The sequence below is a fragment of the Mycoplasma sp. CSL10137 genome, from assembly GCF_017116845.1.
Classification (GTDB): Bacteria; Bacillota_I; Bacilli_A; order Mycoplasmatales; family Metamycoplasmataceae; genus Mycoplasmopsis.
In genome coordinates, this window is record NZ_JAFIRE010000001.1 from 173014 (window position 1) to 288356 (window position 115343).

The window sequence follows — 115343 nt, forward strand, 5'->3', positions numbered from 1 at the left end:
CCAAACAACTTCATAAAAGAATATGCAGAAATCTTAAACGAAAACGAATTAGAACAAGAAGCAACTAAAAATAAAAAGAAAACAAAAGAAATTAAAGAATGAGATATTCAGTTATTAGACTATAAAACAATAGCAAAATTTTATTTTAGTGATCAATACGAAAAAATTCAAAAACTACAAGAAGAACTTAATTCACTAAAAAGTAAAATAACTGAATTAAATAACGAATTGAAGCAAGATGAAGATTCTGATGATAAAACTGACGAAACAATAACAAGCACTAAAGATGAACTTAAAATAGTTAAAAACAACGAAAAAAATGCAAAACAAGAATTGCAAACATTAAAAGAACTATCAGTAAAACAAACTTGAGAAAAATTATTATCACTTTCAAATTATGAATTAATAGAAACTTTATTCTTTAAGTGAACTAATGACTCGTTTATTAAAATTAAAAATCAATCTAATGAAATAATTGATGAATTTATTTCAAAATTAAATATTTTAAATAGCAAATATAGCGAAACTCTCGAAGATATTAACAAATCTATAATAGAATCTCAAAATGAATTGGCTTCCTTATTAAAAGAATTAAGCGGTAGTGAAACCGATAACATCGCATTAAGTGAATTTATAAAGATATTAGAAGACAAATAGTAATTTAAAAATGATATGAATAAATTAAAGTTCATATCATTTTTCTAAATTTTAAAGTTTTTTAATTAACGATCAATTAATAAACAATCAGTTGAAAAAGTAAAAATGAAAATTATTAATTAACTTTGTTTATATTTTTTCTTGTTCCTTTAAACTTATTCTTTTTATGTTAGATTAAATTTTATAATATGAAAAATATAAAAATTAATTTCAAAAATATTTATTTTTATTTATCAAAAAATCTAATATAATTAAAAAGCAATACGTAAAGACAGTAACTGTGAAAACTTAAATATGTTACCTAATGTATATTTACTTACTATTTATTCCCGTATTGCAATAATTAATTTTGAAAGGGGGCATAAATGTCAGAATCAAAATTTAAAACAGCTAAAAGAGAAGTTGTTGCAGAAATCGTTGATAAAATTCAAAGCACACAATCAATAGTATTCGCTGAATACCGTGGACTTACAGTTGCAGAATTAGAATCATTGAGAAATGAAGCTGCTAAGGTTGGTGTAGAGGTTAAAGTTTACAAAAACCGTTTATTTAAAATAGCTGCTGAAAAAGTTGGTTTAGGTGATTTATCACAATATTTACTTGGACCTAACATTTTTGCATTTTCAGAAGATCCTATGGCTGCTGCAAAATTATTTGTTGCTTTCGCTAAGAAACACAAATTATTTGTAATTAAAGCAGGAACACACGAAGGCAATGTTGTTAATGCCGACGGTGTTAAAGTTGTTGCTACTCTTCCAACATATGAAGAAGCACTTGCTATCCTTGCACGTTCAATGATGCAACCATTACAACAACTTGGATTATCACTTAAAATGTATAGTGAAAAATCAGAATAATATAATAATTTAAAATTGAAAGGAAAAATATTATGGCAAAATTAACAAAAGAAACATTTATCGAATCATTAAAAGAAATGTCAATTAAAGAAGTTATGGAACTTGTTGAAGCAATGAAAGAAGAATTTGGAATCGACCCTATGGCTGCTATGGCAGTTGCTGCTGCTCCAGCAGAAGGTGGTGCTGAAGAAAAATCAAGCGTTAAAGTTGTTTTAAAAGCAGATAACGGTAAAAAAATCCCAGTTATTAAAGCAGTTCAAGCAGTTCTTGGTTTAACATTAATGGAAGCAAAAAAAGTTGTTGACAACTTACCAGCTGTTATTAAAGAAAACATTAGCGCAGACGAAGCTGAACCTATCCGTGCAGCATTAGCTGAAGCAGGTGCTGAAGTTTCAGTTGAATAATTTCATTTGATAAATAATTTAAATATAACTCTTTATTATTGGGTTATATTTTTTTTATAAAACAGAAAAATATAATAAAAATGGAAATTTAATCTATTTCCATTTTTATTATATTGTTAATTTAATTAAATTTAAATTAGGACGATATTTTCTACCTTCTTTAGCTTGATGCTCGCCATTTAAAATTGTAGCATCTGCTGAAAAAGAGTTATTAAGTTTAAAAATTGATTGTCCTACTCCGTAATAATCAACAGGTACTTTTAAATCTTCGAATTCTTTTATTTTAGTTTCGTTGAAACCTGAAGAAACAACAATTTTATATTGTGTTGCGCCCACTTTATCCAAAGCTTTTCTTAAATTAAAAATTTGTGTTGGATTTACGCCATAATGTGGTTCAACATTATCAAACATATGATCAACCATATTCTGCGAAGTATCGATTCTAACACCTCACACTTTATTGCCGAAAGCTTCCCAAATTCTTAGGGAGTCTTTAATAATATCATTATGATAATCAACTAAAGATATTATTTTAGCTTCTGGATAATGCTTTATAAATGCTCTAGTAGCTTCAACCACATCTCCATTAAAACCTTGAATTAAAACATGCGGCATACTCCCAAAAACTGTAAACTCTTCTTGCTCACATCATTCTTTTTGCGCTAATGTTGAAACGATTTTTATTCCACCTATTTTGATTGCCTTACCATCTATTTCTTGATTTATATAATGGTCGGCTCTATCTCCCATAAAAATAACATCTTTATTTTTGGCGGCTTTTTTCACTTTATATCCATTTGTAGCTATTGAAGTACTTCTTGATAAAATTCCATCAATAACCCCTTCTCAAATACCAAAATCTTGATAATGCCCCTCGAGTTCTAAAACAACATCTAAACTATTTATTTTTGAACCCTCGGGAAGATATTTTATTTTGTATTTAGAAACATCAGTGTTATGCTTTAAAAATTCTAAAACTTCATTGATACCAGCTAAGATAGAATCATCTTTTCTTTGAAAGAATTGCATAACAATAATATTATTTGGTTTTTCTTTTGCTAATATATGTGAAGTTTTATGAAAGTAACTAGCAACATATTTTTCATTTTTATTCATTTTTTCCTTTTCTAAAAATAAGTTACTTAAGAGTAACTATTTTTTATTTTCTTCCTTAGTTTGCTTTTTTATACCTTTATAAGAGGTTGGGGACACGAACCAAACTTTAGGTAAATTATTTTCGTGTGGTTGTCTAATTCTAAGTACTCTACGTAATATAAATCCTATAATTGGAGATGTTAAGAACGAAAATAGAACAATTAAAATGATATTTATAACTTTAAAATAAATATTAGACCCTCTATACCCTAAAGGATGTTGAAATGAAATTATAGAGTATATAGCAATACCACGATCTATTTCTCTGTTAAATCTTTGAGGAACATCGTTTGGAAAATTATTCGATGACAACGGCGGTAATTTAACTAAACTATTAAAATTATTATATTTATATGAAACAAAATAAATTGTACTTGCAAATATAAGATATAAAACAGGGAAGACAAAAGTTACCCATATAGTTTTATTACTAATTTTAATTTTTTTTCGTTCTCAACACAAAGTTGATAAACCGATTAATGGACCTATAACGTGCCATATAATAGTCCTATAAATATCATTTTTACTCATATAACCCAAAATAGTAGAGTCTGTTATTGTTCCTGATCAAAAAACAATGACAACAATAATAATATATATCATACTTGAAAAATAAATTTTATGTGCAATCAAAGATTTATGATAAAAAGGTAATAACAAAATAGAAACGGCCATTAACACATTTGACATAAATGTAAATCAATGTGTGCTACCACCTCATAAATCATTTACTGCATTTGGTAATATATTCTCATATATTATTCTTTGTTTTTGAAAATCACTTTCATTATTTGCTAATTTATTAATTTCTCTAATGATTTCAGGGTTTTTATGATAAAAGTCTCAAACATCATCAGTTCTATCATTTCATTCCCAAACAACTGTAGAAATATATAAAAATATTAATATTATACCTATAATAAAAGTTAAAATATTTTTACTTTTATGACTTAAATGCAATTTAACTTTTATCCTCATAGGTACCTCTTTTATAAAAACGTAGAAAGTATTATCGAAATAACTAAAATCATAAATAAAATTCCAGCCAAAACTATATACTTAGTTATTTTTTTGATGTTATATTCTTTTTTTATTTTTAAAAAAGCAAGGTAATTGATTCTTAAATCCTCGCTTTTTATGACGTTATTATAAAGTTGAAATTTTAAATTTGATAACATTTTTAAATACTTATTATCACTTCTCTTTTTATTTTTGAGTTTTTCAACTTTTTTTATTTCGATATCAATATCATTAATAAACCTATTTCTTAAAATAGCAAAATTAATATCAACATCATTTCTTTTATTTTTTTTCATTTATTTTAATATAATGACAGTAATCTAATTTGAATATTTTTAGGAGTAACATTTATTAATTTTTTAACACTTGTTTCTATATTTTTTGTTAATTCTTTAATAATAATATTTACTTTTTTTTCACTATTCAATTTTACTTTTACATCTAAAAAAATATAACAATTATTTCTTTTTGAGTCAATACTAATTCTAGGTTTATTAATTAATTTTAATAATTTATTATTTAAAAAACATAATTTTATACAATCAATTATCGCACTTTCCTGAACTACATAAACCTGATCAGAATGATATGAAACATTAATTCAACTCATTATTTATTACTTTTTCCGGCGTATTTACCAGTTTCAGTAGAAACAATTATTTGATCACCCTCTTTTATGAACATAGGTGTTTCAAGTTCAAAACCAGTTTCTACAATAACTTTTTTTTGTGGATTTGTTGTTGTATTACCTTTAACAGCGTCAGGAGCAGAAGTAACTTCTAAAACTATATTTGCTGGAAGCTCAATATCAAGAACTTCTTCTTCAAATTTTCTAACTAAAACTTCAGAACCTTCTTTTAAAAAATTCAACTCTCATTCTACTAATTTAATTGAAATTTCAATTTGCTCAAATGTTTCTCCATCCATTAAAATAATATTTTCTCCATCTGAATATAAGAAACTCATTTTTCTTTTATCGATATGAGCTTTTTTAACTTTGTCTCCACCTGTAAAAGATTTTATGGTTGTAGAACCACTTCTAAGGTTTTTTACTTTTGCTTTAACATTCGCTTGTCCACGACCTTGTTTTGAATGTTGAGCTTCTAAAACAATAAAAATTTCTCCGTCTAACTGAAATGTAATACCCGGTTTAAATTCATTAACATTTACCATATTTACTCCTTAATTTATAATTAATATATTAATTATACTTATTTTTTACTATTTTTGTTTCATTTTTATTCTTTTTTTAAATATTAATTGGAGGAAAAAATGAAAAACAAAAAAATAGACAAAATACAGTTGTTTAAACTTTACAAAATAAAAGATAGATTAAAAAAATCAATAGAAGAATACAACAAAGATAAAGTAGAATATTTATTACCTATAATGCGTGTAGATAATGACTTACTGCTTGGAAAAGTTATTTTTAATTATAATAAAGAAGATCAACAAAATTATATTGAACTATATGATCATAATTCATTATGAGAAATGTCGATGTTATTTGATAATTTTTATCGAATGAATGCAACTTTTTTTGAATTTTTATCGGAATTAGATGATCGATTTAAAAATGTTAGAGTCAGTGAGGTTAATGAGTTAGCAATTTTGGATAAAGTAAAATTTTATTTTACACAAGATGATAGTTTTACAAAACTAACATATGTATATCCTCAAAAAAAGGAAGTAGAAAAAAATTTATATAATTCACACTAATTGTTTTTGTGTTAAAATTAGTTGATGAATATAGAAAGAGAAACAAGTAATATTAAAGGATTTTGAAGCTCATTTTTAAAAAATTTATTTTTTACAGTTAGTTCGATTATTGTTCTAATTTGAGCCATTATAAATTCATTTACACATTTAGAAACATATAATTTTTTTGGATTAAAAGGTAGGGAGCAATTATCTTGAATTATATGACCAATATTTTTAATATTGTTAACAATTAATGTTTACACATCATACAGAGAATATTCGGTCTTTTCGAAAGTAAATACTAATAATAAATATTTAAAAAAATATAAATATTTAATTATAGGTAATATTTTTACATTACCGTTAAGGTTTCTTATCTTAGTAGGAACAGTTTACGAAGATGAAGTATTTTTCATAGATTATAAATTAGCAAAAAAACGAAGAAATGGATCATTTACAGTTAAAGAAATTAGTCTTGCTGGTGTATTTTTGGGACTTTTTATCATTTTAACAACAATCACCCATTATACAATTGCAAGAACAATAAGTTTTAGTTTTGAATATGTTTTTTACATAATATTTGCATTTTTTTTTGGTAAATATAAAGGATCATTATTATCATTTATTGCTGATTTTTTTGGATTACTTATTTCCGGAAAAATAGGTTTTTACCATTGGGTCTATGCTATTATCCCTATAATTTCAACATTTACAATATCAATTTTTATCGAAATGTTTAAAAATAACAAAAAATTATCATATATTTTTATGGATATTTTTTTAATGTTAGTTTTTACAGCATTAATAATTATATTTATATATAAAACCGGAGATCCAAGAGTATCTAAAAAAGGTTATAAAATATCTGAATTTCTTGGGTTATCATATCTATCATTTGGTACTATGATAGGATTATCTATACTTTCAGGAATTTTACTAATAGCTTTTAATATAATGATTTTTTGAGCTTTTTTTACTAAGAATAAAAAAGTAAAAACTAAATTAAATTATATGATACTATTTTATTTTTTAATAGTTTCATTAATTGTTATATCTCGTTGAATTTGAGGACCGTTCGCATTTATCATTTTTGCAAACACATTCTTAGGAAAAGCGTACACATTATCTAACCGCTATTTAATTTTAATGTATCCGATAGTTCTAAGATCTGTCATAATTATTCCTATTTATACTTTTGTGTTATACACCATTTTCGTTCCGTTATCATTTTTAAAAGAAAATAAATTATTAGACATTAAAAAAATAAGTTATTTTTAGATAACTTATTTTTTTAATTTATTTTACCTATAAAATCTGATAATCAATCAGAATCATTATTATCCATAGTTAATAAAGCGCTATTTTGAACAGATTTCATACCATTTGGCATAACACCGGAATATTTGGTTGCTTCAAACATCGATTCATCATTGTCCGCATCTCCAAAACTTATTGTTCTATTTACACTTAAATCATATAAATCTAGTAAATATTTAATGGCGTTGCCTTTTGTTGCGTTTATACTCATAATATCTAAAAATGGTTCTTGCGAAACGACTCCATATATTCCATCAAAATCTTTTTCTAAATTTAAAATTTGGTTTCATTTTTCTGCAGGATTACTTTCTCTTAAAACTAAAAATTTGCAAAAAGTTCAATCTTCAATCTCATTTGAAAAATCTCCCTCTTTATACTCTCCATCTCTAATTCTAGAAAAGTATTTTTTCTTTACAAAAAAATCAGTTTTATAAGTATTATATCCGGCCACAAATTCAGGAGTATAAACCAGAAAATCATATTCCAATTCGATTAATTTTTTATAAATTTGTATTGCTATTTTGTTTGGAATATGAAAAGTTTTTAATAAAGAATAATCATCGTTCAAAATTATTGATCCATTAGCGAAAATTAAAGGATGCTTAGTTGGTACATTTTTAACAATATCTCAAGCCGTAAAAGGAGGTCTTCCAGTTGCGACAAAAATATTTTTATTATTTTCAATCAATGAATTAAGCGCGTTTAAATTTTTATCATTAATTTCTGTTCGAGAATTCAATAATGTACCATCTAAATCAAAGAAAAAGTTATCAATATCATTTAATTTAATTCAAAAAGGTTTTAATTCTAAAACGACATCATGACTAATAAAATTGATTGATTCAATGCTAAAAACTTGTTTATCAGTTGTTTTTGTTTTTAAAGTTATTAAATCATCAACTTTTAAATTAAATTTTTCCTTACAGTTTCTTAAAATAATTCTATTATCAATTAATTCATTATCTGTATAAAATTGTTTTATCATTTGACCCCTTAAATATAAGACATTATATAATAAAAAAACTTAGAAATAAACTAAGATTTTTTATTATTGTACTCTTTTGTTATGTTTCTTAACCAATCTAACTTAATATATAAAAACTCAATAATAAACATTTTTACTAAATCAGATAAGTAAAATATAAAGTAAAAGAAACCTACCGGATACTCCATTGATTCAATAGTATTCGGAACTATTAAATATGCAATTATAGCTAATCATGCCATTTGTAAAACTCCGGTTATAAAAACTGTTATTCCAGTAATATTATTTCTACCACCTGTTTCTAGAATTCTAACACTAGTTGCGAAGAAAATTCAACTAGGATTAAACACGGCAATAGAAATAGATGTTAATTGAACTTCTTTTAGGTAATAATATGATGCTAAAAGTTTTTCTTTAGCGATTATTTCTTTATCAGTAACACCATCTACCATTAAACTCTTTGCAACATTTTCTTGAATACCGTTCGATAAAAATGTCATAAACGGAATAAAAATTATTACAAACCCAAAAATGGAAGATAATGTCAAGGCTAATGTAACATGAAAGCCTTTAAGTTCTTTTGCGTTTTTTTCTGCAAGTTCAAACTCATCATTACCTAATTTTTGACCAACAAAAAGAGCTATATTAGAACCAACAACACCAAATGCTGCTGTAAATATATTAGTCAATGAAGCCGTAATTCCTAATACATCACCAGAACTTAGACCTCAATGTTTATAATTTGAACTTTGTTGACTCCCTAGGGAACCAATTGGAAACGCAGCCGCTCACAAAAACACCCTTACTGCAACAAAGACAAAATTTGTTGAACTTAATAAAAAACTTGGCATTCTTTTTAAGAATTGTAATCAAATTTCCTTTGAAACTTTAAAAATCTTAAAAGGATTGATTAAATATTTTTTCGTCTTCAAACGAATAAAAATTAAAGCTAAAACTATTGATACTAACCCGGAAATTATTGTTGCATATGCAGATCCGACAACTTGAAATCTAGGAATTAATATTAAATTAAAAACTACATTAGATAATAACGAAGCGAGAGAAACAAAAAAAGATGCTCCACCGTTTCCAGTTTCTCTTAATATAGAAATAGTAGAAAAGTTAATTCCTGTAATTAATCACGAAAATGAAATTACTTTAATATATTCCGTACCTAAATTAACAACAGTTTTATAAGAAATATCATTTGGATCTCCTTTAGTAACTGATCTCATAAAAAATTCAGGAGCAGACATTATTACTACAAAGAATAAAATAGCTAATCCAAAAGATAAAATATACCTAGCTCTTACTACTTGTATAGACTCTTCTTGTTTAACGGAGCCACGATATTGTCCAAAAATAGATGTACCTACAATATTAATACTAATTAATAAACCTCTTATTATAGCTGAATATCCATTCGCAAAACTAAGAGCTGATACACCTCCTTCTATATTAGTAACCATAAAATTATCAATAAAACCATTTAATGATACAATGATACCCGAAAAAATAATAGGTATAGCTATTTTAGAATATAGGATTCATCTTTGTTTATTCGATGGAAAGTGAGATAAAAATGTATTAAGAATGCTTCTATACATTTTTATAATTTAAGTTATTGTTACTTAACTTACTTAAATATCCAGAAAAAATCTGGTTTATACGATTTTTTTCGCTCATTTTTAACTCCTCCAAACTATAAAAATAAAAAGTTAATTCAATTATAAATAATTATTATAAATAATTAAATATTTTTCTTAAAAAATAATAAAAAAGCACTTTTATTGTACAAAAATGCTTTTTTTATTTTGTTTTTATATGGCCGTATAACTTTATATTTTCTCTATATGTTAAACTCTTTTTATCGTTTAAAAAACGAACATTATCAAGAATATCTGAATTATATATAATAACTATTTGTTCTGTTTGTCTACCGTAAAAATATTCGTATTTTGTATTTTTTCAACTGGATTCTTCTTTACTTTGAACTATTTTTTTATATTTTGATTTTCCTTTATTATTCAACTGATTTAAAATTAAATCAACAGCATCTGAACCATTATCATTAATTTCGGTTAAACCAACAATATCAAACCCTGATTTTTCTATAAAATAAGCGATTGCTTTGTATTTAAATTCCTTTTTATGTTTATATGTGTTTAAATTTTGATTTCCATAATTAAGGATATTTCAATGAGCAATTCTTAGTTGATTAGTATCTTTTTTTGGGTTTATTGAAGCGAAAGAGGTATTAATATTTTTGTTTGTTTTTATATTTAAATCAACATAAACAGGAGCGTGGTCAGATAAGCGATTTCTTATATTTCATCCTTCATCTTCATGATTGTTATATCATTTCATACTTTTAAATTCTTCTTTATTATTGAATTTTTTAAATTCTTTTATTATATCTATTTTAAAATCTAAATGAGGATCGTCGTTATCATTTACTAGGTCGTAATATTTATTTTCTCCATTTAAATAATAAATTTTGTCATAAGGTTGAACATAACCAGTACCATTTTTATTTAAAGAAGTAAAATATTTTTGCCCTATTCCATATGAATTTAAAACTTTATTAATTTCTGGGTCAAAATTATTATCTAAATTAAAATTTTCTTTTTCAATATTAGTATCCCCTCCAAAGATAACTAATGAATTTTCTTTTGAGTGCTTTTTATAGTATTTCATTAATTTAGGTATAGATAAAAATTCACTAGCTTCTTGTGAACCTAAAGAAGAACCATAACTTTTATATGCTAAATTACTTGTATTAGCTCCATATTCATTGTATCTACTATTATTTTTCTTTCCGGGACTATCTAAATGATCAAAAACGGTGACTATGTTAGGGAAATTTTTTTCACTTTTTAATTCAAAACTAGCACCAAAAGGGGGTCTTACATAAACCGTTTCTTCTGAACGTTCAACTTCATGGTCATCACTATTGGCTACTACTGGATGCGTCGGTATTGCCATCTTCTGCGGAATTCCCAGAAGATGTATTTGATAAATTTGAAGTAGATTCTGTCAAAATAAATGATTGTTCTACTAATTCATCATTATATTTGTAAGATATTTTTAGTTCTTTAGCGGAATCGTTTCATGTCGCAAAAATATTTTTTTTATTTGTTGCGCTTTTTATATTTTCTTCATTGTATTTTTTATTAATTGTAAATATATGATTTTGTTCATTATTTCCACCACCAAATATTCCATAATATTCAGAGTTTGCATACTTGTGTAAACGAACTTGATTTTTTCTAACTTTTGAATTAATTAAGGATATTAAATCATTTTTATTTAAGTTTTCATTTAAAACAAAAGCTTCAACATTATTATTATCATCGTTTTTGTTTGAAGTATTCTCATCTGAATTTGATTCACTTTCTGATTCTTCAGACTTTTCTGGTGTTGAATTTAAACTAGAATTATCTTCATTATTTTCAATTAATTCTTCTTCATCTTCGGATTTATTAGTTTCAGATGTATTATTAGAAGAATCATTATTAGAATCTAGAGAAGTTTTTTCTTCTGACGAATTACCTTCTTGATCATTGTCTACTTGGTTATCATCTATTATTTTTTTGTCTTCAACATCTGAAGATTTCTGATCATCTTCTGATTCGATACTTTCTTTTTTCTCAACTACAGAATTTTTATCTTCACTAGTAGATGCATTATTATTAGGCTCTACATCTGCGACTTCTTCCTCACTTTTAGATGAAGTATCTTCATTTGAAGAATTATTATTGTCTACAACTTCATCTGATGAAGTTTTACTTTTTTCTTTTGAAGAAACTTCCTCTAAATTACTGTTTTCATCACTACTTTTGTTATCGCTTATATTTGTTTCTAATTCTGTACTAGAATTAATGGTATTACCATTCGATTTTTCCTTAACTTCAATTTCAGATTTCACATTTATATTTTTTTCATTTTTTTCAATGTTTCTCTCTTTTTCCTTCACTTGAGATTGAGAACAACTTATAGTTGTGACCGCACTTACTCCAGAAATTGTTATTAATATATTTTTTATAATTTTTTTATTTAATTTCATTTATTAACCCCTTTTTAAAATGTTTTACAATTTATTATATATTAAATAAGACAGTAATTCAAGAGAATAAATTATTATTTATTTTTCCTTGCGTAATATGGGACTTTTTATGAAATATAAAAAAGAAGCTCGATAAGCTTCTTTAACTAAATAAAAATTGTTTGGCTTTTTTGTAATATAAATATCCCGAAAATGTCGATAATATCACTGGTATTACAAAGTATATAGAATAAACCCATTTACTTCAAGTTCAATAATATAGAAAGTTATTTTCTGTATGTATATCTACTAAAATTAATATGAATAAAATCACTATAGCAATCGACAATGTCATGGTTTTTCACTTAGCAGTTTTAATAGCCTCTACTTTAACATTATTTTTAGACATAATTATTCGAAATGCATCTACAACTATATCTCTTAAAATAAGCAAAATTATATATGTATAGGGTAAAAAATTATTAACACTTAAAAAAATTAAAACGGAGGTTGTCATTAATTTATCCGCAATAGGGTCAAAAATTTTACCAAAAGTAGATACTACTTTTCATTTTCTCGCTAAATAACCATCAATAAAGTCAGTTAACATAGCAATAATAAAAAAAACTAATATCATTAAAAGTATAATTGTTTTGTTCTTTTGATCGAAACGGAGATAATAATCATTTGAAAAACATATCGCTAAACCTATAACAGGAATAATAAATAAAATACGTAAAATAGTTAGCAAATTAGGTACTTTATTTTTCTTGAAAATCTTCATTTAAGCTTTCTTTTTTACTTTTAATTAATGCTTCATTGTGCATATTTTTAAGTTCTTCTTTAATTAAATTTATGTCTTTTAAATCATCTATTTCTGTTTTATTTTGTTCTTTTACTTGTTTATGTATTTTATCTTCTTCTTCTTTAAAATAGATAATTATTTCGTTCAATTTTTTATTTCAAAGATTTGAGTTTAAATCTTTTAACATATTTATTTTTGTTTTTAAATTGTTTAATTTTTCATCAGGGATAACAAATGTTTTATATTCATAAGAGCTCATAATATTTTCTAATAATTCTCTTGTGGCATTATTTATTTGTCCCATTTTATATTCACCAATACTTACAACAAAATCATCGTGAATTTTGGTGTTTAATTCAATTAATTCATTAATTTTAACCATTAATTCGTAACGATATTTTAGAGAATCATTTTCAAATTCTTTAGCAGCAATTCTTGTTCTTTTTTTCTCTATTTTTTCTTTAATATATGAATATACAAAATAAACACCTATCAAGGATAAAAGAACACCTAATATTACTCAAATTATTATATTACCACTTCCTAGTGCACTAATAGAACTAGAACTTGTAGTAGTTGTATTAGTTTCTTCAAACATTCTATTGACTTTAATTAACATTTTTACCTTTCTTAATTGTAACTTTTCATTTTACTTCTTTTTCAATTGTGCATTCGCTTTGAATCTTATCTTTTAACTCTTCATCATTAGGTATTTTCTCATTTTCTCGATCAGCATCTATTATGATCTTATAGAGAAGATTTAAAAGCATTTTTCTATCCACTTTTGTTACTGTTGTTGCTGGCTTATAACTTAAAACACCACCATCGTTTAATCTTTCGTTAATTTCGAAGTCCAAGCCACCAAGTTCACTTTCAATTTCTTTTTTAATTCTTTTAGCTTCTTGATTATGATCGTTATATTCTTCCGCTAATGATTTTAATTTGTCAAAGTCTAAAACATTATCTAAATTTTTATCCATATTATTTCTCCTTCTATCATGTTGTTTATGATCCTAATAATCCGGCTACATAAGCGATATACATAACTAATATATTTAAACCAAAGAAAATTAATGTAGCTAAAGCATCCGATAAGGTTGTCAAAATTGGCGCCGACATCACGGCAGGATCTTTTTTTAATTTAATAGCCAAAAGAGGTATAACTGTTCCTAAAAATTTTGCCAAAATAACTACTATTCACAAAGAAAATGAACTTGCTATTATTATAAAAGATAATTCTCCTCATTTTAGAGAAGGATCTCTAAAAAAAGGAATTGAATAATAAATATATAACCTAACAATATTTACTAAAAACATTATTAAACCTATTATTAGTCCTATAGTAGTCTCTTTTCAAACTACCTTACCATATTCGTTATTCTTAAAATCACCTAAAGAGGCTGCACGAGTTACCGTAGTTGAAGATTGAGATCCTGCATTTCCTGCTGCACCACTAATTATAGGAATTAATGAGGTTATTATACCGGTTGAAATAGTAACGTGCACCACACTACTAAAAAAACTTTCACTTATCGAAGTAAATTCTTGGATTATATATTGAGAAATTGTGGCCGATATCATCAAAATAATTAACCAAAAAACTCTTGCTCTTACTATATTTTTAATTGATTTTTTAATATAGCTATCTTCAACATTTTCATCGCGAATACCAGCCATTTTATAAATATCTTCAGTAGCTTCATCTTGAATAATATCAATAATATCATCAGAAGTAATCATACCTATTAATCTTTTATCACTAGAAACAACCGGTAATGTTGACCTATCATGATTAGAAAAGATTTGTGCTGCATATTCTTTATCATCTGTAGTTTTTACACTCGCAACAGCGTTGTATAATTCATCTAATAATGAATTTTCGTCCGAGAAGACCAACTCTTCTAAAGTTATATCTCCTACCAATTTGCCTTGTTGATCTACTATATAAAAATTATGGCCCATTAAAACATTTTTATTATAATCTGCTCTAATTTTAGAAATAGCTTTTTTTGCAGTTCAATTAGATTTTAAAATAGAAAAATCAACGCTCATAAAACTACCTATTTGGTCATCCGAATAGGATAGTAACTGATTAATCTTATCTCTTTTATCTTTGGATGTATTGGATAAAATTTTTCTTGTTATGTTTACAGGTAAATCTTCTATAATATCAGCTAATTCATCAGTTTCTATTTCTTGTAAAACTTTTTCTCCTAAATCATCGCTAAATTGAATAACTAAATTAGTTTGAATTTCATCATCCAAATAAGAAAAAACTTCCGCAGCTTCTTCAGTTCTAAGTATTCTAAGAACATATATTTGTTGTTCGCTTGTCAACGATTCTACCGCTTTAGCAAAATCGGCGTGGGGAGTTTCTTCTTCCAATTCTCTTAGCAATTTTACACTTTTTGTTGATATTAAGTTTTTTATTTCTTCATGAAGAATTTGGTTTTGTAGTTGTTCTATATTATTATTTTCCATTATGATTTTTCGATTAAATATTTAATCAATTCCTCTTGGAAATATTCAATTTTAACAGAACTAATATTACGATCTTTCATAATCTTAACGCTACCATTTTCTTCTGAAACCACTATTGTAGTTGCATCACTTTGTTCTGAAATACCAATCGCTGCACGATGTCTAGAACCAAAATCACTCTCGAGTGATTTTTTAGTTATTTTATAAAAAGTTGATGCATAATAAATTTTATTATCACGTATAACAACTGCACCATCATGTAATGGTGAATTTTTATTAAAAATAGAAATTAAAAGAGAACTAGAAATATTAGCATTCAAAATAATTCCGTCTGTTCTTAAATTATCAATATTGTCATTATTTTCTATTGTTATAAGAGCACCTATTTTATGTTTAGAAAAATATTCAACACTTTCTCTAAGTTGATTTATCAAACGAATTTGACTGCTACGACCTAATTTATCATACTTAGATTTTTTAAAATAATTACTAAATCAATTTTTTAAATGTGGTATTCCCACAACTAACAAACTAAGTAAAATTAAAATAAAAATCGCAATAACAAATCCTAAAATTACGTAATTAATTAGGACCATTTTACGCAATTCTCCCTACCACATAAGCTATTACAAGAAAAGTAGCAATTAAAGACATTGCGACAACTGCGCCGAATATATTATAAAAAATATCTCTTTTATATCAAATTAATTGTTTTTGTTCGGTAAAATATTTTGTATTATTTTGTTCTTGCAACACTTTCGCTCTAGCATATTCAATTTCATTTTTTCTGAATTGAATAAAATCTATTTTCTTATTTTCTTTATTCATTTTTAACTCCTAATAATATAATTATAATTCTTTTAGATAAATAGAATATTATTTTTTTCTAGCGAATAAATAATTAATATTTTTTCCTTTGCTAGATCATTTAATTTCATAACCTGTTTTGTAATTATTTTTATTATATTTCGAATTGTGTAAGTCGGTCGTTGAATCTACAATTTCTCAACCATTTTCTTTTAAACTCTCAGTTGAATAATCAAAAAAACCATCATTATCAGTTTTTAAATGTAACTGACCACTTTTAGTTAGTAATTTCTCGTATAAACTCAAATATTTTTTATAGGTTAATCTTCTTCTTTCGTGGGAATTTTTTGGTCAAGGATCACTGAAAGTTAATCAAATTTTATCAACATTTCCTTCGAAAATTTCACTTAAATTATCTGCATTTTCTGTAATTACAAATAAATTAGTTAATTTTAAATCATTAATTTTATTTAAAATTTTGTTAGCTACAGTAGGATATTTTTCTATTGCAAAAAATCTTATTTCAGGATTATTAAGTGCTAATTGAGAAATCATCTCCCCTTTACCTGCTCCGATTTCTACAACATCATTTGGATACAATTGGACCGGAAATTTGTTTAAATAAAACTCTGAATTATTTAATTTATCTTGTGCTGTGTTATCATGTCTTAATCTCATAGTTTAAATTATATAAGAGTTATTTAAATATATGATATAAAACTATAAAAAAATAATATAATATATAAAAATATGAACAATAATTTAGCAAATAATCTAAGACCACAAACGTTTGACGATGTTGCGGGTCAAAAAAACATAGTAGAACTTTTAAAAAAAGTTTCGAAAAATAAAATTACTACTAGTTTTATTTTTTTTGGTGAGAGCGGCGTAGGAAAAACTACTATGGCGCTAATTTTAGCTAAAAATATGGGCTTAAATTACGAGTATTTTAATGCTTCAATTGATGATAAAGCTAAATTAACTAAAATATTAAAAAACAACGAAATAATCATAATAGACGAGATACATAGATTAAATAAAGATAAACAAGATATATTACTCTCATATTTAGAATTTGATAAGGTAATAATTTATGCAACTACAACAGAAAACCCTTACTTTAAAGTAAATCCTGCATTAAGGAGTAGAATGCAAATTCTATCATTAGAAAAAATAAATGAAACTGATATTGTTGATTATATTAAAAAATTAATAATAAATAAAAAGATTAAAGTAAAGATAAGTGATGAAGTTTTACTCGCACTTTCTCGGTTTTCATCAGGAGATTTAAGATTATGTTTAAATAATTTACAATTAATTTCGTTGATATTAGATGATGAAAAAGAAATAACTAAAGAAGACTTAAAGAAAATAATACCAAATATAAATTTTTATAGTGATTCGAATTCTAGCGAACATTACAATAACTTATCAGCATTTCACAAAAGTCTTAGAGGAAGCGATATTGACGCATCTCTTTATTACGGATTATTGATTTTAAAAACCGGTGATGTTAATGGTTTGTTTAGAAGAATGCTTTGTGTAGCGTACGAAGATGTTGGAATGGCTAATCCAAATTTGGGTTATCGAACAGAAGCTGCAATTAGAGTATACGAGAGGCTTGGAGAGCCAGAAGGAAAATTAGCCATTTCTGCGGCTATCATAGACCTAGCTAATTCTCCGAAAAGTAATTCTGGATATTTAGCTCTTAAAAAGGTTGAAGAATTACTTAGTGAAGGTAAAATATATCCAATACCAAAACATTTAAAAGACTCGCATTATAAGTATGCAACAAAATTGGGTCATGGAACTGAATATAAGTATCCACATGACTTTAAAAATAATTGAATTGAACAAAATTATTTACCTAAAAAAATTAAAAATATTAAAATATTTGAATATGGTAATTCAAAATTTGAACAAGATTCAAAAAAATATTGAGAAAAAATAAAAACAGAGGAGAAATAATGATAAAAATTGATATTAATACAATAAACAAACTAGAAGACCTAAAAAAAGTTAAGGCGGAACTTTTGGGTACAAATGGTGAAATTTTTAAATTACAACAAAAGATAAAAACAGCATCTGTTGAAGAAAAAAAAGAAATAGGTAGAAAGATTAATATTTTAAAAAGAGAATATGAAGATTTTTTTAAGTTAGCGGAATTAAGAATTAAAGATATCGAAATACAAGAAAAATTAAAATCTAGTTTTGTAGATTTTACCGAACCAGTGAATTTAAAATCATCTTTACACCCAATTACAATTATTGAAGAAAGATTAAGAGATTGATTTTTACAAAGAGGATATTACGAACAAGAAGATGGCGAAATCGTATCGGATGAATTTAATTTTGAACGTCTTAATATACCTTCAAATCACCCAGCAAGGGCAATGCATGACTCTTTATACTTTGATCCTAAAACATTATTAAGAACACACAATACAGGTATTACCGCTCGAGCCTTGGACGAATATAAATATTCTAACGAGAAAAATAAAGAAGTTTCAATTTTTTCTATTGGTAAAGTATACAGAAATGACGAAGATGATGCAACTCATTCTCATCAATTTACACAATTAGATTTCGTTTCAATCGGTAAAGTGAGTTTTCAGAACTTAATTTGAACTCTAAAATCACTATTATCATATGTTTTAGAACAAGAAATTGAAATTAGATTAAGACCAAGTTACTTCCCATTTACAGAACCAAGTGTTGAAGTTGATGTTTTCTATAAAGGTAGATGAATTGAAATACTTGGTGCTGGTATGTTGCACCCAAAAGTTTTAGAACTAGCAGGATATAACGCAAGAGAATACAACGGTTTCGCCGCAGGTTTAGGTTTAGAAAGAATAACAATGATTAAATATGGATTTACAGATATTAGGGATCTATATAAAAATGATTTAAGAATTTTGGAGCAGTTTAAATATGAAAAATAGTTTTTTAAATATATTAACAGAAGAAGGTAAAAAACCTTACTTTAATAACATTATCAATCAATTATCTATTTCCGAAAAAGAAAATAAAGTTATCTTACCATATCAAACAGATATTTTTAGAGCGTTTGAATTTTTTCAAGTAAAAGATACAAAAGTTATTTTTATCGGACAAGATCCATACCATACATTAGGAACTGCGGATGGTTTAGCGTTTTCTTCTAGAGACAAAAAAACTCCCCCATCATTGAGAAACATTTTTAAAGAACTTCAAAAAGATTATCCGGAAGTTAAATTAGAAACAAATTCGCTTGTTAATTGAGCAAAACAAGGTGTTTTGTTATTAAACACCGTTTTAACTGTAGAATACGGTAAAGCAAATTCTCATAAAAATATCGGATGAGAAAACTTTACTTTAAAGGTAGTTGAACAAACGATAAACGAAAATAATAATGTCATTATAGTTGCGTTAGGAAAACAAGCTCAAGAATATATTAAAAAACTACCAAACATACATAAAATATCAAACGAAAATATTCTAGCAACTTCTCACCCTTCCCCTTTTAGTTACAAAAGGGGATTTGAAAATTTTCAATTATTTAAAAAGATAAATAATTTACTAAAAAAATATAAAACAAGACAAATCAATTGAGATTTAACTAAGGAGGTAATTTAATGCTTTTATCATTAAATCACATAAATAAATTTTTACCTAATAAAAAGCTAACTCACAAAGAAGTAGAGATTGCATTAAATAATTTAGGAATTGAAGTCGAGGGTACTAAAAAATTTAGTGATGTTGAAGGATTATTATTCGCAAATGTTTTAGACGTAAAAGATAATCCAAACTCAGATCGTCTTGATATAGTGAAATTAGAAACTAAAAACGGAATAATACAAATACAAACAACTAATAGAATTTTAAAAAGCGGTGATTTTATAGTTTGTTTTCCTGTTGGTGCTAAAAAAGGTGATTTTACTTTCGGTGCAAAAAAACTAAAGGGCGAACTATCAGAAGGTATGATGGCCGCTTGAAGTGAAATCGGCTACAAATGAGATCTTTTAGCGGAAAAAGATGAAATTCTAGTGCTACCCAAAAACTTCGCAACAATTAATGATGATCCTATAAAACTTTTAGGTTTAGATGATTATATAATTGAAATTTCGTTAACCACAAATCGTAACGATCTTAATTCGTATTATTTTGTAGCAAAAGAAATTGCCGCATATTACAAAACAGAATTTAAATTTAACTTAGAAAAAATTGAACCAACATTCGAATCAAATATTAAGGTTAAAAATACAATTTCTTCTGAATTAAGTTTTAGTGAAGTTAAAGGTAATAAAGAAACAACTTTATATGAAAAAATGCTTTTAGCTAAACATGATATTTCTTCTCAACACAATTGAGCCGTAAACTTAACCAATCTTACTTTATTAAACACAGGAGCAACAGCACATGTTTATGATAAAAATAAAGTTTCAGATCAAATAACAGATGAAATTTTTACAGGCAAAATAAAGATATTAGGAAACAAAGAAATTGAAATTAAAAATGTATTAATTATAAAAGATGACAAAAGACCGATTTCAATAGCTTCTGTTATGGGTCTTGAAGATACCAAAAGTGATTTAAATTCCACAGAATTTATCTTCGAAGTAGGTGTATTTCCTACCGAATTAGTAAGACACGGCGCAAAAGAAATCAAATTGTCGTCTAATAGTTCTTCCCAAGCTTCAAGAGTGATTTCTTCACAAGTTGCAAATATTGGAATGGAATATATAAGAAATTATGTAAAAGATTTAAAAATCTCACAAACTGTTAATCCTATCAAAGTTCCAAGTAATAAAAAAATATTTTTGGATTATTCATTGTTGAAATTGTACGGTCAATTTGATGATTTGGATAAATTAAAAGACTCAATAGAAAAATTATCAAATTTAGATTTCAAAATTAAAAATAATGAAAAAGAACAAAAAATAGAAGTTATAGTACCAAATTATAGATACGATATAGAATTAGATGTAGACATCATTGAAGAATTATTTAGAATTTACTCTTATGACAATTTTAATCCTAATGAATATTTATCTAAACCATATCATGTAACTCAAAAAAGAAATAACTTAAAACAAAAAGTAGTTAACCAAGGATATACTGAAGCTAGAACGTTCACTTTAGTTTCAGAAGAAAAGAGTCTTTTTAATCCGTTCCAATTTGAAAAAAATATGTCCTTAATGACCTTTGTTTCTAAAGAACGTCAAGTTGTAAGAAATTCTATTATAACCTCCCTTCAAGAGGTTGTTGAATATAACCAAAAAAGAAAAATAAGCGATATTAACATTTTTGAGAAAGGAATGATAAATAATAATAGAATGGTTTTAGGTTTAGCTACGACAACAAAAGATTATTTAACATTTAAAAACGATTTAATTAACATTTTAAATCAAGAAGTTAAATTTACACGTAATTTTAAATATCAAAATAAAAATTTTGATTTAGATAATATTGGAAATGATATAAACTTACAAATCAACCCTTATGCTTCTGCATATATAATTGCAAATAATACTTTAATAGGTTGAATTGGAAAACTTCATCCAAAAAATGATAATACAAATGCCTTTTATGCAGAAATATTATTAGACTCATTCAGTAAACCTTCTATTTTAGAGGATAATAAATTACAAAATATATCTAATAACTTTTCTTATAAATCAATTGATTTAACACCTTTAAAAACAATTGATATAACTTTCAGTATTGAAACTAATATGGTTATAGAAAATCTAATAAACGAGATAAACGAAATTACTAATAATGAAATTTATTCAATTAAGAAAATTGATGAATATCAAAAAGATAACAACAAACAGATCACATTTAGAATAAGCGCTTCAAACAGAATAGTAGAAGTATTAAACTCAAAATATAACGCCTAAAAGGAGCATAAAATGTATAAAAAAATAAATTTAAAAGATAAAGTTGTGTCAGATGCAATTAATGGAGAATTAAATAGACAATCAGAACATATCGAACTTATAGCAAGTGAAAATTATGTTTCTGAAGATGTTTTAAGAGCGCAAGGTAGCGTATTAACTAACAAATATGGTGAAGGGTATCCAAATAAACGTTATTATGGAGGTTGTGAATACGTAGATATTGTAGAATCGGCCGCAATCGAACGTTTACAAAAACTTTTTGGTGTCAAATACGCAAACGTTCAACCATATTCAGGTTCAGTTGCTAATGCTGCTGCAATAGCTTCTGTTGTACCTAGTGGTGGAAAAATTATGGGTCTTTCTTTAAGTTCAGGAGGGCACCTAACACATGGTTATAAAATTTCATTTAGCGGTATATTTTACGACTCTATTTCTTATGATTTAGGAAAAGACGAAAAACTTGATTATGACGAAATTGAAAAGCTAGCTTTAAAAGAAAAACCAAATTTAATTATTTGTGGTTACTCAGCTTATTCAAGAACAATTGATTTTAAAAGATTTAAAAAAATTGCTGACAAAGTAGGTGCAAAACTAATGGCAGATATTGCACATATAGCAGGTTTGATAGTAGCTGGAACCCATCCCTCACCGGTTGGATATGCTGACATAATTACTTCCACAACTCATAAAACCTTAAGAGGAGGACGTGGGGGAATTATAATGACAAACGACGAAGAAATAGCAAAAAAAATAAATCGTTGAGTATTCCCTGGTTATCAAGGAGGCCCTTTATTTCACGCTATAGCAGGAAAGGCTGTTGCTTTTTATGAAGCGTTACAACCTCAATTTAAAGAATATGGTAAAAAAATAGTTGAAAATTCATCGAAATTTGCAAAAGCTTTTTCAAATCTTGGATATCGTTTAATAAGCGGAGGAACAGATAATCATCTTTTTATGCTTGATATAGTACAAAAATTTAATAAAAACGGAATTTTTCTAACAGGTGCTAAAGCAGAAAAAATACTAAATAAAATAAATGTCACTTTAAACAAAAATAGCATACCATTTGATAAATTGCCACCGACACAATGTAGTGGAGTTAGAATCGGGACAGCTGCAATGACAAGTAGAAATTTTGACCAATGAGAAAAACTAGCTTCCATAATTGACCAAGCATTAAAAATACAATTTGAGATTGAGTTGAACGATGGTAAGTCGGAAGAAAAACATGAGAAATTAATTTTAAAATTAAAGGAATCTGTTTTAGAAATAACTAAACAATACCCAATAATTAAAGAATATATATAAAATTCTTTTGTTTTATAATTTAAAAATTATATAATTAATTGAGAATTAGTATTTCAAATAACAATAAGGAGAGAAATGTCAAATTTATTTAATAATAGAGAATATACAGCACCACAAGGATTAGAACCTGCTGTAGATAACTCAGTAAAAAAACCAGAATCAAGTATTTTAGGAAAAATATTTTTTTGATTAGTTGGTTTGTTGATTTTTTCAGCAATTTATTATGTTGTAAAAACAAATATGTTTAAGAGAATGCAAAATGATGTTAATGAAGCTGCATCAACAATTGATACACAATTAGCCAAAAGAGCAGATACATTATACAAATTAGTAAACTCAGTAAAATCATTTAAGGATCACGAAACAGAATTATACACAAGCGTCACAAAAATGAGATCATTAACAGGTACAGGAAATATTAATGATTCCGTGCAACTAGAAAATTTAAGTAATTCTGTTTTAGGGAGATTGATTGCCGTAAGAGAAAACTATCCTGAATTAAAATCATCTGATTTATACAAGGAGTTAATGGAACAATCCGCTTATTTAGAAAGAGAAATTAGTGCTGCTAGAAGATTATATAATTCTAGAGTTAACGAATTTAATTCAAGTATATTTACATGACCAAATAACGTTATATCATCAACAATGAAACTAGTTACACTCCCTCTATTTCAAGCTAGCCAAAAACAAAGAGAAGACGTATCGTTTGATAATTTATAATTATAAAAAACCAAAAGAAATATCTCGTTTTGGTTTTTTTATCTTTTTTTATATAACAACATAAAGTTACTATAGAATAATATAAAACACATCCAAAGGAAGGTAAAAATGAAAATAAAAAAAATATTCCCTATTTTAATTGGTATTTCAACACCATTTTTGACAATATCATGTGAAACCGGTTTGAAAGAACAAAAACAAAATAATAATAGTAATCCAAACAACGCTTCAAAAATAGAAAAAAATAATGTTGAAGATCAAATGATAAAAATTGATATCACAAGAGTGTTGTTAGAAGATAAGATTTTGACTTTTGAAACAAAAGAAGAAAACATAAATAAACTAAGTAATTTAATAGTTACTCTAAATTATAAAATAAACAATAAATTAATGAAAACATCAACAACAATAGACAATAATTTATCTTTTAATCTAGAGGAAGTAGATAATTTAACGACTTTTGAACTGATTTCAATTGAATCAAAAAATAGTAGCGTTCATTTTAATATCATTAATAAAAATATTACAAGAACAGAAAGTAATAAAACAAATCCTAACAAAGAAGTTTCAAATAATAATGATAATGAAATTGCAAACGAAAAACAAGGCACAACTGTTTCTAAAGAAAATTTAAAAAATAACAATCAAAAAAATAATGAAGATCAAAAAGAGATAAATAACGATGATGAACAAGAAGAAAATAATGAAATAACAAATGCAGGAACAATAGGAAATCCTAAAAATATTTTTAGTTTGGATTCATTTCCTAAAAATATTGTTCTAGAAGATAACAATAACAATAGAATTGTAGTTGAAAATTATTTTAAATCAGAATTATATAAGGCTGTCTCATTTATAAACGGAGATAGCTTGAGCCAACCTGAAAAATGAACAAAATTATCTTATCAAAACTATGATAAATTTGACGCCTATAAAAATATTCCAAATTTAATAGTAAAATTCAAAAAAGATAATAAAACCGTGAAATTTATAAACAAAATAATGCCTGTATTAATACAAGATAATGATTTAAAAATAGAAAATAACGAAATAATAATTAATAGAAATATCGCAAACTTTTTAAATAAAAACTTTGAAAATAAAAAAATTACTTTTTACATTAAAATTAACAACGGAAATATGATTGAAACTTTACCTATAACAGTTGATTTAAATAATATTAATAATAATTTTTATGAAATTGTTGAAGAAAAATATGATTTTGAATTTAATGTAAGTCTAAAAAATGAAATATTAGTAGTAAAAATAAGAAATAAAATTAATAAAAACTTTTCATTTACAACAAATGATGAAAAGAATATATTTGTAGAACAATTTGGAACAACAAGTTCCGTATCATATGAAACAGAGAAAGAAAGTGATTTTACCCTCTTTAATTCTCCGATAAATACTAGTTTATCAACATTAAATTCAAATGAAAAATTTTATAAAAACAATAGAAGCGCAAAAAGATTAGACGTTCAAAGTAACCAAGATACATTATTCCAAAAAATAAGAGAAAGAGTTTTTGTTGTTGGAGGCGGAACAATGACCATGCTATCCAAGGTTAAGCCAAATGATAACAATGACCAAAGATACTATTTTATAACCAATAGACATGTTATAGATATATTAAATTCTAGATGATCAGACCCAAGAGTTATGAAAAAATTTATGATTCCTCATTATGATGACTCATTAATTAGAAATTCCGATAGTCAAGTATCGATAGATATACAAAAAGAATGATTTAATTTTGGTTTTTGAGAATCTTCTAATCAAACAAATAGAAATGGAACATTAACAAACAATGGAACTCAAAATGCAGATATAGCCATTTCGATAGTAGACATAAAACCTATTTTAGAACATGCAAAAGAAACTAATAATATATCAATAATAAATTATTTAAATAAATGAAAGACATTAAAATCAATAAAATTAAGCAAATACTCAAAAGGTTTAAGTGAACATTCAAATGTAGATTTTAGAATAGCAAGTTTTCCATTAGATAATTTTGCTGGTTTTAGCGGAAGAAGATATCGAGAACACATAATTAGTAAAATTGATAAAATCGAATTAAATGACCAAGCAAGGGAATTTGAAAAATATGGACACTTTAGAACTTTTATTTTAAAAGATATACCTTCTAGCAAATTGGATTTAATTTCAGGTGCTTCAGGTAGTGTAGTTTTTGATCAAGACTTGAATATGGTTGCCTTATTTATGCAAAATATAGGAAACGATGACCAATATGGTTTTGGGCTTCTTTCATCTAATGAATACGATTATTTTGGATTTGAAACAGATAATAACCCTAATTCATTTAAAAATAAATTAAAATCAGAATTAAGAAAGAATCCAGAAAAATTCGAAGACATTGAATTTTAATTAAAAATAAACCAATAAAAATAACTAATTTGTTATTAAAATGTAATTTTAAGTGTTACACAATTAATATAAAGGTAAATTGTGCAACACTTGTTTTTTTAATAAAGCGGATTACACTTATAAAACAATCTGTCTTGTATATAAAAAGCTAAAAAGAAAAATAAAATAGTAAATCAGGAAAATAATATTTATTGAATATTAAATTTTTGAAATAAAGTATTGATTTATATTAAGAAAAAACTTAAAATAATAATTATTTTAATGATAATTCATTATTTTTATATAATATATAAATATAATATTTAACTTTCCAAATAAAGGGGGTGAAGTGAAATTGAAAAATAATAAAAAGGCATTAATTGCATTTTTTTCTGCTTTAGGAATTACTTCTATTTCTGTCGCAACAACTCTTGGGGTTTTATTACAAAAAAAACCTAACAATACGCAAAAAAATAAAAATATTCAACTCAGAGAAAAATACAAAAAAATATTAGAAACAAATTTAACCATTAATTCAGATAAAAATAAAATTATAAATTTTAAAAATAAAATTTTAGAACAATATCCTTATTTAGAAAGCGAAAAAGAATATGTTCAATTAAACTCAAATATAAAATCAACATTAGAAAATTATGAAAATATTTTAAATGAAAATTTTAACACCACTAATTTAGAAATTAATAAACCTCTAGAATCCAATATAATGAGTAGTCTAAATTGATTCGAAAGTATAATTACACAATCTAACATAAATTTCAATAATTTTGACTCGAATCTTACATTAAATTCATCTAAAACTCTTTCTAATATTGACCAAGTAAAGAAAAATGAATTTAACTTATTTAAACAAGATTTAGAAACTAGTTTAAACAGGTTTGAAGACAAAGAAATTCAAAAAATAAAAAATAAAATATTAGAATTATATAAATTTCAAAATATTCCTAACGAGTATTTGAAATTAAATAAAAAAATATTAGTTTTTATTAAAAACTTAAATAATTTCTTAAGTATTAATTCTATCGAACCTCTTGAGGGTGTTAAGGTAATTTTTGATCAAAACGAGTTATTCCAAGAACTTCTAGAAAAATTAAATAAAGTTATAGATCCTAACGACTTTAACTATAGCGAATTAAATGATGAAACAAATGAAAAAATTACAAAATTAGCATCACTTTTAAATATAAGAAATAAAATCATTTCTGACAATAACGATAAGATGACAAAATACTTAAATAATTTACCTATTTATCAATTTAACCAACAAATAACAAAGGATATTTATTTAAATCAAAAAACATTAGCATACAATAATATAGAATACAAAAATTCACTAATAGAGAAACTTTATGAATTAGATAAGAATGCTTCAATTGTAGATTCTATATTAGATAATTATTCATTCGAAGACAAAAATACATGATTAAACAATTATCAATTAATCCAAAAAGAGTTAAAAAATGATATTAATTTAGAAACTATTTTGAATTTTAAAAATAATTTAAAAAGCGAAATTAGAAATTCATCTTCTCAAAGTAATGAAAAAAACTTTGAAATAAATAAAACAGAATTATTAGACAAAATTGAAAATGACTCAAAATTAGAAACAAAAATTAAAGAAAAATTAAAAGAAGAGATAAAGGATTCGCTTACAAATTTGGAGTTAAATTACGTAAGAAATATTTCTAAAAATGAGCACAATGATTTAAATAAATCTAAGGAAGAATTAAATATTCTAATAAATTCAGCATTAATTAACAATAATTTAAAAAATGATTTAAATATAATAACTTCTCAGCTAAACAGTAGTAATAAATTTATAGATTTTTTTGATAAATTCAAAGAACTAAAATTACTTATTGATAAATTAAAACTAAAAATAGATGAATATTATTCAAAAATAATGGATAAATCACTTAACGGGAATGCAGAATATAATTTTTATATACTTCTCAATAAAAATAGAAAAATATACAATAACAACTTAATTCAATATTTCGATCTAAGCAATATTCAAAATAATATAAATATTATTAAATTATTTTATGAAGAATTAGAGAAATTAAATTCGTTGCCAAACGAAAATAAAACAGCTTCTCAATATTTAAAAGAGAGTGCCGAACAAAAATTTAATATTGAAAATTATCAAGGCGAAGCTAAATATGATTTAGAAGAAATAAAAAATGCTGCATCGTTTAATTTTGATAATGCAAAAATATTTTTCGATCACTCAGATACCGAACAATTTAACTACACAATAAAAAATATTGAATTAGAAGGTGAAAATCTAGATACTTTAGTGTTAACAATTGAAGTAAAAATTAAAGGTATTCAAAATTTTGCATACACTTTCAAAAAATCTAAAAAGTATAAATACGGCGGTATAGAAGAATTAAATAATTTATCTTATGATAATTTAGATCAATTATTTAATATTAACTATGAATTGCTAAATTCATATACCAGAGAAGAGATAGAACAATTAAATGAGAATCAAAAACAGGAATTACTTGAACCTAAATTTGTAAATTTAGGAAAGTATTTTAAATATGATGTTTCAAATATTTTTATAACAAGTAAATTGAATTCATTCATTAATATTAAATTTAATAACCAAATTATTAAGTCAATTTCGTTGAGCTCTATCCATAATTTTAATCCAAGAACAATTGAAAAACAAAGTTATTGAGACAATATAAATAAAGAAAAAATACTAGATATCATTAATTCAAATGATAAAAGAAAATTTTTTATGAATATTTCCTTGAAGGACCCTAAAAATAGATGAAATCACTCCGATTTCTTAGCATCCGAAGCTATTGAAAAAATGAACGAATTTTATAATATGCCTAGTTTTGGAAAATACGAAATTTACATAGATAAAATAACTAATGTAAATAATTATAATCGCAAAGCAGATTTACAACTTTGATATAAAGAAAATGGAATACCTGCACCTAAACCTGTAGAAGGTCTTAAAAATTCATTTACCGTAGATAATTTCATGTTTTTAAACTATGAAGATATAAAACCTAAAGATGAGTTTTACACTGAAAAAGACTTTAATTCCCAAGAATTTAACTCTAATCAAATAGATTCAAATATTAAAAATTTAATGAATCAAATTAACGAATCTGTTTTTGGTTGAAATTTAGGTAGCGGTACTATCGAAAGGAAAGATGGTACTACAGTAAAAATTGATTACAGAACTTTAAATCCTATTAATTTTATAGAGCAAAAAGCTTTTAATAAATTAAATTATTTTATCGGGATAAAAAATAAAAACCAAGAAAGAGCTATTGCCGGAGAAAATAAAGACAATCTAGATTTTATTGGAATCGAAGATAAAAATAAAATTTATAACTCAGGAGTAACTACAGTTTCAACAGATTTACAACCGCTATTAAGAGATTATTTTTACTACTTTTATGATATAAAAGCAGCTGGTTTAAGAGGATTGACTTTTAAACTTGGATGAATTAAAAAAGACAACAACTTAGTTAGATATTCAAATAACAAAACATATACTTTAATAAATCTTGTTAATGATTACGAACAAGCTTTATATCCCGAAATAATGCTTAATAATATCAAATTAGATGATATTATAATAAATAAACAAATGCTTTCAGAACATAACGTAGATTATTTTTTAAATAATAAAGAAGAATTTTCAAAAGCAATAGATTTAAAAGGCCAAGACAAAAATAAAAGATTAACTTATCGTAATTTCAAACTTAATGTCGATAAATTTAAGATAAATGATATTAAAAAGTACAATAATAATGAGGTTTATATTAAACTACAAGTAGATGGTTTTGACCCTGCTCATAATGTAAGTAAAACATTTGTGGGTAACTCATGATATAAGATAACCGGCTTCAAACAAACTGAACAATCGGAGAACTCAAACATTGATTTTTATTCAGGTTTTAACCAAGAAAAAAGAAATTTAATAACTATTTTTAATTCTAATGATGAAATTATTAGACAAAGAGTTATTGAACAATATTGAAAAGATACTTATTGAAAATACAATAAAAACGAAGAAAACGTATATTGATACTTAGATAAAAAATATCTCGAAAAAACCGTTTTAAAAGAAACTACAACAAAATCAACAATTAAATTTACAATTCACGCAGATATATTATTAAACGATAGTTCTAAAGCACAAAGATTAACAAGAACTAACGATGATAATACATATTTGATTGATTTCAATCAACTTAAAAATGAATCAATAATTATATTCGATAAAAGTACTTCTTTCGGATCTGGAAGCAATAGAACAACCGTAGAATATAAAGTCATTTTTAAATGAGATGAAAATGGAGGAATAAAAGTAATAATAGATAGTAAAGACAAAAATAATAAAATTTTTATTGGTGATCCTAGTTTAATAAAATACTCAAATGGCGTAAATTTTGATCCTAATAAAGCTATTGGCGTGTTACCTACAGCTTCCGAAATAACAATTAATTATACAAGTACATCACAAGAAGAAAATTTTGAAATAAATTCAAATAAATTTGATTACAATGATGTATTTTACACAGATAATGATCAACCCATTTTATTTAGCAACGACACTTCATTTTTAGAAAATAATGAAGTGTATTACCCAAATCAAAATGTTCCATATAAATTCCATGAAGGTTATTTAATGGATGCGGACATTTTAAATTGAAACAAACAAGAACATTGAGAATTAGCTAGAGATACATGAATGAGATCTGTACAATTTGTTGCTGATGATAGACCAGAAAATTGAGAACACAAAAATGATTTATGAGGCTCAACTTCTATAATAGGTAAAGTAAATAATGACAAAAATGACCATAAATATTATTTAATTTCAAATAGACATGTGATCGGTGAAAATATTAAAGATTTCAATAAACTTGCCAATAATGAATATTACTACAATTTAAATTTAGCTCCAAAACATAGAAATAATATAATAAATGAATATTGAGGATTTAACCAAGATGGTTCAAACGACAAAATTAAGGCTAAGACCGACATAATTTGAACAGGTTTAGACCAAAAAAATGAAAATGATCCTTCAAAATCTGCAACAGTTGATTTAACTATATTTATCGCTGATTTTAATGAACAATATCTAGACGCCAAACGCAACGGAAAAATGAATATCGTATACAAATTAGATTATATAAATAACTACATAGAACCCGTTAAATTCAACATAGATTTTGAAAAAGGTCATATCACAGTTCCGTCAAATCGTAATATTGCTTTAATAGGATATCCGTTATCTAAAATTTCTGGAATAATTAGTCGAAGACCAAGTGGCTCATACACAGGAAGAGACGATGATCAAATTAGTATTAAGAGCCAATCTAATTATGCTCCTGTATACTTAGGGGCTGGAGGATCAGGAACAAGTATGTACTTAGATAATAACACATACTTCGCAACATGATGAGGTGGAAACAAAGGATTTGATAGTTATGCGTATAGATATTGAACAAGACAACATAATTATATAGGTTCAAATTTAGAAAATCAAAACCCGTTTGATGTCAACAATACAAATTCATTTGCTAGCCAAATAATGAGAGCTAATTTAAAAAAACCTAATGAATATAGTTCTCCATGATTCTATAACTACAATTTCGCAGAAGAGGATAAAGATGAATAAAAAAATTAGAAAAATAATAATAACTGGTACACTATTAAGTTCTTTTACTTTGACATCAATATCTTGTTCTAATAATTACCAAATCCCTAAAAAAGAAGATAATTTTGAAAACATTATCGTTAATATAAGCTATAAAAATTCTTTAGATGTCTCTTTTGACAACTTATCAGATTCTGATATTAATAACAATGAAAATTATTATATTTTGGCACCTAATAAATATTTAGTGCAATTAATTTCAAAAGAAAAAAAAGAAAATGAAATATTAGTTAAATATAATTTAGTTTATAAAAATAAGATTTCTAAAACATTTACAACAAGTATTCCTAAAGAGGGCTTTTTTACAAATAAAGAATTAAATACCAAAGAGACCGAATTAGCCCCAAATTTTGAAGAACTAAGAAAAAAAATTAATTTTCAATACCAAGCAAAAACATCTAGCGCTACTCAAATTGATACATCACAAATTTCACATAACCAATTAAATAACTTTAATATTAAAATTGTTGATGTTTATAATTTTGATAATTCTATAAGCGTTAATTACATTATTTATAATAATAACTACAGTTCAAAGTTATTTACTTATAACATAAGAAAAATAGTTAATAATAATTCAGTAGAAGAAGATAATCAATCAACTGAATATAATTTTGAGCTCGAAAATAATAAAATTTCAATTGAATTTACAAATAAAAATTTTATTGATTTTAACTCAATACCAGAAAATGAAATAAATGACCCGGAAAATTACAATTTCTCAGGAACTACATTAGAACATCAATTTATTAGCGCATCAAAACAAGAAGATAATAAAATTCTTGTTAAATATAAGTTGATCCATAACGGTGAAATATCAAATAATACTTTTCAAAGTCAAACAATTAATAGTTATGATGGAATAAATTTTATGCTTTTAAATAAAGCTAAAATTAATTATAAAAATTCAAATAATACTTTATTTAAAGATGTAGAAACATCGGAAAAAAATAAAGTTTCTAATGACAAAATTGAATTCATAAACAAAAATAGTAAAGTTCAGTTTATATTAATTGACGCTATCAAAGAAGAAAATAAAATTAAAGTTCTATACAAAATAAAATATAATAACAAGTATTCACAAATATTTGAATATCATATTAATAAATATGAATTTAAACTAAACGAAGATGAAATAAACGAAATTACAAATGGTGTAGAAGTTTCATTTAACAATCCAGGATCTTATTCTTGAGATGAAATTAAGCAAAATATAGATAATGAAGAATTAAAAAATAGTTTTGCTGCTAAAGAAATATCTATTGAGTATTCAAACAACATATATATCCCTGAATTTAATTCAATAACATACGATGAAAATAATATTATTATTACTTTAGCATTTAATAATAATCAAATAAAGCATTCCTTTGACAAGAAAATTAATAAGAACATTTTTGTTAAAACACCAGCTTCTCCAGAAGAAGCCAAGGTTATTGTACAAAACATAACAACTTTTTCATCTGCAGTTAGGTTTGAAGACATTTTTAACGAAAATATGACTATTGAAATCAAATCTAATGACGAAAACGCTATAAATAGCGGTATTAATCCAGGTGTATATAAAATACAAGTACCTAAAGATCAAATGAAAAATGTATATAGTAAAAATAATGAAAATTCAATCGTAAAAAACGGAATAAAAGAGCAAATAATATATGCCGATTTAAGTGGTTTTTACAATACTGAAAAAATAAAAAATATTAGATATGAATTACACATTAATTTTAATAATAGAAATAACTCTGAAAACTTATTAAGCTATAGTCCAAGCACATATAAGTTTAAAAATAACGAATTTACAATCTTAAGCGATCAATCAAATGGCAAATCAGGATATATTAATATATTTGATTATGCCTCACGTAATCGTTGAGATAATTGAGACGTACACAATACAGATCAATCAAATGAAAAAAACTATATAACATTTAAAACCGCTAATAATAATCCAAAAACTTTTTATAGTTTTGAATTTTCTACATGAGCAGGATCTACTAAATTAGACTCAAAAATAGTAATTCCTAAAAACATTATTATAAAATACTCTGACAACGGAACGGATTGAAAAGAAGCTAAATATCAAAGTAAAAAATCTTTTAAAGATTTTGGTTTATACAGATTATTTACTAGTTCAAAAACTGGAAATCACGGACCACAACAATACTATGAAACTTACGGTATAAATAAAAAAGATTACTATTTCAGAGGATATCCGCTTATGAACTTTGATTTTCAACCTTTTAGAGCGAAATATGTAAGATTCGAATGAGAACCTCAAAATAACTTATCACCGGATATAAATAATAAAATTCAACAAGCTATGTTTAGTTTAAGATTATTAAGCTTTAGATATGCAAATAATGATATAAAAAATTATGATACCCAAACAACAACTCAATATGTTAATGATATTAAGATTAATCTTATCAATAAAATTGATGAAGTGAACAAATATGTTTATACATTAAAAAGAGAGACTAATGGAGATTTAATTGATAAAATTTTTATTGAAATAGAAAAAGCAAGAAAAGTTTTTTATTCTGAATACAATGAAGAATTATTTAATAACAAAATAAAAGAATTAAATGACTTAATGAATTAATAGTAAATCAAGCAAAATTTATTGCTTGATTTTACTTTGAAAAAAACTAAAAAGTTATTTTTATAGGTTAAAAAGATTATTTTTTCAACTTTTTTTAAGTTATTTATATAATTTTAAAGACAAAAATAATTAGAAAGGTAATAATGAAAAAATTTGATATAGCAATCATAGGCGCAGGTCCGGGAGGATATACATTAGCATCTATTTTAGCAAAAAACGGTAAAAAAGTAGCCTTATTTGAAAGAAAACATTTTGGTGGGACATGTGTTAATGAAGGTTGTATTTCAACTAAAACATTGATTAAATCAGCTAAAGTTTTAGATACTTTAAAAATATCAGAAAAATATGGGATTACATCAAACAACACTTCTTTTAATTTCGACAAAATTCAACAAAGAAGAATTTATAATAAAATAAAAATTAATAACTCAATAAAAAACCTGTTAGAAAATTCCGGAGTAAAAATATTTTTTGAAGAAGCCAACGTAATAAATTCGCATACTATAGAAACACAATCAAAAAAACAAATAAAATTCCAAAAACTAGTTCTAGCAACAGGATCTAGATCAAGAGAATTAAACTTAAAAGGATTTGAAACAGCAAAAGTAAATAACGTACTATTAGATTCTACCAATGCATTAGAATTAAAAGAAATTCCGGGTTCACTAATAATAATTGGGGGTGGTCCAGTTTCTCTTGAATTTGCATACTTTTATTCAACATTTGGAACAAAAGTAACCATTCTTGAAGCAAGAAAATTTATGAATAATTTCGATCAGGAATTACAAACATCAGTAAGAAAATACTTAGAGAACAAAAATATTAACGTTATTGAAAATGTTAATATTATAGAATATAAAGATAATAAACTAATAATAGAAATAGATAACAAAATCAAAGAATTCCAATCAGATAGAATTCTTTTAGCTATAGGCAGAGTCCCTAATAATGATTCATTTAAATTATTGAACTTAAAAATGAATCAAAAAGGATTTGTTGAGGTGAACAAATATATGCAAACAAGTGAAAGCCATATTTATGCACTTGGAGATCTTACTGGACTAATGATGTTATCTTCTGTCGCTTATAAAACAGCAGATATAATAGCTAATCATATTTTAGAAAATGATAATTTTGAGAAGTTAGATACTAAAACTATTCCTTGGGCAGTTTATTTAAATCCAGAATTTGCAGGTATAGGATATAGCGAAGAAGAACTAAAAAGAAAAAATATTGAATATGATTCCATTATAATTAGATCTTCACAATTACCGAGAGCATATGCTGATGGAGCGAATTTAGATCTTGAATTTTTAAAATTTTTAGTAGATAAAAAAACTGGTTTAATATTGGGATCATCAATGTTTATAGATGGAGCTAGTTTGATAATTAATCAAATATCACAAGCAATGAAAAAGGATATTAAATTTAATGATTTGGAAAAAATAAGTTTAACACACCCTACTATTTCTGAAGCTATTTATTATGCTTCAAGAAATTATTATTTTTCTAATGAAGCTAGAAAATAATATAGTAATTAAGTAATTATTTTTAAGAAATTAAAAATAAATTGTAAAAACTTAATTTTAAACAATAAATAAAAACTATTTTGTATTTTTTAATACATAAATTATGTACTTTCTTAAAAAGAATAAATTTATTATATACTAATAATAAATGTTAAATTTTATATAAGATGATTGAGAGGTTTATAAATTTATGAAAAAAAGATATAAAGTTCTTTTAGGAAGTAGTATATTTGCAACTATTGCAATAACCACAACATCAATAATTATGATTCCTCAAAAGAAAAAAACACAAAATAACATTATTAGATATATTGTTGCTGACAATAAAGACCCGAATAAAGTAAATATTGACTATACAACATTGTTAATAAATAAGTTAGCTGATAAATTAACCGAAGCTCAAAGGTTTATAAGAAATAATAGTAATTTAAAAGATAATCCTAAAATTGTAAAACTTCAAAACAAACTCGAGGATTCTGGTGAAAAATTAAGTAGTACAATAAGAGATAACAAATTAATTACCAATGAATTAGAAGAAATTAGCAAACTATTAAATGAAGCTAGAGAAATACCTAAATCAACAGAAGATAATGGTTCATATTATGAAAATATAAACATTAACAACAACACAAATAAAAAAGACAAAATTATAAATGTATCTCTTGAAGAAGCTAAAAACAATGTTAGAGAGGAATTAAAAAAAGCTGTAGAGGATATTAATAATATCAAAACAACTTTAAATGATAAAGCTCTTGAAGAAGTTTCAGAAAAAGCAAACGAATATATAGCAATAGCTAATGAGGCTTTAGAAAAAGAAGATGATGTTAATAAATTACAAGCTTTTTTAACAATAACATTAGATAAAAAAACCGAAGTTTTATTATCTGCTAAAAAAATAGAAAAAAGAAAAGAAGAAATTAAAGATGAACTTTTGACAATAAAAAATAGTTTAGAAAATTTAAATAACTTTTTCACTAGCAATAACATTAATTTAATAGATGGTATATCTAAATACCTAGCGTTTAATTTTTCGAACTTAGATATTTATGATTCAGGAAATGAATATATATTTAACTTTTTAGACTTTTATAACAAAAATAGAAAATCATATGCTGATGACGAGATTACTCTCCCAAGAGATCTTGTGATGGCCAAAAAGAAAATGATCGAATTCTTAAATAAAATAGCTAACGATGAAAATTTTGTTAATAATATACAAAATGTTCAACTAAAAGATTTAGAAAACTTAAATCAAATTATCGAGAATTGACTATTTCCAAACTACACAGTAGATAGATTCTCAAATTATAATAAAGCAATTATAAATCGCTTCCTACAATACTACGACAATCATTCAAGAAAAAAATTATTTGATAATTATGATAAATATTTAAGTATCTATTCTAAAGAACAACCTTCAAACAATCAAAATAGCAATGTTGATACAACTGATTATACAAAAGATACAAGAAATAGTGACTGAATGTGACTCGATAACATCAAAAATAATAAATTATACTCTAATGATGAAATAACTAAAAATGAAAAAAATTTAGCTGAAACCTTTAATTTTAATGTTATTTTAAATGAAATATATAGATTTTCAATAGAAATTTTAAATAAACAAATTAATAAACTCGAGTTATTTATTAGTGAAAAAACCCCGAATGATGAAATAACTTTATTAGATTTTGTTGAAATTGTTTATTCAGACGAATTTATAAAAGAGTTATATGGATCATATAAAAATGACATTACTGAAATTATAGTTACTCCTACATACAATCACGGGGAAATAAAAGAAATATCAACATACGATAAATTTAAATCATATTATGATAATATGTTAAAATCATTTAAACAATTCGCTTCTAACGAGAACAAAAATATAAAAATGAATATAAAAGAAATTAAAAATTCATTTTTAGAAAGTATAAATTTATATAAAGAAAAAATAAATTCAAACAAAATAAATTTAAATGAATTAAATTCAATTTCTAGTGGTGATTTTAGAGATCTTTTTATTTCTTCGTTAATGTGAAAATTCAATCAAAAATTAGTCGATCTTGAAGAAAATAAAAATATTTCTGATACATCAAAAGATGAAGGTTATAATCAATATAGAAACCAAGAAGAGAACAATAGAACTAAAGATGAATATAAATATACAACCTATAAAGATTGATTAGAAAGTAAAAATACAGAATACAAAAATAATGTTTTAGAATTACTCTCAAGTTTTAAATCTAATATAAATGATACTGTGTTTCAAGATAATGCATTATTAGTAGAAGGTATATCACCATATCCAAGAGGAAACGAAGAAGAAGCGAACAAAGAAGAAACAATAGACATATATAATAATGTTTCGAAAAAAATGCTCCAAAAAACAATTTTTGATTATCGAGAAAACGGAATTAACAAAAACTTTAGAAATAACATTCAAAATGGTTTCGACTCGTTTGTATATAATTTATCAAATCAAAATAATAACAAAGAAAATCTTTCAAATCTTTATAACTATATATTAAAGGCGTTCGAAAGTAAAAAAGACTTCTTTATGAACGAAAATAATAAAGTTGATGTAAATTATAATCAAAAAAATCATTTAGATAGTGATAATGGTAACGATAAAGAAAAACTTAACTTTTTGGATTTCCATATTAAGAAAAGATTTAAGAAATTAGTGGATTTAATAAATGAAAAAAATATTAAATTTGCAATTTTAAATAAAAATAATAATTTTGTTTCTCAAAATAATAATTTAAATAAACTAAATTATTTATTAAACAAAAACAATTTTTATTGAACAACACCTTTTTTTAAACCTGACGAAAATTTATATTATGTATTATATTATGAAAATCATATTGTAAATTATAAAAACTTTATAAATTGAAAATACAATAATATATTAATTAACTACGAATTATTATATACACTAGTAAAAATTGCAGATTATATAAATTCTAGTTCATTCGAAGAAAGTAAATTAGTTGAAATTTGAAACATTTTTAGAGAAAACTTCGACTTTGCTAATAAAGATTATGAAGTTGATTACTTTATAACACAAAATGAATTTACTATAAACGATGAATTAGCTAAATTATTAAATAATATTGAATAGATTAAGAAAGCTTAACACATAAGTTGAGCTTTTTTATATGTTAAGCTTTTAAAAAAGTTAAAATAAACAATATTTTTAATAAAATTAAAAGTAATACATATTGATTTCATTATTTTAGTTAAATCTAATTTTTTTCTACACGTTAATATATTTTTAAATTTAAAATCATTATTAATTTTATGAACTTCAATAACATAAAATTTCAAAAGACTATTTTAAATATTAAAACGCCACTGTACCTTAAAATAACTCGACAATTTTATTGTTGACAAAATATTTAAAATCCAAGTTTTAACTTTTAACTGTTACATGCTTTAAAATAATTTTTATCGAAGTCTAAATTAGTTTTTTGTGCTCTTAACTTATTTTTTAGAATTTTATAGATTAGTATGTAATTGTCAAATTTCTCTTTATTTTTTAAATTAAAGAATAAATAAACATTATATTTTTTATTAGTTATCACAAATACTTTTCTTTTAAATTAAAAAATGAACTTTTTCAAATCTAATAATATTTTAAAGCATTATCACTAGTTATATTCTTATTTTCTTAAATTAATTTTGTAGTTATTAATTACATTATTTTTTTATAACGAAATCGTTTTTGATATAAAATTATTCATCAAAAAATAATTTAATTAAATAAAAAATCAATATCATTTATGTATTTAATTTTACTAGAACAACTTTTTTAGAACCTAATATGAAATTTTTACCATATTTTTTAAAAAAAATATAGATAGATAAAGTTTAATGTTAAAAAAGTACATTTTTAAAATGAAAACATTTTTTTGCCTATATACTAGGGAGAAAAAATACAAAAATTTTTAAAAAAATGTTTTTTTACTAAAAAACCATGTTTTTTTTTTTTTTTTTGAGTAAGTTTCTACAAAAAATAAAAAATTGCTATTAAATTTAAATAAATTTTATATACTATCTAAATATAAAATAATAAATTGTTTGTAATAAAAAGGAAGGATTATAAAAATGAAAAAGAGATATAAAATTCTTTTGGGAAGTACCGCTTTTGCAAGTGTAGCAGTGACCACAACATCCATCGTAATGATTCCGCAAAGGAAGAAAAATTCAGAAATCAATATTAGTACAGATAAGAACAACTCTAATAAAGTAAATGTAGATTATACAACATTGTTATTAATAAATAAATTGGCTAATAAATTAACTGAAGCTCAAGGGTTTATTAAAAATAATAATATTTTAAAGGATGATCCAACAATTATAAAACTACAAAATAAACTTAAAGAGTCAAGCGAAAATTTAAAAGATACAATAAAAGATAATAGTAGGATTTCAAATGAATTAGAAGAAATTAATGAATTACTAAATGAAGCTCAAGAAGTACCTGGAACAGTAGATAATAATGGATCTTACTATAACAACGTCAATATCAATAAAGTGAATAAAAACGACAAAATAATAAATGTTCCTGTTGAAGTAGCAAAGAACAATGTTAGAGAAGAACTAGAAAAAGCTGTAGAAGATATAGATAATGTAAAAATAAGTTTAAACGACAAAGCTCTTGAAGAAATATCAGATAAGGCAAATGAGTATATTACTATTGCAAAAGAAGCTTTAAACAAAGAAGATGATGTTAATAAATTGCAATCCTATTTAACAATAACATTAGATAAAAAAACTGAAGTTTTATTATCTGCTAAAAAAATTGAAAAAAGAAAAGAAGAAATAAGAGATAATCTTTTAAAAATCAAAGAAAGTTTCAATAAACTTAATAACTTTTTCACAGACAAAAATATAAATCTAATAGATGGAATTTCTAAATATTTAGCTTTTAATTTTGCGGAATTTGATGTCTATAATGAAGGTAATAACTATATTTTTAATTTCTTAGACTTTTATTATAAAAATAGAGAATCATCAAATGATGATGAAATCGTTCTTCCAAAAAATCTTGTAATTGCTAAAAAGAAAATGATTGAGTTTTTAAACCAAATAAGCAATGATCAACATTTTATTGATAATATTAAAACTATTCAGTTGGAAGATTTAGAAAATTTAAATAAAATTATCGAAAATTGATTATTCCCTAATTATACCGTAGATAGATTTTCAAATTATAATATTTCAATATTAAGACGTTTTACAAGATATGATGACCGTACAAGAGATGAAATAGGTGATAATTTCGATAAATATCTTTATAAACCAACTAGTGGTCCAACAGCTCCAGGTAGCGGACCTGACGATGATGATATTGAAATAAAAAATTATACAAAAGATACAATGAATAGCGATTGAATGTGACTTGACAATATAAAAAATGATAAATTATATTCAAGAAATGAAATTATTAAAAATGATAAATATTTAGATATAAAATTTAAGTTCGATGTAATTTTAAATGAAATACATAAATTTTCAATTGAAATTTTAAATAAACAACTAGATAACCTTAAATTATTCATCGATGAAAAGACACCAAAAGATGAAATAACACTAGAAGAGTTTGCAAACATAGCTTATTCTGATGAATTTATAAAAGAGTTATATTTAGCATACAAAAATGATGTAGATGAAATTTTAGTAAAAACTAATTTAGATTATTCTTTTAATACAAAAAAAGAAATATCAACATACGAAAAATTTAAAGCATACTATGAAAATATGCTAAAATCATTTAAATTATTCGCTGCAAATGATAATAAAAATATAAAAATTAATATTAAAGATATAAAAGACTCATTCATTCAAAGTATAAACTTATACAAAGACAAAATAGAGAACGATCAAATCCATTTAAATGAACTAAATTCAATTTCTTCAGGCGACTTTAGAGACATTTTTGTATCTTCAATAATGTGAAAATTTAATGAAGAATTAGTTAAACTATCTATAAATGAAAATATTTCTGATACAACTAAAGACGAAGGTTATAATCAAGATAGAAATAGCAATGAAGATAAAGAATACACATTTAAAACTTACAAAAATTGATTAGATAATAAAAATTCAGAGTATAAAAACAATGTAATAAAATGACTTTTAAGTTTTAAATCAAATATAAATGACACATTATTCCAAGATAACGCTTTAATAAGAGATTTATCTGATTTACAATACCCAAGAGGAGATGAATCGAAAGCTGATAATGAACGATATATTTATTTTAATAATGGTAGATCAGAAAATATATCTGGAAAAATAATTTTCAATTATCACGAAAACGGAATTGATAAAAACTTTAGAAACAACATTCAAAATGGTTTTGATTCATTCATATATAACTTATCAAACCAAAATAATAACAAAGAAAATCTTTCAAATCTTTATAACTATATTGAGAAAGCTTTTGAAAGCAAAAAAGAATTTTTTAGCACCGAAGATAATAAAGTTCAAACACATAATTACCAAAGAAAATATTTAGAAGAAAATAACGGACAAAATCAAGAAAAGCTTGATTTCTTAGATTTCCATATTAAGAAAAGATTTAAAAAATTAATTGATTTAATAAACAATAAAAATATTAAGTTTGCAACAATAAGCAAAAACAATGAATTTAATTCTCAAAATGAGAGTTTAATTAAATTAAATTATTTATTAAACAAAAATGAATTTAATTGAGAAAATCCTCATCTCGAACAAGGTGGATACATGGGTACAGGTTATGAAAATCATAATATAAACCACTCTGTAAATTACAAAAACTTCATAAATTGAAAATACAATAATATATTAATTAACTATGAATTACTATATACACTAGTAAAAATTGCTGATTATATAAATTCAGATAATTATGATGTCAATAAACTAACAGAAATTTGAAACGCTTTCAAAGAAAACTTTAATTTTAGCGATAAGGATTATGAGGTTGACTACTTTATAACCCAAAATGATTTCACTATAAACGATAAATTACATGAACTACTAAATAATATTTAAGAATTTAAGAATTAAATGCCCTTTTAAGGGTATTTTTATATAAAACAAAAAAGGAGCTCGCAATAAACTGAGTTCCTTTTTGTTTGTTTATATATAAATTGTTATTATTCTTCTCTTTGGCTTTGAAATAAGTCAAAATCATTAGATTCGTTTTCTATACCGTCTATATAATTAAAATCATCCATTTTAGGTAATTCTCTTAATGTCGAAATTCTGAAATGATCATAAAATTTATTTGTAACACCGTATAATACAGGACGTCCTGGTGTATGTGCTATACCAACTTCTTCAATAACACCTTTAATTAATAAAGTATTAACAACTTGTTCTGAAGCTGCTCCACGTATTTTGTTAATTTGACTTCTAGTAATTGGTTGTTTATAAGCTATAATTCCTGCAACTTCGATGGCTGCATTTGATAAACGGTTAGGTCTTACAATAGAAACCATTTTTGTTACATATTCTTTAACAGTTTCACGAGTTGCTAATTTATAAACATCATTAAAATTAACTACTTTTAAACCTCTACCTTGCTCATTAAATTCTTTATGGAAATCCATCATTATTTTTTTAGCTTCAGCAAGGGTTTGTGTACCAAAAATTTCTTTAACTTGTTCTAAAGTTAAGCCTTCATCTCCTTGAATGTATAAAAGTGCTTCGATAATATTATTTTTCATTGTAAGATTCTCCTCTAGTAATATAAATAGTATCAAACTGCTCATCTTGATGAATTATTAAAAATTGTTGTCTTGCAAGTTCGAGTAAAGCCATTAAAGTTACAACAAAATGATTTAAAGAAGGTTGATTAAATACTTTCTCAAAACTCACTTTCTCATTTAATTTCATTAAATTTTTAATAAAAGGAAATTGATCTGAAGGTGTTAAATTAAATTTTTCTAACCTAGTTTCACGTAACCTTTGAGCATAAACCCTTTCAAACATTCTACGCATCACGTTAATAAGTTTTAAAGGACTAGAATGACCATCTAACTTACTATTATCATTATCAATTAAATAATCCTCAATATCGCTTGGTTTCTTAATGAAGATATCTTGACGTAAGCCTTGAAAAGTTTTCAATGCTTCTCTAACATTTTTAAAATGTTCGTACTCAATCAATTCTTGAATTAGTTTTTGTTTCTCTTCTTCTAATTCTTTGTCTGGTTCATCTTCAGGATCTCTTAAAATCATTCTAGATTTTAAATTTATTAAATTAGCCGCCATCGCCAAATAATCACCAGCTACATCTAACTCGTCTTCGGTTATCTTATTAATTATTTCTATATATTGTGTAGCTAATTCTACCAAATTAACTTCCATAATATCTATCTTTTTTGCTTTAATTAGTTCAAGCAGTAAATCAAGAGGTCCATCAAAATTATTTAAGTTAAATTCATATTTTGTATCATAGTTTATATTTTTCTTAACTATCTTCATATTTTTCAATTTCCTTATCAACAATCATTTGCACTCTCTTAGCAACCGATGAAGGAGTTTGTGTCATTAAATCTTTTGCTTTTATTTCTCTCAAAAAGTTTACAGTGATAGTTCTTCTACCTTTACGATTGATATCGAAAGAATTAAGCGCACCTGAAATAGTAACAGGAATAATATTCATGTATGATTCAGCCGCTACTTTAAAAACTCCGGCTTTAAATTCTCCTACCTCTTCTTTATAGACTCTTTCTCCTTCAGGAAACACAATACCAAACCTTTTGTTTAACTTAACAAAAGAAGTAAATTCCTTAAATGTGTTTAAACTATTTTTTACCGATTGTTGATCAATTAAAAATGTATCCATTAATTCCATTGCACGATTAATGTATCTTGAATTTTTTAATTCTTTTTTAGCTATAAAAACAGGTATTCTTTGTTTAATATTATATTCATTTGATTCTTCTTCTAAAGCGACCATTAAAGCAACAACATCTAAATAAGATTTATGATTTGGTACTAAAATGCTACCACCATTTGAAGGTAAGTTACTAAGACCTTTAACCACTAAATCTATGTTATATATTTTCAACACCTTTTTAGCAACTTTAGTTAAATATGCATATCTTTGCTCTTCACTAATCATCTCCGGTGTTTTCTTATATTTTTTTAACATTTTTTTTATTTTCATCATTTTAAAAAAGAAAGGTACTGCTGAAAATAATATTTTTAACTTTATATTAATTGATTTTTTCATATTTTGTCTCCTTGTTTGCAATTACAAAAGCGATTAAAAAATCATCTTCATGAGATATACTAATTGCAAATTCTTTAAATTTTCAAACTTTATTTTCCTTATGTAAGCTTATTTTCGAAAAATCAAAATATTCATTATTAGCTTTAAAAATTGCTTCTTTAATAGCTCAAGACCTAGCTAAAAATAAAGTTTTTTGTTCATTGGGTAGGTTATTATATTCCTTTAATTCATTTTCACTCAATATTCTCTTGGCAAAAGTTAATGACTTATTATTAAATCTTGAAATTTTCACTAAATCAACACCTACATTATATTCCATATATAAAATTATATTGAATTTATTTATATATATAAATAAAATACTAAATTTAATATCAAATTGATTAAGTATATAAAAAATCTCCAGAAAATCTCTAGAGATAATATATTATATTAATTCAAGTGATACAAATGTATCATGAAGTGCTTTAATAGCTTCGTCTTCGTCTTCTCCTGAAACTTTAACAGTAACTTCGGCACCATGTTTAATGCCTAAAGCCATAATGTTCATGATTGATTTAAGGTTTGCTTCACGACCGTTACTTGTTATAAAAGAATCAGATTTAAATTTAGCAGCAGCTTGTGATACTAATGTTGTTGGACGAGCGTGTAATCCAATAGGATCGATGATTTTTACTGTAAATTCTTTCATTTTTCACCTTTCTTGATTAAATTTTAAATTGATTAAATTTTAAAACTTAACAAAAATATTATAGCACAAAAGATGCTAAATAATATTCACTATAAAGAATAATGAATAATTAAATTGTTATATCATTGTAATTCAAATTATAATATTAAATAGTTTTAAAATTCTCTTAATATTATAAATTAATTAGCGTTAAATGTATTATTTTTTATTAATAAAAAAATGAAATTATAAAAATGATATGTTTTTTAATATGAAAATAGTTGAATATGAATAAATAATTCAAAATAAAATTATTTTATAGTTTGTTACTATTTTAAAAATAAGTGATATAATTCTATTCGAAAAAATGGCGGAAAAATCAGAAAACTTGCTGATAACGCACATCACTATTGTCGAGGCTTGAATGCCTTCATAGCAAAATGTATTTGCGAAGACGTGATGGTTGAAATGAATCTATTATTTATTAAATGACACGCCAAACCGTTATGTTGTTTACTTGCGGCTGTGGTAACCGAAGTCAAACGATACCAAAACATAAAGTCCAGTTGAAGTTGGCGTGAGCTGACTATAAGGTTCTGTGGTGTTGGTCTGGTTGAAAAATCTGGATGTAAAAAACAATTAAACCAAAGTGAAAATCAGTGGGGAGACCCCAACGTTTAATTGGTGAAGTAATTGATCACCAAGTTGTGCATGAATAAATATTTAGTAGAATCACTTGGGCGACTTGGTTAGTGTCGCTCTTTTTTCTTACCTAAATTTCTTCAAAACATTAAATTAAAAATTAAAAAATGTAATTATCATTAATAAAATAAACTAAAAATTATTAATTTGTAATTTCAACACAACACAATTTATATAAAATATAATTCTATTGCATTGAAATTTTTAATAAAAACTACTCCATCTAAATTGATGAACAATATCAGCTGTAAATAAAAATTAAGACTAAATTACTAAAGAATTAAGGTTTTTATACAAAGTAGCACTCAAAATAATTTTTATTTAAAAAGTATTTCTAAAGTTTAAAAGAAATGTTTATTTCATTTTTATTAAATAAGAAAAATGTGATTATTATTGTAATTGTTAAATAAAATAGATACGAATAAAATCACATAAATGTCTTTTTTTAATTTGAATTAATATTCAAATACTCTAAAAAATCTAGAAAACAATTTTAAAAACTTTCTTGTGAAAGAAGAATTTCACCAAACTTAAAATATAATAAAAATACCAAGCACAGATATTTTTATGCTTGGTATTTTATTTTATGAGTCAAATGAATATTTAGTCTATTCATTAGTTAAATTTATTTTTTTATTTCTATATTCTACTGCTTTTTGTTTAAATTCTTCAATTTCGTTTTCAGTAGCTAAGACAAAATGTTGTTCGCCAACTTGAATTCATTTAGGTTGGTTTTTTTCATCATAATTATGAATGTTAGGATCGTATGTTTCACCTACTAGAGAGCCTTTTTCAGCTTCAATAGAAGGAACTGCATCTAATAAACTTTGTGTATATGGATGGTGTGGATTGTGAACTATAGATTTTGCCGGACCAACTTCTAAAAGAGTCCCTTTATTCATAACAGCAATACGATCGGAAATATATTCAACCATACGTAAATCATGTGCTATGAATAGAATTGTTAAATCATATTTTTCTTTTAATTCTTTAAATATATTAATAACTTGAGCTTGTATAGAAACGTCTAGAGCTGAAATAGGTTCATCAGCAATTAAAATTTGCGGTTTAAGAACAATCGCTCTACAAATACCAATACGTTGTTGTTGACCACCGGAAAATTCAAGAGGATATCTACCTAATACTGTTTCGTCTAAACCTACTGAACTTAATATTTCTCTAATAAGTAACGCCTTTGCTTCTTTCTCAGTAAGTTTGCTTATTTTTTCTCTTTCTACAATATAATTATTTAAAAATTTATTTAAATAATTATTTTTTAATTCTTTTACTTTTGAATAAAAATCAACATAAAATGCTTGATAAGCTTTTTGCTCGTCGATTGCCAACTCTTTGTCTAGTCATTTTTCATATTCACCAAAAAATTCTTTATGGTGAATATTACATAATTCTCCATAAATCTCTTTTTTAACTCTACTATCATAATTATAAATGTATATTTCTTTAGCGTTTTTTGTGTTAGTTAAACCTTCGCCGATTATTGATTCAACATCTTTAAATGGGTTTAAACTATTTGTAGGATCTTGGAATATCATTTGAACCTTATTTACCATAAAGTTGATGATATCTTTTCCTTTTTTAGATCACTTAAATACTTTATTTTTATTTTTAGGTATTACCCTATCTAATATTTTTATTTGTCCAAAACTATGAGGAGTTAAACCAATAATTGCTTTACCTGCTGTTGTTTTACCTGAACCCGATTCACCAACTAGTCCTAAAACTTCACCCTTATAGATATTTAAATTAAAGTCTTTAAGCGCATAAAAAGTTTTAGCACCATGTCCGTATGTAACATCCATATTTCTTATCTCAAGAATTTTTTCTTTATCAACAGAATTCAACATTTGTTCAGTACCCTCTCTAACTTCACGGTACTGTTTTTTGCCAAGTCAATTCGATTCAACATAATATTTTTTTTCTTTATTCATCAACTTGCTCCTGTTCATTTTCTTCTTGTTTTCTTATTAGTTCAACAACTTTATCGTTATATATATTTGTTTCTTCTAATTTTTTAATATACTCATTATGAGTAATGAAATAATTATTTCCATAAAGTTTTTCTAAACGATTGAAATATCTTTTTCAAAGATTTTCAATAATTTTATGAGGACGATAAAATGGTGCTTCTTTGTCTAATAAACTAGATTTTACATAGTGTGTGTCTGATAAGTAATAAAAGTCAGATTCTTCTTCTAAATCCTTACCTAAAGCATAATCATTACGGATTGCAAATGCATCTCCTTTAATATCATTAAGAGAAGATGGGACTGCACCTTTAATAACACTTAAACGTTCATCATTATTATAATCAGGCATTGATGAGATTAAACCTCAAGTATACGGATGTTGCGGATGCATTAAAATTTCTTCACGTGTACCAGATTCAATTATTTGTCCAGCGTACATAATATTTATAAATTCAGAAATAGAAGCAACAACACCTAAATCGTGGGTAATAAATACAATTGCAATTTTGAATTTTTCTTGTAATTCTCTTACTATATCTAAAACCAAAGCTTGAACTGTTGGATCAAGTGCCGTTGTAGGCTCATCCATAACTAAAACTTTGGGTTTTAAACTAACTATAGCGGCTATCGCAATACGTTGAATCATACCACCAGAAAGTTCATGCGGATATAAATTCATTACTTTTTCGGGATTGTTAATTTTAGCTAATTTAAGATACTTAACAGCTTCTTCTATCGCTTCTTTTTTAGTTTTTGCAATACCATTAATTAACATCCCTTCAGTAATTTGTCTCCCAACTTTCATAGTAGGGTCCAAAATTGACATTGGGTTTTGGAAAACTGCACTAACAATTCTTCCTCTTAATTTTGATTTTTCTCAGTTAAATAGGTTGAAGTTGTGGACTTCTAAACCATATAATTTAACTGAACCTGATTCTATAATAGAATTATTACCTGTAAGTCCATATAAAAGTGAAGTTATAACGGATTTACCTGAACCTGATTCACCAATAATTGCGTGTATTTTTCCTTCATAAACTTTAAGTGAAGGACCTCTTAAGACTAAGTTTTTTTCACTTGGATTAGCAGGGTTTTTGAATGTTAAATAAATATCTTCTATCTCTGCGGCCACTTTTAGATCTTGATCTAATACATGTTCTGTTCTTGCATTATCAATATATTTTTGAAATTCGAAAGTTGCATTTTGTTTTTTTAATTTAGATAAATTTTTTAATTTATTAAAAATGTTTGTTCAAAAATCTATAACACCTCTTGAAAAAGATTTGTTTTTGTCTTTTCTTACTTCTAATAAATTTTTAGGATGTGGCTTTGCTAATTTTTTAATTACTTCAGGATAAAGTTTTGTATAAGGTGCTTTATCTAGTTCGAGATTAGAACTTAAATTAGTAGTCATTACTGACGAATAATATTTAATTTTTTCTTGATAAGATAATGTTTTTCAGTTTTCTATATTTATGTTCTTTATATCTATATTATTATTAATTAACTTTTCTTCTAAATCTTGTTCTTTTTCTTGGGTAGCAACATTTTGTTCATTATTACTTTTTGTTTTTAAATTTAATTCTTCTTCGATAATAATTTGTTCTTCATTATTCTTTATGTTTTTTTCATTTATTTTTTCTTTTATTTCATTATCTTCGTCTACTTCTACATAAATAGTGTTTTCTATTTCTTCTTGATTTGTTTCTGTTACATATTCTACTACATCTTCGTACCGTCTAATAAATATATAATCTATTTCTTTTTTAGATTTTTTTGTTTTAAACTTTGGTTTTTTGTATCTTTTTGATTTTACTTTCATATTTTCCTATCTTTGTCTTAATAATGAATCTTGAACACTTGCAGATATTAACTGAATTGAAGTTGTAAGTAAAACAAGCATAGTAGACGGGATTAAAACATATCTCGGGTAAGCAGTAAATACTTTAGAACCTTCAGAAATTAAATTTCCTAAAGTAGGTATATCAATACTTAATCCAATAAATGCCAATGATGTTTCACTAAGAATAACCCCTGGAATATGGAACACTATTTCTGTAACTAAAAGCGGAACTACAACAGGTAAATAATTAAGAAGAATTTTATAAGTAGGTGTACCTAAAATACTTGAAGCTGCTACTCATTCAAAATTTTTAGCTCTTAAAACTTGGGATCTCATTTGATTTGCAATACCTGTCCAAGATGTAAAAGTAAGAGCGAAAACTATAACTCAAAATGTAGGTTTTCAAACTATTGTTATAACGATTAAAATAATTATTGACGGAACATTAGAAATAATTTTAATTATATATGTCATAATAGTATCAAAAATTCTAAAATGTCCCATAGTTATACCGATTAATAACCCAATAGCAACTTGAATAATTGTGGTAACTAAAGCAAGAGCTAAAGAATATCTTAATCCTCATCATAAACGCCCAAATAAGTCGCGACCTAAATAATCTGTCCCAAAAATAGATCCGTTTTCGAAAAAGTTTTCATATTTATTTTCTATATGTAAAGTTTCAGGATTTCTTGTGAAAAAAGGAATTATAAGAGAACTAATAACAATTGTTAAAAATAATATTAGACCAAATACACCTGCATAACTTCTAGAATATCTATAAAATAATTCTGATCATTTATTTTGTTGTTTTTTAATATTTTTAGATTCATGGTATTCGAGTAAATTACCAATTAACTCTCATTTTTTATAATTAAGCGGTTGAATAAAACGATTTGGCGCTAAATCTTTACCGTGTTCATTGTTTGGTGATACATGTTGTTTTTTTATTTTAAAAATCATTTTTCCTACTTTCTTCTTCTAACACGTGGATCAATTAATTTATAAAGAGCATCACGAGTTGTATATGAGAGAATTGTTAATAATGAGAATACTGTAACCATGAATAAGATTATATTGTAATCTTTTGAAGTAATTGCATTAAGTAATAAACCACCAGAACCTGTAATAAAGAATATTTGTTCAACAAACAAACTACCAATAAAACTACCAAAAATAACTACAGGGAAGAAAGTTGCAATTGGGAATAATGACGGCTTAAGAGCATGTGTTCAGACAAATCTTGATTTTGATAGTCCTTTTAAATAACAAAACTTAGCGTGTTGTGAGTTTAACTCACGATTTAATTCTGTTCTAATATATTTAATATAAACAATAATTGAACCTAATGATAATGCTAAACCAGGTAATATATAAGTTGTAATATCAGTTTCAACATATAAATAAGGTATATTAATGATACGACCCAATAATAATAATCATAAAGCAAAAACTAGTGATGGAATTGATGAGAAAATTGAGACAACTACTGTAGCAATATGATCGGGTAATTTATCAGGATTCATACCAACATAAACTCCAATTGGTATACCGATAACTAAAGTTAGCATAACTGAAAATATTCCGATCAAGAAAGATTTATAAAATCTTACTCAAACAAAATCATTAATATTTTGCCCAGGAAATACAGAATACGAAATTCCGAAATTACCATGGAATAAGTTTTGTAAATAAATTAAATACCTTTGAAATAACGGTTTATCTAGACCATATTGTGCTTCAATTGCTTTTTTTGATGCTTCATCTAATCCTGATGTTAAGGTTGTAGACCCAGGTATTGAGTTTATTAAGAAGAATGTAATTGTCACAACTATTCAAGCTATAGTAAAGAACTCAAAAGCCATAATAAAAAGTCTTCTTAATGCTCTCACTAAACTTGATTGAGTGTTAAAAACTTCATTTACAAGTGTGGTTTTTGGCTTAATTTTATTTGCAAAGTCAACAAACGAATTATTATTGGATAATTTTTTATCTTTAAAATTCAGTTCATTTTCTGTTACAAAATTATTTGTATTTTTTATTTTCATCTATTTTTCTCCTTATTTAATTATTGTTGGTAAATTAGCAACAGGCGGATTAAGAACATCATAAGCGTATTGCAATGAATATGAATATAATCCACTAACACCATTTACTCTTGTAACTTCTCAATATGTATCTACTTCCATAAGTGGGATTACAGGTGCTGTTTCACGCACTATTTTTTCAAAACCTGCTATTACAGCAAAAGCAATAACCTCAGTTCAACCTTCTTCTTTTTCTTTTTCTGTAAATTGACTTGTAAAGAATCTTAAATAACGTTGAGTATAGTCGTTTAAACTTTCGTCATTGTACATAACAGAAAGATCCACTATTTTTTCTCAAACATTCGGACCTTTTGGTTTATTAGGTGCTTCTTCACCACCTAAAATTCTCAATCTTTGTTTAAGATCTTCTATCTTAATTTTATCTTCGTCGTTTTTTATAACTAAATTATTATTTTCGTCTCTTGAATAACCTAAATTTTTAAAATAATCATTATAAATTCAACTTCCAACAGGATTATTTCTAAAACCAGTTGTCTTTTGCTGATTTGAATTTATTTCATCCGGTTTTAAGAAAACTCTTATATAAGAATAAATATCACTTCCAAATGTATCGAAATTACGATAAATTAAATCAAATTTACCTGTAGTTCTTCAATCTTCATAAACATTTTCTGGTAAGTTTTTAATATCAATTTCAATAAAGTCACCAAATGCTTTTTGCATAAAATCTTTAAGCGCTAAACCGGCATTTTTTTGTTCATCTGTAGAATTTGAAATAAATCTTAAAGTAACATGGTTTATACCCGGATGTCTTTCTTTGAATTTATTTATATATGCTCTAGCAACATCTAAATGATAACCTTTGTCAGTTCTATCAACTGTCTCAAATTTCATAGCTTTTGAAATATGATCAATATGTGTATAGTTTTGAACAGGGATTGGAATTCCTCAATTATTTTTATCTGCTTGTTCTTTAGATTTTTTAAACACTGTTTGATTTAAGTAATTTGACGAATCACTTTGATCTTTAGGGTATGTTCCATATTTTGCATACATATAATCATGTTCAAAACCAGCCTCAACAGCGTCTCCAAAACTTGAAGAAGCTTGACCAAATGCAGTTCATGTTATAACAGGGAACGAAGTATTTCATCCGACTATATTTAACATTTCATTTCTATCAATGGCATAATAAATTGCGTTTCTTAAATCTTGATCATTAACAAAAGAATCTTTATTGGTTTCCTTATCTAAATTAAATCCAAGAGCAATAGTTCCAAAACCATTTGATTTATTCATGTATTTTCTTGTAGCTAAATTTGATCAATAATCTCACTGTAAAACCGATGGAATTCTTGTTGCAGAAATATACCCATCTTCAAACATAGCGGAATTAATGTTCGGTTCATTTGAAAAGAATATTTTAATTCTATCACTTATTGTTTTAGATGCGGAATAGTATTGATTATTTTTAGTAAGTAACACATAACCTTGTGGCCCTAAAACTAAGTCATCAATGTTAAATGGTCCATTAGTTAAAAAGTTTTCTTTTTTAAGTCCAAACTCCTTAATTCCACCTATTGATTCTATAAATAACCTATTAACCGGAATTAATTCACCTTCTAAATCACGATATGCACTGTTAATGCTTGAAGGTTCATATTCGTCATAACCGATTCTTAAAGTATATTCATCAAGACCTAGAAGTCGATTTTTGAAATATTTTTTAGGATTAAGTTGTTTAACAAAATCATTATCAAGTGTTGTTTGTCCGTTAGAAACTAAATTTTTATATAATTTATTAATTTTTTCAATATATTCATTTTTAGTATCTTCAGAATATTTTAAATCACCCATTTTATGTTTTAAACTTCTTGATTCTTTTAATAATGACTTAAAATCGTCAGAAACTGTTTGTTTAGGATCAAAATATAAATACTTTCTAATTCTTTTTGGTAATCTTTGAGGTATAGTTTCTAATTCTTTTTCAGTATGAAGTTTTAAAGAATATTCAGGATTAGGTAACATAATCAATGTATCTTCTGCTTCAAAATCAAAATCAGGAGAATAAGGAATAGCACTTAAAATTGTTTTATTATCATAATTTCAGTACATTCTACCAGAATATAATCCTAACGCTAAAGCATTATTTTTAATTTTTAAAACTTCATCATCATCACCTATATTTTGTGATGCTCAAGGTTGATAATCAGGATTAAATACATCATATTCTCATTTCCCATTAACTTCTATAACTGGAGGATAAGCAAACGGATTCTTAAATGCAACACTATGTTTTTGAATATACTCTTGTTGAGCTTGCATTAATTCATTTGCATTTTGAAATTTACGTTGCAATGTAGATGTTATTCTTTGAGAACCTGTTTCTAAATCTAAAATATAATGAATTCCGTCAATATAGTCATCTGCAGTAACGGAGTCGCCGTTACTTCATTTACTTTGTCCATCATTTAAAAATATGTTTGATGTTAAAAACTTATTATTTGTAGTAATAATTGAATTTACTGAATAATATTCTGTTTGGTCGGTATTTATAGTCCCGGGAGCAGATCCAAAATTATCTAAAGAGTAAAACATTCCCGAATTTTCCGGATTTGGATTTTCTTTTAAAAACGAATCAACTGTCCCATCTTCGGATTGGTATAAACCCCAATTCATCCTTGGTATATTAGCAATTCTTTTAATAGCTTCGTTAGGTCCGGATTTAATTGGCGATTCAACTAATGAAGGTAATATTTTATTAACAGAAGGGTACTTAATGTAATTTAAAGAGTTGATTGGGTTGGCTGCAAGACCTAAATTATAATCTTTCACAGAATTTAATAAACTAGCATTAACTCTAACTTTTTCATTTTCATTCTTAAGTCCACTAACTTCTTTGTTTCCTTCTTTAGTTGGAGCTTGCGAACAAGCAACACCAACAAGAGGAATTGAAAAAGAACTAATTGCTAATAAAAATGTTTTTATTTTTTTTCTTGATTTCATCTTTCTCCTTTTTATTTAGTTCCGTTAAATTGAACACCAACTTTAAATACAGGTACTTTTTTGCCATCAATTTCTTTTAAATAAATTGATGTTGGTGCCTGTGAAAATGTTTTTCCGTTTTCTGAAATACTTTCTGCTGTACCTAAATCTATTTCTAATGTTTTTGTTCCTTTAGAATTATCTGAAAAGTAAATTTTATATTCATGGTTTGGTGTTAATAATTTATTTGAATAATTAGACATGATCGCATAATCACTTACTCATGCGGTAAACCCTTGTCCTTGATGATGACCATTTGAATCAGTATAATTATATCTTTCATCACCTAACCAATGACGTGAAGTTGGGTTGTTTTCGTTATTAACATTTTGAGTTTTATAATAGAACATATTACTACTATTCTTTTTGTTAATTTTAATTGTTTTAACCTCTTGTGTTTCTAAATCTTCAAATACTAAATAATCAACTTTGTTTATATCCTCATTATTTAGATAACCAAACATAGCTATTGCGTCTTTATCTGTATTTCTTCAAATGTTAGAAACATTACGTTTTCCGACACCTTGAGATTGAATATAGTATTCTCAATAAGCTTTTGCTCTATCTGATACTACATTACCTTCTAAATCAGTGATACGTATTGTATCATCTTGGATCGAGTTACCTTCATCATCATAAAGTCTAAAATTAATAAAATCTCTATATCAACGATCTTTAAATCAACCATTATTAATTGATTGGAAACGTCCTAAATATAAAGGAGATTTATTTTGGTCATCAGAGAAATTATCGTTTGATGCTAAATCACTAGGTGAATACGATGTTCCTATTTTTTCTGATCTATATTTATCTTCGTTATCATTTTTTTGTTCAAATTCAACAATTGTATTTTGAACAGTTTCTTTTTCTTCGCCCTTAAACTTAAACATTAAATCTCTTCATTTAGCTGTATACGAACCGTCTAAAACATATTCTAAACCTGTATTTGATTCATTTAACCCTGATAAAAAGCTTGGTAAGTTTCTATATTCATCTTGAGAAGGTGAATATGTTATTTGTAAGTTATCACGATTGATTGTTTCAGCAAATGAATATGTATAATCTGAGAATAATTCATTAAATTTACGTTCTGTTTTTGTCTTAAAGTAAGCTTCAACATCTGAAGTTGGTTTAATTTTTTTGGTTTTTCCTCTTGCGAATGATAATAATATATCTTTAAATTGGAATTTTGAAAGTCTTAAATTGTATAAAAGTTGAGTTGTATACATTTGAATTTTATCGTCCAAAATTAAGTCATCAAATAATGAAAATTGGTCTAAGTCAACTTGATTTTCATCAGCAAAACTTTGATATGTATCAAAGAATTTTTTAACGGAAATTGATCATTGATCATTTTCTCTCGCTTTATCACTTACAACAACACCATCTGATTTAAATAAGCCGTATCCTAAATCTTTATCAAAAATTCAACCGTATCTTAATTCATTTTCCTTACTTTCATTGATTTTATCTCTTATTTGTTTAAAAGTATGATCTCTTGTAAATAAGTTCAATGATGAATTAGTGAATCTTTTCATTATTTCATTTGCATATTGTTGTTCGTTATTACTTTCTATCAATTTATTATAGTAAGATTTTTCTTCAGAAGTTAATTTTTCTTCTTTGGCTAAGGCAATCTTTAATTCTCTTGCAAATTTAGGGATATCAAATCTAGCTTTAACATAGTCTAAATCTCAATTTACTACGTTATTTGCGACATCTAAAATTGCTTTTGTTGTATCGACACTTGTAAAAGCAAGGAATGTATCAAAATCATTAAATTGAATATCAAAACCATAATTTTTGATTCCATTAGTACCTGTTACATAGTAACTATTAAATAGATTGTTTTCAATATCTTTAGCAACAATTCCTTGATTAATTTTTAATGTACGAAATTCCGCAAAATTAGGAAGAGTTGGATTTATAGTATTTTTCGAAACAACATCACCGCTTCCGTTAATCATTAAGAAACTATTATTTGCGACATCACGTCCGATAAATTTAGCAACAAAAGGACTCATTCAATCCATGAATTGTTTTTGTTCTAATTGTTTTAAAATATCAGCACTTAATTGTCCATCTAGAAAACCTGTTGTAAAAATTTGTTTTAAATTAACATTTGGTAAATACTGTTCATTTTCGCTTAATCATAATACATGTTTACCACCAGCAGAAAGAGTTTCGTAAGTACCACCTGTACCTAAATATAATTCAAGTATTACATCAACAAATGATGAATCTGCTTTTGATTTTTCAGAATATGGATTTAAATAAAATTCTTCTTGAACTAATGGATTTTTAATGATATTGTTTTTATTAATTTTTGCAAATCTATCATAAAGAACTTCTCCATCTTCTCCATAATATTTAGCAATAAAGTAAGATGCATTTATTCCGCCATCACTACGTTTTCTTGATTTTACATTATCTAAATATGGTAATAATAATGTTTTATTATAATTTGGACTAAGTTCTGAGAATAAAGTTCCTAAAAGCGGGAATTCAACACTAGTTTTTGGTTCTAATGAAGTATTAGATGTATTTGAATCTCACCCATTAATTGAGTAATTATCTACAATAAGTGATTTAATTGTATCTTCGGCATCTTTAATTTGTTTGTTTACATATTGTAGTGTTATATTAACATTTGTATTTGTTCCTTGTTTACCAATTTGATAAAAAGGGTTATTTTCAGCGGATGTAAAATCAATTCCTAAAGGAACATTAATAATAGGGGTTTTATCTTTATTAAAGATTAAAACTTTATCTATCTTAATAAATTCACCCTTATCATTTCTTTCACCTTCAACAATTTTAGGTAATATTTCTCCGTTATATTCATAAAAATCTATCAAATTACCCATACCATCTTTAGCTTTACCTTTAAGCATATCTAAAGACGCTTTTTTAAATCTTCAAACTCCGTCTGCATCTTGAACCATATATTTTACTGGATATTGTTCATCTGAATTTTTTGATGGGTTAAGTGTACCCGAGTTTTGATCTAATGTATTCATCAATCATAAGTCAGAAACATTTAATCATTTCTTATCTTCTGTCAAAGTTAGTCCGTTTTGTTTTCTACGTGATTCGGTTGCTTTAAGAAGCCCTTCGTATGTTTGTAAAAATCTACGATTATTATTTAATAATGCATCTTTCAAGTTTTCGTTACCAACTTTATTTCCTCAAACATTTTCAGGTTTTTCAACTGTTCTTTCATTGTTGATAATTTCGTTATTTTCTTTTTTAGGTAAATTAAATAATAAATATTCTCCATCATTTTCTTCAGAAACAATATTAGGTTGGTTTAGAAGTGGTGAAGAATTTAAACTTAAATGTGTTCTAGCTTTTAAGTATAAATCAATAACATCTCTTTTGTAGTAATTTTGTATATTAGGTGTTGAACCAGGTGTTAATGCAGAACCAAAAATTGGTTTGTTGCCTTTATCACCTAAATCTTGTGCTGAATTTAATGTCATGTGGTGACCATATTCGTGAGCAGCAACAAATTTAAGAAAATCAGCCGCAAGTCCTTTGTAATTTTTATTGTTCATTGCGATTAATGATCAAATACCAACACGTGAATCTGGGTTCAATCCAAAATATTTACCATTTTCTAAAACATATTCGAATTCACCTTTAGAATTTAATTTTCTTACTAGGTGCTCTCCTTCAAGAGTTTCAGTTGCTCAAGGAACTTTTTTAACAAGCGAACTAGCAAAACCATCATAAGCTTCTACATAAACGCTATATGTAGAAACATTTTTAACACCTTCTGGTGTACTAATATTTTTGCTTCCTTCTTCTTTAATTGCAAATGGTTGCACAACTGATTTATATTCAATGACATTAAATAAATCTTTTACTTGATCAAGGGCATCACCATTTTCTTTTTCATCAATATTTGCATCTACATTAAACTTAACAAATCTGGTATTTAAATAACTTTCAAAATCATTTCCTTCATTATTAACATATTCTTTAAGTGTTAGATAAAGTTTTGTTCCTTTTTTCTCAACTTTATTTAGTTTTACATTGAAAATATTATTTTCACTAAACTCTACTAAATTTGTCTCTGGTGTTATAATTCCAGCTTTAGTTAATTTTTGAATTAAATCGATTTTAGAATTTGAAACATATAAAGGGTTTTTCTTTGAAATTGTTAATCCTTCAGAACTATTCATAGCTTCTAATCACACTTTTGAAGCAATATCTCTATTGATAATTTTCTTTGCATTTTCAAAAGTTTGATCCATTACCGTTTTATATTTTGATTCAATTTCCTTAAATGTATTAAAGCTTAATTTTAATTGATCTGCATAATCGGAACTTTTACGTGTAAATGCTTCTGCTGAATCATAAGTTTTATCTCTAAGTTTTGTATATTCTGTTACATCTGTATTAAATCTATCTATTTGAGTTTTAAATTGTTCTCAAGCGGCAGGATTTTCTTCTTCGAAGTCATATTCCATTTCACCACCCTCTTCAAAATCTTCATTATCCCAATGTTCACTTAAGATATCGTATGCTCCATTTGCGATTTTTCCAAAGCTTGAATCTTCATCCATTTCAGTTTTAGCCACCAATCCTTTATAATACTCAGCTAAAACTTCATATTTTCTCTTTATTTCCTTTAATTCCGCAATTTTTTCAGGTTTTTTTTCTTCGCTAGAATTTAATTTGTCTATCTCGTTTTCAAGTTCTTCAATTTTTTCTGTGTAATCTTCAACTAATTTATTATTAGTTTCATATAAATTGTATCTATATTCGATTATTGGTTTAAAAATTGCAGCAATTCATTTAATGCGCTCTTCTTTGGTATCATTTTCTCCGCGAAAACCAAAACTCATAAAAACTGGATTGGAAATGATAGAAAAGTATCTTTTAATTAAATCGTCAAAATTATTTAATCCAAATTCTTGTTCTAATCTTCTTAAATAATTTAACGAATCTTTGAAATCATTCAATATTGTTTGAAGATTTTTATTTGAATTAGCTAAACTAATATTAAAGCTATCTATAGCATCAATGCTTTCTGAAATTAAATCATTCATGTATTGATTGGCGGTTGGGTCTAATAAATCAGCATCAGCTATTTTATTAATTATGTTGTTTAATGATACTTTAAATTTTTCTGAAACCATTTTATGGTAAGAATCGAATTCCGGTTTTAAACTAGCGGTAATTTCTGCGGCTTCAGTATAAATTCTTACAAAATCTTTTAATTTTTCACTAACTTTCGCTTTAAAGAAAACTAATTTTTCTTGTATCTCTTGTCTTAATGAATCTGATTTGTCTAAAATAGACATAAAATCATCTTTATATTCTGCCAAATCATCATTTTCCAGCAATGATTTTTCAATTTCTTTATAGAATACTCTAGATCCATTTTCTTCTGCTTCTGATAAACTTTTTAAAGTCATAACTACAACATAATTACGAATATTTTGTTTATATTCTTTAGAAAGGTCATCTAATTCTTTTTTTGTATTTTCAAACTCTTCTAATAAATTAGAATAATTTGAACTATTTAAACTATTATCAATTTTAGTTGATTGATTTTTTAACTCTTCATCGTTTAAAAATTCATCTTTAACTTTCAAAGTATCACTCAATTTTTTATTTATTTCTGTAATAGCTTTTTGTTTAAAATCATTTTGTTTTTCTGTTGTAGCATAAGGATCTGAAATAGAATTAATTTTTGGTGCATATACATAAAAATCACTTCTTTCAGAACGACCAGTAGCCTCTTTATCTGCTTTGGTTCTTAAAAATCCATCAATATTGTAGTACTCTCTCCAATTAATTTGGGTGTCGTCAGACAACTTATTAAGTTCATCAACTGCTATTAATTGTGTTGGTATATAACCTAAATCAATAGAATATAAAACATAACGATCTGATTCTGGTTTTAACTCAGCAAAAACATTACCATTTAAAACTTCGCTATATAAGTTGAATGATGGTCTATTTTGAATAATAAAATCATGAACTAATTTAACATAGTCAAATTTTTGTTGAATAGTAGAATTATTGTAATCTATCTCATTTTGTTCAATCTCATTTAATTTGTCTAATAATTTTTTCAAATTAATTACAGTTTCAAACTTTTCTGAACCTAATCCGGCTTTAACTAAAGTTTCTTCTAGCAATCTTTTTTGTTCTTCTAAATTAATTTCTCTTTTTCTTGCAACTAAATCAGAAATATTTTTATGAGCTTGTTTTAATTGCTCGTCAGTAGGAATTAATTGAGTGTATTCATCAATTTTAGCTTGAGATCTATTTACTGCATCTAAATAATCTGAAATTTGTAATTCTAAATCTTCAATTTCTTTATTTAATTTATAAATTTTAAAATGTAATTCTTTTAAATCTTCTTCATCTTCTGTTTCTTTTAATTCTTCCTGAAGTTTTAAAATTTCGGAATTCTTAGCTTCTACCTGTGCACTTAATTCATCTACTTTAGCTTGATTAGTTTTTTTGTTTTCTTCATACGCAACTAAAATATCTTTAAATTCTTTTTTACTTTTTTGAACGACATCATTATTTTTAACAATTTCCTCGTCGATCTCTTTTAATGATTGTTGAGATTCTATATATTTATCAATGTTGTCAAAGACTTGTTGATCTAATGATTCATTTTTTAAAATAAATTGATCATATAATGCTCTAATATCAGATGATAAATTACTAAAATTAATACGGTTATGGTCTATACCTTGTTCAATACTTTCTACTGTTTCAGGAACTGCATATTGTTCATCACCTTTATCGTCTATATATCTGTATTCAGCATCATTAATAGCATTAAATAAAGCAATTGATTTACCATCATCAAAGAAAATTCTTAAATATTTATCTGAATAACCGTGCTCAATACCTTCGTTATAGAAATCGTATTTAATATTAATAATTGTTTTTTCTTCAAAAGTAAATTTATCTAAATCATTTAGAGTATTAAATTTATCTAAATTTGAATACTGTTTGGCATATTCACTAAATTTGACTTTAGCTTCTTCGATGTTTTTAGCGTAGACAATTGATAAATAATCTGAAGGTATATTAATTCTTGATTTTTCAATTGAACTAAATGAATTTTCTTTTATTGATTCAGGTAAAGAACCTGAAACAACAAAAACTTTTTTATTCTTTAAAGAACGAACATCGCTAATTTTTCTAAATGAAAAACGACGAAGTGTTTCTAATGATGTATTTGAAAATGAATTATATTTTGTAACATTCGATAAGAATTTTTGAACTTCTTCATAACTTCATAATTTTTTATTAATTTTATACAATAAAGAATCTGAAGCATTTCCGGCACCACTGAGGGTACTGTGTAATGGTATTGAACCAAAGAAAGCATCAGGGTAAAATTTAATTTGTGTATATTCTTTATTTTCGTTTGAGTGAGCCCCTAAAGTAATGCTATTACCATGTTGTTCAACCCCTTTAACAATTGAAAACTCTTTAAGTGTTATTATTTCAGGACCTCATGAAACGTTTTTCATGAATCATTGTGTAAAATTATAAAAATCAACAGCATTAACAGCTTCTAAATATTCATTATAAAAGTCAAAATTACCATATCTTATATTTAAAAACGGTAATGAATGATTCTCTTCAAAATAATCATTCAAGAATTTATCATAATCAACTCAATTACCATTGACTAAAACTTCACCATTTGCTCCTTTTAATGGATCAAATTCAGCAATTAATGTTGCTTTGTCTGTGGTAACAAAAGACACTTTTGCTTTGCTAACTTCAACAAATTCATTTTTTAATTCATTTTTTTCAACACCTTTTTCGGCTTGTTGATTAACTGAATTATATTTAAGCAAAGAAATTGTTGTCGCTGTTGCGGCAAAAATAAGAGCAGCTGAAATTACATATTTAGGTCAAACAGAAGCTCTTCAATTGAACTTTTTTCTTTTTTTGTTTTTCATATTTCCTTTCGTAAATATTATTTAATATATTTTTCATGTATTTCTGTCATTATTTCGCCAACAGCAGCGGTTTTTGCGTAGTAACTTAATAAATCACTTAATAAGAAATTTTGTTCTGGATCATCTTCTATATATGTTAATAAGTCTGAACCAAATCTAATAAATGAGTTCGACAAGAAAACGTCCATTTCTGAAAGTTTATTTAAAAATGTATAGTATTGCATTCTTTTTTCTACCAATCTTGTTTTTAATTCTTCTGAACTTTCGTTGTTTTTAAACAGAAAATCATATAAACTTTTGGCGTATTCAGATTCTATTTCATTAAATTTATCATATATAACCTTTGGAGTTATTTCTGTAACTGATTCAAAAAATTCGTTATTAACATTTTGAGAGTTTTCTTTCGAATCTCCTTCTTTTACTTCAATGTCAAAACTATTTAATGTACCATCAACATTCATTATAGAATTATAATTTTGTTTATTTGAAACACTTGTTAATTCTTTGTTTAAGAAATTAGCTAAATCACGATCATGGTATGTTTCAGTACCTTGAGGATCAACATGTAATTGTATTTTTTCATATTCCGATTTATTATTATTTTTTCAATAACGTAATAGAACTATAATTTCTTGCGAAGCTAATATTTTTGAAAGAGGTAATGATTTTTCTCTTTTGCTTTCGTATCTTTTTATATCATTGTCATAACTTTCTAAGGTTTCTTCTAATATTTTTGAAATAGGTGGAACACCATCTGAAGTAGAACCAATATGATTTATTTCGCTTATTGCAAATTTTATTATTTCATCTAATTCGTTTGTTATGTTATTAGATTTGTTTAATTTATCAATAGAAGCATCAATTTTTGTATTAAATGAATTTAAAATATTTTTTAAAGGTGTGCGAACCTTTCCTAATTCACTTTCACTAAATTCGGATCAAGCTTTCCCGCTACTAAAAATTTCTTCAAGTTCACTTAAATATATGTTAGACAATTCTTTTTTATTATTTAATAATTTTATAACTTCCGCTTTATCTAATGATGCATTTTTTAAAACTTTAATATCATTTAATATTTTAATAATATTAACGAAAATCTTAGTTTGAGAATCATAATCATCACCTTCTAATTCATAATATTCTGTTTGTAATCATTCATTAAACTCTTGAATAAGACTTTTACTTGTATTACTTTCTTCGCTATCACTTGTTTTTCCGATAAACATTTTCATAAAATTATTTGACTCTAATACGATTTTATTCATATTATCTTTTAATTCTTGATCATCATCATCTTCTTTATTATTAGCCAAATCTTTTGACGTTTCAAGTGTGTTTTTTAATTGGTTTAATAAATTAATAACTTTATTGGTTTTATCGCCATACATATGACCTCATTCTCCAATAATATTATTATTTTCATCTATATTTGGGTTTAACTTTTCTACAAATTCGTCTATGATAGGAATCATTTTTTTGTATGCATTAAGAATTGATTCTTTTGCTGTTTCATTATCAGAATCAAAATTTAATAAGAATGCTTCTAATAATTCTTTTTGTTTTTTAAAACTTTCTTGATCTCTTTCTTTGTTTTTAGTTGATTCTCTTATTAATTTATCATACTTAGCTGAATTATCTAATTTTAATAATTCTAACAATTTTGGATCTTCAAGATTATCACCTGTTAATGTGTAAAATTTTATAATTTTTTTCGAAATCTCTATTTCTTTTTTTACTATTTGATATTTTGTATATCTTAAAAATGATTTTTGGAATGTAGAAGTGTCCATGCCTTTTATATTTTTGATTGATTGAGAATATTTATCATAAAAATTTTTGTATAAATATTTTGATTCATTATCACTTTTTTGAGATAAAGGTTTAAATTCGTCCTCGAATATTTTTGCAAAACTATTATTGTTGTTGTTATCAAACTCTTGGTTAACTTCAGCATCATAATCTTGCTTCTCTTTTGTATTATCTACTAAGTATCCATCTAATAATACCGCTTTTGCGTCATTAACAAATTTATTTAAATCTTCTCAAACATTAAATTCGCTAAAGTAAGTTAAATTATTACGTAACAAAGGAACATTTATTCTATCGATTATTGATTTAACTGAGTTATATAATTCATCATATCTAACTGAATTGATATATGTTTTAACATTAGAATCGATTCAATGTTTATAAGTACTTTGCAACTCAAGCACTTGGTTTGGTTTCTGAAATAAATTTAGGATCAAATATTTGTTTATAAACAGGAATAACAAAACTCTAAATTCACTATCATTAATTTTTAATGAAAGCAATAAACTACGCATATTTGGTGATGAAAAATCAATAAATTTGTTTGCTACACCATCGTCACCATCTTGTCCAAGATTATATCAAAATGAAATTTGATGTTGAAGTAATGATGATTCATCAATTGCTTGTTGATATTTCTCTACATAAGATTAAAGTCTATCTAATAAATCTTGTTTGTTTTCATAAGTACTTTGCAGTTTCGAATTAACAATACTAATGATTTTATTTAAATCCTTAATTCTTCATTGAAATAGCAGATCTATTTCTTCTTATTTAGGTGTATATACAGTTATAGGATTAATCGTGTTATCTATGTATTCATAAATTAATTTACTTCTACTTATAAGGTGGAACACTATACTTTCTCAAGTCCATAAATTAGCAAAATCTTCTTCAGTTGTAGCAACATCTACGTTTGTACTAATTATACTTGCTACTATTTGATCTAATAGACTTTTTTCTTTACTATAAGTTTCAGATTTTTGTTCTTTAAGTGCAGTGGTAAAATCAGAAACTGCAAAATTGCTAATTTGATTATATAAATTTCTTACTGATAAACTGTTTCTCTCGATAGCAGTTCCGCTCATAACTTGAATTTTTCTAGTTAATTCGTCTATTTTTTCAAATAATTCTATTAACTCGTTGTTTTTAAAATCTTTTTCTGTCGCTGATTCACTCAATTCATTTTTTAATCCTGTGATTTCATCATCTTTTGCTATTGAATTATTTTCATTTTGTTCTCTATACTTTTTATATTCTAATTGTAACTTTTTATAATGACCACTATTTTTTTGTATTTGAGTTAGTATTAGAACAAGAAGCTAAAGATACTAATCCAGCTGATGTTAGTGTTAAACTTATTGTTTTTAATTAAAATTTTCTTTTCATTTTTATCTCCTTTTATAAACAAATAAAAAAAGCTTTATATGCTATATAACATACAAAGACTTTTTAAATATTATAATATATTGAATAATATCAAAAGAAATGTATATCTATAGCGCCAATGATTAAACCAAAGAGTAGAAATCTTTTATGCTTTTCTACCAGCAAAAGTAATTGTCATTACTTAAGCTTCGGCTATTGAATCCTTTCATTAATTTCTTCGTTTACCAACTCAATTAATTACTAATATTAACAGCACCTCTATAGACACAATAGATTTCAATAAAATCATTAAAATCCATTATGTATAGTTCAACAATACAAAGTGAATTTTATGACTAAATTAAATAGATTTAATCCGGGTAAATCTATTTCTAATAATCATAAACATATTAGAGTAATGTTGATTTGCTTTTTTCATATTTTTATTATATATTAAAAAACTAAAAAATAAAATAAAAATTGTTTTTTAATTTAAAAAGTATATAATACTGCTTTTTTAAGTGTTTAAAGTCATTTATAAACGCAATATAATATATAAATTCTCCTCATTTAATAATTAAAAAATCAGACTAAAATCTGATTTTTTAATTATTATATTTTGCAAGCTTGACATTCTAAATTTTCGCTTCCTTCAAGAACATCTTGACGAACACGAACATAATAAATAGAACTACATTTTTTAGTAAATGCTCTTATATAAGCTTTATTCAAATCACGTGTAGTAGCTTGATCTGTCATAAATAATGTCAACGAAATGGCCTGGTCAACATGTTGCTGAGCAACGGCAACAAGATCAATAATTGGATTTGGACCTAATTCATAAGCACCATCTAAATAGTATTTTAAATTTTCATTACTTACTTGATAAGCAGGTACATAAACACGGCCAACTTTACCTTCTTTACGAACTTCAACAGGAGAAACTACAGGTTGTAAACTTGGTGTACATGAAGATAAATAAGAAATACTTCCTGTTGGGGCAATTGCCATCAGATGCGAATTTGCTAAGCCGTATTTTCTAATTTTTAAATCTAATTCAACTCAATCTTGCTGTGTTGGGATTTGAACATGATATTTATCGAAAATATCAATAATTTTTTGTGTTTTAGGAGTAAACTTATCAGGTTCACATTTTGTATATTTTGATAAATATTCACCATTTGCAAATTCTGAAATATCAAATGATTTAAATTTACCAACTTCTCTAGCAATTTTGTTTGAAGTTTTGAATGCATGATATGCCACTGTATAAAAGAAAATATTAGTAAAATCTAAAGCTTCTTCACTACTATAATAAATTTCATTTGTTGCTAAAAATCCGTGCATATTCATCGCTCCAAGACCTAAAGCGTGATTATTACTATTTCCGTTATTAACTGAAGGAGCAGAACTTAAATCAGCAATTCTTGATACTTTATCAAGAGCACGAATTGAACGTTCAACTACAGAACCAAATTCACTTCCTGAATCCATAATTTTAGCTATATTTAAACTACCTAAATTACATGAAATATCTTCACCTATTTTTTTAACAGATAAATCAGTATCAAATTCTGTTTCTGTTGAAACCTGAGCAATTTCTGAACATAGGTTTGACATAACAATTCTTCCACGATTTTTATGTGGATTGTTTTGATTGACAGTATCATCGAAAAGTATGTATGGATATCCTGACTCAAAATGTAATTCAGCTATAGTTTGAAATAACTTACGAGCACTAATATAAGTTTTTTTAATTTTTGGGTTTTTAACTAAATTATCATATTCTTTAGTGATTGAAATATCACTCATTGGCACACCGTAAACATCTTTGATATCTTTTGGAGAAAATAACGCCATTTGTTGGTTTTGTTTAGCTAATTCAAAAGTAATATCAGGAACAATTAGACCTAAAGAAAGCGACTTAATTCTTATTTTTTCATCTGCATTTTCACGTTTAGTGTCTAAAAATGACATAACTTCAGGGTGGTGAACATTTAAATAAACGGCACCAGCACCTGGCCTTTGACCAAGTTGATTTGCATAACTAAAACTATCTTCTAGAATTTTCATTACTGGGATAATACCAGATGATTGATTTTCTAATTTCTTAATAGGAGCACCAAATTCTCGTAAGTTAGTTAAACATAGTGCAACACCTCCAGCACGTTTAGATAATTGTAATGAAGTTGAAATCCCACGGGCTATTGATTCCATATTATCTTCAACACGTAATAAATAACATGAAACAAACTCTCCACGTTGTTTCTTACCAGCATTTAAAAATGTTGGTGTAGCAGGTTGAAAATACCCTAAAATCATATCCTTTAATATTTTTTTGGCTAATTCTTTATTACCTCCGCCAAGTAATAATGAATTCATTACAACTCTATGCGTATAAGTTTCAAGATACTCTTTTTCATCAAAGCTTTTCAAACAATATGTTGAAAAGAATTTAAACGCACCCATAAATCCGGGGAATTTATGTTTAAAACTTAAACCATATTCTGTTAATTCGATAACATATTCATAACCATATTTACTTACTAATTCTTCTTCGTAGTAGTCGTTTTTTACTAAAAATTGTAATCTTTCTAACTCTGAATCAAAATGTTTTAATCTAGGTAAAACATGTGAAATCATATATTGCTTAGCTGCTTCTTTATCTGCTTCAAAATCATATTTCCCATTCATTTGAAGACCAGCTAAAGCATTTAATGCAATATATTTATCATCTTCTTTATTTAATTTGTTATAGGTTTTATTCATTTATACCTCAAAAATTTTTTAAGATCTTTTGTAGTCTCTCTACATCTGAAGGGGTACCTCTAAGTTCATATTGATATAAAAGAGGAACTTTTAATTTTGATGTTAACACACTTCCTGCTAAGGCAAATGTGTTATTAAAATTTGTATTACCAGATGCAACAACACCTCTACAATGAGATCTATTCTTTTCGTTATTTAAAAACTTAATGACTTGTTTTGGCACAGCACCACTTGTAAATTCTCCGCCGCCAGAATATGTTGGACAAAATAAAACATAATCAAAATTAAGTTCAATACTTTCTTCTATTTCATAAGGAATAGCTGTACTATTAAAACCTAATTTTTTAACAAATGTTTCTGTATTTTTTGTATTTGTACTAAAGTAAACGCAATGAATATTACCGGTAGGTTTCACAACGTTATCTAATTTAATTGTATCTAATTTCATATTAAAAATCTCAATCCTCGTCTTCTGTTTCTTCGCTTACACCCATAACATAACTACTTCCATTTCCTGAGAAGAAATCATGATTTTCATCTGCACGAGCAGATAACTGCGCAAATACTTCTGGTTTAATTTTTGTTTCTTCATCTGTAAACGGTGAATCATAACCTAAATTTTGTAAAAATTTACCTGCATTATATAAACTAAATTTTATTGCATCCTCAGCTAAATTTTCACCATCACTTAGATGGAAACCATCATAAAGTTCGTATAAGAACTTTTTCTCTAAATCGATAAGTTCATACATTAATTTAAAAACAAACTCTTTCATTTCTGCTTGTTTTTCAACCGATTCTTTTTCGATCTTACGTTGATATTTATAACCGCTATAGTAATTATGAATTACTTTATCACGTAAAATTAAACGAATAATGTCACTTGTGTTTGGTAATTTTGAACGTGCAGATAAATAAAACGGCAAGTAAAATCCACCATACAATAAAAATCCCGGCATAAGCGCTGATGCCACTTTAGATTTAAGTGGATCATCTCCTACATAATATGGTATAAGAGCCTTAGCTCTCGCCTGTAAAGCGTCATTTGCCACAACTCATTCATGAGCTTCTTCAATTTGTTCACTTGAACATAGTGTACTAAAAATTGTTCCATAACTTCTAGCATGTACACCAACCATAAATGCAAAGTTAGCATAAATTACTTGTTCGTGATCTGTTGTAGAATGCGGAATTTGCGCTGTGTCAGAAACTGTTGCTTGAACAGTATCTAACAATGTTAAACCTGTAAAAGTTCTTGTCACTAATTGTTGTCATTTTTCATCTAAAGTATTTCATGATTTTAAATCATTTGATACAGGAATTTTTTCTGGTAGTCAAAAGTTTTGTGTAACTCTATTTCATACTTCTAAATCTTTGTCATCATTTATTCAATTTCAGTTAACACTTCTTAATCTACCTTTGAAACCATTTTGATAATATTCAATTGGCGAAACTGAATCATAATAATATTGATTTTTTATCTTTATTTTTTTATTTTCCATTTTTTGTTGCTCCTCAATTTTAATTTAGTTATTAGCCCGTAAACCGCTACTACGGGTTAATATATAATACAATATTTCAAGGCTGTTTTTTAGAAAAAAATTAAAATAAAAAATAGTTAAAAATTTTTGTTTTTTATCCTTAAATTTTGGTATGATTTTAGATTAACTTATTTTGTTAAACTAAAGTAAAATAATTATTTTATGCCTATACCGTAGGCATTTTAATAATATAGCTTATTATTTTCATAAATTTTCCGTATGCATAATGAGATATATTTTTGTACCACATTTACCACTTTTATTTTTATATTTTAAATGTAGATTTAGTGTTTAATTAAACTATATGAATATAGGTTAAAATTAGTAAAAAATATCAAACAATTTTACCTTATGCTTGATATTTTAAATTTTAAAATTTTAAACTATTTTTAATTGTTATTATACCCGTTCTTTACTGTTGAAAAAACTTTTTTTCAATAATTTTCACGTTTTAGTATTTTATCATCATCATATGATAAACTGAAATATTCTACTATAGAAAAATAGAAGTTTTCTTCAAAATATTTTTCACCTTCTTCTTTATAGAGTGCAATTAATTTTTTATTACCACCGTGTTTAGAATCAAGATAATTACCTCATCTTTGGGCTACACCTTCTACTCCGGTCGCTGAACCAATATATAATTTTCCGGTTTCTTTATCTGTAAGACAATATACGCCTTTAACATTCTCTAGCGCTTCTTTGTATGTTGGTAATATATCTCCATTAAAAATAGCTTTTAATTTTTTGTAGCTTAAATGTACATTATCATAACCTTCAAATTTTTCACCGCTATATATAGTTGGCAACAACTCTTTAATTGTTGGATTTTGCTCAAGAAATGTATCTATAAAAATTAAACGGTTTTGGCTTTTCTTTTTATAATTAACTATTAACCTACCAAAATATGGTTTATATTTTTCCGAAATTTCTATTTTTGCTTGATTCTCTTCGAGGTTTATTTCATTAAAAATTTTACTTTCAGGTCAACCTTTAACCACGCCGGCAGACACAAATAATCATTCATCTTCTTTTGGTAGATGAAGAAATGCGAATACTAATAGTCCTAACTCATTAAAATTATGATTTCCTTTAGGTTGAAAAGCACGAAATAAATGTTCAAATTTCCCATTTTCTTTTTCTCACTCACTTTTTGTTAACCATTCATCAATAAATAGAGAACCATTTTTTCCTATACTTTTAGAGGTTTCTACTTTTATATTCTTTTTTTTAATATCTAAATCGCTTATATTGAAAAAATCTTTAAAACTTATTTTCATTTTTGCTCCATTTTAATACTATATTTTAATATTTGAATTATATCATTTTTTTATTGCTATAAATTCTTGGTCATGGGCCTAAAATTAATTCTAAATTTTAAAACGTTGATAATAGTCAAAAAGTATAAAAAATAGCAAAGTATCATTTGCTATTTAATTATAATTAAACTTCATCGTCTTCGTCAATTAAATCATCTTCAACATCGACATTTCCAAATATTTCGTTCTTAATTTCTAATAACATTTCTTTTTGTTTATTAGAAATTCTCTTATTATTTTTAACTGGTTTTTGCTCTTCTTGCGGTTGAGTGTTTCTATTATTTGTAAACTTAATTTTTTTAGTAATTAAATCTGAATCAGGTTGTTCATCAGTGAAAATAATTGTAGGTATAATAATCGGATTTCTTCTTTTTTCTTTGTAGAATAAAGAACTTAAACGATCGATAATTATTTTTTCTAAGTCTTCTTTAGTTCAATCTTTTACATTCTTAATTTGGTGTAAAACGGCACCATTACTTACCCTTTTAGCTTCCTCAACTAAGTTCTTAGAAGTTTTAACAAAGAAACTACCACGAGTTATTATTTGAGGTCTAGAAATAATATTATTATTTTCTTTATCAATATAGAAAATAATATTTACAAAACCGGATTTTTTTAATATCTCGCGTTCTTTTAATGTCTCTGAACTAGTGGTTAAAACTGTATGACCATCAATATAAACCGGACCGTAATTTACCTTTTTATTTGTTTTGTAAATTTCTTGATCTAACATTTCGTAAACAACACCTTTATCAAAAATAATTACATTAGAATCTTTAACACCATTTTCTTTAGCAGTATTACCATGAGTAACACTCATACGATACTCACCATGATATGGTAAAAAGTATTTAGGTTTAGTTAATTGGAATATTTTATCATGTTCTCATTTGTAAGCATGACCTGAAGTATGTAAGTAACCATCTACTCCGTTTTCTTTTATAATTGCGCCTAATTTGTATAATCTATTAATTAATAATTCAACAACCATCCTGTTTCCTGGAATTGGGCTAGATGAAAAAATAATTGTATCATTTTTTGTTATTTTAATACTTGCATGTTTACCGTAGCTCATTCTAGATAAAGCTGCAAGTTGTTCCCCTTGAGAACCCGTTGTTAAAATAACCAAATCTTGGTCTTTCACTGTTGCTAATTGTCTTTTTTCAATTAAAACATCATCACCAACATTAATGTAGCCTAATTTTCTACCGATTTTAACACCTTGAATCATTGAACGACCAAATGTTATAACTTTTTTACCTAATTTTTCAGCAAGTTCAATAATTACCTTTACTCTAGTTAAGTTAGACGCAAAAGTTGTAATGATTAATTTTCTTTTTGCATTAACCATGATGTTTTCAATATCGTTCAGAATATCGCTTTCGGAAGGTGAGTGATTTGGTCTCATGGCATTTGTCGAATCGGAAAGTAGCGCTGTAAGTCCTTCCTTACCAATTTGATCTAGACGAGCAAAATCTGTATAGTTACCTATTGGTGTATAATCAAACCTAAAATCACCGGTGCACATTACACTACCATTTGGTGTAGTTATTCTAACTCCAAAAGCATCTGGAATAGAGTGTTGCGCTGTTCAAAAATCTACTTTACAATTATTTTCAAACTTATATACAGCACTTTTTTCTATTTCTATAAATTCTATTTTTTTATTAATACGTTGCTCTTCGAATTTAAGTTTTAAATATTGAATTGCAATTCTTGGCGCAAATATTTTGTTTAAATTTGTTTGTTTAACTAAATAAATTACTCCACCAATATGATCTTCGTGACCGTGTGTTATAAACAAACCTTCAATTACTTTATTTTCTTGGTTTAGGTATTCATAGTTAGGTATGATACCTTTAACACCAGTGTTAAAAGTGTCAGCAAACTTTATACCAGCATCAATTACAAAAATATGATCTTCATGATCAATAACTAAAGTTGATTTTCCAATTTCCTGAAAACCACCTAAAGCTATCAATTTTGTAGGTGTTTTTTCTTTTTTTGATAGCATGAAATCTCCTAAATTATTAAATTTGAAAAAATGAATAATACTTTAATTTTAAGTACTAATACTATTATATAATAAAATAAAATATACTAAAATAAGTATATATATTATAATACTTATAAAGGAGTTTTATATGTTAAGAATAATAAGTGGAATCTATAAAAATAGACTAATACAAGAGCCGGACTTAAAAATAACTAGACCCACAACAAATAAAGTTAGAGAGGCTATTTTTTCATCTATACAATTCAAAATTATTGATAAAAATATACTTGATTTATTTTCAGGTTCGGGGGCTTTATCTATTGAAGCCGTAAGTAGAGGTGCATCAAAAGCAATCGCAATTGAGAAAAATAGAGAAGTTTATAAAACATTAACTTCTAATATTAACTCATTAAAAATTAAGAATATAAGAACTTTAAATATTGATGCAAATGATTTTTTAAATAAAAACAGCGACTCTTTTGATTTTATTTTTTTAGATGCTCCGTACAATGAATATCAACTTGTAAATAGTGTTTTAGAAAAAATCGGTGAAAAGTCTTTATTAAACTCGAATGGTGAAATAATACTAGAAACAAATAAAATAAACGAAATAATTATTCCGGATAAATTTAGAATTTTTAAACAAAAAAGATACGGAAGGATAGATATTTTATATATTTGTTATGAAAATGAATAACTTTTTTAAGGATGATATTTTAAAAATTGAATGTAACGAAATAACATACGAAGGATATGGAGCTGCTAGATTTGAAAAATATAGTATTTTTGTCCCGAACTTTTTACCAGGAGAAATTGCTAAAATTAAATTAAATCAAGTTTATTCAAAATATGCATTCGGAGAAGTTGTTGAATTTATAAAAAAATCAGGTTTTAGATTGAAAGACAAACAATATCTTCAATATAATAATGCTTCATTAGTAAATTTAGAATATAAAAAACAAATTGAATTTAAAAGCGAATATTTTCATAAATTAATTAAATGAAATTTAGGTATTGAAGATAAACTAATATATGATTTTATAAATTCTCCAGTTACTAAAAATTATAGAAATAAAGCAAGATTCCCTTTTTTGATAACTTCAGATAACATTGACATAGGTCAGTATCAAAGAAGAAGTAATAAAATCATAAAATTAGATCAAGATTTAATTTTAGTTGATAAAAAATTAGAATTAAAAATTAAACAAATAATTACACTAATTAAAAAATATTATTCAAACAACGAGAATAAATCATTTTTCAAAGAACTAACGGTTAGAATTGGAGAAAATAATAAGTTACAAATAATAATTGAAATTACTAATTTTTTTAATTTAGATAGCAACTTAATTGAAGAACTAAAAAATACAAATAATATTAATCAATTATTTTTAAAACTGGAAAACAAATACATAAAATTAATCAATATTAGTCCTTTAAATATGAGAATTAATGATAAACAATTTCTTGTAAATCCAACTAATTTTTTTCAAGTAAATAGTTTTGTTTCATCTTTAATGTTTAATAAAATAAAAGAAATTAATTTAAATTCAAATAAAAAAATACTAATAGACCTATTTTGCGGTGTTGGAGTAATTTCTCAACTTATTGCAACTAATAATCAACGAATAATAGGTGTAGATATAGATAGAAACTCTATAGATTTGGCGAACCAAAATAAAGAAATTAATAAAGTTAATGGTACATATTATTCTGGAGATGCTTTTAAAATAATTGAATCTAAGGCTAAAAAAATAAATCTTGAAGATTCATTAGTAGTGGTCGACCCTCCAAGAAGTGGATTAAACGAATCTATAATACAGTGATTTGAAATTAAAAAAATTAAAGAAATAATTTATATGTCTTGCGATCCTAAAAGTCTAATTAGAGACTTAAAATTATTTCAAAAATTAAATTATAAAATTAATTATATACAAGGTTTTGATATGTTTCCAAATACAGAACATATCGAGTCAATTACTTATTTAAAAAAAGATTAGAAACATACAATCTAATCTTTTTTATTTTTGTGTTAAAAAAATCAAATATACAACAACGCCTATTAGAGCTAAAACAGCTATAAACGACAATAATGCAATTATATAAATAATTTTGTTTTTATTATATTTTTTTATTTCTTCAACGGGTAAATGGTTTTCGTTGATTACTTCTTCAATAACTTTAGTAAATTGCTTTTCAATTTTATTTTTACTTTTTTTCATAAATTACTTTAATTCAGGCATTATAGAAATACCAATAGCCTCATTACCAGTATGCGCTGCAATACTTAATGGTAAGTAGTTTTTTGTCGAAGGTTGTAATTGCTCTTGAGAACCAACAAAATCATTAGCTTCTTTATCTAAACCGTGGACAATATCTAAATAAAATTTAGTTTTAGGATCTAATTCTCTCATTTTGTCAATGAAACTATTTGTTAATCCATAAGCTTTATTAAGAGCGTTTTTAAAAGTTAATTTAATAGAATGAGGACTAATTGTGCCATCTTCCTTATATTCAAAAATGGGGAAAATTTTAACTTTACTTAAAATAAACTTTTTAATCGAACTTAACCTACCGCTTTTTATAAGATTTTCTAGGGCTTTTGGAACAAAATATGTTTTTGAAGTTTCGTTAATTTCATTAACCTTTTCAAATAAATCATTTATTTGAAAATCTCTTTGTTCATAAAGTCATTTTATATGCTCGGCAACTCTAACTAACTGAGTATTAAATAAATGAGTTTCCATTATAAAAACATTTTTTAATTTTTGTGCAATATTTCTAGCATGTTGAATGGTGCTTGACATATGTGATGAAATACCTAAATAAACAACTTCATCAAATTCTTTAGAAAACTTTTCGAAAACTTCTGTCATAAAACCTAAACTAGGTGATGATGTTTTTATAACAAGTTCTTTATTGTCATATTCTTTAAGTATTTTTTCACTATTTTCTCCTGTATCATAGTATATTTTATTATTAAATTGAATTTCCAAAGGTAAAAAACCATACCCCTTTTCATTTGCCTCGGTAATTGACATACAAGAAAATGAATCTAAAATAATTCCTAATTTTTTCATATGATAAGTATAGCAAATAATAAAAAAATTAATATTAAAAAAGTACTTTGTTATTTTTAATAAAAAAATTACAAAAAGCCTTAAAAAAACACTAATATTAATTTATATTAATATATTTAATATATTAAAGTATAATTAAAAGCATGATTAAAAACAAAATTAAATTAATTTTTTATACCGTAATATCTTTCGGTTTAATATGAATTAAATGAAAAAAACAAGCTAAAAAACCTGCTAACACTTTTTTTCAACTAGATTACTTACCGTTCAAACTCGATGATGTTATAAAAAGTTTGGGTGGTAAAAAAAATATTATAGATTTAGATTTAAAACCTTCAAGAGTAAATTTGCATATAAAAAATTCTAAAATTGTAAATACTGAAGAATTGAAAAACACAAAAGGAATAACAGGTGTATTTTTAAAAAGCAACTCTATTTCATTAATACTCGGAGAATTTTCAAAAATTTTCTACGAAATTGTTCTAAAGGAGGTTCGTGATGCAAAATAAATATCAAGTCATATTAGATAATATGTTAGATGTATTACAAAACGATGCATCCATTTTTACTAGTGTTGACAATAAAAAATATTTTGATATTTTTAAAATATTAAAAAACGATGATTTTAACAAATTGATCAAAAACAAAGATTTTGAAATCAGTTTAATTAATGATAAAATCAATAATTTAATAACAAAAATTTCTTACGCAAATAGCATTGAAGAAATTAATCATATATTGGTAAACCAAAATAAAACAAATTTTGCTTTTAACGAAATCGGAAAAGATGTTGAACTTAAAGTCGCTCAGCAAAAAATTATTAATGAATTAAGTAAAAGGTATCAAAAATCATTAAGAAGTTGAAACGAACTTAAATTAAAGGTAAATGAAATACTTGATGAAAGTAATGTTTGATCTTTACATATTGGTTTCTTATTTGTTAGATTGAGAAAAGATGAAAAGGCAATTTATGCACCTTTATTTCTTAAAGAAGTAGAGATAATTAATAGAAACAACAAACCTTTCTTAAGAAGTAAAGGCGGAATTAAAATTAATGAAAAATTAATTTTTTGATTAAATGCTCAAGGATTCCAAATTAAACTAGATGAAAATTTCGAAGAATTTACAATTTACGACTTAAGAAATAAAATAAAATATGATTGACAAGATTTATACCAACTTCCTATCCATGATTTTGACAAATTCACAAATATTGATCCAGAAAAAATAACAAATGAAAATATTATATTTTACACAGGTACTGTTTTAGGTATTTTTATGCCTTCTGGTGGATATTCTAGAAATAGAATGAAAGAAATTATTGAAAATAATGAAATTGATTCTATTATAAATGTTGACTTTAATAAAAATAGATATAAAAATACTATAAACAATCGTTTCTACACCAATAATTACAGCCTTAGAAACATAACTAAAACAAACAATTCTCAAGATACTGCTATTTTTTCATCACTATTGCAAAATACAGTTATATGAGGTCCTCCTGGTACTGGAAAATCCGAAACAATAATTAATCTTATTTCAAATATATTATTCAATGAATTAACAGCAATTGTTGCTTCACAAAAAAAAGCAGCATTAGATGTTATTAAGGAAAGATTGGGTGTACTAAGTAGTTTTTGTTTATTTTTAAGCGATTCTAAAATATTAAAAAAAGAAGAATTTTATAAACCCATTAGAGAATATATTGATTATTTAGAAAATTATAATTCTAAAATTGAATTAGGCGATAAGCCAAATTTTAATGAAGCTGAAACACAATTCGTTCTTCAAGCTTCTGAATTGTTTAAAAATTCTCAAATACACTATATTTTAAAAGCTTATTATTATCTTTATAGAAAAAAAGTTAAAGTTAATTTAGATACCGATATCGAATATATAATGAATCTACCAAAGGATATTTATTATCCTTCAGAAGAATTTAACTCAGAGAATAATGTTAAAAAATTAATCTTAGAAAACAAACTTAAATATATGTTTTTCTTAAAAAAATATTGAAATGTAAAAAATATTGCTAAAGATATAAATTTAAAACTACCAGATTTTAACGGTAATTTACAAGATTTGACAAAATTCTTTAACGCAATTAATTATGATGGATTAATTTTTAATAATAATAGTCCATTTAAGCAACTTAACAACTTAATTCAATTAAGTAAGAACCTAAGAGCTAAACAAACATTTTACAAAAAAGAAGATATAAAAAAACATGTTGCCGGCGTAATTTTTAATAAAGTAAATAATTTTAGCGAAGAAAAAATGAAGCGTTACAAAGAATTTGCGCAGTCCGTTAAAGTAGAAAATTACCAACCATATAAATTCGTAAAAGAGTACATAGACATAATAAAAGTATTATTCCCAATCATTGTGGCCACTCCCGATTCGGATTTATCCGGTTGATCAAAAGAAGAGTTTGATTATTCCATTTTAGATGAATCAAGCCAAATGTTTATTGAAAACGGACTACCCATTCTTTATTTATCAAAAACTAAAATTCTTGCTGGAGATATAAAACAAATGCGTCCAAGCAATTGATTTGGATCTAGAAATACCGATGATACTATTTTTGGTAAAGTAGAATCATTATTAGATTATGTAATTTCCTTAGGTGTTTACCAAACTATTTTAAATAAAAATTACAGATCGAATTATGCTTCCTTAATGTCTTTCTCTTCAAAATATTTTTACGAATCTAATCTTGATGTAGTTGATTCTAACCTCGAAAATATCGAAGAACCTATAGAAGTATATGATGTAAATGGTATATGATCTGATAATAAAAATATTGCAGAAGCAAATAAGGTAATTGAAATATTAAAAGAAAATATTAACGATTTTAAAAAAATAATAATTTTAGGTTTTAACGCTAAACAAAGCGATTATATAACTAATTTAATTTTTGAAGATATGAATAATTATGAATTATTTGCTGAAAAACTAAATAATAAAGAATTATTAATAAGAAACGTAGAAAACATACAAGGTGATGAAGCTGATTTAATTATTGCTACAGTAGCATACGATCAAAACACAAAATTAAGTTCTACATATATTTGTCGTGAAAACGGTAAAAACGCATTAAACGTTGCTGTTTCAAGAGCAAAAACAAAAATGATAGTAGTAAAAACTATCAATTCAAGAGATATACAATTAACTCAAAATTCAACTTCAGACCTTATACTATTTAAAAATTGATTAGAGTTTTTAGAATCAGGTTCAAGTGGTAGACGTACTTTCTTAAAAAATATAGATAACTCACAAAAAGACACTCAACAAAACAATTCAAATTCTTATGAAGAATGATTTAAAAAATATGTAATAGATAGATTTGAACAAACTATCAAAAATGATCAAAATTATGAACTATTGAAAAATTATTCAGTAGGCTCAATAACTTTTGATTTTGTAATTCTTAAAAACAAGAGGGTTTTTAAAGGTTTTATTTTTGATACATTAAATTATGATAAAAGCATTAAAAGATATGCTTTAATAAGAGATAAATATTGATTCTTAAAAAGCAAAAAATATGACGTAACTATTATTAGCCCAATCTCTTGAATTGAACAACAAAAATTAATTAATATTTGATTTGAAACCGATGAAAATAATACAGAACAACAAACTCAAATATTAACAAACTCATATTTACTAAATAAAAATATTAATACATCAGATGAATCTATAGATAATAAAGAAATTAAGATAGACGAAAGAAATACTAAATTTATTTTTGATCAAAATAATGATAGTTCAAATTCAAAAGAAATTTTAAATAAAAAAGAATCTAATGTGGAAATTGAAAAACAAGAAGAAATTAAAATAAACAACAAAAATTCAAATACAATTTCTCAAACAAAATTTATAAATTTTGTTGAAGAAGAAAAAGATAAAAACATAAGCAACGATATATTGTTAAATGTTAAAAATCAATCACAAAAAGAATACACCCAAGAAATATTCGAAAATAATTATAATGATTTTATTACGCAAAAAACTAGAGAAATAAGCTTGAACAATAACAATGATAATGAAATAAAATTTGAACCTCCTCAAAATTTTGATAATTTAGAAAAAAACAAAACTTTAAATAATAATGAATTAAATTACATTGAAAATAAAATTAAATATTCCGATATTTATAAAATTCCGGAAGATGAGTGAAGTTTGGACGATGAAGAATCTAAAGATATAGAAGATTTGCAAAATAATAAAAATTACTTTTTCAACGAAGAACACTCATTCGAAAAAAAAGATGATGAAATAACTAAAAAAGAGTTAAATCTAGAACAAAAAATAAATTCTGCTATGTCTTTTATCGCGAACTCAAATGAAGAAGAAAATAAAAACTTCAATCATATTGATCAAATAGTTGAAAACATTAACAAAGACGACGAGTGAATTAATTTTGAAGGAATACCAGGAACGGAAGAAGACGAAGATCTTTTAGATAATAACGAAGAATTCGAAAACGAAATAAAAAATATTACAAAAAAACTTAAAATAGATTTAGGAGATTATGAACAAAAAGACAAATAATAATGATTTATCATCACTTTTAGGATTATTCTCCAAGGATATCAAAAGAAAAATTATTTTGCATTTATATTCATGTCATGAAAATGAATGTGATGTTCTAACGCTAGCTAATAAATTTAATTCTAAGCAAGCTAACATTTCTAAACATTTAATGAATTTAAGAACTATGGAAATAGTGTACGCAAAAAAAGAAGGACATAATTTATATTATCAATTAATGCCTGATTTTAAAGAAAAATACTCAGAGTTTTTACAAATGATGTACAAAATGGACGATTCAAACAATCTAGAATGTGAATGTATTTACGATGGACACGAAGAAGGAAATGAGCTATTAAAAAATAGTTAATTATAAAAAATCTAAATAAGAAAAAAATATCTTATTTAGATTTTTTTAAAAAGGATTTATATCATTTAGCACACAATAAAATATTTTACTTCAATAAAGTAAAGAAATTAACTCCCCTAAACTTTCTTCATCGTTTTTTTCAATTTCGACACATAGCGAAGTTACATCATCATTAAAAGAAGTTAAATAATTATCGAAAGACTTATAGCTAATTTCGTTAAATTGTTGCATAGTTAAATTACTAAAATTTGTTAATAAATCATTATAATCTGCATTAGAAGATAATTGAAAATCAAAATATTTCTGTTTTATTTTAAAGTAAACTACTAATTTATTAATGTTATTAGAGAGAATAGATTGCCCTAAAACAGAAATATCTCCAGGAAATTCAGCATAATCATTAAAAGTGTTTTTATTTAATGTTTTTTGATTAAAGTTATTAGCAAACAAGTTCATTAAATTTGTCAAAAAATCGTCATATGCAATAAACAAATTTAAACTACTTTTTCTAATTTTCATTTTTTGCTCTTGCTTACTAAATTTATTTAAATATAACGCTAATTTTAATGAATTATTGAAATATAAATTATTGGTCAAAATATATTTAGATGCATTTTTGTAACCATTGATTAATTTAATTATATTTACTCCCTGTGTTGCTAAAACAATTAAACAAATTTCAGTTAATATATTATAAGTTTTATTAATTTGCTCTGATACAATAAAAATATTTTGATTTGGTATATTGAAATTATCAATATATTTTAACCAGGTACTTTTTCCAACGAAATAAATTAATTTTTTTATTAAAAAATTACTGGCTTGACGACTAAATTTATCTAATAAATAATTAGAATAAAATAAATTATCCTTATCATCTTTTGAATTAAAACCATCTAAAAACATTATTGCAAGATTATTTCCTTTTGAAAAATTAAAATAATAATTAACTTTTTCTTTAAAAACCTCTTTAGAATCTGAGCTATTTAAAAATAATAATTTTACTTTTTTATCTATATTATAGTCATATAATCCAAAAATATAATTTAAAACACTTTTTAATGCTAATTCAGTGTTTTTACTCGACCAAACGATAAGGTACTCAACATTATTAGAATAAATTAAATTACAATATTCAATAATTTTATCAATTCCATTAATAGAATAATTTATAGCAATATCATCGAATTCTAGATTTTCTGATCCTTTAAAATTTAATGATTTAATTTGATTTAACAAGTCACGATAATCTTCATTTTCAATTTTATTATTAATAATTAAGTTATTATTGGCTATTATTTTAATTTTTGACATTTTCGATACCATTTTTTGTGTTTTTGTCCATTGTCTTCTTTGAAATATTAGCTAATGTGAATGATAATAAATTTTTAAATCCACCAGGAGTTTCCTTTAACTTATAAATAATACGATTATTTAATTCGTTAGTATGATTTCTCTTAAAACTTCCTTTTCCTTCATTTTTTTCACTATTAAACGACAAAACAACAAAATTAATCAAGTCATTTTGTCTTAAAATATTATTAATATTTCTATTAAAATCTGTAATTTCATTTTTGAAAATCACAAATTTTTCTAATTCTTTTGTCTGAATTATCGCATAGTCATTGAATACTTTTTGAACTTTTCCAATCTTTATTTTTGGGTACTTATTTTCCATATTTTAAATTATAAACTTTTTACAAAAATACCTATTATAATATGCTTATTTTTTTATAATTTATACATTAAATGATATAATAAAAAACATATTAAATTATTCACTAATATTGCATTTATGCAATAAAATAAACAGCAAAATAGCATTCTCAAAAGAGGTGAAAATGAAAAAAAGAAGACTAAATTTAAAATCTAAAATACTACTGTCATTTGGAATAATTGGAATTGGTTCAGCAATTAGCATTGCGTCAATGTTTTCGTACGCTAATAATTCTGACGAAGTAAATGGTTCATACTCATACATAAGCTCAAAAGAGTTAAAAAATGACTATTCAGCAATATATGATGAAAATAAAAATTTAAAACCCGAAATAGTAATTTTGGATCCGCTAAAGAAAAATATAGTGGCTAAATCAAATGAAAATCAAACATTGTTTTGATTCACAAACGAAGCTAACACAAAATATGGTTTTGATGACTTTTATAACGAATATTTTGAAAAATATAAAGAATCATTTATATTGGAAGTTAAATACGGTTCATTTAGTTTTTATGATGAATATGTATTAGCAGTAAAACCACGAAAGTTCGTTCAATTTACAAAATGATTTATCAACAACGTCTCATGAGGTCCAGACTTACTTACACTCGAGAGTTTTAGAATAGTTCCCGGAGTAGAAGAAAATGGTAATGCAATAACTTTAGGATCTCATTCAACCATACATAAAGAAGTTAGTGAAATCAAATTCTTTCCAGATGCTTTTTTTGGTTCTATGCCTATATATTCAATTAAATCTGGTCCAGGTAATGCGTCAGATTCTTTAACATATTCATTATTTAAAGAGTTGACAACTAAACAAAATGTTGACGAATATTTAAAGTCTATTCCCGAAGCTTCGGCAATTAAAAATTCAAAATTGCAAAATGGAAATGATACATTTTTATCCTTAATAGGACCAAAAAGATTAATAGGTAAAAGATTTCTAGTTTATAATCCTAAGAATTTAGGTTCAAATAATTCAAGTAAATTTGTTGTTTTACCATTTGAATATACCGAAAAACAATTTAATAACGATTTTAACTCTAACTCCTTTGATTCTGAGTTGCATTTTAATGATTTTCAAGAAGCTACGATAGAAGATATTGTTACTTCAAAAGATAGAAACCAAAATAATAAACTTTTTCTAAATATTACTTTTAATTTCGGCAATAGAAAAGAAACAATCAATTTAAATGAAGATATGAATAATAAAAACTTCGAAGTAACATATCAAACATTTGAAAGCGCTATTTCAAACTCGTTAATTCACTTTTTAGATTTCTATGATGTTAAGATGTATGAAAATAAAAAAATTATCAAATTTATTGATTCACAAAAAAATATTTATTTTTTCTCTTCAAAAATTGAAGCATATAATAAACTAAAAGAATTTAAAGATTTAAATAATATTAAAGAAGAAGATAGAAATTCTTTAAAAGAATTTATCGTAAATAAAATTGATGTCAAAAATGGGATAATTACCTTTTCATTAAATGATTCGAATAATAACATCGAAAAAATAACGTTTAATTCAAAATCAATAAGTGATGAATATCTTCAAAACTTGAACAAACAATACAAGAACAAAAATATAAATAAAATAAATTATGAAAAATTAAAAAATAATTACTTTAAGTTAAAAAACGAATTTAATAACTTAAAATTTGCGCTTAAATACAATGGAGCAATTACACCTAGATCTCTAACTGCAGGTCCTGAAGATGTCTCATTATTAGATAAAAACGGAAAGCCTATAGGTGGTTTAGAAAGCAGAAGGTACCAAGTATATAATGATGTATATTCAGACTTAATCGACAAAGTCATTGAAAAATATCCTCAATTATTAAAAACACAAAATGGTCCGCATATAGTTAAAAAACTAAATGATAAAGGATATTATGAATATCAATTAGAGGATGGTGAATATCAAGGATTTTCAGAAAGCGACAGAATTGGTATTCCTCTTATTTTAGGGGCATCATTTGATGATTTTCAAGGTATTTCAACTGACTTTTTAAAATATGTTGCAACTCACGAATATGGACATCATTTTACTTTAGACCAATCTCAAGCATTAAACGAAAAAGGTAACGCTGTTATTGTTGGTGGTTTATCAACTAGAGGCGGTTTAAACGAATCATCATACTACTCAATAGAAGCTTTAAAAAATTATCTTTATGCTAGAACTCATTTAGATGTTTCAAGAGTGAATGCACTTGGTACAAATGCCGAAAAAGGAGCTTTCTTTAAATTTATTTTCGGAAAAAAACAAGATGATGGAACATATAAATACGAAGAAAAAGAGACAGAAAATCAAATATGAGGAAATAAAAATAATGGTGAAAACATATATAAAACTCTTGAGAACCCTGAAAGAAGATTTTTACAAGATTTTGAAGGATTACAAAATGCTTCTAAAATAAGAAAAAATGACTTAGGTGATTTATTTATAGCCAATTCATTCGATGAAAATTCCGGTACATTAAATCCGTATATTACAGGAAAAGCAAAAGCTTTTAAAAACAAAAATGATCAACAACCAAATAATACTTATGAAGAAATTAGTATTTTAAAAATAGCAAAAGATTTGAAAGATGGGTTAGGTAATAATTACTTAGATTTTATGACAATCAATAATGATGATTCCATAAACTTGAGAATAGTCGAATTAACCCAAAAAAACAACCAAATAATTGCAACAAAAATTAATTTATTCAACGAAGACGGCACTCCTTTAATAAATGTTAAATTAAACGAACCTCTAGATCAAGAAAGCATTTGATTTATTAACGAAAAAACTAGAATTATTCAAAGAAGTATATTGAATTCTATTATCTCAAATTACAGTGAAACTGGTTGAAATAACGAGGAAACATTTTTGGGTGGAGAAATTAAATCTTATTTTAAAACATTATTCGGTTATAAAGATGATAGCGGCTTATATAATTCAATTAAATATAGAAATAACTTAATCGAAATAAATCCACAAACAAACGGGTATAGACCAGATTCAGGAAGAAAATCCTTTGAATATACTTCAATAAATGAAGGGCAAAACAATGCAAAAACTTTAATTCAATACATTATAACTTCAAATAATTTAAGTAACGCTAGAGTCTCACAAGGACTAGTAGGGAATATTTTGGCGTATGTTAAAGATAACAAAATTACTAAATCATATTCATTCCCTTACGTTAATGATTCAAACTTTTTATCTAGTCAATTCGGTTATATAAATGCATTAAATACTTACAAAGATCAATTTGGTATATCACAAATATCAGGTTTTATTCAAACAAATCCTATTTTTACACTTTTAAGAACAGGCACAGGCCTTTTAACAACAGGAAATAATCAAACAAATCCTGTTATACTTTTTACTAACTCACAAAATAAAGTAGCAACTAGCCAAGAAATATTAGACGCATTAAGAAATCAAAATAATGAAAAATTATATGAATTAACTAATAAATTAATTTTTAACACTCAAAAAAAAGATTCTACACAATTGTTATATAATTCGTTCTCGACTAATCAAAATAAAGTTACAATCAACGATGTAGAAACAATTTCGTTTGATTCTTTTGAAAAACTATGAGAATTTAGTTCCATCGATTATTCAAAAGCACAATTAGAAAGTGTGACAATAAACGATAAAGGTATCGAAGAAAGTCATTTTAATTGAAATATTGATTATGTTAAAACTAAATTTGATTTAAATACATTTAAAAATAAAATTTCTAGTTCCGAAAACGACCCTCTTAAAAATATTATTTCAACATATAGCGAACAACAACTTGCTAATATAGCAATGTTTAGATTTAGACATTCAAATTATTTTATGGCTGTTAAAGATTTTAATCCGATTAATAATTTAATTGAAAATCAAGCTATTTTCTCAAAAGAATATGGAATTGTAATTTCAAACAATAACTTTAGAGAAGGTTTAACTTTCAATAAGCAAGATCCTCATTTTATTGATAATGAATCTAAATTTAGCATTAATGATATTCAAGACGCACTAAAAAAATATGTTAAAAAAATTCTTAACACAAATGAAGATGATCAAAATATATATAATTCGATAAATTCTCAAGACTTATATAAATTTATTGGTAATTTAATTATTTGAGAAGGGAATGGTTCATATCAAAGTTATGCGCTTAATCAAGTTCTTTTCGTTAATTTCTTAAACGGAGAGCCAACTAGCGATGTTATAAATTATAATCTTTCTAGAGTTGAAGCTTTATTAAGCGATAAATTTACCGACTATGTCTACAATTTAGCAGAAACACTAACTAGAGATTATGTTCAAACTACTTATGTGCCAAACTATAAGGATTTTGAGAACCTACCTAAATATCTAAAAGGTTTAAATGAAGCTACTTCAGGATTGGATTATATTGTTGACTCAACAGAATTATCTGTTTGAAATGATAAAAAAAATAATCAAGAAAACATTAATAACGGTGTATTAGAGGCAGTAAGAGCCCTAAAATATAGAGAAATTAACAAAAAAACTGCACAAATAAATTCTAAATATCAAGATGATTTAAATCAAAAACATTTAAATATATTAAAAATTCAAAATCAAATTAAACAAATTCAAAATGAAATCGAACAAATTAAACAAAATGATGATTTAACAGACGTACAAGTTCAAAAAATAAAAGAATTAAGTGAGCAAAACGATTCAAACGAGAACAAATTAAGCGTACTTAGAAAAGAATTTTCAGATATTTTGAACAAACTTAACAACGAAATATCAAATATTAAAAAAACTGCATTAGGCGACTTCTCAAATGAGAATATTATTTCAAGTAACGAACAAAGAAATTCTTCATATTTTGGTCAATTTTCCGTCAAAAGTAATGGTTTCTTTAAAGATAGATGACAAAAAACAAAAATTGGAATGGAATTGTATGATGATAATGGTGAAGAAATAATCGATAACACAATAAGATTAAAAGATTTTAATGGACAAAAAATTAACTCAAGAGCAAGAGCGTTTTTCATATCACAATTATTAAATTATGGTATAGGAAAAAGAAATGTATCTGGTATTTTTAGAAACAAAAGAAAAGACGCATTGGCCTTGTATGGTTATTTAGATAATCAAACTGCTTCAAAAATTGATAGAATACAATTTATAGACAAAGAAACTGGTGAAGCTAGAACTTTAAAAGTTAATATAAAAGATACTAATAACATTTTTTACCTAACAAAACAAGGTGATTCAAATTCAAAACGCACTTTAAATGATGAAGGATATTCGACTTGAATTTCGGATTATGCTCTTATGGGTAAATATCGTGATACTTTACTAAAACCAAAACATCAATATTACGCTTACTTTATAGATTCTGAAGGTAAAAAAGTTTCGAACATAAACCTAGGAGATCTTGAATATATAGCAGAAAATGGTAAAACATTCGATCAAGCATCGATCAAGTTAATTAAAGAAGAAAATACAAACGAAACATTAATATCTGTAGATTACCAATTTAATATCACAGGATAATAAATAAGAAGGAGAAAAATGAAAAATAAAAAAATTAAAAAATCAATTTTTTATTTAGGAAGCATAATTTCTTTCGGTTCGATAACTGCCATTGTTTCTTGCTCAATGCAAAATAATGATAATGAACAAATAAATAAAAATAATTTAATAAATTATGATTTTGGACTTACAGCAGAACCAATTAATAATTTAAATTACATTAAATACAAGTCAATTGACAAAATACTTCCTTCATTAGTTGATTCTTATTTAAAAACAGGTCCTAACACAACCTTAAAAAGCGTTATCACTACAAATAAATTTAATTTTGTTATGGTGGACTCTTCTAACACAATCGACGTAGACGGAAACATATCTTCTAAATACTCTGATTTCATAAAAAACAATAAAAACTCTTTGGAAGAAGAAAGTGGTTTTGGTAGAGTTCAAGGTACTTGATATAGCATTGATGAATTTCAAATAGTCGGAGGGTTAGGTTCTGCAACTGTAGGTGACCCACGTACAAATGCAACATTATATGGTTTTAGAAATCCTAAAAACTCTAATAATTTTATGGCAATTACAGGAAGAGTAAATGCAAAAAGAAATCGTTGAAGCAATAATGATTTTGTTACAGCAAATGACATTAGAGATTATTTAGAATACATTTTAGACTTAAATACAGGCTCACAAAAGCTTGATGAAATAAAAAAATACGGAATTAGAGGAACAGATAGATTTATTGAAGCACAAAAAAATTACATCCAAAAGTTTAATAAATCATATTTAAATCCATGAGGAAGAAGAAAATATATTTTGGATAAATCTTCAAATACATACATCCAAGATCCAAACCAAAATATATGACAACCACAAGTTTTTAATGACAAAAATGAACCTTTAGATTTAAAAGAAGTTGAAGAAATTAAAAATGCATCATTAGATTTTGGGTTTTATACAGGTCAATTATTTTTAGATTATACAAATGAAGAAATTTCAGAAAATTTAATATATAACATCCATCAAGAAAATCAAAAAAATAATTTTGATTTAAATAAAGAAATTCAAGATTTTAAATTTATGGATAAAAACACAAATACTTTAATAACAAAGAAAATTATTAAAAATCCATTTGTTAATCCTGACCAAATTTTTAACCTTGAAGGAGAATCTATTTTAGCTAAAATAAAAAGTATTAGTTCGGACGAAAACTCGTTTTCAATGATATTTGATGAAAATAAAACACCAAGTTTAAACTTTTTATTATCAAATATTTTAAACGGATTATTCCCGGTTAATAGAAAATATATCGAAACAATTGCAGGCGGAATTGATAAATACGGCTCTGATACAAATATTTTTTTAACATCAGGACCGTTCTTAATGGATAGAAACAACATTTTGCTCGGCCCACAAGGATATATTAATTTAGTGAAAAATAATGATTATTTTGATGCTGATAATACAATTTCTAATAAAATTAAAATTTATTTATCTACTGATAAAAATACTAATTCAACATTATTTGAGGACGGTTTCGTTTCACAAACATATATACCTGCCAATAAAATTAATGAATATTGAACAAATCCAGAATATAAAGATTATTTAAACAAAAATCAAGGCTACGGTACAATTGGTTTTGGTTTCAATTTAGATAGCGAAACTAACGGTGAAAGTTATTTGAATGATCAAGATTTAAGAAATGCAATTTATTACGCAATCGATAGAGAAAAAATATTAAAAATGGTTGGTTGGGACTTTTCATTCCCTGTAAGCACATGGACTGCTTATGGACAATATAAAACTTTTGACGGTAAAAACATCGAAAACTACTTTAGTGACTTAAGTATGAATACTAAACCAGATGCTAATGGCGAAGGATCTAAGGAAATGTCATTGCAAAACTATGATTTTGTAGTACACCTAGCTAAAGGTTTTACATTTGAAAAAACAAGAAGAAGCGATATTGCCCACAATGAAACAGTTGCAAAAATTTATCTTGAAAGATTTAAGAAAAAATATCCTAACTTAAAAGATGTAACATTAAGATTTTTAAATAACTCAACTGATGAGCAAAAAAAAGCTGGTACTTTTTTATCAACCGAACTAAATAGAGTTTTCGATGGTTTTATTAAGATTGAAAACAAGAGCTTACCAGAAAATGCATTTGCTTCTTGAATTGAAGAAGGTAAATATGACATAATTTATCAAAATTACGATAAATTAGGTGGAAACGGTGCGCAAGACTACGTATCAGTTTTCTTTAAACCTGATGAAGTAGATTCTTCAATACAAAAAAGAATAGCTTTCAAAGATAATCCTGTAGGTTCATTTACTTACTCAACATATATTAGCCAATTAGTTTTAGATAAACTTAATATTAATAAAGGAGAATTATTAAAAAATTTATTAAATGAACTTTTTAATTTTGCCACAAAACAATCTCAATTTAAAAATGAATTTAATAAAATTAAAAAATCCCAAAAGTTTGTAGATGTATCTTCTTTAGCAACAAAATTAAGTAATGATTTTAAAGATTCATCTTTTAGCAATCAATTATTAAAATACGCTTTTGAGTTTTTATTAATTAACAATCCAAAAATTAAAAATAATAGATTAAACCATCTTGCAGAATTATTTATTTTTGAAAAATACGGAGTAAATGGAATTGAAAAATTAACATTAGACACTAAAAAAAGACTAAACATACAACAGTCGTTAAAAGATAAATCTGATACATCATCAATTGATTTTTGATCTAAATTTATCGAATTATCTTTCCTTAAAAAGGATGAAACATTTGCGCAATATACAGATCGTTTAAATGCATTCTTTTCGGCCAATTTCACAAACGAAGAAGTAAAACAAAAATGAACCCAAGAATATGTTTACGTTTTCATTGGAGAACTTGAAAAAATAGTTAGAGACTCAGCACCTGTTATACCTCTTATGGAAGTTGATACTAATTGAGAAATAACAAGAATCGGTGGAGTTGATTCACTTTTTAGATTTAGTTTGCAATATGCCTACGATTTTACAAGACCACCTAGACCAGGATTACCAAGAAAGAGAGGACAATAATGAAATTCAAAAAAGAGATAAGAGATAAAAAAACTTATTTTGTTGATTCAAATAAAATATTTTTTACCAATAAAAGAATTAATGACTCAACTTTAAAAGAAAAAATATTTACTATAAACTCACCATTTCTAAATTCAATCATTAGATTTATTAAAATAATGTTAGAATTTTTCGTAATAGGATTGATAGTTATAACAATTACATTCTTCTTAATAAATCTTGTCCCTGGTTCAAATTCAATTACTAGTGGTCTAAGTGATGAAACTGCTAGAAAAGTTAAAGAAGCTCAGTACGGATTAAATTTACCACTTATACAAAGGTACGGATTATACTTAAAAGGATTATTTAGAGGAGAATTTGGAATTTCACTTTCTCTTTTTCCGGAAAGAGAAATCAATAGTTTTATATGAGAACGTTTTTATAAATCATTTTTAGTTGGAATTTTTTCAGTATTACTAACAGTAGTTATTGGAATTAGTTTAGGTATTTGAGTAGGTAAAAATCCGGGTGGATTAGTTGATAATATTTCAACAATTTTAGTAAGTATATTTTCGTCAGTTCCGTCTATTATTTTCGCTTTAATCTTGGTATTTTTAGGAAGGTTAATGAATATTCCTTATATATTTGATGTAGATAATTTTGCAAGTTATATATTGCCTGGTTTGGCATTATCGTTAGGAAGTATTATTGTATATATTAAGTATATTAGAACAGAATTGAATCGTGAACTTAATTCTGTTCATGCTAAATTTGCATATTTAAAAGGATTAAGTAAAACCAAATTTGTTTGAAAACATGCTCTTAAACCTTCTTTATTCCCGATAGCCACATTCTTTCCGGCCGTTATTTTCGGTAGTTTTATTGGTTCTATTTTCATTGAGCAAATATTTTTTATACCAGGTTCTGGAGCAACCTTATTGCAAGCTATTCAAACAAAAGATTACAATGTTATACTATTTTTAATAGTTATGTTTACACTTTTAACAATATTATCATATGCGACAAGAGATATGCTATACGAAGTAATTGACCCACGTGTAAGAAGAAAAGGAGCATAAAAATGACAAGTAAACTTAATACATTTATTAAAAAATATGCCGATAAAATTCGTTCAAGAAATGATGTTGGCGAATCTAATAATTTAAAAGGTAATATTGCTCCCAATCCATTTTTACAACCTTTTCAATATCAAGCATGAAAAATAGTTGGTAAAACATTTGATTATCATGCGGATAAGGAACTTAAAGAAGAAACAAAAATATTTAAAGAGTTTGTTTTTAGATATTCAAAAAACTTCTCAGGTGTATTTGGTTTTATTTTATTAATTACAATAATCGTTTTAGCATTAATTATGCCCTTTACAACATTTGATCCTAATTTAACTGATGTTAATAATCTAAATTTAACTTTTGATCAGTATGATTCAAACAATGTATATCACTTTTTTGGTACCGATGATATTGGACGTGATTATTGAGCAAGGTTATGACATGGATTAAGATATTCTCTTTCATTAGCGTTAGTTGTTACTTTAATAGAAGTAGTAATTGGTTTAACAATAGGTATTATGATGGGTCAATTTGAGAAATTTGATAAAATAATGACTTTTATAATTAAAATTTTATCTGTTGTTCCGACAATAATAATTTTAATATTAATGACAATTGTTATTAGACCAAGTTTTTGAGTTATTGTATTTTCACTCTCATTTACTTCTTGAACAGGAATGGCAAACCAAATTAGAGCACAAGTAAAAAGAGCCAAACATTTTGAATGAGTTTCAGCATCAAAAGTTTTAGGAACTCCCATTTGAAAAATATTAAAAAATTACATACCTGTTATTTTACCAATCTTAATTACTCAGCTAGTATTTACAATACCAGGAGTTATATTATCAGAAACATCATTAGCATTTATTGGTTTAGCAATTGATGATGTTCCTACATTAGGTAACTTAATTTCTGAAGGACAAAAGGTATTCCCGACTTATTTAAGATATGTATTCGTTCCTTCTTCAATTTTAATTTTATTGACAACAAGTGTTCAATTGATTGGCGCAAGTGTTCAAGACGCCTTAAGAAGACAAAGATAGGAAAATATGAAAATAAAATCAAAAAGATATAAAAAACCAAAATTTAAATCAAAAAAAGTTAAAAAAGAAGTTGAATATATTTATATTAGAGAATATGAAGAAATTGAAGAATTAATAACTGAAACACATGAACACATATCTCAAAAACACGATGAAAAAATTAAATATGCTGAACAAAAAACTGAAGCAAACAATAAACTTGAAGAAGAAATAAAAAATAAAGAAAAAAGGAATAAACAAAAAATAAATTTTTGTAATTGATTTAAGAATAAATTACTTCGAAAAAAAGATTTTGATTGGGAAACATTCTATAAAAATGTTGAATATCAAGAATTTAGTGATGGTACTAAATTAAAAATTGCAGCTGAAATTAAGAATATTAATTTATCATTTACAAATCCTGCTCGTCCCGGAGAAAAAAATAAGGTTTTAAGAAACCCTTCGTTAAAAATATATGAAGGTAAAGTGCATGCAATTATTGGAGAATCAGGTTCAGGTAAATCCGTTATAACATCTCTTTTATATGGGTTAACAGGCGATAATGCTGTAATTGATTCGGGAGAAGTAAAACTTTACAATAATAATGTAGAAAAATTTTCTTTTAAAGATTGAGAAAAATCACATTATCGCGGTAGAGTTGTATCAGCCGTTTTCCAAAATCCAATGTCAACTTTAAATCCAACCATGAAAGTTGGAGAACAAATAATAGAAGGTATGCTCGAAAACAAAGTTGTGCCAAATCGTAAAGAAGCATATAAAAGAGCGGTAGAATTTCTAAAATTAACAAAAATTAATGACCTAGAGGCGGTCATGAAATTATACCCACATGAAATGTCGGGAGGTATGATTCAACGTGTTGTTATTGCTGCAATAGTCGCTCTTGAACCAAAAATATTGGTTATGGACGAACCTACAACGGCGCTAGACCCAACAGTTCAAGCACTTGTTTTAGATATAATTAAAGAATTGCAAGAAAAACTTAAATTATCAATTGTATTCATAACTCACGATTTAGGAGTAGTAGCTTCAATTGCTGATTATATTTCAATTATGTACGCCGGACAAATCATTGAAGAAGGTACATCAGATGAAATTTTACATAATCCACAACACCCTTATACATGAGGTTTAATTTTAAGCATGCCTGACTTAAATAAAGGAAAAAGACTTTCTACAATTCCGGGGAGCGTTCCTTCAAGTTTAAATAACATTATTGGTGACGCTTTCGCAGTTAGAAATTCATATGCTCTTGGTAGAGATTTTAGTATCGATCCAGATTTTTACCAAGTAAGCGAAACTCATAAAGTAAAATCTGCATTACAAGATCCGCGAGCACCAAAATATCAACCGCCCACATTAATCCAAAAACTATGAGAGGAATATAAAAAATAATGACTGAGAAAATTTATAAAACTAAAAAATTCCTTTTTGGTGAAAAAAGATTTATTAGAAAACAAACAAAAGGCACTGAGCAAATGCTAGAACCTAATGAAAATCAAGAAATTTTAGCATCACTTAGAAACGTTGATATAAATTACGGGACCGGAACAAAAGAATTTAGAGCAGTTGCAGACTTAAACTTAAATATATATAAAGGCGAAGTTTTAGGATTGGTAGGTGAATCAGGTTCTGGCAAAAGTACTATCGGTAAAGCTCTTGTCGGTTTAGTTCCTTATAACTTTGGAGAAATAAAGCTTTTAGATAAAACCTTACCTAAGAAAATGGGCAGAGGTTTTAAAATGGGTAAATCACTAAAAGAGTATAAAGAAATTGAAAATTTCTTAGTTAATAAAGTTCAAATGATTTTTCAAGATCCTGCAAACTCGTTAAATCCACATGCAAACGTTGAAACGATAGTTTCAGAAGGTTTAACCAATACAAAAAATGCTAAAGAAATATATTTATACAATATAGATCAAGAAAATAAAAAAGAATTTTATTCTCAATTATGTGACATACACCATAAAGATTTTTTTGGAGAATATGAAACTTGATTAGATGAACAAATTTCTAAAAATAATCAAATTGCCTATGAGGCATTTTATGTTGAAACTAATAATAAAGTTAGAAATATTAAAAATGAATATCTAAATAAATTTATGGATAAATATATTGAACAAAGAAATAAATTGAACAAACTAACCGAAAACGATTGTAAAAGATTATTAGTTCGCGATATTTTAAGCTCGGTTGGATTAGATGATTCTGTTTTAAGAAGATATCCACTTGAATTTTCGGGTGGTCAGCAACAAAGAATTGGTATATCAAGAGCAGTTGTTTTACGACCACAACTTTTAGTCGCAGATGAACCTATTTCAGCATTAGATGTTTCAATTCAAGCACAAGTTGTTAATATCTTTAACGAACTTAAAGAAAAATATAATTTAACTATTCTATTTATCGCTCACGATTTACGTATGGTAGAATACATCTCAGATCGTATTGCCGTCATGAATAAAGGAAGATTATTAGAGATTGGTACAACTGATGAAATAATGAATAAATCTTTACATCCTTACACAAAGAGTTTATTGGATGCTGTGCCATCTATTAATGGAAAAAAAGGAAGTTTGATTGGTTATAAATATGACATTAATATGCATAAATACACCGATGATAATCAGCCGCAATGACTTAAAATTAATGATGATCATTTCATTCTAGCAACTGAAGAGGAATTAGATTCCTGAAAAAATAATAATTATTAAACAAAAAGAACGCATTTCAAAGAATTCGTTCTTTTTTGTTTGAAGATAAAACAGAATGATTTATGTACTAGTTTATAAATTCTCAAAAAGAATTTTACGTATATAATATATTAGAAAACTTTAAACTAAAGAAAAGAGAAAGGAAAATATGAAAAAGATTTTTTTAAAAAAATATTACTCATTATTAGCAGTTAGTATCATCCCTGTTTTTGTGACTTCTACAGCATGCGCAAATAACAATTATGACAAAAATAAAACGGATGATAAACTAGACAAAAATATTAATACTGACAAAGAAAACAATAAAAACGAGATATCTGATGATAAAAAGGATAATCCTTCATTAAATAAAGAATCTAATGATAAAATTACAATAGAACAAAAACAAAATAAAAAAATTAGTACTTTTAAAAAATATTTAAATTTAAGCGAAGAAAAAAGAAAAATATACGATAATTTTTTCTTAGGTATGTTCACGTTACCATGAGGAGTAGTTGAAAAAATAGATAAAACATCTGATATATTAGATAATAGTTTAAAACCAAATAATGAAGAAAATAATAAACAAGAAATTGATAAAGAACCATTAAAATATGGAATAACTACAATCTTAAAAACTAAATCAAGTGTAATCTTGAATTTAAGACTAGAAGATGATTCTTCAAAATATGATTTTTGAACATTTCCTACAAAAGAGGAATTTTCACATAGACTTCAAAAAAGTAACAAAAAAAGTAGTAAAACACCTAATAATACAATATGAATAACATTTGATTTAAGTGATTATTTAAATAGGACTGATTCAGAAAATTTAAGATTCTTTTTTTATTATAATATTAATAATGGCGAATATAAAAAATTAGAATTCGATAAAAAGGTAATAATAAAGAACAAAGAAATTGTAATAGAATAAAAAACGCATAGTAATCTATAAAAGATTATTTGCGTTTTTTATTCTATTAAGGTTCAGGGTAATATGCATTTAAACTATAATCTTCTAAAAATTCATTTAAAGAAGAATGGACATTTATAATGTTTTTTATTTTGGAGAATAATTCGTTTTTATTATTCGAATCCACAGTTCATAATGAAGAATCTAATTCACATTCTTTTATTTTTTCGGCTCTTTCAATAATTTCTTTCGCACGAGATTTTAAAGGATGATAAATATTGTAAGTTTCAGAATGTATTTTAGCATATTTAGCTCTTTCGATTAACGATTGCAATGTGGTTAAATTAATATTTTTTATGCTATTATTTAATTCTAATAAACTTAATATTTCAGAAATTTCATTTATATTTCGTTTAACTTTTTCAATATTGCTTAAAATATTAGAATGTTCTAAGTTTGATTCACTTAAATCAAATAATTGTTTTTTAAGTTCATCATTTATTGTTATTTTATTGTCATTTTTAGTTGTTGATATATTTAATTTATCTTTTAGAAGATTATATTTCAGAAATAATTCTTTTTGTACGTTAAGTAAATTAGATCTATACTCAAATTTTATTTTTTCTTTTTGTGTAATTAACTTTTCTTTTAAGTCTTTTAATTCTTTAAAAGTATTTTTAAAGTTTTTTTCTTTTATTTTCATTTTATTAATAAGCTCATTTAATTTTACTAAAGTTTCTTTAGCGTACCCAGAACCTTCAACTTCTTTTATTAAACTATTAATGTCAACGATACATTCGTTTATAGAGTCAATTAATTTGCTTTTTTCAACTCCTTCTCGCATTAATTGTTTAATATTATTAATTGATTTGTCTAATTCATTTTTGTCATTTTCTAAAAGTTGAATGTTTGTATTTTTATTTAAGATACTTTTTTTATGTTTTTGGATAATCGTATATAAATTATTTACATCAATTTGAAATTTTTTTATTTGAATTTGATTTAAGTTTAAAAATTTTTCAGCCTCTTTTACGTGTTGCTCATATGATTTATAATTTATATTTTTATTTTCCATAGTTTTATTTTCTTTGCCAAAAATATCTCTCTCTTTATTTAAGGCAACGTTTGTGTTAATATTATTTTTTTCTTTTCCGTTACCTCCTTTCTGTTTATTGTTTGTAATAATATTTTTTTCTATTTCTTTTTTATCGCTAGAACAGGAAAGAGTTGAAATAGACATAACAACTCCTATGTTAATTGATAAAAAATACTTTAACTTATTTTTTAGTTTTTCCATAGCGCATAAAAGTATAACATAAAATTATTTTTTAAGTAATTTTTAAAAAACATAAAAAAATATTTTCTTTTTCAAATTACACTACTATTTTTATTTTTTGAAAGAAAGTAAGTAAAAAAATCATCTCTTTTTTATCTCAGAAAGTTAAAAATGATATGTAAAAATGCTATATTTTTAAACTTTTTTAAACAAATTATAATGTTAAAAATAAATAAAAAATCGCACAAAATGCGATTTAAATGTGCAATAAAATTATTTTTCTGATAAATATCTCATTACTTCAGCCGCACAATCATCAACAACCTCTTCGACCTGGTCGAATGAGTTTATGATGCATCCTGATGCACGTTCATGACCTCCGCCGCCTCATTTAACGGCTACATTTCTAACGATCGGACCATTTGAACGTAATTCAACTCTAATTCTTCTATCTTCTTCCTCTGTAAATTGAACTCATATCGGGAATCCTTTGATATTAGCGATTGTATTGACTTTAACTGATGATTGAGGGTTTTTACCTAATTTGAGTGTATCTTCAAGAGAATTTTGAATATAAGCAACCCCATCTCTAGTTTTCAAAGTCGATAATAATCATGAATTATATTTTAAATCTTCTAAACTAGTTGTTGCTAAACTTTTATGTATATAATCAGCATCCAAACCAGCCTCATATAATTTTGAAGCCAAATATAAGGTTCTTGCCTTTACGGTACTAAATAAAAATCTACCTGAATCTGTATTTATTCCTAAATAAAGATAATTTGCTGCTTTAGGTGTAATTTTTCAACCGTTCACTACCGCAATTTCTGTAACCATTTCGTCAGCCGCAGAATATGAACTATCGACTCACCTAATTGTATTATCACCTAAATCATCACCGTTAGGATGGTGATCAATTCTTATAATTGTAGGGAATAAATTTTTATCTAAAACTTCTCTAGATTCGATTCTTTCTTTACCATTTGCATCAACTACTACACCTAGTGATTTTGATAAAATTTCATCATCAGGAATTTGATCCATTGTAAAATCTAAAAAATTATAAGTATTTTTACTATCTCCTATTGCGTAAACTTTTTTATCAGGAAAATTTGTTTTAATTAGTTCTTTTAAACCAAATTGTGAACCTAAACAATCACCGTCTGGTCTAATATGATGAAATATAACTATCGAATCATATTTATAAATTTCTTTAGTTACTAGTTCTAAATTACCAACTTTCATTATTTTGCCTCTCATTCAAGTATTAAATCATTAAGTTTTGAAATAACTTCAGGAATTTGTTCAAAACTTTCTAAAGTTAACCCTGCGGCATTGTCGTGACCACCACCATTATATTGTTTTGCGATTTTATTTACAAGTGGCCCGTTAGATCTCAATCTTCCTCTAACCTTACCATCTTCTAATTGAACAAATAAGGCTCAACAAGAATTATTATCAATGTTAGCTAAATCATTAACATATTGTGCAGCTTTAAACGAATCAATGTTAAATTCTTTTAAGAAATCTTCTTCTATGACATAATATAAAACACGTCCTTCTTGCTTAAATTCAGACAAGATACGTCCAGAAATTTTAATATCTAAAAGACTTCTTTTTGAAAGTTCTCTTAAAATTTCTTTTGGATGGAATCCATTTTTCATTAAAAACGAAACTAATTCGTAAGTTCTTTGCGATGTATCTGGATATAAAAATCTACCTGAATCAGTGTTGATTCCTAAATAAATATGTGCAGAAGCCTTTTGAGTAACTTCTCAATTTCCATCATAAGCAATTTTTGCTATCATTTCAGCGGCTGCTACATAATGTTCGTCTATTCATTGATACTCATATTCAATATCAGCATCATTTGGGTGATGATCAATTCTTAGTCTAGCGGTTGTTTTTTTCTCGTAAAGCAATTCAGAACATTCAATTCTATCACCACTAGAAGCATCTACAACAATTGATAAAGAATCATTAAAATCAATTTGATCAATTGGCGTGAATTTATAGTCCATAAATTCAAAAATACCATAATTATTACCAATTGTATAAACATTTTTATCTGGAAAGTTTGTTTTAATTAGTTCAGCGAGCCCATGTTGTGATCCTAAGCAATCACCATCTGGTCTAATATGGTGAAAAATCACTATATTTTTATATTTTTTTATTGCATCAATTGCAACTTGGGAATTTCCTATTTTCATTATTTCTCCTAAATATTTTTATTAATTTTATCTAAATATTTATCTATTAATTCTAAATCAAAAATATTATTTAAATATGAAATTAGATAACTTCTAAAATCATCTAATTTTTCACTTGATTTATCATTTTTTAGAACATTAAACTTTTCTTCTATTTCTTCTATTTTATCATTTTTAATCGCATCATAGCTTATGATTTTTTTATAAATCATTTCTAATGCATCAAATTTATTGTCTGAAAAATCAAAAGCATATAAATTTGTAAAATAATCATCAACGATTTGGCTCATATAATTCCAGTTATTTCTTAGTTTCTGGTAATCTTCAGAAGGAATAATTAATTTAAACTCTAAAGCATTATAATAATTGTTTAAAACTTTAACAAAAATACTTTCAGATCTTTTATAGTATAAATCAAATAATTTATCAAATTGTTCCATAAAATCGAATGATAAAGAAAATTTCAAATCATCATAGTATAAATTTTTAAAATCATTCTGAATTTTGTTAATTTGTTCCAAATCTTCAAACTCAAATCTTTTATTAGTGTTTCTTTTATCGACTAAAGTTTTTATAGATCAAGATAAATTTTTAATTTTACCTTCTTCACTAACTATTGAATAAGTCATTTTTTCAAGAAAGTACAATTTTTGCTCATAATAATCTAATTTTAACTGATATAATTCTCTATTTGATTCATCAAAATAATAAGAATCTATGCCTCCGAAACCATCTATTAAAGCGTAAAGTAAAGTCATTTTTTCAGATCTTATTTCAGATTCAATACTTTCATTTGGTATTTTTTCAATTTCCAAAATAACATCTTCAATTAACTTAATTTTAGCTTCTTGATTTGGTATATAATGATTTCAACCGTTTGTATTAATATCATAACCTTTAATATCTTCATTAATTGTCTTTTTCATTAAATCAATATTTTTTTTGATTACCGGCAATAAAAAACGATATTTCGGATCATTTTTAGACTGAGTATTTATATAAATTTTTTCTAAATAATTTATATTGCTTGCAAACTTTGCTTCGCTCGGAACCGAACAAGAAACAACCATAATCGGAAATGAAATAATTAAAGAAGAAAAGCTAATTTTAATTAACATTTTTTTTAATTTATTTTTAATAAATAACATATTTATATTTTACTATAATTGTTATTAAATTCACTTAATTATAAAAGAAAATAAAACAATTATATTTACTATTTATCACTTTTAATAAATAAAAAATATAATTGTTTTATTATTTGGTGCCCAAGACAGGACTTGAACCTGCACGGATTGCTCCACTAGATCCTTAGTCTAGCGTGTCTGCCAATTTCACCACTCGGGCTTAATATTATTTTACATTATTTCATAAAAATTAAAAATATTATCTTATAAAAATAATAATTTTTAACAGTGATAATCTATTAAAAATTATTATTCATTAAAAAAACACAGCTCTTTTTTATTTTAGATCGAATTAGAGCTGTGCAAATAAAATTATAGAATGATTAGTGAATTCACTAATTTAGAAAATAATAAAGTAACATTAAGCTTATATATGTAGTAAATATTCTGAAAAGTTAAGATTAATGTTTCAATTTATTTTTTTATTTTTGGATGACTTATAAAAATCAACCTATACTAATTATAAACCTTTTAAAAAAATAAATTTAAAATATACATTATAATTCTATTTCTTCTTATTATAAATAAGAACTATTTTATAATTTAATAGTAATAAATATTAGAAGCAAAATTTAGGAGACACAAAAAATGAATAATAGCAAAAATTTTAATCTCTATTTGATGGATGGTGATGTTACTGGAAGAATAAAGTGTACATTAGCAAATTGAACTGGCCTTGTATATAAAGTGCCAAGATCGCATATTGATAAATGCAAAGATAGACAAGACTTGAAACAAAGTGGAGTTTATTTTCTATTCGATAAAAACGACAACGATGAAGATGAAGTTTATATAGGACAAGCAGGAATTCGTAAAAATGGTGAAGGTATACTTTTTAGAGTGATGGAACACTTAAGGGATAATACATACTTTAGCGACGTAGTAATGATAACAACCCAAAATAACTCGTTTGGACCAACAGAAATAAGTTATCTCGAAAATAGATTTACTAATATGACCGTTTCCACAGATAGATTTAAAGTTAGAAATGAAAACGATCCCAATCCTGGTAACGTTACTGAAGAAAAAGAATCAGAACTAGAAGACTTCATTGAATATTCAAAAATGGTGCTTGGTGTTTTAGGATATAAATTATTTGTCCCACTAATTGATCATACAAGTAAAAATACCCCTAAAGAAACAAAAGAATTAATGTTGTATCTTTCTCGTAAAAACAAAAAATCAAACAAGATAATTGAATCGAAATGTATGAGAACTAATGAAGGATTTGTAGTACTAAAAGATAGTATTATCGAATTAGAAGATTCAAATTCTATACCTAAAACAATAAAAGAAATTAGAAAAAAATGTAAAAATAATAATGAAATAGTAAATGGAAGACTTACAAAAAACTATCTTTTCAATAGTCCATCATACGCAGCAGCGTTCGTGTTAGGGATGAACACAAATGGTAGAACCGATTGAAAAAATGAAAATGGTATAACTTTAAAAGATATAGAAGAGAATGGTGATAATACAATATAAAAAAATGATACTAATCAAGCCATAAGTTGAATATATAATTTAGCAAAAGATATTTAAAGAAAAAATGAAATTAAGAGTTAATTCTTAATTTCGTTTTTAATTATTCAATAGCCATTTTTTGAACTAAAAATATATTAAATTTTATTTGCATCTTTTAATGATGATAATAAATACTTTCAAAATATTTTTATTAGATATTAATTTAGCATCTTTTTATGCCAAATAAAATAAATTGAATAAAATTTTAATATAATAATTTTGATAATTAAATTTATATTAGGGAGTTTTTAAAATAAAATATGAAAAAATGAAAATTTATATTGGGTACTTTAATACCTTCTATGACTAGTTCACTAGTTTTTGCGGTATCATGCAACGCCAATGAACAAAATAATAAAAAAGCAGATGACCCAGAAGTTATCTATAATAAATCAACAGTTCAGTTGAATAATGAAAATAACGTGCAATCTATTAATGAATTAAAAAACCAAAATTCATTACAAGCTAATACTCTTATTGAAGAAATTCAAAAAGGTATTGAAAAATTAAACGAAATTATTGATAACGAAATCCAACAATTAAATGAAAAAGATAAAGTAGATGAACACTCTTATAGAATATCTGAAAATTCCAAATTTCTAAAATTTTATGCAATAAAGTCTAATAACGGAAATAGTGAAGTACATATAATTAACGAAAACATCTTGCAATATATAAAATCATTTAAAAATAGTTTTGTGTCGGTTGCAAAAGACGCACAAGTCAAAGAAAATGTGAAGTTGATAATCGAAAACGTTCTAAGTATTTTTTCTGATCTTACAATTAGTTTAGGTTTTAGCGCAAAAGAAGCTAAAGAAATTATCTCTTATGAAATTTTACCTATATTAAAAGAAATTCTTGATGTTGAAAAAACATTGCAAAAAGCTAATAATCTTCTAGAATTATATAACAGTTTTAAGTTAAGTATAAATACATCAATGCAAAATACAATGTTTATAATTGATAAACTAAAAGATTTTTTAGGAATTGCGGAAACACTTGAAAGATTAAAAAATATGTATTTAAGCGTGTTTAAGAGACAACCAAAAATAAAAGAACTCATCATTAAGGAGCAAATAAAAGATTCCGATATCGAAGCTTCCATAAGTTCATTATTCACTCCTAAACCAGGTAAAAATTCTGAAGAGATAAATCAAAAAATAATGGTAATTAGAGGAATTTTAGGAAAATTATATAGTTATAATAGAGAATCAAACGGAACAACATCATTTAGATTTAATAGTTTAAATCAAAATGATAAACAATTATTAGTTAATAATTTCAAAGATTTATTGGTTATTAACAATAATTTTATCGGATCAAATGAATTTAAAGGAGAAATAGCCAATTACTTTGCAGGTGTTATAGAAAATATAGCAAATAAAAATCAAATCCCTCAAAAAATAAATACTATTTTAGATTTATTTGATTCTATTAAAAACAGAGTGTCTCAAATATTATTTAGTAGCAGAAACGCTTAATCCTGAAGATATTAAATTGTGTAATTAGATAATAAAAAATGCAAACTTAAATTTGCATTTTTTAATTACACTAATTGATCAAAAATGTCGTCACCTGTTTCTTCAACAATATCAACGCCAAAGTTTTTAGCAACAATATTACCTAATGTTCCTAAACCTTGGAAGTTAGGTAATACTTTTGGTTTTGTAAACATTTTTGAAAAAATTGTAGCAGGTAAAAATTCTCTTGTATGATTAAATCCTGGATATAAAGGATCATTTCCATGGTCGGAAGTTACAATTAATAAATCATCTTCACGCATTGCGTTAATTAATTTGCCTAATTTAACATCTAATTTAGCAATATTTTCGGCATAACCGTGAACATTACGTCTATGTCCATAGTGTGAATCAAATTGTACTAAATTAGTAAAAATAAATTTATTTTCTGTCTCTTGTTGTGCTAATTCTATCGTAATATCCATGCCATCTTCATCACCTTGACTTGCGTAGTGAGTACTAATTCCTTGACCAACAAAAATATCGTTGATTTTACCTATCGAAACAACTTCGACACCTTTATCTTGTAGTCTGTTCAAAATCATTTCGCTTGGTTTGTTTGCATAATCATGTCTATTAAATGTTCTCTCAAAACTTCCGAATGTACCGATGTATGGTCTAGCAATAATACGACCTACATTCCATTCAGGACGCGATGAACAAATTTCACGAGCGGCTTTTGCATATCTATATAAATTATCTAATCCTGTTCATTCCTCGTGCGCACATATTTGTAAAACGGAGTCGAGTGATGTATAAACTATTATAGCGCCTCTTTCCTTTTCTTCATGTGCTAATTCATTAATTATTTCAGTACCTGATGAAGATTTATTACCAACAATTGGTCTTCCGTCAAATGCTTTAGATAACTCATCAATCAATTCTTGAGGGAACCCTGTTTCCGTAAATGTCGGAAATGGTGTAACTGTTTTAATACCCATCATTTCTCAATGTCCTGCTAAAGTATCTTTTGCATTAGACACTTCTTGAACTTTAGCCATATATGCTAAAGTTTTTGGCACATGATAGTTACCATTTAAATTTGTAATATTACCTATTCCTAATTTTTTTCATGTGTCAATTTTAAATTCTTCAACCATTGAAGCCGATCTTATTGTATTTGCACCAGCATCACCAAAGAATTTTTGATCTCTATCAGGACCAATACCTAGACCGTCTGTTACAATCATAAATATACGTTTAAATTTTGCCATATATTAACTCCTTTTTGTATTTTTTAATATACATTTAATTTTACTCTTATAATTGAAAAAAATATATTTTATTTTGTTTTGATTTTTAAATTTTAAAAATAAAAAATGATATAATAATTACATTAAAAATACAAAAACACAATTTTAGGGGGAAAAAAATGAAAAAAGTACTATTTTTGGAAGGATCATTAGATAATTCAAACAACTCATATTCAACAGTTGCTATGAATAAATTATATGAAAAATTAGTTGCAGAAGGTCACCAAGTTGAAAAATTTAACTTAAACGAAACACACTCAAAAGTATTTTTAACAAACTCAACATGAAAAACATACTTTAACGATATTAAAAGTGATTTTTGAATTGACAAACTAAAAGAAATAGATTTATTAGTTATTTCAGAATCAATGACAAACTTTGGGGCAGCAGCTGTTGTTAAAAACTTTATCGATTCAATAGCTGTTGCTAACAAAACATTTTCATATAAATATTCTAAAAAAGGTGATGCTGTTGGTCTATTAGACAAATTAAATGTTTTAGTGGTTGCATCTCAAGGTGCACCACGTGATTGATATCAATGAGGAAGCCATATAAGTTGATTAGTTGGTACATTTAACTTCTTAGGAGCAAAAAAAGTTGATACAATTGAAATTACAGGCACAAAAACAGCATTATTTAAAGACACAAATCCTGAAAAATACTACGAAGAAAACAAAGAATTATTTGATTCTAAATTAAAAGAATTTGACTTATAGTATTAAAAAAGTTCCTTGATAATTACAAGGAACTTTTTATTCAATTATTTTTTATCATCTACGTATACAATTGTAAAACGTAAAGGTGTCCCGCCGTTTTGCTCATCAAACAAAATTTTTACTCATCTTTTAGAACCGAATGTTGATGCTAATTTTTCTGATCTAGCATATCTAGCTAAATCAAAATTTTGCAATGCTACTTGGTTTTGAAATAACGACGGATAAATATATGAATATGTAAAAATTGCAACATCAGTTTTTTGTTTATTTTTTGGAATTTCTTGGTATCCATCTTTCACTTGTGTTGAAAAAGAAATTTTTAAAATAATGCCTTGTTTAGTTAATAAGTAAGCATCATATTCAAGATTTTCATCCATAACATTTTCTTCGATAACATATTGCAAAACTTCATTTGTTGTTGGACGATTAAAGGCGCTTGTTTCTAAACTGCTTTTTTGTATGTCTTGACTTAATGCCTCTAATGTACCTTGAAATTGATCAAAAGCATCGTATAGAGCAAATGTAAATCTATCTAAATTAAATAAAAATCAAAGTCAATTTCTTGAAAATAATTCAGATAATTTTGCACGATAATCTTTTAGACCAATTACTTTTTTACTTGAAAAAAAGCTATCATCTGAACGATACATTGCAACAACATTATTACCATAAAGTAAATAATCTTTTATTTCAGTTAAATAATTATCACTTATTTCTCTTTGTTTTTTAATATAAGCTTTTTTACTTTTTTCTGTTTTAAAGGCCAAATTTAATAAAGAGTTTACATATTCATATTTTAAGAAAATGTCCCATTTGTCTTCTTTTATTTCTTTAGTAACAATTTGACTCATTTTTGTTTCGTTAGATATATTTTGTGTTTTTTGGCATGAAATAGCAATTGTCGGAACTAAAGCCAAAATTGGAGAGAAAATAAATCATTTTTTAATTTTTTTCATTATTTACCACCTTTATAAACTAACGCACCAAGTGCTGGAAAACCAAAATTATCTATCACTTCTTTTTCAAATGAGTCGAAACCTTGTTGTTGACGATGAATAATACCATTATGATAAGCATCAGATACTAATTTAATAGATATATTTTGTGTTCTCGATCTTGAAAAATAAACAATCTTATCAAAAGTTAAAATTTTGTTTTCCTCGTTATTCTTAGAAATTAATACTCTTATTAATATTCTACCTTTCCTTAAGTAATAAACGTCATTTGGAGATTCAAAAGATTCATCACCTTCCTTTAATTGGTCTCAATAATTATCAAAGAATTTTAAATCATCAGGTCTTGATTGTTTTTTTAAACGACTAAAAAATTCTTCTGTGTGTTTAGCAGTTTCTATTTCCGGAAATGTTCATCAACTTGAATAAGTTCAACTGAATTTATCTATATTTTTAATTATAAATAATCAATTATTTGTGTAAAAATTTCTTAATTTATTTAATCCTTCTTCGGTTTTAAATTCTAAATAACTTTTACTTAATTCATCAAACTGATTAAATAATTCATTTTCCTTTTTTTGTGAATTTAAAAAATTAACTTTTCCAATTTCATCATCTCTAAACCTTAAATTAACTAAATTTTCAATAATTTCGTTTGTTGAAACTTCATGTGGGTTTAAAGTGTTAGGAACAAACTCAAAACCAGTTGGAATATTGCTCTTTAATTTTGAACTTTCACTAATATTTATGCATGAAGCAAGAGAAAAGAAAATTGGTAAAGTTCCCAATAAAGAAATTCTTAAAAAATTTTTTTTAATTTTACTCATCTATAAACCTCATACTAAATCTATATATATTTAGTCCGTCTTTATTGATTTCATCTAGAGCTGATGTAAAATGTCCGTTATATTGATATATAGCTTGAAATTCCATATATTTTTCGTCGTTATGATCGCTTAAGAAGGATTCATCGTTAAATGTCTCGCCTTCTGATTCGGCGTCCCCTTTTGCATATTCATACTCATTATTAAATTCTTCTAGACGTTTTTGATAAATTAAGTTTTCTAAATTTTGTAATTGTTCTTCAATATTATTCGAATCATTTAAAATTAATAAATCTGTCATAATTTGAATTTTAGGGACTCCATTTTCTTTAAATTTTCAAATTTTAACTGCTTTATTGTTGTCGTAAATTAAATATCAAGATTCTTTATCGGTATAAGCATTGCTATTTTTTAACATACCAATATCTTGATAATTAATCTTAATTAATTTTTTAGGGTTAATATTTTTAATATTGATAGTTAATGAACCAAAATCTTTTTTAACTTGATCGAAATACTCTTTTTCCTTATCAAAAGCACGATATTTATCTCCATACGGATTATATATATACTTAAAATGTGAAATATTATTTAGTGTTCAATATCAATCATTTGACAATGCATTTTTAATTACATCTTTAGATTTGTTGGCTAAATAATTATAATCTCCATTTTTATGAACACTATTAGTAATAAAAATCGGATCATAAACAAATGCGTATTTTAATTCGTTATATTTAGCATCTGATTTATTTTCTTGTTGAAAAACATATATATTTTTTTCATTTTCATTATCATTTGTGAAAAAATTTAAAATAGTTTCAATAGAAGAGTTTTTATAAAAATAATTTTTCTCTTTTTTATTGAATGAGTTTATCTGATTTTTTTGCTCGTTACTACTTATACAACTAATAACACTTATTGGTAAAATAAATAAACTAGCACTAACTAGAAATAACTTTTTCATAAAACAACGCCTCTAAAGATTCTTTTTTATGACCTGAATATAATATTTTACCATTATGAATAAGCGTTACAGAATCAACATATTTATCTATTTCTGCTAAAACATGAGAACTAATTAAAATTGTAATTTTTTCTTTATCATTAATGTTTTTTAGTAATGAAAATAATTCAAATCTTGCACTAGGATCTAAATTAGCGGCTGGTTCATCCAAAATTAATAATTTAGGATTATGTAACAAAGCTTGAATTAATAAAACTTTTTTCTTTTGGCCTGAAGAGAAATTATATGGTTTTTCGTTAATTAAATTTTCAATATTAAAGAACTTCAAATAGTGGTAAATTCTTTCTTTAGCAACTTCTTTTTTGATGTTTGATAAAATAGATAAATTATATAAATAGTTATAAACTGTTAATTCTTTTGGGAATACGGCAACTTCAGGAACATAACCTAATATTTCGCGCGCCTCTGCATTTTTAACATCAATATTATTGATTAAAACATTTCCTTGGTAATTTGTATATGCACCAATTATTGTCTTAATTGTCGTTGTTTTACCAGCACCATTTTCACCTATAAAAGCATGAAATGCTCCGGCATCTATAGAAAAACTAATTTCATTAATTCCACGATTAGATTTTAAAAATATTTTTTTTAAATTCTTAATTTCTAAAATTTTTTTCATAACTATTTAAATTCCTTTCTTTTGTATAGGACAAATACGGATGCAAATAGCCCTGAAATAATTATTATTCATAATATAAAGTAGATATTTTTGTTTACTATTTGTTTTTCTCTATTTATAGAAAATAACTGGTCTTCAGATTGAAATAAATAATTACTATTACTATCGATTAAATCATATCTAATTAAAACTTTATTTTCTTTTACAAATAGTTTTTTTTCGAAACTTTGATATCCTCCGATTAAGTATTTAAACCCTGCAACGTTTAATTCGATCCTATTATCGCCAAAAGAATCTGGTTTTTCTTGATCAACGATAACCGCTTCAAAAATATCACTATCTTGATAATTAAAATAAATAAAATTAAGTATTGCTACCGCAAAATAAAGTTTTCTCTCTATTTCTGACTGTAACTTTTTATCTTTAATCGCGTGTTCATCAAACAATACTAAATTAGAATTAGAGTATTGATTAATTTGACTTTCGTTATTATTAACAAAAGACGAAATAGTATCAAATAATTTTCATTTTAATTGAACAACATCAATTATTTCGTCACCATTATATACTTCACTTTTAAAATTATTAACAAATTCTCTAGCTATAAAATTAAATGACGGATCTTGTAAAACTTCATAAACATATCTTCATTTTAATTTACCTACCAAATTGTTTTCAGCAGAGAACTCCGAGTTATCTTCAGGAAAAGAAACATCTACACTTGAAGCGTCTTCTCTTGCATAAATAATATCAGTGTTAATACTATTTGGAATTACAGAATTTGATTTTAATAGTCCAGGAACTATATATTTTTGTGAGTTTTGGTTTTTGTTTGTTACATTAAATTTCTTTTGATCTACATTTTGATCTAATTTATATTTAAATAAAATGCTATCTAAATTATTATAATAAACATAATTATCTTGATTTGAAAAACTATTTTTACTAATAGATTCAAATACGTTTTGATCATTAAAATTAAAAATATCTAACAATTGGTAAGGAGTAGATAATCATGAATAGATTTGTCACTCATTTGATGATTTATTAGCAATATTCATAACTTCTTTTAAATAATTAACTTGTTCTTGGGTAAATTTTTTATTTTCATAACCATTTGGTATCAATAATAACTCATCTTTATTGTTATTCATGAAATAAGGTTCCACATTGACCTCATTGCCCGAAAAATGATAAGGGTATTTTTTATTTATATAGTATGCAGCATTATTTACATTTGTAGTAGCGTTAGAAGAAAGTAATGAACCCCCTAATGCTAAAGGGATAAAAAATACTAGCGGTAATGTAATTGATATTTTTTGACTGAGTTTATAACTTATTAAAGAAGTTATTAAACCAATCAATAAATAGGTTACTAACCCTACAACAAAAAATAATAATGAATAAACAAAAAGATTTACCGAAGAATATAATGCATATGTAGAAATAAATGCTGATATGAATAAAATTGATGACCAAATTAATCCAAAATAAATTAGAGTTAATAATTTCCCTAATACAAAATTATTCCTTGAAATAGGTTTAGATAAACCGACTAATTCTAAACCCTCTTCTTCAAAATCTTTAAAAATATTCAAAGACTTAATCGATGCAAATAAAACTGTTGTAATTAGAATTCCAAATATGTATAAATGTGATGAGAGTGGCAAGTATTTTTCGCTTATAACAAACTTAAATACAAAACCAATAATAAAAGAAACGATTAAAGTTAAAGACGGAATAATGATTGAACTTTTCTTCTTAAAGACAGTATTAAAAGCAAATTTTGAATATTTAAATGCCGATGTTTTCATATTTTAACCTTTCTAAACAATAATATGAATTAAATGATGAAATAATTTTGTAACTTGTTGTATACAAAATTATTTCTTATGAATTTTTATTAAAAAATCTTTAAATTATAAATTAGAACAAAAAGGACTAGTAAATAAAATTATTTAGATAAATTTATGTAATTGTGGTTTTTTATAAATTATTTTTTTTACAAATCTAAATTATTATATCATTAATTAACTGATTTTATTTTTCTTTTTTAATTTGAATCATTTCTTATAAAAAACACCTTAGATTTAAACTAAGGTGTCATATATTATTTTTTATTATATGTATCAATTCTCAATAATGTTTTTTTGAGTTTTAATTCCATGCTATATGCATCTGCTGCACTATATTTGTTTTCACGAAGTTTATTTTCCAATTGATCTCTTTCTTTTATTGCACGTTCAATATCTATGTCTTTAACATTTATAATATCATCTGTTATAATATTAATTTTATCCTTAAGCACATAAATTAACCCGCCACCTATGAAAAATTTTTCGGTACCAGGTTTATTTTCTCAACCAATTGTTAATGTTCCTATTTCAATATTTGAAAACATTGTTGAGTGTCCCGGTTGAATTCCTATATAACCACGTGACATTTTAAGTGTAATAATCTCAACATCATTTTCATAAAAAATACCTGAAGGAACAGTTATTTTTAAATACATTTTAGACATTATTTTTTATTAAATCTTGCGATAACATCATCGATGCTTCCTGCATATCTGAATAAATCTTCAGGATATGAATCGTATTTACCTTCTAAAATTTCCTTAAAGCTTCGTATTGTATCTTTTAGTGGCACATATGCACCTTTAATACCTGAAAACTTCTCTGCAACTGTAAACGGTTGAGATAAGAAGTTTCTGATTCTTCTTGCACGAGCTACTATTTTTTTATCTTCTTCTGATAGTTCACCCATACCTAAAATTGCAATAATATCTTGTAACTCTTTAAATCTTTGTAAAATAGATACTACTTTTTGTGCGACATCATAATGTTCAGCACCAACCACAAGTGGATCTAATAATCTAGATGATGAGTTAAGAGGGTCAATCGCCGGGTAAATACCTAAAGAAGCTATACCACGATCTAAAACTGTTTTAGCATCTAAGTGAGTAAATGTTGTTGCAGGCGCCGGATCAGTTAAATCATCAGCAGGAACATAAACCGCTTGAACAGATGTTATTGAACCTCTTCTAGTTGAAGTAATACGTTCTTGCAAGGCGCCCATTTCTGTTGCTAATGTTGGTTGATAACCAACAGCTGATGGCATACGACCTAATAAGGCTGACACTTCCGAACCAGCTTGTGTAAATCTAAAAATATTGTCAATGAATAATAAAACATCTTGATTTTGTTTATCTCTAAAATATTCTGCCATTGTAAGACCGCTAAGCGCAACTCTCATACGAGCACCTGGAGATTCATTCATTTGACCAAAGACTAATGCTGTTTTATCTAAAACACCAGCGGCATTCATTTCATGGTATAAATCATTACCTTCACGAGTACGTTCACCAACTCCCGCAAAAACAGAAAGCCCATTATGTTGTGTTGCAATATTGTTGATTAATTCTTGAACAAGAACTGTTTTACCAACCCCTGCACCACCAAAAAGACCAATTTTTCCACCTTTTGCGTATGGTATTAATAAATCAATAACCTTAATACCTGTTTCTAATATTTCTGAAGATGTTTTTTGTTCTTCATAACTTGGAGAAGGGGCATGAATAGGCATTCGCTC

Annotated in this window: 82 protein-coding genes, 1 tRNA gene and 1 riboswitch (2 of these 84 only partly in view); of the genes, 32 read left to right on the top strand and 51 right to left on the bottom strand. The window is 25.4% G+C overall.

Going from position 1 to position 115343, the window contains the following annotated elements:
* The 3 genes from JXZ92_RS04075 to rplL form a co-directional block, all read left to right on the top strand.
* A protein-coding gene (locus tag JXZ92_RS04075; protein WP_205851811.1) for a type I restriction-modification system subunit M crosses the window boundary here: on the top strand, positions 1 to 657 show its final stretch. 1983 nt of this gene lie to the left of the window's left edge; only the last 657 of its 2640 coding nucleotides appear in the window; the start codon falls outside the window, past its left edge; the stop codon is at positions 655 to 657.
* Positions 658 to 1022: 365 nt separating this feature from the next.
* The gene (rplJ, locus tag JXZ92_RS00520; protein WP_205851812.1) at positions 1023 to 1514 is read left to right on the top strand and encodes a 50S ribosomal protein L10; all 492 of its coding nucleotides are present in this window, start codon (positions 1023 to 1025) and stop codon (positions 1512 to 1514) included.
* Between the two features lie 32 nt (positions 1515 to 1546).
* A complete protein-coding gene (gene rplL / locus JXZ92_RS00525; RefSeq protein WP_205851813.1) occupies positions 1547 to 1918 on the top strand; it encodes a 50S ribosomal protein L7/L12 in 372 nt (123 codons plus the stop codon).
* Positions 1919 to 2026: 108 nt separating this feature from the next.
* Here the strand turns inward: rplL and JXZ92_RS00530 are convergent, their stop codons facing one another.
* Genes JXZ92_RS00530 through efp form a run of 5 tightly spaced genes read right to left on the bottom strand, consistent with a single transcriptional unit; the run spans position 2027 to position 5266 of the window.
* Entirely contained in the window at positions 2027 to 3034 is a 1008-nt protein-coding gene (locus JXZ92_RS00530) for a nicotinate phosphoribosyltransferase (protein ID WP_205851814.1), read from the bottom strand.
* A 36-nt stretch (positions 3035 to 3070) separates the two neighbouring features.
* A complete protein-coding gene (locus JXZ92_RS00535) occupies positions 3071 to 4051 on the bottom strand; it encodes an MAGa3780 family membrane protein (RefSeq protein WP_205851815.1) in 981 nt (326 codons plus the stop codon).
* Positions 4052 to 4062: 11 nt separating this feature from the next.
* Positions 4063 to 4389, bottom strand: coding sequence for a hypothetical protein (locus tag JXZ92_RS00540; protein ID WP_205851816.1), 327 nt, complete (start codon positions 4387 to 4389; stop codon positions 4063 to 4065).
* Between the two features lie 5 nt (positions 4390 to 4394).
* Positions 4395 to 4703 carry an MMB_0454 family protein gene (locus JXZ92_RS00545; RefSeq protein WP_205851817.1) on the bottom strand — a complete coding sequence of 103 codons (309 nt, stop codon included), beginning with the start codon at positions 4701 to 4703 and terminating at the stop codon, positions 4395 to 4397.
* Positions 4703 to 5266 (bottom strand): elongation factor P, encoded by a 564-nt coding sequence (gene efp, locus JXZ92_RS00550; RefSeq protein WP_205851819.1) that lies wholly within the window; start codon positions 5264 to 5266, stop codon positions 4703 to 4705. Before efp ends, JXZ92_RS00545 begins: the two co-directional genes overlap by 1 nt.
* Before the next feature lie 99 nt (positions 5267 to 5365).
* Between efp and JXZ92_RS00555 the strand changes: the two genes are divergently transcribed.
* Positions 5366 to 5812: a hypothetical protein gene (locus tag JXZ92_RS00555; RefSeq protein WP_205851820.1), complete on the top strand. Its 447-nt coding sequence runs from the start codon at positions 5366 to 5368 to the stop codon at positions 5810 to 5812.
* 24 nt (positions 5813 to 5836) lie between these two features.
* Entirely contained in the window at positions 5837 to 7072 is a 1236-nt protein-coding gene (locus JXZ92_RS00560; RefSeq protein WP_205851821.1) for an ECF transporter S component, read from the top strand.
* A gap of 13 nt (positions 7073 to 7085) precedes the next feature.
* Here the strand turns inward: JXZ92_RS00560 and JXZ92_RS00565 are convergent, their stop codons facing one another.
* The 11 genes from JXZ92_RS00565 to trmB form a co-directional block, all read right to left on the bottom strand.
* Positions 7086 to 8096, bottom strand: a complete 1011-nt coding sequence (locus JXZ92_RS00565; RefSeq protein WP_205851822.1) for an HAD family hydrolase — start codon at positions 8094 to 8096, stop codon at positions 7086 to 7088.
* A gap of 50 nt (positions 8097 to 8146) precedes the next feature.
* A complete protein-coding gene (locus JXZ92_RS04080) occupies positions 8147 to 9703 on the bottom strand; it encodes an MATE family efflux transporter (protein WP_205851823.1) in 1557 nt (518 codons plus the stop codon).
* A gap of 202 nt (positions 9704 to 9905) precedes the next feature.
* A complete protein-coding gene (locus JXZ92_RS00575) occupies positions 9906 to 11081 on the bottom strand; it encodes a hypothetical protein (RefSeq protein WP_205851825.1) in 1176 nt (391 codons plus the stop codon).
* Positions 11047 to 12162 carry a hypothetical protein gene (locus tag JXZ92_RS00580; RefSeq protein ID WP_205851827.1) on the bottom strand — a complete coding sequence of 372 codons (1116 nt, stop codon included), beginning with the start codon at positions 12160 to 12162 and terminating at the stop codon, positions 11047 to 11049. Before JXZ92_RS00580 ends, JXZ92_RS00575 begins: the two co-directional genes overlap by 35 nt.
* A gap of 142 nt (positions 12163 to 12304) precedes the next feature.
* Positions 12305 to 12925 (bottom strand): CDP-diacylglycerol--glycerol-3-phosphate 3-phosphatidyltransferase, encoded by a 621-nt coding sequence (gene pgsA, locus JXZ92_RS00585; RefSeq protein WP_205851829.1) that lies wholly within the window; start codon positions 12923 to 12925, stop codon positions 12305 to 12307.
* The gene (locus JXZ92_RS00590; RefSeq protein WP_205851830.1) at positions 12903 to 13565 is read right to left on the bottom strand and encodes an MHJ_0274 family protein; all 663 of its coding nucleotides are present in this window, start codon (positions 13563 to 13565) and stop codon (positions 12903 to 12905) included. Before JXZ92_RS00590 ends, pgsA begins: the two co-directional genes overlap by 23 nt.
* Positions 13555 to 13926 (bottom strand): hypothetical protein, encoded by a 372-nt coding sequence (locus JXZ92_RS00595; protein ID WP_205851831.1) that lies wholly within the window; start codon positions 13924 to 13926, stop codon positions 13555 to 13557. The genes JXZ92_RS00590 and JXZ92_RS00595 overlap by 11 nt, the downstream gene beginning before the upstream one ends.
* 25 nt (positions 13927 to 13951) lie before the next feature.
* Positions 13952 to 15427: a magnesium transporter gene (gene mgtE, locus JXZ92_RS00600; RefSeq protein WP_205851836.1), complete on the bottom strand. Its 1476-nt coding sequence runs from the start codon at positions 15425 to 15427 to the stop codon at positions 13952 to 13954.
* Entirely contained in the window at positions 15427 to 16023 is a 597-nt protein-coding gene (locus JXZ92_RS00605) for a DNA integrity scanning protein DisA nucleotide-binding domain protein (protein WP_205851838.1), read from the bottom strand. The genes mgtE and JXZ92_RS00605 overlap by 1 nt, the downstream gene beginning before the upstream one ends.
* A gap of 1 nt (position 16024) precedes the next feature.
* Entirely contained in the window at positions 16025 to 16255 is a 231-nt protein-coding gene (locus tag JXZ92_RS00610; protein WP_205851840.1) for a hypothetical protein, read from the bottom strand.
* A gap of 48 nt (positions 16256 to 16303) precedes the next feature.
* The gene (gene trmB, locus JXZ92_RS00615; protein ID WP_205851841.1) at positions 16304 to 16912 is read right to left on the bottom strand and encodes a tRNA (guanosine(46)-N7)-methyltransferase TrmB; all 609 of its coding nucleotides are present in this window, start codon (positions 16910 to 16912) and stop codon (positions 16304 to 16306) included.
* Between the two features lie 72 nt (positions 16913 to 16984).
* Here trmB and JXZ92_RS00620 point away from each other — a divergent pair, with 72 nt between their 5' ends.
* The 12 genes from JXZ92_RS00620 (at position 16985) to JXZ92_RS00675 (ending at position 43420) form a co-directional block, all read left to right on the top strand.
* On the top strand, positions 16985 to 18202 hold the full coding sequence (locus JXZ92_RS00620; RefSeq protein WP_205851843.1) for an AAA family ATPase: 1218 nt from the start codon (positions 16985 to 16987) through the stop codon (positions 18200 to 18202).
* Entirely contained in the window at positions 18202 to 19176 is a 975-nt protein-coding gene (gene pheS, locus JXZ92_RS00625) for a phenylalanine--tRNA ligase subunit alpha (RefSeq protein WP_205851845.1), read from the top strand. Before JXZ92_RS00620 ends, pheS begins: the two co-directional genes overlap by 1 nt.
* Positions 19166 to 19849: a uracil-DNA glycosylase gene (locus tag JXZ92_RS00630; protein ID WP_205851846.1), complete on the top strand. Its 684-nt coding sequence runs from the start codon at positions 19166 to 19168 to the stop codon at positions 19847 to 19849. Before pheS ends, JXZ92_RS00630 begins: the two co-directional genes overlap by 11 nt.
* Positions 19849 to 22116, top strand: coding sequence for a phenylalanine--tRNA ligase subunit beta (locus tag JXZ92_RS00635; protein WP_205851848.1), 2268 nt, complete (start codon positions 19849 to 19851; stop codon positions 22114 to 22116). Before JXZ92_RS00630 ends, JXZ92_RS00635 begins: the two co-directional genes overlap by 1 nt.
* A gap of 12 nt (positions 22117 to 22128) precedes the next feature.
* The gene (glyA, locus tag JXZ92_RS00640) at positions 22129 to 23424 is read left to right on the top strand and encodes a serine hydroxymethyltransferase (RefSeq protein WP_205851850.1); all 1296 of its coding nucleotides are present in this window, start codon (positions 22129 to 22131) and stop codon (positions 23422 to 23424) included.
* 75 nt (positions 23425 to 23499) lie between these two features.
* A complete protein-coding gene (locus JXZ92_RS00645) occupies positions 23500 to 24147 on the top strand; it encodes a LemA family protein (RefSeq protein WP_205851852.1) in 648 nt (215 codons plus the stop codon).
* Between the two features lie 108 nt (positions 24148 to 24255).
* Entirely contained in the window at positions 24256 to 26538 is a 2283-nt protein-coding gene (locus JXZ92_RS00650; protein WP_205851853.1) for a hypothetical protein, read from the top strand.
* A gap of 334 nt (positions 26539 to 26872) precedes the next feature.
* Entirely contained in the window at positions 26873 to 32200 is a 5328-nt protein-coding gene (locus JXZ92_RS00655) for an MGA_1079 family surface serine endopeptidase (RefSeq protein WP_205851855.1), read from the top strand.
* Positions 32193 to 34844 carry a hypothetical protein gene (locus tag JXZ92_RS00660; protein ID WP_205851857.1) on the top strand — a complete coding sequence of 884 codons (2652 nt, stop codon included), beginning with the start codon at positions 32193 to 32195 and terminating at the stop codon, positions 34842 to 34844. The genes JXZ92_RS00655 and JXZ92_RS00660 overlap by 8 nt, the downstream gene beginning before the upstream one ends.
* Before the next feature lie 143 nt (positions 34845 to 34987).
* Entirely contained in the window at positions 34988 to 36373 is a 1386-nt protein-coding gene (locus tag JXZ92_RS00665; protein ID WP_205851858.1) for a dihydrolipoyl dehydrogenase, read from the top strand.
* Between the two features lie 190 nt (positions 36374 to 36563).
* Complete coding sequence (locus JXZ92_RS00670) at positions 36564 to 39500, top strand: hypothetical protein (RefSeq protein ID WP_205851860.1); 2937 nt, start codon at positions 36564 to 36566, stop codon at positions 39498 to 39500.
* 986 nt (positions 39501 to 40486) lie between these two features.
* Positions 40487 to 43420 (top strand): hypothetical protein, encoded by a 2934-nt coding sequence (locus JXZ92_RS00675; RefSeq protein WP_205851862.1) that lies wholly within the window; start codon positions 40487 to 40489, stop codon positions 43418 to 43420.
* Between the two features lie 104 nt (positions 43421 to 43524).
* On the opposite strand, the gene scpB is transcribed toward JXZ92_RS00675, so the two are convergent.
* The 18 genes from scpB to JXZ92_RS00765 all read right to left on the bottom strand — a co-directional run bounded on the left by scpB (position 43525) and on the right by JXZ92_RS00765 (position 74679).
* Positions 43525 to 44097, bottom strand: coding sequence for an SMC-Scp complex subunit ScpB (scpB, locus tag JXZ92_RS00680; RefSeq protein WP_205851863.1), 573 nt, complete (start codon positions 44095 to 44097; stop codon positions 43525 to 43527).
* The gene (locus JXZ92_RS00685; RefSeq protein WP_205851865.1) at positions 44087 to 44857 is read right to left on the bottom strand and encodes a segregation/condensation protein A; all 771 of its coding nucleotides are present in this window, start codon (positions 44855 to 44857) and stop codon (positions 44087 to 44089) included. The genes scpB and JXZ92_RS00685 overlap by 11 nt, the downstream gene beginning before the upstream one ends.
* Positions 44844 to 45611 carry a 1-acyl-sn-glycerol-3-phosphate acyltransferase gene (locus JXZ92_RS00690; protein WP_205851867.1) on the bottom strand — a complete coding sequence of 256 codons (768 nt, stop codon included), beginning with the start codon at positions 45609 to 45611 and terminating at the stop codon, positions 44844 to 44846. The genes JXZ92_RS00685 and JXZ92_RS00690 overlap by 14 nt, the downstream gene beginning before the upstream one ends.
* On the bottom strand, positions 45595 to 45930 hold the full coding sequence (locus JXZ92_RS00695) for a holo-ACP synthase (protein WP_205851868.1): 336 nt from the start codon (positions 45928 to 45930) through the stop codon (positions 45595 to 45597). The genes JXZ92_RS00690 and JXZ92_RS00695 overlap by 17 nt, the downstream gene beginning before the upstream one ends.
* Before the next feature lie 108 nt (positions 45931 to 46038).
* The gene (locus tag JXZ92_RS00700; RefSeq protein WP_205851870.1) at positions 46039 to 46302 is read right to left on the bottom strand and encodes an HPr family phosphocarrier protein; all 264 of its coding nucleotides are present in this window, start codon (positions 46300 to 46302) and stop codon (positions 46039 to 46041) included.
* Positions 46303 to 47591: 1289 nt separating this feature from the next.
* Entirely contained in the window at positions 47592 to 48932 is a 1341-nt protein-coding gene (locus JXZ92_RS00705; RefSeq protein ID WP_205851871.1) for an ABC transporter ATP-binding protein, read from the bottom strand.
* The gene (locus JXZ92_RS00710; protein WP_205851872.1) at positions 48925 to 50793 is read right to left on the bottom strand and encodes an ABC transporter ATP-binding protein; all 1869 of its coding nucleotides are present in this window, start codon (positions 50791 to 50793) and stop codon (positions 48925 to 48927) included. The genes JXZ92_RS00705 and JXZ92_RS00710 overlap by 8 nt, the downstream gene beginning before the upstream one ends.
* A 6-nt stretch (positions 50794 to 50799) precedes the next feature.
* Complete coding sequence (locus JXZ92_RS00715) at positions 50800 to 51777, bottom strand: ABC transporter permease (RefSeq protein WP_205851873.1); 978 nt, start codon at positions 51775 to 51777, stop codon at positions 50800 to 50802.
* Positions 51778 to 51782: 5 nt separating this feature from the next.
* Positions 51783 to 52862, bottom strand: a complete 1080-nt coding sequence (locus JXZ92_RS00720; protein WP_205851874.1) for an ABC transporter permease — start codon at positions 52860 to 52862, stop codon at positions 51783 to 51785.
* A gap of 12 nt (positions 52863 to 52874) precedes the next feature.
* Complete coding sequence (locus JXZ92_RS04085; protein ID WP_205851875.1) at positions 52875 to 55868, bottom strand: ABC transporter substrate-binding protein; 2994 nt, start codon at positions 55866 to 55868, stop codon at positions 52875 to 52877.
* 11 nt (positions 55869 to 55879) lie between these two features.
* On the bottom strand, positions 55880 to 63859 hold the full coding sequence (locus JXZ92_RS00730) for a PDxFFG protein (protein ID WP_205851876.1): 7980 nt from the start codon (positions 63857 to 63859) through the stop codon (positions 55880 to 55882).
* Positions 63860 to 63876: 17 nt separating this feature from the next.
* A complete protein-coding gene (locus JXZ92_RS00735; RefSeq protein ID WP_205851877.1) occupies positions 63877 to 66171 on the bottom strand; it encodes a hypothetical protein in 2295 nt (764 codons plus the stop codon).
* Between the two features lie 267 nt (positions 66172 to 66438).
* Positions 66439 to 66849 carry a hypothetical protein gene (locus JXZ92_RS00740; protein ID WP_205851878.1) on the bottom strand — a complete coding sequence of 137 codons (411 nt, stop codon included), beginning with the start codon at positions 66847 to 66849 and terminating at the stop codon, positions 66439 to 66441.
* Between the two features lie 310 nt (positions 66850 to 67159).
* A riboswitch (Lysine riboswitch) is annotated at positions 67160 to 67326 on the bottom strand.
* 322 nt (positions 67327 to 67648) lie between these two features.
* Entirely contained in the window at positions 67649 to 69805 is a 2157-nt protein-coding gene (gene nrdE, locus JXZ92_RS00745) for a class 1b ribonucleoside-diphosphate reductase subunit alpha (protein ID WP_205851879.1), read from the bottom strand.
* Entirely contained in the window at positions 69798 to 70253 is a 456-nt protein-coding gene (nrdI, locus tag JXZ92_RS00750; protein WP_205851880.1) for a class Ib ribonucleoside-diphosphate reductase assembly flavoprotein NrdI, read from the bottom strand. The genes nrdE and nrdI overlap by 8 nt, the downstream gene beginning before the upstream one ends.
* A gap of 1 nt (position 70254) precedes the next feature.
* Entirely contained in the window at positions 70255 to 71307 is a 1053-nt protein-coding gene (gene nrdF / locus JXZ92_RS00755; RefSeq protein ID WP_205851881.1) for a class 1b ribonucleoside-diphosphate reductase subunit beta, read from the bottom strand.
* A 428-nt stretch (positions 71308 to 71735) separates the two neighbouring features.
* Positions 71736 to 72626, bottom strand: coding sequence for a GIY-YIG nuclease family protein (locus tag JXZ92_RS00760; protein WP_205851882.1), 891 nt, complete (start codon positions 72624 to 72626; stop codon positions 71736 to 71738).
* Between the two features lie 163 nt (positions 72627 to 72789).
* A complete protein-coding gene (locus JXZ92_RS00765) occupies positions 72790 to 74679 on the bottom strand; it encodes a ribonuclease J (RefSeq protein WP_205851883.1) in 1890 nt (629 codons plus the stop codon).
* Between the two features lie 115 nt (positions 74680 to 74794).
* Between JXZ92_RS00765 and rsmD the strand changes: the two genes are divergently transcribed.
* Complete coding sequence (rsmD, locus tag JXZ92_RS00770; RefSeq protein WP_374967672.1) at positions 74795 to 75358, top strand: 16S rRNA (guanine(966)-N(2))-methyltransferase RsmD; 564 nt, start codon at positions 74795 to 74797, stop codon at positions 75356 to 75358.
* Positions 75351 to 76661, top strand: coding sequence for a 23S rRNA (uracil(1939)-C(5))-methyltransferase RlmD (rlmD, locus tag JXZ92_RS00775; protein ID WP_205851884.1), 1311 nt, complete (start codon positions 75351 to 75353; stop codon positions 76659 to 76661). Before rsmD ends, rlmD begins: the two co-directional genes overlap by 8 nt.
* A 21-nt stretch (positions 76662 to 76682) precedes the next feature.
* Here the strand turns inward: rlmD and JXZ92_RS00780 are convergent, their stop codons facing one another.
* Both JXZ92_RS00780 and JXZ92_RS00785 read right to left on the bottom strand, forming a co-directional pair.
* A complete protein-coding gene (locus JXZ92_RS00780) occupies positions 76683 to 76883 on the bottom strand; it encodes a hypothetical protein (RefSeq protein WP_205851885.1) in 201 nt (66 codons plus the stop codon).
* A gap of 3 nt (positions 76884 to 76886) precedes the next feature.
* Positions 76887 to 77741, bottom strand: coding sequence for a DegV family protein (locus tag JXZ92_RS00785; RefSeq protein ID WP_205851886.1), 855 nt, complete (start codon positions 77739 to 77741; stop codon positions 76887 to 76889).
* Positions 77742 to 77884: 143 nt separating this feature from the next.
* On the opposite strand from JXZ92_RS00785, the gene JXZ92_RS00790 reads away from it, so the two are divergent.
* From JXZ92_RS00790 to JXZ92_RS00800, 3 genes are read left to right on the top strand one after another with little or no spacing between them, the layout of a single operon-like run.
* Positions 77885 to 78250, top strand: coding sequence for a PTS sugar transporter subunit IIABC (locus tag JXZ92_RS00790; protein WP_205851887.1), 366 nt, complete (start codon positions 77885 to 77887; stop codon positions 78248 to 78250).
* Complete coding sequence (locus JXZ92_RS00795) at positions 78240 to 82298, top strand: AAA domain-containing protein (protein ID WP_205851888.1); 4059 nt, start codon at positions 78240 to 78242, stop codon at positions 82296 to 82298. Before JXZ92_RS00790 ends, JXZ92_RS00795 begins: the two co-directional genes overlap by 11 nt.
* Positions 82279 to 82647 (top strand): helix-turn-helix transcriptional regulator, encoded by a 369-nt coding sequence (locus JXZ92_RS00800; RefSeq protein WP_205851889.1) that lies wholly within the window; start codon positions 82279 to 82281, stop codon positions 82645 to 82647. The genes JXZ92_RS00795 and JXZ92_RS00800 overlap by 20 nt, the downstream gene beginning before the upstream one ends.
* 45 nt (positions 82648 to 82692) lie before the next feature.
* Here JXZ92_RS00800 and JXZ92_RS00805 read toward each other — a convergent pair whose 3' ends face one another.
* Positions 82693 to 83961, bottom strand: coding sequence for a hypothetical protein (locus tag JXZ92_RS00805; protein WP_205851890.1), 1269 nt, complete (start codon positions 83959 to 83961; stop codon positions 82693 to 82695).
* Complete coding sequence (locus tag JXZ92_RS00810) at positions 83948 to 84325, bottom strand: RNA-binding protein (protein ID WP_205851891.1); 378 nt, start codon at positions 84323 to 84325, stop codon at positions 83948 to 83950. Before JXZ92_RS00810 ends, JXZ92_RS00805 begins: the two co-directional genes overlap by 14 nt.
* Positions 84326 to 84488: 163 nt before the next feature.
* On the opposite strand from JXZ92_RS00810, the gene JXZ92_RS04090 reads away from it, so the two are divergent.
* From JXZ92_RS04090 to JXZ92_RS00845, 7 genes are all read left to right on the top strand, one after another.
* The gene (locus JXZ92_RS04090; protein WP_205851892.1) at positions 84489 to 89885 is read left to right on the top strand and encodes a PDxFFG protein; all 5397 of its coding nucleotides are present in this window, start codon (positions 84489 to 84491) and stop codon (positions 89883 to 89885) included.
* A gap of 18 nt (positions 89886 to 89903) precedes the next feature.
* A complete protein-coding gene (locus JXZ92_RS04095; RefSeq protein WP_205851893.1) occupies positions 89904 to 92948 on the top strand; it encodes an ABC transporter substrate-binding protein in 3045 nt (1014 codons plus the stop codon).
* Positions 92948 to 94006: an ABC transporter permease gene (locus tag JXZ92_RS00825; protein WP_205851894.1), complete on the top strand. Its 1059-nt coding sequence runs from the start codon at positions 92948 to 92950 to the stop codon at positions 94004 to 94006. Before JXZ92_RS04095 ends, JXZ92_RS00825 begins: the two co-directional genes overlap by 1 nt.
* Before the next feature lie 2 nt (positions 94007 to 94008).
* Complete coding sequence (locus JXZ92_RS00830; protein WP_205851895.1) at positions 94009 to 95040, top strand: ABC transporter permease; 1032 nt, start codon at positions 94009 to 94011, stop codon at positions 95038 to 95040.
* 6 nt (positions 95041 to 95046) lie between these two features.
* Entirely contained in the window at positions 95047 to 96432 is a 1386-nt protein-coding gene (locus JXZ92_RS00835; protein WP_308699349.1) for an ABC transporter ATP-binding protein, read from the top strand.
* Complete coding sequence (locus JXZ92_RS00840; protein WP_205851896.1) at positions 96432 to 97748, top strand: ABC transporter ATP-binding protein; 1317 nt, start codon at positions 96432 to 96434, stop codon at positions 97746 to 97748. The genes JXZ92_RS00835 and JXZ92_RS00840 overlap by 1 nt, the downstream gene beginning before the upstream one ends.
* 148 nt (positions 97749 to 97896) lie before the next feature.
* The gene (locus tag JXZ92_RS00845) at positions 97897 to 98661 is read left to right on the top strand and encodes a hypothetical protein (protein WP_205851897.1); all 765 of its coding nucleotides are present in this window, start codon (positions 97897 to 97899) and stop codon (positions 98659 to 98661) included.
* 46 nt (positions 98662 to 98707) lie between these two features.
* On the opposite strand, the gene JXZ92_RS00850 is transcribed toward JXZ92_RS00845, so the two are convergent.
* The 5 genes from JXZ92_RS00850 to JXZ92_RS00870 all read right to left on the bottom strand — a co-directional run bounded on the left by JXZ92_RS00850 (position 98708) and on the right by JXZ92_RS00870 (position 103473).
* Entirely contained in the window at positions 98708 to 99937 is a 1230-nt protein-coding gene (locus JXZ92_RS00850) for a hypothetical protein (RefSeq protein ID WP_205851898.1), read from the bottom strand.
* A 252-nt stretch (positions 99938 to 100189) separates the two neighbouring features.
* Positions 100190 to 101161 (bottom strand): bifunctional oligoribonuclease/PAP phosphatase NrnA, encoded by a 972-nt coding sequence (locus tag JXZ92_RS00855; RefSeq protein WP_205851899.1) that lies wholly within the window; start codon positions 101159 to 101161, stop codon positions 100190 to 100192.
* Positions 101161 to 102126, bottom strand: a complete 966-nt coding sequence (locus tag JXZ92_RS00860; RefSeq protein ID WP_205851900.1) for a bifunctional oligoribonuclease/PAP phosphatase NrnA — start codon at positions 102124 to 102126, stop codon at positions 101161 to 101163. The genes JXZ92_RS00855 and JXZ92_RS00860 overlap by 1 nt, the downstream gene beginning before the upstream one ends.
* 8 nt (positions 102127 to 102134) lie before the next feature.
* Positions 102135 to 103274 carry a hypothetical protein gene (locus JXZ92_RS00865; protein ID WP_205851901.1) on the bottom strand — a complete coding sequence of 380 codons (1140 nt, stop codon included), beginning with the start codon at positions 103272 to 103274 and terminating at the stop codon, positions 102135 to 102137.
* 114 nt (positions 103275 to 103388) lie between these two features.
* Positions 103389 to 103473: transfer RNA gene (locus JXZ92_RS00870), tRNA-Leu, on the bottom strand.
* Positions 103474 to 103901: 428 nt separating this feature from the next.
* Between JXZ92_RS00870 and JXZ92_RS00875 the strand changes: the two genes are divergently transcribed.
* Both JXZ92_RS00875 and JXZ92_RS00880 read left to right on the top strand, forming a co-directional pair.
* Positions 103902 to 104798, top strand: a complete 897-nt coding sequence (locus JXZ92_RS00875; RefSeq protein ID WP_205851902.1) for a GIY-YIG nuclease family protein — start codon at positions 103902 to 103904, stop codon at positions 104796 to 104798.
* A 299-nt stretch (positions 104799 to 105097) separates the two neighbouring features.
* Positions 105098 to 106318, top strand: a complete 1221-nt coding sequence (locus JXZ92_RS00880; RefSeq protein WP_205851903.1) for a hypothetical protein — start codon at positions 105098 to 105100, stop codon at positions 106316 to 106318.
* Between the two features lie 65 nt (positions 106319 to 106383).
* Here the strand turns inward: JXZ92_RS00880 and JXZ92_RS00885 are convergent, their stop codons facing one another.
* The gene (locus tag JXZ92_RS00885) at positions 106384 to 107571 is read right to left on the bottom strand and encodes a phosphopentomutase (RefSeq protein ID WP_205851904.1); all 1188 of its coding nucleotides are present in this window, start codon (positions 107569 to 107571) and stop codon (positions 106384 to 106386) included.
* A gap of 158 nt (positions 107572 to 107729) precedes the next feature.
* On the opposite strand from JXZ92_RS00885, the gene JXZ92_RS00890 reads away from it, so the two are divergent.
* A complete protein-coding gene (locus JXZ92_RS00890; protein ID WP_205851905.1) occupies positions 107730 to 108326 on the top strand; it encodes an FMN-dependent NADH-azoreductase in 597 nt (198 codons plus the stop codon).
* 44 nt (positions 108327 to 108370) lie between these two features.
* On the opposite strand, the gene JXZ92_RS00895 is transcribed toward JXZ92_RS00890, so the two are convergent.
* The 7 genes from JXZ92_RS00895 to atpD form a co-directional block, all read right to left on the bottom strand.
* A complete protein-coding gene (locus JXZ92_RS00895) occupies positions 108371 to 109282 on the bottom strand; it encodes an aromatic motif membrane protein (protein WP_205851906.1) in 912 nt (303 codons plus the stop codon).
* Positions 109282 to 110106, bottom strand: coding sequence for an aromatic motif membrane protein (locus JXZ92_RS00900; RefSeq protein WP_205851907.1), 825 nt, complete (start codon positions 110104 to 110106; stop codon positions 109282 to 109284). Before JXZ92_RS00900 ends, JXZ92_RS00895 begins: the two co-directional genes overlap by 1 nt.
* Positions 110099 to 111070, bottom strand: a complete 972-nt coding sequence (locus JXZ92_RS00905; protein WP_205851908.1) for an aromatic motif membrane protein — start codon at positions 111068 to 111070, stop codon at positions 110099 to 110101. The genes JXZ92_RS00900 and JXZ92_RS00905 overlap by 8 nt, the downstream gene beginning before the upstream one ends.
* Positions 111048 to 111752 (bottom strand): ABC transporter ATP-binding protein, encoded by a 705-nt coding sequence (locus tag JXZ92_RS00910; protein WP_205851909.1) that lies wholly within the window; start codon positions 111750 to 111752, stop codon positions 111048 to 111050. Before JXZ92_RS00910 ends, JXZ92_RS00905 begins: the two co-directional genes overlap by 23 nt.
* Positions 111753 to 111754: 2 nt before the next feature.
* Positions 111755 to 113566 carry an ABC transporter permease gene (locus JXZ92_RS00915; RefSeq protein WP_205851910.1) on the bottom strand — a complete coding sequence of 604 codons (1812 nt, stop codon included), beginning with the start codon at positions 113564 to 113566 and terminating at the stop codon, positions 111755 to 111757.
* Between the two features lie 296 nt (positions 113567 to 113862).
* Positions 113863 to 114273, bottom strand: a complete 411-nt coding sequence (atpC, locus tag JXZ92_RS00920; RefSeq protein ID WP_308699350.1) for an ATP synthase F1 subunit epsilon — start codon at positions 114271 to 114273, stop codon at positions 113863 to 113865.
* Positions 114273 to 115343: the 3' portion of a F0F1 ATP synthase subunit beta gene (gene atpD, locus JXZ92_RS00925; protein WP_205851911.1), read on the bottom strand. Its footprint extends 321 nt past the window's final position; only the last 1071 of its 1392 coding nucleotides appear in the window; the start codon falls outside the window, past its right edge; its stop codon occupies positions 114273 to 114275. The genes atpC and atpD overlap by 1 nt, the downstream gene beginning before the upstream one ends.